The following is a 93,499-nucleotide window of genomic DNA, read 5'->3' on the forward strand; positions in this document are numbered from 1 at the left end:
TTCTGCTCTCGGTCCGGCCGGTGGTCCTCGGCCCGCCGGTTCCGGTCTGCCGGTCTGCTGTTCTGCTCTCGGTCCGGCCGGGACGGCAGGCAGTGGCCCGGGCGGACACACCGGTGCGGCGGCTGTCGGGGGCGGCCCGGAGAATGACGGCCCCGTTCCGCGTCCCGCCGGGTCCGGACCGTGGCCGGCCCCGCATCCGGGCCGGGGGCCGCACGCCACCGGCCCGTGCCGCACCATCGGCCGGCCGGGCCCTCCGGGTTCCGGACACTCCGGCGGCTCCGGTGGCCGTCGGCGGCCGGGGCGGGAACCCCGGCTTTCATTGTCCACCCGGGTGCCGAAAACCGCATGCCAGGACGGCAGTTGCCCCGGGCGCCCGAGTGTCGGCGGCCAAGAGCAGTATGCATCGTGAGCAGGGCAGGTCGGGTGAACCGCCCCAGGTGAGGTGGAGGCTCGATTCCATGTAAGGATCCGAGTCATGGCACGACCCTCGATGTAACCGCTCGAGCCTCAGCATTACCTGGATGACGCCACAACACCTGCAGACGGAGTTCACGTAGGGGCTCAACTGGAAGACTTGGACACGGGGGCACAACTTCCTGAGCGCCCTCGGCGGGCTGGTTTTTGCTCACACATCTGCCAACTCCCGCCGGGGGCCCTCGCGTTATGGCAGGAATCGGCCCGTCCGGCCGTCAGCACCGCTGATCAGCGTGGTCGGGCACTTGGCGGGGCGCGGTGCTGGAGCGTGACGTCATCCGGGGCGGCAGCAGGGTCGCCTCCGGTACGGCGGTGCCGGCCAGCTTGCGCATCAGCAGTTCCACCGACCGCTCGCCCACCTCGGCGGTCGGCAGGGCGACGTTGGTGACCGGGACACGGACGGTGGCGGCGGTCTCGTCGGGGCAGATGGCCGTGACCGACAGATCGGTGGGGACCCGGAGGCCGAGTTGTTCGAAGGCGTCGACGAGAGGGTCCAGCAGGGGTTCGTTGTGGACGACCACTCCGGTCAGCGCGGGCTGTTCGCGCAGGAGCCGTTCGGCCACCGCGCGGGCGGCGCCGGGCGCGGTCTCGCAGGGGTGCACCGAGGAGGCGAGGCCGCAGCGGTCGGCGGCGGCGGTGAACCCCTCGACGACCCGCTGGGCGAACGCGGTCCGGCGTACGTACACCTCCGGCGGCGACCCGACCAGCGCCACCACCCGGTGCCCGAGCCGCGCCAGATGCTCCACGCAGGCCTCACCGGCCGTCTTGAAGTCCAGGTCGATGCGGCAGCCGTGGGTCGTGCAGCTGGACGTCCATCACGATCAGCGCGTCGACGAGGGCCGTGTCCGCGACCCGCCGCAGCCCCTCGTCGCCCTCTTCCTGGGTGAGCTGGACCGGGGGTTCGGTGGAGCGCTGGGCGGTGAAGAGCGCCATGCCCGCGACGAGGAGCACCGCGCCGGTGAGGGTGCCCGCCTCCGGGAAGAGCGCCCCGCAAAGGAAGGCCGCGAGGACCGGGCCGAGCATGAAGCACAGCTCGTCCGCCGCCTGCTCGAAGGAGTTCGCGGTGTGCATCGCGTCCGGGTCGCCCTTCAGCAGGTGCGCCCAGCGGGCCCGGGACATGCCGCCGGTGTTGGGGGTGGTCGCGGTGGCGGCGTACGCGGCGAAGAGGGTCCAGTCGGGGGCGCCGTTGCGAGTGCACAGCACCAGCGCGAGGCTGCCGAGGACCGCGAGGAGGGTGGCGGGCAGGGCGATACGGGCCTGTCCGTGGCGGTCGATCAGCCGCGCGGTCCAGGGAGCGACGAGCGCGGTCGCCGCGAGCCCGGTCGCCACTACGGCCCCGGCGAGGGCGTACGAGTCCCGGGTCCCGGCGATCATCAGGACCGCGCTCACACTGAACATGCCCATGGGGAGGCGGGCCATGAGGTTTCCGGCGGTGAAGGCGCGGGTGCCGGGTATGGAGAACAGGCGGCGGTAGGCGGAGGTCGGGGATGCGGTGGTCGGCTGCGGCATGGAGCAACCGTCGCCCGGAGTGGATCAAGGGGTCCAACACCTTCTCCGTACCGATTCACGCACCTGCGTTGTAAGTTCCCGTCATGCCTGATCCCCGCCTCCTGCGTGCCTTCCTCGCCGTCGCCGAGGAACTGCACTTCACCCGCGCCGCGGCCCGGCTCTACGTCGCCCAGCAGGCGCTCAGCCGGGATGTACGGCGGTTGGAGCGGGAGCTGGGCGCCGAGCTGTTCGTGCGGACCACCCGGCAGGTGACGCTGACGGCGGACGGGGAGCGGCTGGTGCCGTACGCGCGCCGGGTGCTGGCGGCGCAGGAGGCGTTGGTGGGGGCGTTCGGGCAGGCCAGACCCCTGCTGGTCGACCTGAACTCGCCGGGGCTCGACACCGGGCGGCGGGTGCTGGGGCGGGCCCGCGAACTCGCCCCTGATCATGAGCTGATGGCCCGCTACGAGAGCGGCCTGACCGGAGCCGCGGCCGAACTGCTCGCGGGGCGTCTGGACGCCTCCTTCGGACGGTTCGCCGGCCTGGACCCGGCGCCGCGGGCGGGCCTCGACCACCAGCCGGTGCGCTACGAGCCGATGGCGGTGATCCTGCCCGAGGACCATCCGCTGGCTTGTTTCGACGCGGTGCCGCTCAGCGCGCTCGCGGGCTCGGCTGTCTACGCGGGAGCCGGGAACCCCCGGACCCCGGAGTGGACCGGCCTCGCGCACGAACTGTTCGACGGGCGGGGCATCGAGGTCGCCGCGCCCGCGCCGGTCGCCGTCGGTGACGAGGAGTTCCAGCGGGTCATGACGAGAACGCGGACACCGGTTCTCGCCGTGGTGGGCTTTCCGGCCATGCCCGCATCGGTGCTGCGGCCCCTGATCGATCCCGTACCGCTGTCACCGGTGTCGCTGGTGTGGCGCAAGGGGCTGGTGCACCCTGGATTCGACGCCCTGCGGCGGGCCGCGGCCGAGCTGGCGGCGGAGGAAGGCTGGCTCCGGATACCCGCCGACGGATGGATTCCGGCCAGTGCCAAAGTCACGATGCGGCTCCACAAATGACACGCGGCCAACACAGAACTCACTCGTGCGCTACATTCATCGCCTGAGCACAGTGTGATAAAGGGGGCGCTCGGACCGGGTGGGGGCCTGGGTTCGATCGACGGGTGCTCAGTGTCGTACGCGCGCCCGGAACTGTCCCGTGGGGGGATGTGCGCGCGTGAAGAATTGGCGGGAAGACGCCCAACCGGAGTGGCCGGAGGCGGCATCCGGAACCAAGTCGACCCCGACTGCCGAGGGTGGTGTCCAGGCGTTTCCGGAGACCGCTGCCGGCAAAGTGGTGTCGACGGAGGCCGACGAGACGAGGGTGCTGCCGAAGACCACAGCGCCCGACGGCTCCGCCGCGGAGGGCCGGGCCGATCTGACCGAGCTGCTCTCGGCGTTCGACCGGTTCGACCGGACGGCGGTGATTCCGGGGGCGGGCGGCGCCGGCGCGAAAGAGGCGCCGCGTAAGTCGCGCACGGGGGGCGAGGTGTTCACTCCGCGTGCGGGTGCTCGTACTCCTGCCGTGGCGGCCGCGCCCCGGGAGCCGTTCCCACCCGGGGGCGGACCCCGCGAGACTCCGCCGCCTGTGCGCGATCCGTGGGACGAACCGGTCGATTCCGGCCACACCCACGATCCGCACGAGGTCACCATCCAGCTGGACGGCATAGGCCTCCAGTTCGACGGTTCGCTGCATGCGGTCAAGGGCGGCCCCGGCGGCGGTGGTGCCAAGGGCTCCGAGGGCCCCGTCTTCGTCGACGAGTCCGGCCGTCGCAGCCAGCGCTTCCGGCGGCTGGGCATCGTCGTCGGCATCGCCTGCGCGGTCTACGCCGTCGTCATCGTCGCCACCCTGCTGTCCGGGAACTCCAACGCCCCCTGGCTGCCGGTCCAGGACCCGAAGAAGGACACCCCCGCCGGCCAGGTGGACACCTCGCCGCTGCCCGCGGAGTCGGCGCCGCCCGCCGACACCGACGACGTCGTCCCGGGCGCCTCCCCCTCCGCGAGCGACGGTGTGACGCCCTCCCCGGGTGCAAGCGCCACCGCGCCGGACGGCTCCGGTACCGCCGAGGATCCGGGCACGAGCAGCGACCCCGAGCCGACGGCGACCAAGCCGACCACACGGCCGGGCACCGACACGACGCCTGACCCGGACCCCACCGACACGGCGACCACGCCCGACCCCGAGCCCACCGAGACGGACACCGGCGAGCCCACACCGGACCCGACCCCGACCGAGGAGCCCGGCGACACCGCGGGCACCGGAACCGACACGGTCGCCCTCTCACCGGTCACCGGCCCGGCCGAGAGGCCGGGCGCCGCCGCAAGCCCGCACGCCCCGTCCCCGGAGTACACCCTCTGATGGCTTCCCGCACCAGCCGTCGGGGCGCCGCGCCCCAGGCCCCCGACGGTCCCCGGCGCCGCCGCCTGCCCATGCGCCTGCTCCTGCCCCTGCTCGTCCTCGCCGCGCTGATGGCGATGCTGATGCTGCGGGGGTACGTGCACAGCGAGATCCTGGCCGACCACCGGATCCGCCCCACCGGCGCCTCCGACAAGGTCCCGGAGCAGATCCGCAAGGGCGGGCCGGTCATCGACGCCCGCAGCGGCCGTACCGAGAGCCTGGACATGCCGGACCGCCGGCTCGTCCTCACCTTCGACGACGGACCCGACCCCGAGTGGACGCCCAGGGTCCTGGACGTACTGAAGAAGTACGACGCGCACGCGGTCTTCTTCGTCACCGGCACCATGGCCTCGCGCTACCCGGACCTGGTCCGGCGGATGGTGGAGGAGGGCCACGAGGTCGGCCTGCACACCTTCAACCACCCCGACCTCTCCTACCAGACCAAGAAGCGCATCGACTGGGAGCTGTCGCAGAACCAGCTCGCGCTCTCCGGCGCGGCCGGCATCCGCACCTCGCTGTTCCGGCCGCCGTACTCCTCCTTCGCCCGCGCCTTGGACAACAAGTCCTGGCCGGTGACCGCGTACATCGGCTCGCGCGGCTACATCACGGTCGTCAACAACACCGACAGCGAGGACTGGCACAAGCCCGGCGTCGAGGAGATCATCCGGCAGTCCACGCCCAAGGACGGCAAGGGCGCGATCGTGCTGATGCACGACTCCGGCGGCGACCGCGCCCAGACCGTCGAGGCGCTGGACCGCTACCTGCCGCAGATGCAGGAGCGGGGCTACGAGTTCAACAACCTCACCGAGGCCCTCGGCGCGCCCAGCGCGCACACTCAGGTCACCGGCGTCGAGCTGTGGAAGGGCAAGGCGTGGATCTTCCTGGTCCGGGCCGCCGACAACATCACCGCCGTGCTGGTGGTCGGGCTCGCGATCATCGGGTCCCTGGTCATCGGCCGGTTCATGCTGATGGTCGCCCTGTCCGGCGCACACGCCCGAAGGGTGCGCCGGCGCGGCTTCAGCTGGGGACCGCCGGTGACCGAGCCGGTGTCGGTGCTGGTGCCCGCGTACAACGAGGCCAAGTGCATCGAGAACACGGTGCGTTCCCTGATGGCGAGCGAGCACCCCATCGAGGTCCTCGTCATCGACGACGGCTCGTCCGACGGCACCGCGCGGATCGTGGAGGCGATGGGCCTGCCGAAGGTACGGGTGATCCGCCAGCTCAACGCGGGCAAGCCCGCCGCGCTCAACCGGGGTCTGGCCAACGCCCGTTACGACATCGTCGTGATGATGGACGGCGACACCGTCTTCGAACCGGCCACGGTCCGTGAACTGGTGCAGCCCTTCGGCGACCCGCGCGTCGGAGCCGTCGCGGGCAACGCCAAGGTCGGCAACCGGGACTCCCTCATCGGCGCCTGGCAGCACATCGAGTATGTGATGGGCTTCAACCTCGACCGCCGTATGTACGACATGCTGCGCTGCATGCCGACGATCCCGGGCGCGGTAGGGGCTTTCCGGCGGACCGCCCTGGAACGGGTCGGCGGCATGAGCGACGACACGCTCGCCGAGGACACCGACATCACCATGGCGATGCACCGCGACGGCTGGCGGGTCGTCTACGCCGAGAAGGCCCGCGCCTGGACCGAGGCACCGGAGACGGTCCAGCAGCTCTGGTCCCAGCGCTACCGCTGGTCCTACGGCACCATGCAGGCGATCTGGAAGCACCGCAGGGCGCTGGTGGAGAGCGGTCCCTCGGGCCGCTTCGGCCGCGTGGGCCTGCCCCTGGTCTCCCTGTTCATGGTGCTGGCCCCGCTGCTCGCGCCCTTGATCGACGTCTTCCTCCTCTACGGCCTGGTCTTCGGCCCGACCCAGAAGACGATCGTGGCGTGGCTGGGCGTCCTGGCGATCCAGGCGGTCTGTGCGGCGTACGCCTTCCGCCTCGACGGGGAACGCAAGACCCACCTCATCTCGCTGCCCCTGCAACAGATCCTCTACCGCCAGCTCATGTACGTCGTTCTCCTCCAGTCCTGGATCACGGCGCTCACGGGCGGCCGCCTGCGCTGGCAGAAGCTGCGCCGCACGGGCGTGGTCGAGGCGCCGGGCGGCCCGGCACCGCGTGAACGGAGGCCGGTGGGATGACTCAGGGAGTACCGCAGCAGTCGTACGAGCAGTTCGGGCCGTACGGCATACCGGAGCCGGGGGCCCCCGCCGCGCCCGCGCCGGATCCCGCACCCGCCCCGAGGAAGCCGGGCCGAGACCGCTACCTCGACCTCCTCCGCTCGATCGCGCTGGTCCGCGTCGTGATCTACCACCTCTTCGGCTGGGCCTGGCTGACCGTGCTGTTCCCCTCCATGGGCGTGATGTTCGCGCTGGCGGGCTCGCTGATGGCGCGGTCGCTGAACCGCCCGGCATGGGGTGTGGTCAAGGGACGCGTCCGCCGACTGCTGCCCCCGCTGTGGGCGTTCAGCGCGGTGTTGCTGACGCTGATGTTCGCGGGCGGCTGGAACCCGACGAAGAACACGGAGGACAGCCCGGCCTGGGCGCTGCTGGAGCTGATCAACTACATCGTCCCGATCGGCGCTCCGCCCTTCCCCTGGCTCATCGGCTCCAAGACGGGCCTGCTGGAGGACACCTGGGCGGTCCAGGCGGCGGGCCCGCTGTGGTACCTGCGGGCATACCTGTGGTTCGTGGTCGCCTCCCCCCTGCTGCTGTGGGCGTTCCGCCGGGCCCCCTGGCCGACGCTGCTGGCACCCCTGGCGCTGACGGCGGTCGTGGGCACGGGAGTGGTGACGATCCCCGGCGAAACCGGCAACGCGGTCACCGACTTCGCGGTCTACGGCGGCTGCTGGGTGCTGGGCTTCGCCCACCACGAGGGCATGCTGAAGAAGATCCCGCGCTATGGGGCCGTGTCCGGGTCCTCGCTGCTGATGGCCTTCGGCCTGTGGTGGGCGTCGGGCCATCCGGGCGCGGACGGCTGGAACCTGAACGACATCCCGCTCGCCCAGGCCACCTGGTCCTTCGGTTTCGTGGTGATCCTGCTGATCTACTCCCCCTCCTGGCAGGAACTCCCCGGCCGCCTGGCGAAGTGGGACAAGCTGGTCACGCTCTCCAACAACCGAGCGGTCACGATCTACCTCTGGCACAACATGCTCATCATGGCGACGGTCCCGATCCTCGACCGCGTCTACGAACTCCCCTTCATGCAGGGGGAGCGGGCGGCGGCGACCCTGGACGCGACCTATCTGATGTGGATGTTCTTCCTGGTGTGGCCGCTGATCGGGCTGACGATCATGGCCGTGGGGTGGATCGAGGACATCGCGGCGCAGCGGAGGCCGAGGTTGTGGCCGAATGGTGTGCGTCGTGGGGGAGCCCGGCGGCGCTCGGCCAGGGGCTGACAGTCTGGTGCGGGTGCGGGCCGCTTCCTGCGGGGCGGCGCACCCGCTACCGTAACCACGCCCTCCGCCGATCCTTTTGCGCCACCAGGAGCGTCCATGACCGACACGCGTGCGCCCGTCTTCGGGTTGGTCACGCCCGAGGACTGGTATCGGATTCCGCTGCAACCGCAGGAGCGGCGGGAGGCGTCCGTCGCGGCGCTCATCAAGCGGCAGTTCGCCGGGGTCGACGACCAGCCCGTGCTGCGGCGCAAGGCGGAGGAGCAGTTGCTCGGCGCCGCCGACGCGGGGGTCGAGCAGGGCGGGGTCGTCCTGTACCTCTCCTTCCTTGAGGCCGGCGGCATTCCCTTGTCCGCCTCGCTGCTCGTCTGCCGGATCTTCGAGAAGTTCGACAGCCTCGATGCCGTTGTGGCGCTCGCCGGGTCCGGGGAGGTCGAGCCCGTGAAGCTCCCCGCCGCCGGGCCCGCCGCCCGTCTTCTCCGGCGTGAGCGGCCCAAGCAGTCGCGGAAGTGGGGAACCGAGTTCGAGGACACGGTCGTGGAGTACTTCGTGCCGGTTCCGGACCGGGACGAGGTGTTGTTGTTGACCTTCAGTACGCCACTTGAGCCGATCGCCGACGCCATGGTGGGGCTGTTCGACGCCGTGGCCGGAACGCTGCGTTGGCATCAACCGGAGGGCATAGCGGAGTGAGTAAGAAGCTCAAGGTCTCTACGGACGACCTGCGCACCGCCGGTACCGGACTGCGGACCGTGGCGACCGAGCTCGAAGGGCTCGACAAGCTCATGGACGCCTACGACCGCCGTACCGTCGGCCACCAGACGCTGCACGAGCGGTTGCAGGAGTTCTCCGACGGCTGGGACGACAACCGCAAGAAGATGATCGAGGAGATCAAGGGCCTCGGCACGCTCGCCCACGAGGCGGGCAAGGCGTACACCGAGCTCGACACCGCGCTCTACGACGCCCTCGTGGGCAAGGGGAAGAAGAAGTGACCCGTCCTGCTGACTACCGGTGGGAGGTGCTGGGGGAGAGCGGTGACCCGGTCCCCGGTGACCTCCACGACATGAAGGCGCTGTCGCGACGGTTCGCGGCGACGGCGAAGACCATCACCGACACCGCCGCCGCGCTGCGCCGCATCGGGAACCTGGAGAGCTGGGACTCCGAGGCCGGCCGCGCCTTCGCCGAGAAGGCGAACGAGACCGCGAAGACCGTCAGCAAGGCCCACGACCGGTACGCCGACGCCGGGTCTGCGCTGAAGGAGTACTGCACCGAGCTGGAGAGCGTGCAGGGCGAGGCCGACAAGCTCCTCACCCAGGCGGAGACCAAGGCCGGCGACCTGTCCACGGCCAAGTCCAGCGCCGCGAACCCGCCGAAGGGCACCGACGACGCCGCGCAGGACAAGCTCGACAAGAAGGCCACCGATCTCCAGGACGACCTCGACGGGCTGCGCGGACAGCTCGCCGGGCTGAAGACCCGTCACAAGGAGGCGGGCGACAAGGCCGCCAAGAAGATCCAGGACACGACCGAGGGCGACGGCCTCAACGACTCGTGGCTGGACGATCTGCGGGACACGCTGAAGCTCGTCAGCGATATCGCGGGGGCGATCGCGGCAGTCGCCGGACTGCTCGCCCTGCTCGTCGGCTGGATCCCCATCATCGGCCAGGCCCTCGCCGGTGTGCTCGGCACCATCGCCCTCATCGCGACGGCGATCTCGCTCATCAGCAATGTGCTGCTCGCCATCAACGGCGACGGCTCCTGGGGCGATGTCGCGATGGACGTCCTCGGCCTCGCCACCTTCGGCATCGGCCGCGTCTTCTCCGCGGGCGCCAAGATGGCCGCCACCGTCGGCCGCAGCCGGGTCTGGACGGCGGCCACCCAGTACGTCCGTGGCTGGAACCCCAACATGACCTCGGCCGCCCGCCGCGCACTCGTCGAGTCGATGGTCGGCGCACGCGCCGGCGCGCGGCCCGGGGCCCCGCTGCCCGACGTATCCCTCGCGGCGGCCTTCCGGGGCCTGCCCACCTCCTTCGTCGACGACCTCGGCACCATCCGCAGCAACTGGCGGGACCTGTTCAGGGTCGGCGACAACTTCTCCGCGGCCCGCGACGCCTACCAAGCCGCCGGTCCGCGCGGCCTCGCCAGCATGTACGCGGGCCCGGGCATGGTCGACGAACTCACCCGCATCAAGAACATCGACCCCGCCGACCTGAGCTTCATCGGTACGCCGGACGCCTTCAAGCAGGCCATCGCCTACAACTCCCTGGGCCTCGCCGGCACCGGCACGGGCGCCGGCTCCGACACCAAGAGCTTCATCGGACTGTTCGGCGGCGATCCCGAGATCGATGTCACCGGCTCCGACGCGTCACTGGCGGGAGTGTGAGCCCCGACATGACCTCCCCGACGGACTGGCGGGAGTGCCGGGTCGACCTGCCGGCCGCGCACAACTGGCTGGTGCTGGACCTGCGGGGCGACGACCCCGAGACCTGGGCGCTCGCTCTTGCCGAGCAGCACCTCGGTGACGAAACCGACGAACGGTTGCGTACGGCCTTCGCCGAGGACCTGCTCTGGTACTGGGGCGCCGCCGTACGCCAGGGAGCGCTGTGCGCGGCGGTGCTGGCCCCGCGGGACGACGCGATCGTCGCGAGCTGCACGGTCCGCGAACTGCGGGTCCCGCCGGAGTCGCTGAGCCTCGCGGCCTTCCGCGCGGAGGCGGAGCGGGCGGAAGGGCCGTACTTCGGCGGGGTCCGGGGCGTCTCGGAGGTCGAACTCCCGCTGGGCCCGGCGCTCCGGATCCACCGCCAGGAGCCCACGGCACCGGAAGCCGACCGCGGCGTGATCGTGGAGGGCGTCGCCCACTACATCCTGCCCACCCGGCACGCCACCGCCCTGGAGTGCCGTCTGCTGTGGACGTCGCTCGGCCTCGGCGAGGAACTGACGAAGGTGGCCGATCAGCTGGCGGACTCAGTTCGCCTTGCGTGACGTGGGCTTTGGCATCACGCCACCCAGGCCGAGCTTCTCCCAGGGCACCATCACGAGCGGCATCCAGCTGAAGCCGACGCCGAAGACGGCGACGGTCGTGGTGAGGTCGCGGGGGAGGACGTAGCCGAGCTGGGCGACGGCGACGGCCACCAGCAGGATCCATACGGCGAACACCAGCAGGGCGAGGATCTTGCGCGCGGCGACCCCGGGACCCACCCGCGGCGTGTCCTCACCGGCCCGCACCATGCCGAACAGGATCAGCGGCAGCACCAGCCCGGTGATCCCGCCGAGGCCGATGCAGCCGACCCCCACAGCATGTTCCCCGCCCTCCGGAACCAAGGCGGACAACGGCGACAGCAGCAGTGCCACGGCCGCGAAGGCCCCGAGCACCGTCGTCGCGGACACGACGATCGCCGCCACGGCGAAGAGGACATTTCCGGCAAGGGACCGCTGTGCCTTCGGCCGCTCGGCCCTCGAATCGGCGGACATGGACTCTCCCGTTCCTATGGGGTCCGCTAGAGGATAACGGTGACCGTCCGCAAGGGAAGGGCCGCCGTCACGGATCCAGCAGCTCATCCAGCGCCCGCTCATACGCCCGGAACCCGGCCCTTCCCGACTCCGGCGCGCCCGAGTCGGGGCGCAGGACGGGCGGCAGGCACCTGGCTCGCCAGGTACGGAAGGCGATGGCCGGGGTGCAGCGGCCCGTGCCGTCCGTCAGGGCGGTGGTCAGGGTGAGGATCCCGGTGAGCAGCCGCGCACCCGGTCCCGCATCAGTCCCCGCAACCAGAGCTGCCGCGACCAGCGCGTCCAGGATCTCCGTCAGTTGCAGGTCCGCCCCCGCGCGGCACATCCGGCGAACCGCCCCCGGGCTCTCCGGATCGGGCCGCACGCCTTCCACCCCGCCGGACCACAGGAGGAGGGAGGGAGCGGTGACCTCGTGGTCGCGGAGGTAGCCCAGTTCGTCCGCGACCCCCAGGAACACCGGGCCGAAGGCGCACAGGCCCTGGATGCCCGCCAGGACCTGATGGACCTCGTCCCTCCGTTCGGCCAGGAAGGTGCCGAGCGACACCTCGGCCAGGGACCAGGTGCCGGTCGCCGTCACCGCCCCGATCTCCAGCAGGCCGCCGAGAGGTACGACGACCGAGCGGGCCAGTACGTGTTCCTCCACGAGTCCCCCACACCAAGATCCTGTGAACCCCACGATCGGGGCTCCCGTTGTCGGACCCCCATGGAACACTGGCCGCGTTGCGCAAGTGAGCGGGGTGGCCCGGTGGGGAGAGGGTGTTGATGAGCAAGCGGCAGGTGCGGAAGATGCTGCGGTTGATGGCGAGTGGGGAGCCCGTAGAGCTCACCAGCGCCATGGCCTCCGTGAAGAAGCTCGCCCGGCTCGCCTTCATCGCCCAGCAGTTCGGGTACGAGTACGCGGATGTCCGGCAAGGCGGCAGCCACAACAGCTCGCTCGTGATGCTGCTGGTGCCCGACCACAGCCCCCAGGCCCGCGCCCGCGCCGCGCAGAACTGGGCGCAGTATCCGAACGCCGGTGATGGGCTCTCCGTACCGCCCCTCGTCCCCGACGCCTTCGAGCTGCTCAAGGCCCGGATCAACTTCGACCTGACCGGCAAGAGCGCCGAGAAGCGGATGGTCCTCGGCGCGCTCGGCGGCAGCCTCGGCTGTCTGGCCGTCGCCATGAGGTCCAGCCAGGGCAGCGTCACCTGGGTCATCGCGGGCGTGCTGTGGGTCCTGCTGCTCGGCGGCCTCGGCATCGGCTTCGCCGTCAACCGCAAGCGCAACGCCAAGTTCGCCGCCCGCCTCCAGGCCGCCGGTTTCCAGCCGGTGAACGACGCGACCGGACGGCTGCGGTATCTGCCGGCGGGCGTCCAGGTGCCGGGGCAGGCGAACCCGTTCGCGAGCGGGCCGTACGGCGGTGTCCCGCAGGGCGGTGTGCCGTACGGCGGTGGCCCGCAGGGTGGTCCTTACGGCGCCGCTCCGGCCGCCCCCGGCCCGTACGCCCAGCCGTACCCGCAACAGCAGGCGTACCCGCAGCCGCCGTACCCCCAGCAGCAGCCGCCCCACCCCCAGCAGAACCCCCACTGGCAGCCCCCGGCCCACTGATCCGCCCGCCCGCGTCACGGGAACCTCTCATCCCACCTCCTCACGAGGTGAGAGCAAAGTTCCTTTCCGGTCACCCAGTGCCACAGGCAGGAAACGCGCCCTCCCTACCTTCGGGATCAGCCACTTCCTGGAGTACGACCTGAGCCCGGAGCCCCGTGGAGGCGTCATGACAGCCCCAAGCACAGCCCCCGCCGCGAGCAGGGGAGGCCGCTGGATCGATCACTGGGATCCGGAGGACGAGACCTTCTGGAACGAGAAGGGTGAGAAGATCGCCCGCCGGAACCTCTTCTTCTCCGTCCTGTCCGAGCACATCGGGTTCTCCATCTGGACGCTGTGGTCGGTCATGGTCCTCTTCATGGGCCCGGAGTACGGCCTCACCCCGGCGGACAAGTTCACCATCGTCTCGATGGCCACCCTCGTCGGCGCCGTCGTCCGGGTGCCGTACACCTTCGCCGTCGCGATCTTCGGCGGGCGGAACTGGACGATCATCTCGGCCACAATGCTGCTCCTGCCGACGATCGCCGCGTTCACCGTGATGGAACCGGGGACGTCCTTCACCACGTTCCTGCTGTGCGCGATGCTCGCCGGCGTCGGTGGCGGAAACTTCGCCTCCAGCATGACCAACATCAACGCCTTCTTCCCGCTGCGGAAGAAGGGCTGGGCGCTCGGCCTCAACGCGGGCGGCGGCAACATCGGTGTGCCGGTCGTGCAGCTCGTCGGCCTCGCGGTCATCGGCGCCAGCGGCGGCCCGCGCGTGCTGCTCGGCATCTACATCCCGCTGATCGTGGTCGCCGCCGTCCTCGCCGCCGTCTACATGGACAACATCTCGTCCGTGAAGAACGACACCGGCGCCGCCAAGGACGCGGTGAAGGAGGGACACACCTGGATCATGTCCTTCCTCTACATCGGCACCTTCGGCTCCTTCATCGGCTACAGCTTCGCCTTCGGCCTGGTCCTGCAGACCCAGTTCGGCCGTACGCCGCTGCAAGCCGCGTACGTCACCTTCATCGGCCCGCTGCTCGGCTCGCTGATCCGGCCCGTCGGCGGCGCGCTCGCCGACAAGTACGGCGGCGCGAAGATCACGCTGTGGAACTACGTCGCCATGGCTGCCGCGACCTCGGTCATCATCGTGGCCTCGATGCGGGAGTCGCTGCCCCTGTTCACCACCGCGTTCATCATCCTGTTCGTCCTGACGGGCCTCGGCAACGGCTCGACGTTCAAGATGATCCCCGGCATCTTCCACACCAAGGCCCTCGCCAAGGGCCTCACCGGTGAGGAGGCAGCCGCCTACGGCCGCCGCCTGTCCGGCGCCTCCATGGGCCTGATCGGCGCGGTGGGTGCGCTGGGCGGACTCGGCATCAACCTCGCCTTCCGCCAGTCCTTCCTCTCCGTGGGCTCCGGCACCGGCGCCTTTGTCGCCTTCCTCGCCTTCTACGGTGTGTGCTTCCTGGTCACCTGGGCCGTATACCTTCGCCGCCCGGCCGCGCAGCCGGACGCCTCGACGGCCACTTCGGAGGCGAAGCCGCAGCTCAGCTACGCCGAGGTGTGAGACGGGTGTGACGTAACACCGTCGACATCAAGCCGAACCGAGCCTGTCACGCACCGTTGACAGGCTCGATCGGCATGCGGGTGGAACCCGATATGTGACGACTCGCGAGCGGGACGAGAGTTATGTACGACGAACAGCACAAGCCCGATCACGGGCAACACGGCCCTCTGGCGGGGTTCACCGTCGGTGTGACCGCCGCGCGCCGCGCCGACGAGCTGGGGGCGCTGCTCCAGCGGCGCGGCGCCGCCGTCCTGCATGCCCCCGCCCTGCGCATCGTGCCGCTGTCCGACGACGGTGAACTGCTCGCCGCGACCAAGCAGATCGTGGACCAGGCGCCGGATGTCGTCGTCGCCACGACCGCGATCGGCTTCCGCGGGTGGATCGAGGCGGCCGACGGCTGGGGCCTTGGCGAGGACCTGCTGGACCGGCTGCGCGGTGTGGAGCTGCTCGCGCGCGGTCCGAAGGTGAAGGGGTCCATACGGGCCGCCGGTCTTACGGAGGACTGGTCGCCGTCGTCCGAATCCATGGCGGAGGTACTGGACCGGCTGCTGGAGGAGGGCGTCGACGGGCGGCGTATCGCCGTACAGCTGCACGGGGAGCCGCTGCCCGGGTTCGTCGAGTCGCTCCGGGCCGCGGGCGCGGAGGTCGTGGGGGTACCGGTGTACCGGTGGATGCCGCCGGAGGACATCAGTCCGGTGGACCGGTTGCTGGACGCGACGGTTGCGCGCGGGCTGGACGCGCTGACCTTCACGAGTGCGCCCGCTGCCGCGTCGCTGCTGTCCCGGGCGGAGGAGCGGGGCCTGCTGCCGGAGGTTCTGGCGGCTCTGCACCACGACGTGCTCCCGGCCTGCGTCGGCCCGGTGACCGCGCTGCCGTTGCAGGCCGTGGGGGTGGACACCGTCCAGCCGGAACGCTTCCGGCTCGGGCCGCTGGTCCAGCTGCTGTGCCAGGAACTGCCCGCTCGGGCGCGGTCGTTGCCCGTGGCCGGGCATCGAGTGGAGATTCGGGGACATGCGGTACTGGTGGACGGGGCGCTACGGCCGGTTCCGCCGGCCGGGATGTCCCTGCTGCGGGCGCTGTCCCGGCGGCCCGGGTGGGTGGTCGCGCGGGCGGAGCTGCTGCGCGCGCTGCCGGGTGCCGGGCGCGACGAGCATGCGGTGGAGACGGCGATGGCCCGTCTGCGGTCGGCTCTCGGTACGCCGAAGTTGATCCAGACGGTGGTGAAGCGGGGGTACCGGCTGGCGTTGGATCCGGCGGCGGATTCCAAGTACGCGGACGTGTAGGTACCGATGGGGGTGGGTGGATGCGGCTAGAAGTGTCCTGAAGATCTTGCTTGGGCCGCCCCGATCACCCAGGTTCGCCCGCAAAAATCGATCGGGGCAATCCGGTGCAAGTCGGGCGGGTTTTCAAGGTTCTCAGTGGTCTCCTAGGCGGCGCGACCGCCCGCGGGCTGACGTACCGACCCCCACGCCAGGCACCCCAACCCCACCGTCGACAGCACTCCCCGCACCACGTTCCAGCCCACCCAGGCGCCCTCGAACTCCTCCCGCAGCACCGCCGGATCCCCTGCCTCCATCAAGGCGTCGTTGAGCGGGATGTTGATCAGTACCGTCACCAGGAACGCCAGCACGTTCGCCGCCAGTGCCGCCCACATCCACCGGCGCCCCGGCGCGCCCCGCAGCTGCCACGCCGCCACTGCCGTCAGCACCGGCGCCCCCAGGAAGCTCAGCAGGAACACCGGGTTCTGGATCACCTCGTTGATGTTCCGCATGACCTCCACGTACACCTCGTCCGAACTCCGTCCCAGGCCCGGCATCACCGCGCAGGCGAAGACGTAGAAGGTTCCGGCGAGCAGACCCGTGGTGATCGTGGCCGCGGTCGAGGTGGCTGTCCGAGATGCTGTTGTCGTCATGCGATCAGTCAATCGGCCGCCCGCCCCACGGAACATGGCCCTGACGCGCGCCGGCATACGCACGCGTCCACGAGGGGTTCCGGGCGCGGAAGCGGGAAGGCACTGTTAGAGGGAACGGTTCGTCCGGGGCCGGACCCGGGGTGACCCCTAGGCGGTGACAGGCACATGGCACTGGGTACGGCCACGTTCTCGTACGAGCTGCGCTTCGACGCCGGACGGATCTGTCTGGATCTCCTCGCCACGACCCACCCGGTGGAACGGCTCGACTCCGTCGAGGTGCTGTGCGCGTGGATCACCGGGTCCGGGCTCGTCCCGGCGGGGACCCCGCTCGGGCACGCCGACGCGTCCTGGCTCGTCGACTTCCGGGAACTGCGCGGCCGCATCGACCAGTTGGTCCGCGGCGCGCTGTCCTCCGAGGTCAGGTCCCGGTCGTCGTACGGCCCCGCGCTCGCCCGGGTGAACGACGCCGCCCGCACCGCGCCCCCCGCCCCGCGCGCGATGCGTGCCCAGGACGGCACGCTCGTACGGGAGTTGGAGGGGCCGCCGGAGCGGGACGCGCTGCTCGCCGCCGTCGCCCGGGACGCCGTGGAGCTGTTGACCGACCCGTCGGCGATGGCCGCGCTCAGGCAGTGCGAGGGCGACAACTGCCCGATCGTCTACCTCGACACCTCGCGCGGCCGCCGCAGGCGCTGGTGCAGCAGCGAGGTGTGCGGGAACCGGGAGCGGGTCGCCCGGCATCGACGGCGGGCCGCGCTCGCCCGCGCCTGACGGTCCGTTATGCCCCTTCTGGGGCGCGGCTGTCGAAGTGATTTCGATTACACATCGTTTACCTTCGCTTGGTTCGGACCTTGCGGCTCGATCTTGCCTCCGTGGCGGAAATGTAAAGACATTGAGGGGGGAATGTGCCCCGGTGTCCCCTCCGTCATGTCACCCCGGAGAAAACTGTCACCCCACTTTGAACACTCAACCCGCCCGGTGCGTACGGGTGGTGGAGCGACCGACTGGGGGAACCCCCGGACATCGGAGGTGGGCGTGCGCAAGGATGCGGCCGTGGCCAATGAACGTGGATCGAGGGCCCGACATCGCATGTCCCAGCCCTCGGTGGAACCTGACGAGGAGCTGATGCGTGCTCTGTACAGAGAGCACGCCGGACCCCTGCTCGCGTACGTCCTCCGACTGGTCGCCGGTGACCGGCAGCGCGCCGAGGACGTCGTGCAGGAGACGCTCATCCGTGCCTGGAAGAACGCCGGTCAGCTCAATCGAGCGACCGGATCGGTACGCCCCTGGCTGGTGACGGTCGCGCGCCGCATCGTCATCGACGGCCACCGCAGCCGGCAGGCCCGGCCGCAGGAGGTCGATCCGTCGCCGCTGGAGGTCATCCCCGCGGAGGACGAGATCGACAAGGCGCTGTGGTTGATGACGCTGTCGGACGCGCTCGACGACCTGACCCCCGCCCACCGGGAGGTGCTCGTCGAGACGTACTTCAAGGGACGTACCGTCAATGAGGCAGCCGAGACGCTGGGCATACCCAGTGGCACCGTCCGCTCACGGGTGTTCTACGCCCTGCGGTCGATGAAGCTGGCGCTGGAGGAGCGGGGGGTGACGGCGTGATGAACACATACGGGGGATACGGAGCAGGGGGCCCGGGTATGTCTGGCCCCATGCAGGGATCGCAGGGCTCTTCGGGCGCGAACGAGCACGAGACCGTCGGCGCCTACGCCCTCGGGATCCTCGACGACGCCGAAGCAACCGCTTTCGAGATGCACCTCGCGACCTGCGAGTGGTGCGCCCAGCAGCTCGACGAGCTCGCCGGGATGGAGCCGATGCTGGCCGCGCTCGCGGACCTGCCGGGCTCCGGCACGCCCGCCATCGGCGAGTCGCTGTCGGCGAAGCCGAGCCCGAGGCTGGTGCAGAAGCTGGTCGACGAGGTCGCCGAGCGCCGCGCGATGACCCGCCGCCGCAGCTTCTACATGGTGGCCGCAGCGGCCGCCCTGATCGTCGGCGGTCCGGTCGCCGCGATCGCCACCACCACCGGCGGCGACGACGGCGATACGTCCACCGATGCACACGCCACCAGCCCAGCCAAGGCCGCCTTCGACGTCATGACCGACCGGGTCTCCGGCCGGGACGCCTCCACCAAGGTCTCCGCGACCGTCGCCATGGAGCCGAAGGCCTGGGGCACCCACGCCGTGCTGGAGCTGAAGAACGTCACCGGCCCGGAGAAGTGCTCCCTGATCGCCGTAGGAAAGAACGGCGAGCGCGAGACGATCACCTCCTGGTCCGTCCCCAAGTGGGGCTACGGCATCCCGAACGCCAAGACCGAGCAGGCCAAGCAGCCGCTGTACGTGCACGGCGGCGCGGCCTTCGCGCCCGAGGACATCGAGCGTTTCGAGGTCATGACCTTCGAGGGCAAGCGGCTGGTCGAGGTGGCCGTCTGAGGCCACACACCGCGGACGCATAGCTTCCAGGGCCCCCCTTCGCGTACGGTTGACGGCTGCCCAGCACGTCAGAAGGGGGCCCGGTGGCCGCACAGGCTCAGCAGGAAACCGCGGTCGGCGCGGTCCCGGACTCGGTCCGGGACCGTGAGATCAGCGTCGAACAGGAACACCTGGACCGGGTGTACCAGCGTCTTGAGGAGAAGATCCACGAGGCGGAGTTCCTCATGCACGACGCGGCCAAGCGCGGCCAGGTCGGCACCCCCGGCGCCCTCGCGGAGCGGGACGCGCAGGTCTTCCGGGCCGGCGTCCACCTCAACCGGCTGAACAACGAGTACGAGGACTTCCTCTTCGGCCGGATCGACCTGCTGCCCGGCAAGGACGGCAAGAAGGGCCCGGACGGCGCCTACACCGCCGTGGAGCCCGCCGAAGGCGCGGTGCGCTCCGACAACACCGCCGACATCGCCGAGACCCTGCACATCGGGCGGATCGGAGTCCTCGACAACGACTACACCCCGCTGGTCATCGACTGGCGGGCCCCCGCGGCCGCCCCCTTCTACCGCTCCACCCCGGTCGACCCGGGGCGTGTGGTCCGCAGAAGGGTCATCCGCTCCAAGGGCCGCCGGGTCCTCGGAGTCGAGGACGACCTGATGCGCCCCGAGCTCAAGGCGTTCCGGGACGGCGAGGAGCTGCCCGTCATCGGCGACGGCGCCCTGATGGCCGCGCTCGGCCAGGCCCGCACCCACACCATGCGGGACATCGTCGCCTCCATCCAGGCCGAGCAGGACCTCGTCATCCGCGCCCCCGCCGCCTCCGTGACCTACGTCGAGGGTGGCCCCGGCACCGGCAAGACCGCCGTCGCCCTGCACCGCGCCGCCTATCTGCTCTACCAGGACCGGCGCCGGTACGCGGGCGGCATCCTGATCGTCTCCCCGACCCCGCTGCTGGTGGCGTACACCGAGGGCGTGCTCCCGTCCCTCGGCGAGGAGGGCCAGGTCGCCGTCCGGGCCATCGGCTCACTGGTCGACGGCGCCGAGGCCACGCTCTACGACTCCCCGTCCACGGCCCGCGCCAAGGGCTCGTACCGCATGCTCAAGGTGGTGCGGAAGGCCGCGCGCGGAGCTCTGGAGCTGAACGATTCTCCGACCCGGCTCCGGGTGGTCGCCTTCGGCCGCCGGCTGGAGCTGGAGGCCCATGAGCTGGCCGCGATCCGCCGCAACGCCCTCGGCGGCACCGCCCCCGTGAACCTGCTGCGCCCGCGCGCCCGCAAGCTCCTCCTGGACGCCCTGTGGAACCGCTCCGGCGGCGCCGCCCGGCACACCGACCCCGAGCTCGCGGCCGAGCTGCGTTCCTCCTTCGACGAGGACGTGACCAGCGAGGACTCCTTCATCGAGTTCCTCGACGCCTGGTGGCCGGAGCTGACCCCGAAGGCCGTGCTCGCGGCGATGGCGGACGAGCGGCGCCTCGGCCGCTGGGCCCGGCGCGTCCTCAACCCGGGCGAGGTCCGCCGGGTCGCCCGCTCCCTGCGCCGGGACGGCTGGTCGGTGCACGACATCGCCCTGCTCGACGAGCTCCAGGCGATCCTCGGCGCCCCGGCCCGCCCGAAGAAGAAGAAGCGCGAACTGGACCCCCTCGACCAGCTCACCGGCCTGGAGGAGCTGATGCCGGTGCGCGAGGAGACCCAGCGCGAGCGCGCCGAGCGCCTCGCGCAGGAGCGCGTCGAGTACGCCCACGTCATCGTCGACGAGGCCCAGGACCTCACCCCGATGCAGTGGCGCATGGTCGGCCGCCGCGGCCGGCACGCCACCTGGACGGTCGTCGGCGACCCGGCCCAGTCCTCCTGGTCCGACCCGGACGAGGCCGCCGAGGCCCGCGACGAGGCCCTCGGCACCCGCCCGCGCCGCCGCTTCCAGCTCACCGTGAACTACCGCAACCCCGCCGAGATCGCCGAGCTGGCCGCGAAGGTGCTGGCACTGGCCATGCCCGGCTCGACCTCCCCCTCGGCCGTCCGCTCCACCGGCGTCGAGCCGCGCTTCAGCGTCGTGGAGCAGTCCCTGGGACACACCGTCCGTCAGGAGGCCGCGCGACTGCTGGAGCGGGTCGACGGCACGGTCGGCGTGGTCGTCGCCATGCAGCGCCGCGAGGAGGCCGCCCGCTGGCTCGCCGGACTCGGCGACCGGGTGGTGGCCCTCGGCAGCCTGGAGGCAAAGGGACTGGAGTACGACGCGACCGTCGTCGTCTCACCCGCGGAGATCGCCGACGAGTCCCCGGCGGGCCTGCGGGTCCTCTACGTCGCCCTCACCCGCGCGACCCAGCAGCTCACGGTGGTCTCGGGCGGGCGCGACGAGCCCGACGCGGCGGGGGTGCCGGATCTTCTCCGGGACTGACTCGCGAGACGGGAATGGCCTTACGGGCCGGGTTTGTTAGCCTGGGTGTGGCACCGGCCCGATCCAAGCCCCCGGGCCCAACCTTCGTCGCTACGAGCGACCACTTGCCGCGAGGCGAGCATGGCGGGTCGGTGTCACTCAGCGTTCGAGAGGCCCACGTCCGATGTGACGTGGGCCTCTTTGTTGCCCGTATGTCTGGCTGATCGATTCTCGTATCGTGGAAGATGTTTTCCAAAGTTGTCGCACGGTCGTCGTCTACCGGTGAACAAAAAGTCCGCAATCCAGGGCGGCTACCACGTACTCAGCGGTAGGTGCGACGATCGGACGGCACAACTTCGCGACACGGTGAAAGCAGAGGAAGTCGGCCATGGCAACGGCGCCCAGCGTCTCCTACTCGATGACCATCCGGCTGGAGGTGCCCGCGAGCGGAACGGCGGTCTCCCAGCTCACCACGGCCGTCGAATCCCACGGAGGCTCGGTCACCGGCCTCGACGTCACCGCCTCCGGCCACGAGAAGCTCCGGATCGACGTCACCATCGCGGCGACGTCCACCGCGCACGCCGACGAGATCGTCGAGCAGCTCCGCGGCATCGAGGGCGTCACCCTCGGCAAGGTCTCGGACCGTACGTTCCTCATGCACCTCGGCGGCAAGATCGAGATGCAGTCCAAGCATCCCATCCGCAACCGTGACGACCTCTCCATGGTCTACACGCCGGGTGTGGCCCGGGTCTGCATGGCGATCGCCGAGAACCCCGAGGACGCCCGCCGTCTCACCATCAAGCGCAACTCCGTCGCGGTCGTGACGGACGGCTCCGCGGTGCTCGGCCTCGGCAACATCGGCCCCAAGGCCGCGCTGCCGGTCATGGAGGGCAAGGCGGCCCTCTTCAAGCGGTTCGCCGGGATCGACGCCTGGCCGATCTGCCTGGACACCCAGGACACCGACGCGATCGTCGAGATCGTGAAGGCCATCGCCCCCGGCTTCGCCGGCATCAACCTGGAAGACATCTCGGCCCCGCGCTGCTTCGAGATCGAGGCCCGGCTGCGCGAGGCCCTCGACATCCCCGTCTTCCACGACGACCAGCACGGCACCGCGATCGTGGTGCTCGCGGCGCTGACGAACGCCCTGCGGGTGGCCGGCAAGTCCATCGACAGCATCCGGGTCGTCATGTCCGGCGCGGGCGCGGCCGGTACGGCCATCCTGAAGCTGCTGCTCGCGGCCGGGGTGAAGAACGCCGTCGTCGCCGACATCCACGGCGTCGTGCACGCCGGCCGCGAGGACCTCGTGGACGCCGCCCCCGACTCGGCGCTGCGCTGGATCGCCGACAACACCAACCCCGAGGGCCTGACCGGCACGCTGAAGGAGGCCGTGCGCGGCGCGGACGTCTTCATCGGCGTCTCGGCCCCGAACGTCATCGACGGTGACGACGTGGCCGCCATGGCGGACGGCGCGATCGTGTTCGCGCTCGCGAACCCCGACCCCGAGGTGGACCCGGCAATCGCCCGTCAGACGGCGGCGGTTGTGGCCACCGGCCGCTCCGACTTCCCGAACCAGATCAACAACGTGCTGGTCTTCCCGGGCGTCTTCCGCGGCCTGCTGGACGCCCAGTCCCGCACGGTCAACACCGAGATGATGCTGGCGGCCGCGAAGGCGCTCGCGGACGTGGTGACCGAGGACGAGCTGAACCCGAACTACATCGTCCCGAGCGTCTTCAACGACAAGGTCGCGGGCGCGGTGGCCGGTGCGGTGCGCGAGGCGGCCAGGGCGGCCGGCGCCGCCCCGAACCACGACTCCGGCGTCTGAGGACGTGACGATCGCCACGGCAAGCCCTTGTAGCGGCGCGTCGTGGAACCGAGGGCCTGTGACAGCCGTTTATGGTGACGGCCAGGCTCAGGCCCTCTTTTCGTGTGACTCCCAAGGGTGTTCTCACGACTCGGACGGGTGCCGGATTGGCTTTCCCGCCGCAGGTAGGGGCAGGATGCGTCTCTGGGCGCGAGGGTCCGAGGACGGACCCGGGTCCGGGGACTGTCCGAGGACCCTGGCAGCATCGGCTTCGCTGTGCCCACTATGCGGCTCCGCCGCGTGGCACGCCTCAACAGCAAGAAGAACACGGGAGTAACAACATGAACCGCAGTGAGCTGGTGGCCGCGCTGGCCGACCGCGCCGAGGTGACTCGCAAGGACGCCGACGCCGTGCTGGCCGCGTTCGCCGAGACCGTCGGCGAGGTCGTCGCCAAGGGCGACGAGAAGGTCACCATCCCCGGCTTCCTGACTTTCGAGCGCACCCACCGTGCCGCTCGCACCGCGCGCAACCCGCAGACCGGCGACCCGATCCAGATCCCGGCCGGCTACAGCGTGAAGGTCTCCGCGGGCAGCAAGCTCAAGGAAGCCGCCAAGGGCAAGTGACCTTGCCGTCTGTACACCACGGGACGGTGTGCGGCTTGTAGCAACGCCAATGGGGCGGCGCCCGGTTCTCGGGTGCCGCCCCATCGTGGTTTCGCTCACCGATGGCCTCGAACGCCGGCCGGGCTGGTTTTCGCTAGCCCAGCGCCTTGCCCGGCAGTTCCACCTTCGCGCCCAGTTCGACGAGCTTCTCCATGAAGTTCTCGTAGCCCCGGTTGATGAGGTCGATGCCGTGGACGCGGGACGTGCCCTGGGCCGCCAGGGCGGCGATGAGGTAGGAGAAGCCGCCGCGGAGGTCGGGGATGACCAGATCGGCGCCCTGGAGCTTCGTCGGGCCCGACACGACCGCCGAGTGCAGGAAGTTGCGCTGGCCGAAGCGGCAGTCGGAGCCGCCGAGGCACTCGCGGTAGAGCTGGATGTGGGCGCCCATCTGGTTCAGCGCGGAGGTGAAGCCGAGGCGGGACTCGTAGACCGTCTCGTGGATGATCGAGAGGCCGGTCGCCTGGGTGAGCGCCACGACCAGCGGCTGCTGCCAGTCCGTCTGGAAGCCCGGGTGCACGTCCGTTTCGAGTGCGATGGACTTCAACTGGCCACCGGGGTGCCAGAAGCGGATGCCCTCGTCGTCGATCTCGAAGGCGCCCCCCACCTTCCGGTAGGTGTTCAGGAACGTCATCATCGAGCGCTGCTGGGCGCCGCGGACGTAGATGTTGCCCTCGGTCGCCAGCGCCGCGGACGCCCAGGAGGCGGCCTCCAGGCGGTCCGGCAGGGCGCGGTGGGCGTAGCCGCCGAGCTTGTCGACACCGGTGACGCGGATCGTGCGGTCGGTGTCCATCGCGATGATGGCGCCCATCTTCTGCAGGACGCAGATCAGGTCCTCGATCTCCGGCTCCACGGCCGCGTTCGAGAGTTCCGTCACGCCCTCCGCGAGCACCGCGGTCAGCAGCACCTGCTCGGTCGCGCCCACCGACGGGTACGGCAGCCGGATCTTCGTGCCGCGCAGTCGCGTCGGCGCCTCCAGGTACTGGCCGTCCGCCCGCTTCTCGATCGTCGCGCCGAACTGCCGCAGTACCTCGAAGTGGAAGTCGATGGGCCGGCCGCCGATGTCGCAGCCGCCGAGGCCCGGGATGAAGGCGTGACCGAGGCGGTGCAGCAGCGGACCGCACAGGAGGATCGGGATCCGGCTGGAACCCGCGTGGGCATCGATGTCAGCGACGTTCGCGCTCTCCACGTGCGACGGGTCCATCACCAGTTCGCCGGGCTCCTCGCCCGGACGTACCGTCACTCCGTGCAGTTGCAGCAGCCCGCGTACGACCCGTACGTCCCGGATGTCCGGAACGTTGCGCAGCCGACTTGGCTCACTGCCCAGCAGGGCGGCGACCATGGCCTTCGGCACGAGGTTCTTCGCACCGCGGACACGGATCTCGCCCTCCAGCGGGGTTCCGCCGTGGACAAGCAGTACGTCGTCATTGCCGTTGACGGTCATGTATCTCGCGTTCCGATGAGTGGGGCAGGGGCCGAGGAAACAGGGTAATCGCCGCGGACCCCCCTTCAGTAAGCCCAAGTGCCGCCCAGATACGTCATGGCTGTGTCACAACACGAACGGTTCTTCGCCGGGCACGAGGGGTCACCGCGGCGGGTGTGCGCCGGGGGCGCTCGATTCCGCGCTGAGCTGCGTTCACTCCCTTACCGGGATTGCCTCCCCATGCGAAGGGAAGATGCGGGATCATGTCTGGCATGACCGAGGTGTCCTCGCTCACAGGGCGGTTGCTCGTGGCAACGCCCGCCCTGGCGGACCCGAACTTCGACCGCGCGGTGGTGCTGCTCCTCGACCACGACGAGGAGGGCTCCCTCGGTGTCGTCCTCAACCGTCCGACCCCGGTGGACGTGGGCGACATCCTGGAGGGCTGGGGCGAGCTGGCCGGCGAACCGGGCGTCGTCTTCCAGGGCGGCCCGGTCTCCCTCGACTCGGCCCTCGGTGTCGCCGTCATCCCCGGCGGGGCGAGCGGCGAGGCCGCACCGCTGGGCTGGCGCCGGGTGCACGGCGCGATCGGGCTCGTGGACCTGGAGGCCCCGCCGGAGCTGCTCGCCTCGGCCCTCGGATCACTGCGGATCTTCGCCGGATACGCCGGCTGGGGGCCCGGCCAGCTGGAGGACGAGCTGGTGGAGGGCGCCTGGTACGTCGTGGAGTCGGAGCCCGGTGATGTGTCCTCGCCGGCCCCGGAGAGACTGTGGCGGGAGGTCCTGCGCCGCCAGCGCAACGAGCTCGCGATGGTGGCCACGTATCCGGACGACCCTTCGCTCAACTGACCCGTGTGAGCTTCAGTACTCTTGGTTGTTATGAGCACTCTTGAGCCTGAGACCCAGCCGCAGCGCGGGACTGGTACGGGGACCCTCGTAGAGCCGACGCCGCAGGTGTCCCACGGCGACGGTGACCACGAGCGCTTCGCCCACTACGTCCAGAAGGACAAGATCATGGCGAGCGCCCTCGACGGGACTCCCGTCGTGGCGCTGTGCGGCAAGGTCTGGGTGCCCGGCCGCGATCCGAAGAAGTACCCCGTGTGTCCCATGTGCAAGGAGATCTACGAGTCCATGGGCGCCGGCGGCGACGACAAGGGCAAGGGCGGCGACAAGAAGAAGTAGCCGCTCGCCTGAAGCTCCTGTGAGGCCCCTGGGGCGCCGATGCGCGTCACGGGGGCCTTCGCGTTGTCACGAAGTGGTGGAGACCTCTTGTGGACATGTTCATGTAGTCCATAGCCTCCGGGTTGTTGTTGTGCAGAGCAAAACAGTCATTGCATATGTTGCAACACCCGGAGGATTGCTCCATGAAGCTCCCCGCCCGTCTGGCCGTGCTCCTCGCAGTCATGGCCGCCACCGCCTGCGCCCCCCAGACGTCCGGCAACTCCTCCTCCGACAAGGACGAGAAGACCGGCACACTCCGCGTCTGGCTCTTCCAGGAGGTCAGCAACAAGCCCAAGGAGAAGGTCGTCGACTCCGTCCTCGCCGCCTTCGAGAAGGCCCACGAGGACACGAAGGTCACCGTCGAGTACATCCCCGTCGAGACCCGCGCCCAGCGCATCAAGGCCGCCTTCAACGACCCCAAGAGCGCGCCCGACGTCATCGAGTACGGCAACACCGACACCGCGGGCTATGTGAAGGACGGCGGACTCCTCGACGTCACCGAGGAGTTCGGCGCGTGGAAGGAGGCCGCGGACACCGACCCGACCGCGAAGGAGTCGGTCACGGTGGACGGCAAGGTCTACGGCGCCCCGTACTTCGTCGGTGTGCGCGCGCTGTACTACCGCACCGACGTCTTCGACGAACTCGGCCTCGAAGTCCCCCGAACGCAGGCCGAGCTGATCTCCACGGCGAAGGAGATACGGGCCGCCAAGCCCGAGTTGTACGGGCTCGCGGTCGGCGGTGCGTACACGTACGGCGCGATGCCGTTCGTGTGGGCCAACGGCGGTGAACTCGCCACGGGCAAGGGTGGCTCGTACGCCTCCGCCATCGACAGCCCGGCCGCGCAGAAGGGCATCAAGGCGTACACGTCTCTCTTCGGCGACGACAACTGCCCCGCCGCGACCTGCGCCGGGATGGGTGGCAACGACACCGTGACCGCGTTCGCCTCCGGCAAGGCGGGGATGGCGATCGGCGGGGACTTCAGCCATGCGGCGGTGGAGGCCGGGAAGGTCCGCGGCAAGTACGCCGTCGTGCCGCTGCCCGGGGTGAAGGCCGGGGAGACCGCGCCTGCCTTCGCGGGCGGCAACAACATCGGCGTACTGAAGAGCACCTCGCACCGCACGCTCGCGGTCGATCTGATGAAGCGGCTCGCCTCGAAGCGGACGCAGGCCTTGATGTTCGACGCGATGGGCTTCCTGCCGACCTTCTCGGACGTACGGCAGCAGGCGGCGGCGAAGGAGCCGTTCGTGAAGCCGTTCGTCGAGACGCTGGGCTCGGGCACGAAGTTCGTGCCGGCGTCGGCCGCGTGGTCCCAGATCGACTCGTCGCTCGTGCTGCCGACGATGTTCCAGGAGATCGTGAGCGGTAAGAAGTCGGTGGCCGAGGCTTCCAAGGACGCGGCGGCGAAGATGAACGACGCGTTCGGCTCCGTCGGGTGACCTCGGTGACCGACCGCAGGACCTGGACCCCTTGGCTCTATCTCGCCCCCGCCCTTGTCGTCCTCGGCGGCCTGCTCGCCTACCCCATCTACCAGCTCGGGCTGATCTCCCTCTTCCACTACACCCAGGCCCAGGTCAGTGGCGGGGAGCCGACCACCTTCGAGGGGTTCGGGAACTACGCCGAACTCTTCGGGGACTCCCAGTTCTGGGAGGTGCTGCTGGCCACGGTCGTGTTCGCGGCGGCCTGTGTCGTGTCGACGCTCGCCGTCGGGTGTGCGCTCGCCGTGCTGCTCACGCGCGTGCGGGCCGTGCCCCGGCTGGCGTTGATGCTGGCGGCGCTGGGGGCCTGGGCCACCCCCGCCGTCACCGGATCCACCGTGTGGCTGTTTCTCTTCGACGCCGACTTCGGGCCCGTGAACCAGGTGTTGGGGCTCGGCGACCACTCCTGGACGTACGGTCGCTTCAGCGCCTTCTTCCTCGTACTGCTCGAAGTGGTCTGGTGCTCCTTCCCGTTCGTGATGGTCACCGTGTACGCGGGCATCCGCGCCGTACCCGGCGAGGTGCTGGAGGCCGCAGCGCTGGACGGCGCCTCGCAGTGGCGGATCTGGCGGTCGGTGCTCGCGCCGATCCTGCGGCCGATCCTGGTCGTCGTGACCATCCAGTCGGTCATCTGGGACTTCAAGGTCTTCACGCAGATCTACGTCATGACCAACGGCGGCGGCATCGCGGGCCAGAACCTGGTGCTCAATGTGTACGCCTACCAGAAGGCGTTCGCGTCCTCGCAGTACAGCCTCGGCTCGGCGATCGGGGTCGTGATGCTGCTGATCCTGCTCGTCGTGACGCTGGCCTACCTGCGGCTGCTGCGCCGGCAGGGGGAGGAGCTGTGAATCTTCTTCGGGGTCTTGTGGCCCGGCCGTGGCGGTTCGCCGCGGAAGCGACCGCGCTGCTGATCGCGGCGGTCGTCGCCTTCCCGCTGTACTGGATGGTGCTGAGCGCCTTCAAACCGGCCGGGGAGATCGAGTCGACCGAGGCGCGGCCCTGGACGGCGGCGCCCTCGCTGGATTCCTTCCGGCGCGTGTTCGAGCAGCAGGAATTCGGCCGTTACTTCCTCAACAGCCTTGTCGTGGCGGGCACCGTCGTGATCGCCTCGGCGCTGATCGCGTTTCTCGCGGCGACCGCAGTGACCCGATTCCGGTTCCGCTTCCGGACCACCTTGCTCATCATGTTTCTGGTGGCCCAGATGGTGCCCGTCGAGGCCCTCACGATCCCCTTGTTCTTCCTCATGCGGGACGCCGGGCAGCTGAACACGCTGGGCTCGCTGATCCTGCCGCACATCGCCTTCTCGCTGCCGTTCGCGATCTGGATGCTGCGAGGGTTTGTGAAGGCCGTCCCCGAGGCTTTGGAGGAGGCCGCATACCTCGACGGGGCGAGCCACGCGCGATTCCTGTGGCAGATCCTTTTCCCGCTCGTACTGCCGGGGTTGGTGGCCACGAGCGTGTTTTCCTTCATCTCGGCCTGGAACGACTTCCTGTTCGCCAAGTCGTTCATCATCAGTGACACTTCGCAGTCGACGCTGCCGATGGCGCTGCTGGTCTTCTACAAGCCGGACGAGCCGGACTGGGGCGGCGTGATGGCCGCGTCGACGGTGATGACGATTCCGGTGCTGGTGTTCTTCGTACTCGTACAGCGACGGCTGGTCTCGGGGCTGGGCGGAGCGGTAAAGGACTGACGACATGGGCTTCCACGATGTGATTCCGGCACCTCGCAAGGGATGGTGGGTGCCACCGGCGCAGGGAGCGTTTCCGCTGGACGGGGAAACCGTGCTGCACGCGGCGCCCGGCACAGAGCGGGTGGGGCTCTGGCTGCGCAGCACCCTGAGCGCCGCCACCGGACTGCCGTTCGCCGACGGCCGCAACGACAACGGCATCGAGCTGAGCGTAGATCCCGAGATGGCGGGGGAGGCGTACCGCATCGTCATCGACGGATACGCGATCCGCATCCAGGGCGGGAGTGCGGCCGGGGTTTTCTGGGGTGCGCAGACGTTCCGTCAGCTGTTGGGGGCCGACGCCTTTCGGCGCGCACCGATCGATCCGGCCTGCCTGGAGTGGCAGGTGCCGATGGTCGTCATCGAGGACTCCCCCCGTTTCCGCTGGCGCGGCCTCATGCTCGACGTGGCCCGGCACTTCATGCCCAAGGACGGTGTCCTGCGCTACCTCGACCTGATGGCGGCGCACAAACTCAACGTCCTGCACTTCCACTTGACCGACGACCAGGGCTGGCGTGTCGAGATCAAGAAGTACCCCCGGCTCACCGAGGTCGGCTCCTGGCGGGAGCGTACGAAATTCGGCCACCGGGCCTCACCGCTGTGGGAGGAGAAGCCGCACGGTGGCTACTACACCCAGGACGACATCCGCGAGATCGTCGCCTACGCCGCCGAGCGGCATATCACCGTCGTCCCCGAAATCGACGTACCCGGACACTCGCAGGCCGCCATCGCCGCGTACCCGGAACTCGGCAACACGGACGTCATCGACACGACCTCCCTCACCGTCTGGGACAACTGGGGAATCTCCGCCAACGTACTCGCCCCCACTGACAACACCCTGCGCTTCTACGAGGGGGTGTTCGAGGAACTCCTCGACCTGTTCCCCTCGGAGTTCGTCCATGTCGGCGGTGACGAATGCCTCAAGGACCAGTGGCGGCAGTCGCCCACCGCGCAGACCCGTATCAAGGAACTCGGACTGGCCGACGAGGACGCACTCCAGGCGTGGTTCGTCGGGCACTTCGACAACTGGCTCTCCGCGCGCGGGCGCAGGCTCATCGGATGGGACGAGATCCTGGAGGGCGGGCTGGCGCCGGGCGCGGCCGTGTCCTCCTGGCGCGGGTACGAGGGCGGAATCGCCGCCGCGCGCGCGGGACACGACGTCGTCATGTGCCCCGAGCAGTACGTGTACTTGGACCACCGCCAGGACGCGGGCGCCGACGAGCCGGTCCCCATCGGCTACGTCCGCACCCTGGAGGACGTCTACCGGTTCGAGCCCGTTCCCCCCTCGCTGACCTCGCAGGAGGCCCGGCATGTGCTCGGGACGCAGGCCAATGTGTGGACCGAGGTGATGGAGGACCACGCGCGCGTGGACTACCAGGCCTTCCCCCGGCTCGCGGCCTTCGCGGAGGTGGCGTGGAGTGCTCTGCCGGCCCCGGGGGAGCGGGACTTCGCCGACTTCGAGCGGCGGATGACCTCCCATTACGCGCGGCTTGACGCCCTCGGCGTCGGCTACCGCCCGCCCACCGGACCGCGTCCTTGGCAGCGGCGCCCCGGAGTGCTCGGCCGCCCCCTCGAAGGGCCGCCCCCGAACAGGTAATGGAAAAACCCCGCCAGGGTCACCGAAGAGAGGCAATTCGCGCGCACCGGTGATGCCGGACGAAAACGGACCATCTCGCTGGTGAAGTGGGCGAACGTCTCCTAGCGGACCCCCGCGTTCGGGCCCTGCGAAGATGTGCCAGAGTTGCCACGTCCGCCCTGTCAGCACGTACCGTACGGCAGCAACAGGTGGGACCAGGTGGGGCAGCGGGAAGGGGCAGCCGGTTTGACCACGCACGTACCGCAGGCGGCGCAGGCCGTCACGCTGCCCACGACGCTGGACGAGGCCGTGGCGGCTCTGGCCGCCATGCCGGCCGCCGTCCCCGTGGCCGGCGGCACCGATCTGATGGCCTCCGTCAACTCCGGTCAGCTCAGGCCCGCCGCGCTGGTCGGCCTCGGCAAGATCAGCGAGATCCGCGGCTGGCAGTACCAGGACGGCCACGCCCTGCTCGGCGCCGGGCTCACCCACGCGCGCATGGGCCGCCCCGACTTCGCCGCCCTGATCCCGGCGCTCGCCGCGTCCGCGCGTGCCGCAGGCCCGCCGCAGATCCGCAACGCCGGCACGCTGGGCGGCAACATCGCCACCGCCGCCCCCACCGGCGACGCGCTGCCGGTGCTGGCCGCCCTGGAGGCGACGCTGATCATCGCGGGTCCGGGCGGGGCCCGCCGGGAGATCCCGGTGTCGCATCTGCTGGCCGGCATGGAGATGCTGCGGGCCGGCGAACTCATCGGCTACGTGCGTGTGCCGCTGCTGCACGCCCCCCAGGTCTTCCTGAAGGCCACCGGCCGCACCGGCCCCGGGCGCGCCATGGCCTCCGTGGCGCTGGTCCTCGACCCCGCGCGGCGGGGCGTGCGGTGCGCCGTGGGCGCCATAGCGCCGATGCCGCTCAGGCCCCTGGAGGCCGAGCAGTGGGTCGCGCAGCTGATCGACTGGGACAACGACCGCGCCATCGTCCCGGAGGCGCTGACCGCCTTCGGGGAGTACGTCGCCGCGGCCTGTATCCCCGACCCGGTGCCGGCCGAGGACGGCTCCGTGGACCCGCTTCCGCCCGCCGTACTGCACCTGCGGCGCACCGTTGCCGCGCTGGCCCGACGAGCACTGGGGAGGGCGCTGTCGTGACCGACGACCAGCATGGAGAGGGCGCCCCGCGGGGCGCCGGCCGCTGGGATCCGCTGCCCCAGGGCGACTACGACGACGGCGCCACCGCCTTCGTGAAGCTTCCCGAGGGCGGCATCGACGCCCTGCCGGCCTCCACCGACAGCCCGCTGGCCGCGCCCGGCCACGGCTATGTGCCGCCGCCCATAACGGTCACGCCCGCCACCACCGCGGGCACCGATCCGGCGGCCACCGGCACCTGGTCGATGCCGGCGGGCGCGGTCCAGTGGCCCGACGCGAACGCCGGGACCGAGGAGGCCGGGAACGACCGGTTCCGGTACAACCCGGCCGCCACCGGCCAGTGGACCTTCGAGGACACCGCGGCCGCCGAGAGCGCGCCCGGCCATGACGTCACCGGCCAGTGGTCGATCCCCGTCGCGGGCGGCGACCTTCCGGACGAATCGGGTGAGTTCACCACCTCGGCACTGGTCGAGCAGTGGGGCGGCACCCCGCCGGCCACCCTCCCCGGCGGCGCGGCCGCGCCCTGGGCGACCCAGGCGATCGGTGAACCGTGGGCACGCCAGGCCGCCGAACAGGCGGAGCACAGCGGCGAGCGGAGCGCGCCGCACGCGCGCGTGCCCCTCGACGCCCACGCCGCCGACACGGCCGTACCCGAACCCCCCGCGCCCCGGGCCCCCGAGGAAGAGGCCTCACGGGGCGCTCCGGAGGCCCGTGAGGCGGACGGGGCCGACGAGGGGCCCCAGGAGGCCGAGGACGCCGAGAACGCCGCCGAGAGCGCCGTGGAACCGGCCGAGTCCTCGATGCCCGGCGAGGAACACCCCCTCGCCTCCTACGTGCTGCGGGTCAACGGCGTCGACCGGCCCGTCACCGACGCCTGGATCGGCGAGTCGCTGCTGTACGTGCTGCGCGAGCGGCTCGGGCTCGCGGGCGCCAAGGACGGCTGCTCGCAGGGCGAGTGCGGGGCCTGCAACGTCCAGGTCGACGGGCGGCTCGTCGCCTCCTGCCTGGTGCCCGCCGTGACCGCCGCCGGCAGCGAGGTCCGTACCGTCGAGGGGCTCGCCGTCGACGGACAGCCCTCCGACGTCCAGCGCGCGCTCGCCCGGTGCGGCGCCGTGCAGTGCGGCTTCTGCGTGCCCGGCATGGCGATGACCGTGCACGACCTGCTGGAGGGCAACCCCGTCCCGACCGAGCTGGAGACCCGCCAGGCGCTCTGCGGCAACCTGTGCCGCTGCTCCGGCTACCGGGGTGTCGTCGACGCGGTCAAGGAAGTCGTCGCCGAGCGCGAGGCGCACAGCGCCGGCGACGGTGAGGGCGACCCCGACGAGGCACGCATCCCGCACCAGGCGGGCCCGGGGGCCGGCGGGGTGCATCCGTCGGCGTTCGAGCACCGCCCACCGCATGACCAGGCGTACGGACAGGACGGAGGCCAGGCGTGAGCAACGAAGCCGCCACCGCGCCCACTCCCGCGGAGGCAGCACCCGCCCCCGAACCGATCCCGCACGGCCTCGGCGCCTCCCTCCCGGCCGCCGACGCCCAGGCCAAGACCGAGGGCACCTTCCCGTACGCGGCCGACCTGTGGGCCGAGGGCCTGCTGTGGGCGGCCGTACTGCGCTCCCCGCACGCGCACGCGCGCATCGTGTCGATCGACACCACCCACGCGCGCGAGATGCCCGGCGTGCACGCCGTCGTCACTCACGAGGACGTCCCCGGCACCCCGGTGCACGGCCGCGGCAAGGCCGACCGGCCGGTGTTCGCCTCCGAGGTGGTACGCCACCACGGCGAGCCCATCGCCGCCGTCGCCGCCGACCATCCCGACACCGCGCGCATGGCCGCGGCGGCCGTCATCGTCGAGTACGAAGTACTCGACCCGGTCACCGACCCCGAGCACGCCTTCGAGGCCGAGCCGCTGCACCCCGACGGCAACCTGATCCGGCACATCCCGCTGCGCCACGGCGACCCGGACGCGGCCGGCGAGATCGTCGTGGAGGGCCTGTACCGCATCGGCCGCCAGGACCCGGCGCCCATCGGCGCCGAGGCCGGCCTCGCGGTGCCGCGCCCGGACGGCGGGGTGGAGCTGTACGTGGCCTCCACCGACCCGCACTCCGACCGCGACACCGCCGCCGCCTGCTACGGCCTCGCCCCGGACCGCGTGAAGGTCGTCGTCACCGGCGTCCCCGGCGCCACGGCCGACCGCGAGGACCAGGGATTCCAGCTCCCGCTGGGCCTGCTGGCACTGAAGACCGGCTGCCCGGTGAAGCTGACGGCCACCCGCGAGGAGTCCTTCCTCGGCCACACCCACCGGCATCCGACGCTGCTCAGATACCGCCACCACGCCGACACCGACGGCACCCTGGTGAAGGTCGAGGCGCAGATCCTGCTGGACGCGGGCGCGTACGCGGACACCTCGTCGGAGGCGCTGGCGGCCGCGGTGGCCTTCGCCTGCGGGCCGTACGTCGTGCCCAACGCCTTCATCGAGGGCTGGGCGGTGCGCACCAACAACCCCCCCTCCGGCCATGTGCGCGGCGAGGGCGCCATGCAGGTGGCCGCCGCCTACGAGGCGCAGATGGACAAGCTCGCCAAGAAGCTCGGCGTCGACCCGGCGGAGCTGCGCCTGCAAAACGCGCTCGCCACCGGCGACGTCCTGCCGACCGGCCAGACGGTGACCTGCCCGGCGCCGGTCGCCGAACTCCTCCAGGCGGTACGGGACTACCCGCTGCCCCCGCTGCCGAAGGACGCCCCCGAGGACGAGTGGCTGCTGCCCGGCGGACCCGAGGGCGCGGGCGAACCGGGCGCGGTGCGCCGGGGCGTGGGCTACGGGCTCGGCATGGTGCACATGCTGGGCGCGGAGGGCGCCGACGAGGTCTCGACGGCGACCGTGAAGGTCCAGGACGGCGTGGCGACGGTCCTGTGCGCGGCGGTGGAGACCGGCCAGGGCTTCACCACGCTCGCGCGTCAGATCGTCCAGGAGACCCTCGGCATCGACGAGGTCCACGTGGCCCCGGTCGACACCGACCAGCCGCCGGCGGGCGCGGGCTGCCGCGGACGGCACACCTGGGTGTCCGGCGGCGCGGTGGAACGCGCGGCGAAGATGGTCCGCACCCAGCTCCTGCAGCCCCTGGCGCACAAGTTCGGCATGTCCACCGAGCTCCTCCAGATCACCGACGGCAAGATCACGTCGTACGACGGCGTCCTGTCGACCACCGTCACCGAGGCGATGGACGGCAAGGAGCTGTGGGCGACCGCGCAGTGCCGCCCCCACCCCACCGAGCCGCTGGACGAGTCCGGCCAGGGCGACGCCTTCGTGGGCATGGCGTTCTGCGCGATCCGCGCGGTCGTCGACGTCGACATCGAACTCGGCTCGGTACGCGTGGTGGAGCTGGCGCTCGCCCAGGACGTCGGCCGTGTGCTCAACCCGGCCCAGCTGGCGGCCCGTATCGAGGCGGGCGTCACGCAGGGCGTCGGCATAGCGCTCACGGAGAACCTGCGCACGGCACGCGGCTCGATCCGCCACCCCGACCTGACGGGGTACGCCCTGCCGACGGCCCTGGACGCGCCGGACATCAAGATCGTGAAGCTGGTGGAGGAGCGGGACGTGGTCGCGCCGTTCGGCGCGAAGGCGGTGAGCGCGGTGCCGGTGGTCGCGTCGCCGGCCGCCATCGCCTCCGCCGTGCGCGCCGCGACGGGCCGGCCGGTGAACCGTCTGCCGATCCGTCCGCAGGCGGCGGTTGTGACGGGCGGCACGTGAGGCGCTGAGCGGGCGTTGTCAGTGGTGCGGCGTAGTGTTCCGAGGTGTCGGGGCACGTACGGGGGGACACCATGAACGCGACGATCACCAGGCCGGATCCGCTGCTGCAATGCGGGCGTCTGATCAGCACTTTGACGCTGGTCGCGGGCCCGGAACCGGCTGGGCGGGAGGCCTCGGGACTGGCGGTCTCGGTCCCGCCGCGGCTGCTCGCCGAGGAGTTCGGCCGGGCCGGGGTGATGCGCTTCGAGGACGTCGACTTCCCGGCGACACTCACCCATGAACCGACCCGCCGCTTCCTGCGCGTGACGGGGCTGCCGGAGGAGCACGCGCTGTTCCGCCTGGACCCGGAGCTCGTACTGCCGACGCTGCTGGAGGCCTACGCGGACCAGCCCGCCCCGAATCTCCCCGCCGAGGCGGACCGCCTGATAATCCTGGGTCACCTGGACGACACCCACACCCTGCTCCTGGACGGCGAAGCGGGCACGCTCCTGACGTGGACGCCCGCGGCCGGGACGCCTCACCCTCTCCCCGGGGACGTCTCCACCCTCGCCTTCACCCTCTGGCTGCTGCACCGGGACACCAAGCGCGCATGACCGAGACCATCACGATCCGCCGGGCCGAACCGTCCGACCTGGAGGTGGTCGCCGCGCTCGGCCTGCTGAACCGTGGCTTCGCCCGCATCGGGGAACCGGACCACGCCACGGGCGCCTGGCCCGCCGACGTCTCCCGCCTGACCCACGCCGCCGCCCGCCAGGACACCACCCTGACGGACCTGGCCACCCGGATCGCGGCACTCGCGGCCCGATACGCGGACTGATGGAGGCCGTGGCGGGATTCGAACCCACGTAACTCCCCGCGAGCGGAGCTCGCTGATGGATGCAGCGCAGGCGAGCCCCTGAACCACTCGGGCACACGGCCGTGTGCGAACTCGGTCCTTGCTTGCTGCCGTGTGCGGTGGTTCGACCGTAGGCGGCCGTGGGGGAGGGGCTCAAGGGAGGAGGACGGGGCGCTGCAATGGGACTGGCATGCCGCGTTCATGAAGGGGGTCGTACGACCAAGGTCTCAGGGTCGGAGGGACTCCTGACAGGGGTCAGGGGTGGGATTGGACCTGGAACTCGACGACCTCGCGGACGCCACCGGCCGTCGCCCGGAGGACATCGCGCTGGACGCCGTGGCGCAGCGCGTGGCGAAGGAGGCCTCGCCGGTGCGGGTCACCGCCGAGGTGCTGGCGGACGCGCACGCGGATCTCCTGCGCAGGCTCGGCCAATGACCAGGCACCTCACCGTCGCGGAGGCCGAGGCCATCGCCCGGATCGCCTTCGGCGGGCGCGCCCCCCAGGCGCGGGACGCCGGGCTGTTCGCCTCCGCCGTACGCAGGCCGCGCGCCCGGATGTTCGGCACGGAGGCCTACGGCGACCTGTACGAGCAGGCCGCCGCGCTGCTGCGCGCCCTCGCCACGAACCACCCTCTCGTCGACGGGAACAAGCGCACCGCCTGGCTCGCCGCCGCGACCTTCCTCGGTGTCAACGGCGTCGATCTCGCCGGGTGCGACCAGCACACCGCGTACGACCTGGTCATCGATGTCGCCTCCGGCGGGGAGAGCGACATCGCGGTGATCGCGGGGCGGCTGCGGCAGCTGTGATGTGGGTCCCACCCGCGGGTTACCGGGTCTCGTCCGCGCGTTGACAGGACCCCGGCGCCGGTAGGGTGGCCCGGTTGTCATACGTAGCCCGACCCCCACGGAGACCGTGACTACCACCGCCGCTTCCTCCTCCCATCACCTTTCCCCCGCCTTCCCCGGCCGTGCCCCCTGGGGTACCGCCAGCAAGCTGCGCGCCTGGCAGCAGGGGGCGATGGAGAAGTACATCCAGGAGCAGCCGCGTGACTTTCTCGCGGTCGCGACCCCGGGCGCGGGCAAGACGACCTTCGCCCTCACCCTCGCCTCCTGGCTGCTGCACCACCATGTCGTGCAGCAGGTGACCGTGGTCGCGCCGACCGAGCATCTGAAGAAGCAGTGGGCGGACGCGGCCGCGCGGATAGGGATCAAGCTCGATCCCGAGTACAGCGCGGGACCGCTCGGCAAGGACTACCAGGGCGTCGCCGTGACCTACGCGGGTGTCGGCGTACGGCCCATGCTGCACCGCAACCGCGTCGAGCAGCGCAAGACCCTCGTCATCCTCGACGAGATCCACCACGCCGGTGACTCCAAGTCCTGGGGCGAGGCCTGCCTTGAGGCCTTCGAGCCCGCCACCCGCCGGCTCGCGCTGACCGGTACGCCCTTCCGGTCCGACACCAACCCGATCCCCTTCGTCACGTACGAGGAGGACAACGCCGGCATCCGGCGCTCGGCCGCCGACTACACGTACGGCTACGGGTCGGCCCTGTCGGACGGGGTCGTGCGGCCCGTCATCTTCCTCTCCTACAGCGGCAACATGCGCTGGCGGACGAAGGCCGGTGACGAGATCGCTGCCCGGCTCGGGGAGCCGATGACCAAGGACGCCGTCTCGCAGGCCTGGCGCACCGCGCTCGATCCGCGCGGCGAGTGGATGCCGAGCGTGCTGCGCGCCGCCGACCAGCGCCTCACCGAGGTCCGCAAGGGCATCCCGGACGCGGGTGCCCTCGTCATCGCCTCCGACCAGGACTCCGCCCGCGCCTACGCCAAGCTCATCCGTGAGATCACGGGAACGAAGGCGACCCTCGTGCTGTCCGACGACGTCGGCGCGTCGAAGCGGATCGACGACTTCAGCAGCAGCAACGACCGGTGGATGGTCGCGGTGCGGATGGTGTCGGAGGGCGTCGACGTGCCCCGGCTCGCGGTCGGGGTCTACGCCACCACCATCTCCACGCCGCTCTTCTTCGCGCAGGCCGTCGGCCGTTTCGTACGGTCCCGGCGGCGCGGCGAGACCGCCTCCGTCTTCCTCCCGACCGTCCCCGACCTCCTCACCTTCGCCAACGAGATGGAGGTCGAGCGCGACCACGCCCTCGACAAGCCGAAGAAGGAGGGCGAGGAGGACCCCTACGCCGAGTCCGAGAAGGAGATGGAGGAGGCGAACAAGGAGCAGGACGAGGACACCGGTGAGCAGGAGCAGTTCTCCTTCGAGGCGCTGGAGTCCGAGGCCGTCTTCGACCGGGTCCTCTACGACGGCGCCGAGTTCGGTATGCAGGCCCACCCGGGGAGTGAGGAGGAGCAGGACTACCTCGGCATCCCGGGACTGCTGGAGCCCGACCAGGTGCAGCTGCTGCTCCAGAAGCGGCAGGCCCGGCAGATCGCGCACAGCCGCAAGAAGCCGGACTCCGAGGCCGACCTGCTGGAACTGCCCGCCGAGCGGCGGCCCGTCGTCTCGCACAAGGAGATGATGGAGCTGCGCAAGCAGCTCAACACGATGGTCAGCGCGTACGTCCACCAGAGCGGCAAGCCGCACGGGGTGATCCACACCGAGCTGCGGCGGGTATGCGGGGGACCGCCGAGCGCGGAGGCGACGGCGGGGCAGCTGCGGCAGCGCATCGCGAAGGTGCAGGAGTGGGCCACCCGTATGCGTTGACCTGGCCACTCGGGGGCCGCGTGACGTACGTAACAGGACAAACGGAAGCAGGCCGTACCGGTCGGTGACCGGATTCTGGACGGAGCCTTCCGCTCAGCGAACCGCCTTCGCTACTGTCCCGCTACGCACACGCCCCGTGGCAGCGCCGCCGCGGAGCGCAGCCGTGAAGCGACGCGGTCCGGACATGCCGGGCCGCCGGCCGATCGGCGGCCTCTGAAGCGCGTCACCGACGGGACTCGGTGACGCATCAGCCGCGAGGGGGCCGCTGACCTCACCACTTAAGGAGTGGGCGTCGTGACCGCGGAGACCTCTCAGACGCTCGACCGGGGACTGCGCGTCCTCAAGCTGCTGGCCGACACGGACCACGGGCTGACCGTCACCGAGCTTTCCAACAAACTGGGCGTCAACCGGACTGTTGTCTACCGTTTGCTCGCCACGCTGGAGCAGCACGCACTCGTACGCCGTGACCTGGGCGGCCGGGCCCGGGTGGGCCTCGGTGTGCTGCGCCTCGGCCGCCAGGTGCATCCGCTGGTACGGGAGGCCGCGCTGCCGGCACTGCGGTCGCTGGCCGAGGACATAGGGGCGACGGCGCATCTCACGCTCGTGGACGGCGCGGAGGCGCTGGCGGTGGCGGTGGTGGAGCCGACCTGGACGGACTACCACGTCGCCTATCGGGCCGGCTTCCGGCATCCCCTGGAGCGAGGAGCCGCGGGCAAGGCGATCCTCGCGGCCCGGCGGCAGCCGTTGGAGGAGCCCGGGTACACGCTGACCCACGGTGAGCTGGAGGCGGGGGCGAGCGGGGCCGCGGCACCGCTGCTGGGGGTGACCGGGGTCGAGGGCAGCGTCGGTGTGGTGATGCTGGCGGACGCGGTGCCGGAACGGGTGGGACCGCGGGTGGTGGACGCGGCACGCGAGGTGGCGGAGGCGCTGCGCTGAGGTCGGCCGGAGCCGGACCGCCGTCATCCGTCACGTTAGATTGACCCCGTGCTCTCTCGTCTCTCTCGCCCCCAGGCCCTCGCCGTCTGTGCGCTGCCCGTCGCAGGGCTGCTCGCCACGGCCGCTTTCGCGCCGCTGCCGTTCTCGCTCACGCAGCCGGGCCTGACGGCGAACGTACTCGGGGAGAACAAGGGGGAGCCGGTGATCACGGTCTCCGGGGCGGCCACCCGGGAGACCAGCGGGCAGCTGCGGATGACCACCATCGAGGCCACCGGCCCCGACGCCAGTGTGTCGCTCGCGGATGTCATCGACTCCTGGTTCCGCGCCGACCGCGCGGTCATGCCCCGTGACGCGGTCTACCCCAGCGACAAGAGCACCGACGAGATCGAGAAGTACAACACCGAGCAGATGCGGGAGTCCCAGGACGACGCCACCGAGGCCGCCCTGAACTACCTCGACCTCGACGCCAGAAAGGTCAAGGTCGATCTGGAACTCGCCGACGTCGGCGGACCCAGCGCCGGGCTGCTCTTCTCCCTCGGCATCGTCGACAAACTGGACGGCGACGGCAGCGGCGGCGACCTCACCGGCGGCCGCACCATCGCCGGTACGGGAACCATCGACGCCGACGGCAAGGTCGGCGCCGTGGGCGGCGTGGCCCTGAAGACCCAGGCCGCCCGCAGGGACGGCGCGACCGTGTTCCTCGTCCCCAAGGCCGAGTGCTCCGACGCCGAGGCGGAACTCCCCAAGGGCCTCCGCCTCATCCCCGTCACCACCCTCCAGGGCACCATCGACTCCCTGATCGCCCTGGAGAAGGGCAAGGGCGACGTACCGAGCTGCTAGGGGGTGTTTTGAGAGTCCCGCACAGCACCCACGGCGCCCGGCACGCACCCTCGCCGCACCGGCCAAAGACCCAAGTACGTCCAGTACGAGGGCCTTCGTCCGGCACGCCGAGGGCACGCACCGAACACCGCGGGCACCGCACAGGACTTTCAAAACACCCCCTAGTGCACCGGCACCGGCTCACCCCGCCTTGACGAACCCCTCGTCCTTCATCCAGTCCAGCGCCACCTCGTGCGGGTCCTCCCCGTCCACATCGACCTTGGCGTTCAGCTCCTGCGCCACCGCGTTGTTCAGCTTCGCCGTCACCGGGGCCAGGATCTCCGCGATCGCCGGATACTCCTTCAGCGTCCCGGAGTTGATCACTGGTGCCGCGTTGTAGTTGGGGAAGAACTTCTTGTCGTCCTCCATGACCGCCAGGTTCATGGACTTGATGCGGCCGTCGGTCGTGAAGACCTCCCCGTAGGTGCAACTCCCCTTCGCCGCCTGGGTGTAGATGATCCCGGTGTCCATCTGCGTGATGTTCCCGGCCGGGATGCTCATCCCGTACTCCTTCTCCATGCCCGGCAGCCCGTCCGCCCGGTTGGCGAACTCGCTCTCCACGCACAGCGTCACCGCACCGGGGTCGGTCCTGGCCAGTTCGGCCACGTCGGACAGCGTCTTCGTGCCGTACTTCTTGAAGTTGTCCTGGTTCATGGCCAGTGCGTAGGTGTTGTTCAGGGCGGAGGGCTCAAGCCACGTCAGTCCGTTCTTCAGGTCGGCGTCGCGCACCGCCTCCCACTGCTTGCGGGGGTCGTCGATGGGCTCGCTGTTGCCCTGGTACGTGATCCAGGCGGTGCCCGTGTACTCGTACATCCCGTCCGCGTCCCCGGACCTGACCGCCTCCCGCGCCCCGATCGAGCCCTGGATGCCCGTGCGGTCGAGCACCTCCGCGCCGGCCGCCTCGAAGGCGATGCCCATGATCGCGCCGAGGATGAGCTGCTCGGTGAACTCCTTCGACGTCACCGTCAGCTCGGCGCCCTCCAGCGGCTCGCCCTGGCCGATGGTGCCGGGCACGACGTCGTCCACCATCGGCGAACCGCTGGTCAGACCGCAGGCGGACACCAGCGCCCCGGTCAGCAGCAGACACGCGACCCGTCTCATGTCCCCACCTCCAGCCCCCGTGGCCGCAGCAGCAGTTCGGCCAGCGAGGCCAGCCAGTCCACGAGCAGGGCCAGCGCCACCGTGAGGATCGAGCCGAGCATCAGCACCGGCATGCGCTGGGTGGTGATCCCGGTCGTGATCAGTACGCCCAGACCGCCACCGCCACCGAAGGTCGCGAGGGTCGCCGTACCGACGTTCAGGACGAGGGCCGTGCGCACTCCCGCCAGAATCAGCGGCACCGCCAACGGCAACTCCACGCGGGACAGCACCCCCAGCGGCGACATGCCGATGCCGCGCGCCGCCTCCAGCAGCGTCGGGTCGTTCGCCTTCAGACCCGCGATCGTGTTCGACAGCACCGGCAGGACCGCGTAGATGATGATGCCGATCAGAGCCGCCTTCGTTCCGGTGCCCAGCCAGATCACCAGCAGGGCGAGCAGGCCGATCGCGGGGGTCGCCTGGCCCATGTTGGCCACCGCCATCGCCACCGGGGTCGCCTTGCGGAAGGCCTTGCGGGTCAGCAGGATGCCCAGCGGGATCGCGATGATCAGCACGAAGAACGTGGAGACCACCGTCAGCTCCACGTGCTGCCACAGCGCCTTGGACACCTGGCCGTTGGACAGCGCGCTCTCGGAGATCGAGTCCAGGTCGGCCTGCTGGAACCACAGCCAGGTCGCCAGCAGCAGCGCCACCAGCAGCGCCGGCAGGAAGGTCAGCTTCTGCCAGCTCACCCGCCGCCGGGTGACCGCCGGCGGCGGCGGTGCCTCCTGCTCGGCCTCGCCCTCGTCGCGGAAGGCGAGCCCCTTGACCTCGTGCTCGCCCTCGGGCCGCTGCTGATCCGGAGAGGTCGTCACGCCTTCTTCTCCCCTCCGTTGCCCTCCTGCTCGGCGTGTGTCTGGGTGGCCCGGACCGACTCCAGCTCGTGCTGGTGCTCGATCGCCTCCAGCCGGTCCGCCTCCAGGAGTTCGTGCACGGAGTTCATGAGCGTCTCCATGTCGACGACCCCGTCGTACGCGCCGCGCCGTCCGGTGACCGCGACCCGGCCCGCGTTGTCGGTGAGGACCGCCTCCAGGGCGTCGCGCAGGGTGGCGTCCCGGGTGACCGTGTCGTGCACCAGCGTGCCCGCGCGGGCCAGGGAGCCCTTGGCGCGCATCAGGTCGCCGCGGCGCAGCCACTTGTAGGGGCGGCCGCGCTTGTCGAGCAGCAGGATCTCGTTGGTGCCGCTGGAGCGGAGCTTGTTGAAGATCTCCTGGAGCGGGTCGTCGACGGTGACCGTCGGGTAGTCCTGGATCTCCACATCCCGTACGCGGGTCAGGTTCAGCCGCTTCAGCGCCGCCCCGGCGCCGACGAACCCCGAGACGAAGTCGTCGGCCGGGTTGGTGAGGATCGCCTCCGGGGTGTCGAACTGAGCGATGTGCGAGCGTTCGCGCAGCACGGCGATCCGGTCACCGAGCTTGATGGCCTCGTCGAAGTCATGGGTGACGAAGACGATCGTCTTGTGCAGCTCGTGCTGCAACCTGATCAGCTCGTCCTGGAGATGGTCCCGGGTGATCGGGTCGACCGCGCCGAACGGTTCGTCCATCAGCAGGACCGGCGGATCGGCGGCGAGCGCCCGGGCCACGCCCACCCGCTGCTGCTGACCGCCCGACAGCTGGCGCGGATAGCGGCCGTGGAACTCGCCGGGGTCGAGCCCGACCAGGTCGAGCAGCTCCTCCACCCGGTTCTTGATCCGCCCCTTCGGCCAGCCGACCATCTTCGGTACGAGCGCGATGTTCTGCGCGACCGTCATGTGCGGGAAGAGTCCGGCCGACTGGATCGCGTACCCGACCTTGCGGCGCAGCTTCACCGGGTCGATGCCGGTGACGTCCTCGCCGCCGATGCGGATCCGGCCACCGGTCGGTTCGATCAACCGGTTGATCATCTTGAGCGTCGTGGACTTTCCGCACCCCGACGGGCCGACGAAGATGACGGTCTCGCCCGCCTGGATCTCCATGTTGACGCTGTCGACGGCCGGGCTCGCACTGCCCGGATACCGCTTGGTGAGGTTCTCCAGCTCGATGGAGGCGCCGGACGTACTGGACTCAGGCACGGATCCCCCTGGGAATGGTCAGCCGTCCGATCAGGACGTACGCGGCGTCGAACAGCAGGGCCAGGATGATGATCCCGATCGTGCCCGCGAGCACCTGGTTGATCGCGTTCTTGCTGCCCAGCGAGGCGAGACCACGGAAGATCACATTGCCGAGGCCGGGCCCGGAGGCGTAGGCCGCGATCGCCGCGATGCCCATCAGCATCTGTGTCGAGACCCGGATGCCGGTCAGGATCGGCGGCCAGGCCAGCGGCAGTTCGATCCGTACCAGCCGCATCAGCCGGGACATCCCGATGCCCTTGGCCGCGTCCACCAGGGTCGGGTCGACCCCGCGCAGACCGACGATCGCGTTGCGCACGATCGGCAGCAGCCCGTACAGCGTCAGAGCGATCACCGTGGGCGGGACACCCAGGCCCACGACCGGGATGAGCAGACCGATCATGGCGAGCGACGGAATGGTCAGGATGGCCGAGGTGGTCGTCGTGGCGATGTTCCCGGCCCAGTCGCTCCGGTAGGTGACGACGCCGATCAGCACGCCCAGCACGGTCGCGACGACCATGCACTGGAGGACGGCGCTCGCGTGCTGCCAGGCGTCCGTGAGCAACTGCTGGTGGCGTGTGCCCAGGTACTCCCAGAAGGTCACGCGGTGTCACCTCGCTTCCTGGTGCGGGTCGGGTGGGCTGCTGCTGGGGGTCCGGGGGTTGTCCCCCGGGAGATGCAGCCATCGCTCACCCCAGGTCGGCTACGGTCCCGCCCGGTGGTCCTCCGCCGCCTGCTCCACCAGCGGGATGATCCGCAGCGGAACGGGGTTCTCCATCACGATCGCGGTGGAGGCCCGGACGATCCCATCAAAACCGACAACCCGGTCGATGACCCGTTGCAGATCGGCGTTCGAGCGAGCCACGAGCCGGCACAGCATGTCCCCGCTGCCGGTGGTCGTGTGCAGCTCCAGCACCTCCGGAACCGTCGCCAAGTGCGCTCGTACATCGGGCCCTTGGCCCTGCCGGATCTGGAGCGTGGCGAAGGCGGTGACCGGATAGCCGAGCGCCGTCGGATCGACCTGCGGACCGAATCCGCGGATGACTCCGTTCGACTGAAGCCGGTCGAGCCGCGCCTGCACGGTCCCGCGGGCCACTCCCAGCCGCCGGGACATCTCCAGCACCCCGATCCGCGGCTCCCGCGCGAGCAGCACGATGATGCGCCCGTCCAGATGATCGATCCCCATGGGACCCTCCCGGCACTGGTCATCCTGTACAGAAGGCCCGCCGACACGGGCGTAACACTGCGCACATTGCCCAGCGAACACGCAAACTATTGCGCACCTTGCGAGGTAGGGCCAGGCTGCCGCTATGACGCAGACCACAGACCACACTCCCGACACCGCCCGGCAGGCCGACCCCTTCCCGGTCAAGGGAATGGACGCGGTCGTCTTCGCCGTGGGCAACGCCAAACAGGCGGCGCACTACTACTCCACCGCCTTCGGCATGAAGCTGGTCGCCTACTCCGGACCGGAGAACGGCACCCGCGAGACCGCGAGCTACGTCCTCACCAACGGCTCCGCCCGCTTCGTCCTCACCTCGGTGATCAAGCCCGCCACCGACTGGGGCCGCTTCCTCGCCCAGCACGTGGCCGAGCACGGCGACGGCGTCATCGACCTGTCCATCGAGGTCCCGGACGCCCGCGCCGCCTACGCCTACGCCATCGAGCACGGCGCCCGCTCGGTCACCGAGCCCTACGAGCTGAAGGACGAGCACGGCACGGTCGTCCTCGCCGCCATCGCCACCTACGGCGAGACCCGCCACACCCTCGTCGAGCGCACCGGCTACGACGGCCCGTACCTGCCCGGCTACGTCGCCGCCGCCCCGATGGTCGAGCCGCCCGCGCAGCGCACCTTCCAGGCGATCGACCACTGCGTCGGCAACGTCGAGCTCGGCCGGATGAACGAGTGGGTCGGCTTCTACAACAAGGTCATGGGCTTCACGAACATGAAGGAGTTCGTGGGCGACGACATCGCCACCGAGTACAGCGCGCTGATGTCGAAGGTGGTGGCCGACGGCACGCTCAAGGTCAAATTCCCGATCAACGAGCCCGCCATCGCCAAGAAGAAGTCCCAGATCGACGAGTACCTGGAGTTCTACGGCGGCGCCGGCGTCCAGCACATCGCGCTGAACACCAACGACATCGTCGCGACCGTCCGCACCATGCGCGCGGCCGGAGTCCAGTTCCTCGACACCCCGGACTCCTACTACGACACCCTCGGCGAGTGGGTCGGCGACACCCGGGTGCCGGTGGAGACCCTGCGCGAGCTGAAGATCCTCGCCGACCGCGACGAGGACGGCTATCTGCTGCAGATCTTCACCAAGCCGGTCCAGGACCGTCCGACGGTCTTCTTCGAGATCATCGAACGCCATGGCTCGATGGGCTTCGGCAAGGGCAACTTCAAGGCCCTCTTCGAGGCGATCGAGCGTGAGCAGGAGAAGCGCGGCAACCTCTAGAAGTGTCCTGAAGATCTTGCTTGGGCCGCCCCGATCGCCCAGGTTCGCCCGCAAAAGTCGATCGGGGCAATCCGGTGCAAGTCGGGCGGGTTTTCAAGATTCTCAGTGGTCTCCTAGTCACCCTCCGGCAGCGGCTCGTCCGCGGGCTCGCCCAGCTCGTCGAGAGCCCGGCGGGCCCGTGGGACATGCAGCGTGGAGAAGTACGGATTGATCCGCAACGCCTCCTGAAGATGCCGACGAGCGGGCCCCGCCAGCTCCAGGTCCCGCTCGATCATCCCGCGGTGGTACGCGTACAGCGCGCTGCGCACCGCGCCGCCCTTCGTCCTGTCCGTCGCGATCTTCGCGAACCGCAGCGCCTCCTCGTCCTGTCCGGCCCGGTGCAGCGCCCACCCCAGCGCGTCCGCCACCGCGATCCCCGGCTGCCGCTTCCACTCGGCCCTGAGCCGCCGTACCGCCGACTCCGGATCCCCGTGGTCCGCCTCGAACTGGCCGAGCAGCAGTTCCTCGTCGGCGCCGCCGGCGCGGGCACTGCGCACCCGGTCGCGCAGCAGGTCGTACTGGACCCGGGCCGCCTGGCCGAGCCCCAGCGACTCGTACAACTCGCCCAGCTCCAGGGCGTACTGAGGCAGCGGCTGCTTGGCGAGGGCCACCCGGTAGGCGTTCAGCGCCTCCGTGGTCCGGCCCAGTGCCGCCAGCGCCCGGCCCTGCCCGGCGAGCGCCGCGCGCTGGTCGGGGTCGAGCCGTACCGCCTCCTGGAAGTGGCGCAGGGCCGCGTCCCGGTCGCCGACCTCCCAGGCCAGCTGCCCGCCGCGCTCCAGATACGCGGCCCGCTCGGCCGGTGCCTCCGCGGACGCCGCCGCGTCGGAGAGGGAGGCCGCCGCGTCCTCGCGCCAGCCCTGGTCCCGGTAGACCGCCCCGGCCCTGGCCAGCACCGCGGGCCCGGAGCGCAGCTTCAGCAGCCGGTCCAGGGACTTCTTCGCCGCCTTGTGGTCGCCGAGACCCGTGTACGCGTCGATCAGCAGCGGATACGTCGTCCACCGCTTCGGTTCCAGCTTCAGCGCGGCCTCGCCCCACTTGCGCGCGGCGGGGAAGTCCCGGCGGGCACCCGCCAGCGCGGCCATCCCGCTGAGCGCCTCGACATTGCCCTTCGCCCGCACCTTCAGCGAGGTCCGCAGCACCCGCTCGGCCTTCGGGTAGTACCCCGCGTCCGCGGTCCGCCGCCCCTGTTCCACATAGGCCGCCCCGAGCACCGCCCAGGACTCGGCGTCCCTCGGGTGCTTGCGCAGATGGCTCTCGCGCTCACCGATCAGCACCGCCAGGTCGGGCAGCGCGGCGGGCACGCCCGTGGTGACCGCGGTCAGTGCCTGCGCGCCCGGCGTCGGCGCGGGCGGCCCGCCGTCGGCAGGCCCCCACGGCAGCAGCGCCAGAACCCCACCGAGTACGGCACACCCCACCACCGCACCGACCAGCACCCGGCGGCGGACCCAGGGACGGCGCTCCTCCTGCTCGTTCTCCATGGCGCTCACTGTGCGCCAGTACGACGACCACATTCCCGTACCGAAAGCCCCCCGCTGGCGGGGTTCACACCGATGGCCCCCGGTGCCAGGCTGTGATCATGAGCCACGACCTCGTCAACCGTCTGCTCACCGGTCTGCCCGCCGAGGCGGTTCTCACCGACCCCGACATCACGGCCTCCTACGCCAACGACATGGCCAGCTTCTGTCCGGCGGGCGTCCCGGCGGTGGTCGTCCTGCCGCGCACGGTCGAGCAGGTCCAGCACGTCATGCGCACCGCCACCGAACTGCGCGTGCCGGTCGTCCCGCAGGGCGCCCGCACCGGCCTGTCCGGCGCGGCCAACACCTCCGACGGCTGCATTGCGCTGTCCCTGACCTGGACCGGATCCTGGAGATCAGCCCGGTCGACCGCATCGCCGTCGTGGAGCCCGGCGTCGTCAACGCCGCCCTGTCCCGCGCGGTCGGCGAGCACGGCCTGTACTACCCGCCTGACCCCTCCAGCTGGGAGCAGTGCACGATCGGCGGCAACATCGGCACGGCGTCGGGCGGCCTGTGCTGTGTGAAGTACGGGGTGACGGCCGAGTACGTGCTCGGCCTCGACGTCGTCCTGGCCGACGGACGGCTGATGACCACCGGACGCCGGACGGCGAAGGGCGTCGCGGGGTACGACCTGACCCGCCTGTTCGTCGGCTCCGAGGGCTCGCTCGGCATCGTCGTACGGGCGGTCCTGGCGCTGAAGCCGCAGCCGCCGCAGCAGCTCGTGCTGGCGGCGGAGTTCGCGTCGGCGGCGGAGGCCTGCGACGCGGTGTGCCGGATCATGGCAGGAGGGCACGTCCCGTCCCTCCTCGAACTGATGGACCGTACGACCGTCAAGGCCGTCAACGACCTGGCGCACATGGGGCTCCCGGAGACCACGGAGGCGTTGTTGCTGGCCGCCTTCGACACCCCGGACCCCGCCTCCGACCTCGCCGCGGTCGGCGCCCTGTGCGAGGCCGCCGGTGCCACGCAGGTCGTCCCCGCCGAGGACGCGGCCGAGTCCGAACTGCTGCTCCAGGCACGGCGGTTGTCCCTCACCGCGCTGGAGGCCGTCCGGGGTGTGACGATGATCGACGACGTGTGCGTGCCGCGCTCCCGGCTCGGCGACATGCTCGAAGGCGTCGACGGGATCGCCGAGAAGTACCAGCTGACCATCGGCGTCGTCGCCCACGCGGGTGACGGCAACACCCACCCCACCGTCTGCTTCGACGCGCAGGACCCCGACGAGTCCCGGCGCGCCCGCGAGTCCTTCGACGAGATCATGGCCCTCGGCCTGGAACTCGGCGGCACCATCACCGGCGAACACGGCGTCGGCGTACTGAAGAAGGAGTGGCTGGCACGCGAGATCGGCCCGGTGGGCGTGGAGCTGCAGCGAGGGATCAAGCAGGTCTTCGACCCCCTCGGCATCCTCAACCCGGGAAAGCTGTTCTGACACCTCCTCGGGGCTCACTCCCCGTCCGTGGACTCGTCCGACGGCCAAGGGTCGCGCAGCCACAGGTCGTCGGCCGGGGTCGGGGCGAGCAGCTCGGCCAGGCCGTCGTCGATGCCGAGCTGCTCGGCCTCAGAGCCCGGGGGGACCACCCGGAGCGTCCGCTCCAGCCAGGCCGACACCTGCGCGGCCGGGGCCTCCAGCAGGGCGTCCCCGTCGGGTGAACTCAGCGCCATCAGCACGACGCTGCGGCCCTCGACCTTCGTCGGCCACACCCGTACGTCCCCGTGGCCGCACGGACGGAAGACCCCCTCCACCAGGAGTTCGCGGGCGAAGGTCCAGTTGACGGGGTGCTCGGAGTTGATGTGGAAGGTGATGTGCACGGCGTACGGGTCGTCGCTGCGGTAGCTCAGCAGGGCCGGGACGGGGATGCTGCGCTCGGGCGACAGGACGAGCTTGAGCTCCAGCTCCCGCTCCACCACGGTGGGGTGCATGACGTCCGGTGTCCTCTCTCTCGTTCGGGTCCCGAGGTGGGCCCGCACGAGTGGAGAGAGGGGTCGGCCAGGAGCATTACGCGGGTTCGCGGAAACTTTTTCTGTTGCCCGGAAGGGGGTGGGTAACGCGGGAGCGGCAGTGGGGGTTGCCCGCGTCTGATAGATGTGGAGGCCCCCAAATGACCCCCGAGCAGATACGGGACGACGGACATGAGCGCCCCAACCCCGGCCCCCGGTGACGACAGGCCCCGCGAAGGGTATTACCCGGACCCGTCCATTCCTGGATATGTCCGGTACTGGAACGGTGCCGCGTGGGTACCGGGCACCAGCCGACCGGCGCCCACGGACGGCGAACCGCTCGCCCCGCCGCCCGGCGCGGCCCCGGCTCCCGTCGAGGAGACCGGCCCGCACTTCTTCGACGAGGACCCGGCCGAACCCGCCCCGGCCCAGGGCCAGTCCCAGCACGGCAGCCGCCCCGAGCCCGCCGCGGCGTGGGGCGCCGACCGCTCCCGCCAGTCCGGCTTCGGCGGCGACCAGGACCGCCGGGTCTCCTGGGGCGGCGTCCCCGACCCGCGCACCCCGGCACCGGCCGACGGCACGACCCCGAGCACGGACGGCACCGCGACGCTCCCTGCGGCCGAGGGCGCGACGTCCGGCACGGCCGAGGGGGCGGCCTCCGGCAACACCTTCGTCTTCCGCCGCCCGACCCCGGGCCCCGCCGCCCAGGGCACCCCCGACTCCGGGGCCTCCGCCGCACGGGGCACCCGCGACTCCGGGGCCCCGGCCGCGGACGAGGGCACCATGACATTCCGCGCACCGTCCCCGCGCACGGGTCGCCAGGACGGAGCGCCCGGGGCACAGCAGGGGCGCACGGCCGGTCCGGCCGGAGGGCAAGGGGCCGGCGGGAGCGGTGGGGCGGGAGCCGCGGGCTTCGGCCCGCCGTCCCCGGCCGCGGGCGGCTCGGCCGGTGGTACGGCCGCGGCGGCCTCGGCCGGTTCGCCGGACTTCGGCGGACGGCCCGGCGCGGCAGGCTCCGCCGGTGCTCCCGGTTTCGGGGCGCAGTCCGGCGACGTTGGTTCGGGCGCGGCAGGCTCGGCCGGTTTCGGTGCTCCCGTGTCCCCAACCCCCCAAGCCCCCGGCTTCGGCGCGGGCAAGGCCGCCGCCGACCGGGCCGCGGCCCAGGCGCAGCAGGCCCAAGTGGCCGCCCCCACGGCCCTCTCCGGGCCGCAGGCGGCCCCGACGGTGCCGCACCAGTCCGGCCCGCAGCCGGCGCCGCAGGTCCCCGCTCAGGGCGCCGCCCCCGTGACCACCGGCCCCGGTGGCGGTCAGCCCTCCTGGGCCCAGCAGGTGCACCGGCTCGCCGGGGCGCCCGGCGAGGACCAGCCCGTCGCGCCCTGGAAGCCGCCGGTCGAGGACATCTTCCAGGCCGCGGCCCGGCGCCAGGCCTCCGCACGGCCCGCCTCCCTCGGCAAGCGGCTGGCCGCGCGGCTGCTGGACACCGTCGTCCTGGCGGCCGTGACCGCCGTGGCCGCCGTACCGCTCGGCGTCAAGGCGCTCGACCATGTCGACGAGAAGATCGACGCGGCCAAGCTCTCCGGCGAGACCGTCACCGTCTGGCTGCTGGACGGCACGACGGCGGTGTATCTCGGCATCGTGCTGGCCGTCCTGCTCCTCTTCGGCGCGCTCTACGAGGCGCTGCCCACCGCCAAGTGGGGCCGCACCCTGGGCAAGAAGCTGCTCGGTCTGGAGGTGCGGGACATCGAGGCGAACGAGCCGCCGTCCTTCGGCGGAGCCCTGCGCCGCTGGCTCGTCTACAGCGTCCCGGGTCTGCTCGTCATCGGTGTCGTCGGCGTCCTGTGGTGTCTGTTCGACAGGCCGTGGCGCCAGTGCTGGCACGACAAGGCCGCGGGTACGTTCGTAGCGGGGTGACCGGGTACGGCGCATTGCCCGGTTGATTCCGTACCCCGGACGGCCGCTCGCCGGATGCGCGGGCGCAGGGTTCGCGGTCGACTCGGGCCATGAGCAGTGAACCGCCCCCCGGCTCCGGTCAGCAGCCGCCGGAAGACGACCCGTTCAGGAAGCGGCCCCCGTCCGGGGACACCGGTGCGGGCGCCGGCTCGCCCTACGACACCCCGCCCGGCGGTGGCGGCGGCCAGCCTCCGCCGTACGGCGGCCCCTACGGCGGTGACCCCTATGGGGGCGGCGGTTACCCGTCCGACCCGCTCGCCGGCATGGCGCCGCTCGCCGACAGCGGCAAGCGCACGCTGGCGCGGATCATCGACATGGTGATGGTGGCCGTCGTCGTCTGGCTGCTCATCTGGGCGTTCCGGGTCAACGCGCTGGACATGAACGCCGACGACGTCGACTACGGCAAGTCCCTCGGGCAGTCGCTGATCGCCGCCCTGCTCTACATCGGCTACGACACCTTCATGATCTCCAGGTCGGGCCAGACGCTCGGCAAGAAGTGGCTGGGCATGCGGGTGGCCAACCTGGACAACGGCGCCACGCCCTCCGTACAGACCACGCTGGTGCGGTCCTTGGTGCTGTGGATCCCGTTCGCCTTCTGCTGCGCCTGTGTCTGGACCGCGATCTGCGGGGGCTGGAGCTTCTTCGACAAGCCTTACAAGCAGGGCCTGCACGACAAGGCGGCCAAGACGGTGGTGGTCAGCACCCGGTGAGGTCAGGAGGCGGCGCGCTCGGGAACCGGGGCCGGTGCGGGCGCGTCCTCCGTGACGAGGTGGGCGGGCCTGCGCAGGGCGACGACGCGTGCCTTGGGGGTCGGCACGGTCAGCGCGACCAGCAGTCCGAGGACGAGTGCCGCGACGGCGATGAGCGCGATCCCCGCACCCGAACTCGTCTGTGACAGCAGCAGCATGGCGAGGGTCGAGAAGATCACGGTGCAGGAACCGTAGGCGAGCTGTGCGGCGGTCGGACGAGGCATGGTGATCGTGTCCTCGGAATCGGGGGTACACGGGGGTGTCGGCCTGGCATTCCGCCAGCTTCCGGGCGTTCCGCCAATCGACTCTAACCGCGTGCATGCCCGAGCGGAACGAACAGTAAGCGTGACCTAACCAACAGTACCGGTGCATGGGGGGCGCACGGAGTCATGGCGTCCACCAAGTGGACGGCGTCGCGCGCCTGTCGAGCGAGCTCCAGGTGTCCGTAAAGCGGATCTCGACTCCGCATAGTGCAGTTGACCTGCTCAAGTCAAGGTCTGTCTTTTCTGGTGAACCTCTAGTCAAATGTCGTCACTTGACTACACGCGTTGATCACGCGCGCGCGAATCTCCATGACCAGGAACCCTCTCGTCGTGCGCGCTCGAACGCGGGGGAGGATCTCAAGTGACCAGCAGACCCTGGACGTTCAGAGCGGCCGCGACGATTGTCGCGTTCGCGGCGGCCACCGCCACGTTCTCGACGTTCACCATGGCCCAGGCCGACGACACGGCCAAGAGCCCCACCGTCGACCGGACCGACCCGGCGCCGCCGAACAAGGAGCAGGAGCACGACCTCGACGGCCCGCTGAGCAAGACCCAGGAGGCCCAGCGCCAAGAGGCTCTGAAGCAGGTCATATCCGGCAAGACCCAGGTGAAGGAGCGTGACGGCTCCCAGGTCGTCGAGCTCAAGAGCAAGAAGGGCGACAGCAAGTACGTCGAGCTCGGCCGCGAGAAGACCGACAAGATCTTCACGATCCTGGTCGAGTTCGGCGACCAGACCAAGCCCGAGTTCGGCGGCACCCCCGGCCCGCTGCACAACCAGATAGCCAAGCCGGACCGCACCCAGGACAACAGCACGGCCTGGAAGGAGGACTACAACCAGAAGGACTTCCAGGACCTCTACTTCGGCACCGGCAAGGGTGTCGAGTCGATGAAGAAGTACTACGAGAAGCAGTCCTCGGGCCGCTACTCCATCGAGGGCCAGGTCTCCGACTGGGTCAAGGTCCCCTACAACGAGGCCCGTTACGGCAACAACAAGTGCGGTGAGACCAACTGCCCGAGCGTGTGGAACATCGTCAGCGACGGTGTGACCGCATGGGTCGCCCAGCAGAAGGCCGCCGGTCGGACCGACGCCCAGATCAAGGCGGACGTCAAGGAGTTCGACCAGTGGGACCGCTACGACTTCGACGGCGACGGCGACTTCAACGAGCCCGACGGCTACATCGACCACTTCCAGGTCGTGCACGCCGGTGAGGACGAGTCCGCGGGCGGCGGCGCACAGGGCGAGGACGCGATCTGGGCCCACCGCTGGTACGCCTTCGGCACCGACGCCGGTGCCACCGGGCCGGACAACAACCGCCTCGGCGGCGCGCAGATCGGCGACACCGGCATCTGGGTCGGCGACTACACGGTCCAGCCGGAGAACGGCGGACTCGGCGTCTTCGCCCACGAATACGGCCACGACCTCGGTCTGCCGGACCTCTACGACACCTCCGGCGGCGACAACTCCACCGGCTTCTGGACGCTCATGTCCTCGGGTTCCTGGCTCGGCACCGGCAAGGAGGCCATCGGCGATCTGCCCGGTGACATGACCTCCTGGGACAAGCTCCAGCTGGGCTGGCTCGACTACGCCACGGCGAAGGCCGCGACCAAGTCGAAGCACAAGCTGGGCGTCGCCGAGTACAACACCAAGAACAAACAGGCGCTCATCGTCGAGCTGCCCAAGAAGCCGGTCACGACGGAGATCGTCGCCCCGGCCGAGGGCGCGAGCCAGTGGTGGAGCGGCAGCGGCGACAACCTCAAGAACACGCTGACCCGTTCGGTGGACCTCACCGGCAAGTCGTCGGCGGCGCTGACCCTTGACGGCTGGTGGGCCATCGAGGCCGGCTACGACTACCTCTACACCGAGGCCTCCACCGACGGCGGTGCCAACTGGACCGCCCTGGACGGCACGGCCGACGGTCAGCCCATCTCCCGTGACGGCAGCAACAAGCCCGCGCTCGACGGCTTCTCCGAGACGTACAAGAAGCTGTCCTTCCCGCTGGACGCCTATGCCGGCAAGAAGATCGACCTGCGCTTCCGCTACGCCACCGACGGGGGCGTGGCCGAGAAGGGCTTCGCGGCCGACCGGATCTCGGTGACCGCGGACGGCACGGCGCTGTTCACCGACAACGCCGAGACGGCGGACCCCGCGTGGACCGCGAGCGGCTTCCAGCGCATGGGCGCGTCCTTCACCAAGGACTACGCGCAGTACTACATCGCAGAGAACCGTCAGTACGTGTCGTACGACAAGACCCTGAAGGTCGGCCCGTACAACTTCGGCTTCTCCACGACCCGTCCGAGCTGGGTGGAGCACTACCCGTACCAGAACGGTCTGTTGATCTGGAAGTGGGACACCTCCCAGGCGGACAACAACACCAGCAAGCACCCGGGTGTCGGTCTGATCCTGCCGGTCGACTCGCACCCGACGGCGATGAAGTGGTCCGACGGCACGCCGATGCGCAGCCGGATCCAGGCCTACGACTCGCCGTTCAGCCTGTACCGCACGGACGGCATCACGCTGCACAACGCGGACGTCGCGACCAGGATCCCGTCGTCGAAGGGGGTGCCGGTCTTCAACGACCGCACGAACACCTACTACGACCCGGCGACCCCGCTCGCCGGTGTCAAGATCACTGACACCAACACCAAGATCAAGATCGTCAAGGAGGCCAAGAACGGCTCGACGATCTCGGTCGAGGTCGGGCCCGCGGCGAAGTAACGAGCGTTTTCGCAGGTCAGAAGCGTATCGGCGGCAACCCCTGGCGGGTTGCCGCCGATCCGTGTTTAGGTGCGTCCTGTGGCTCTCTTATTGACACCGACGCACACGGGGGTGTGACCGCATGGCCGCAGGAGGTTTCTGCAAGCTGCCGACCGGCAGCGTGGTGGTGGCGCTGAACCTGCCCACGCCCGCCGCCGACGGCACGGGCTCGATCCGCTTCCTGGTCCATGCCCAGAACCGCGCCCGGGCCCTGACCAGGCTCCGCAATCTGGGCCTGCGAGCGGTCTACCTGCGCGGCAACGCGGCCCCGCCGACCCCGGACGAGATCACCGCGGTCCTGCACCACCCCGACGGCCTGATATGGCGTACCGCCCCTGACAACGGTGTCGCGGCGGCCCCGGAACTGTCCCAGGAGCTGTGGCGCCCGATCAGAGCCCTGCTGCGAAGACCGGCGGCTCAGGCCTAGGCGACCAGAGAATCTTGAAAACCCGCCCGACTTGCACCGGATTGCCCCGATCGACTTTTGCGGGCGAACCTGGGCGATCGGGGCGGCCCAAGCAAGATCTTCAGGACACTTCTAGGCGACCACCGGCTTCCCGGTGAGCTCCACCCCGGCCTCGCGCATCTCCTCCAGCGCCCGGTCGGTCGTCTCCTCGGCGACGCCCGCGGTCAGGTCCAGCAGGACATGCGTACGGAAGCCTTCGCGGGCGGCGTCCACGGCGGTCGCGCGGACACAGTGGTCCGTGGCGATGCCCACCACGTCCACCTCCGAGACCTCCCGGGCCCGCAGCCAGTCGGCGAGCGTCACGCCGTTCTCGTCGACCCCCTCGAACCCGCTGTACGCCGCCGCGTACGCCCCCTTGTCGAACACGGCGTCGATCGCGCCGGAGGCGACCGTCGGGGCGAAGTTCGGGTGGAACCCGACGCCCTCGGTCCCGGCGACGCAGTGCGCCGGCCAGGAGTGGACGTAGTCGGGGTTGTCGGCGAAGTGACCGCCGGGTGCGATGTGGTGGTCGCGGGTGGCCACCACATGCTGGTATCCGGTGCCGGCGGCCTGTCCGACGAGCTCGGTGATGGCGGCGGCGACATCCGCGCCGCCGGCCACCGCGAGGCTGCCCCCCTCGCAGAAGTCGTTCTGCACGTCAACGACGATCAAGGCGCGGCGCATGGTGGACGTCCTTCGACTTTGAGTGAACTTACGAGCCTAGACACTTGGGCGGCACAGCGGGAGGGCGCACCGCAATTAGCTACCCGAGCCCAGATGGACGTACTCCGTCGGAATGACGGGTTCCCCGCGCGAGAGCTGGGTGGCGGACAGCGGCAGGCCCGCCCGGGCGGCGATGTGCCGGTCCCGTACGACGTCCAGCGGCTCGCGTGCCACGATCTCGCCGCCCTTGACCAGCTCCACCAGCAGCTGCCGGTCGGCCAGCCCGGCGGGGACCGCGCCGGTGCCGATGACCTCGGCCTCGGCGGCGCCGTCCTCGTCGAGCCGCCGCGCCGCCCACTTGCGGCCGCCGATGGAGGTCTTGCCGCCGGAGGACTTCTTCGCGACCGGCACCAGCGGGGCCTTCGGGTCGGCGGACTCGGCGCGGGCGACCAGCTTGTAGACCATCGAGCAGGTCGGGTGCCCGGAGCCGGTCACCAGCTGGGTGCCGACGCCGTACGCGTCCACCGGCGCCGCCGCCAGCGAGGCGATGGCGTACTCGTCGAGATCCGAGGTCACGATGATCTTCGTGTCCCGGGCGCCCAGCTCGTCCAGCTGCTGGCGCACCCGGTGCGCGACGAGGAGCAGATCGCCCGAGTCGATGCGGACCGCGCCCAGCTCGGGTCCGGCGATCTCCACGGCCGTACGGACCGCCTCGGCGACGTCGTAGGTGTCCACGAGCAAAGTGGTGCCCCGGCCGAGCGAGTTCACCTGGGCCTGGAAGGCGTCCCGCTCGCGGTCGTGCAGGAGCGTGAAGGCGTGCGCGGAGGTGCCCACCGTCGGGATGCCGTAGCGGAACCCGGCCGCCAGGTCGGAGGTGGTGGCGAAGCCGCCGACGTACGCGGCGCGCGCGGCGGCGACGGCGGCCAGCTCGTGGGTGCGCCGGGCGCCCATCTCGATCAGCGGCCGTTCCCCGGCCGCCGAGGACATCCGGGAGGCCGCCGCGGCGATGGCGGAGTCGTGGTTGAGGATCGACAGGACCACCGTCTCCAGCAGCACGCACTCGGCGAAGCTGCCCTCCACCCGCATGATCGGCGAGCCCGGGAAGTACACCTCGCCCTCGGGGTAGCCCCAGATGTCGCCGCTGAAGCGGTAGCCGGCGAGCCAGTCCAGGGTCTCCTCGTCGACGATGGCGTGCTCGCGCAGAAAGCCGAGGACGCCCGCGTCGAAACGGAAGTTCTCGACGGCGTCCAGCACCCGTCCGGTGCCCGCGACCACGCCGTAGCGGCGCCCGTCCGGCAGCCGGCGCGTGAAGACCTCGAACACGCTCCGCCGTTCGGCCGTGCCCGCCTCCAGGGCGGCGCGGAGCATCGTCAGCTCGTACTGGTCCGTGAAGAGCGCCGTCGAGGGAACATCCACCGGCAGTCCAAGGTCCGCTACATCCACGAAAGCTCTCCTAGCTATGACTCGCCGGGTGTCCCCAGGCCGGCCGGGGGTCCGGGGGTTGTCCCCCGGTGCATGCAGCATGGCAACGACCATACCCCACTTCGCGTCAGTGTGACGATTTGTGGGGCGCGTGGCAGCATGGGCCATGTGACGTCACCCGCGCCCGTAGAGATCGAACGCACCGAGTCGGCGGAAGAGGTATTCGCCGTTCCCGAGCCCGACGTCCCCTGGGTCACGATCGTCCACAATGACCCGGTCAACCTCATGAGCTATGTGACGTACGTCTTCCAGACGTACTTCGGCTACTCCAAGGACAAGGCCACCAAGCTCATGCTCGACGTCCACCACAAGGGCCGTGCGGTCGTCTCCAGCGGCACCCGCGAGGAGATGGAACGCGATGTGCAGGCGATGCACGGATACGGTCTGTGGGCCACCCTCCAGCAGGACCGGAAGTAGCGACCAGCCCTGATGCCAGGAACCTTCGAACCGCTCCCCGGCGGCGGCGCGGCCGTCGCACTCGACGACGTCGAGATCTCCATCATCCGGTCACTGGCCGTCCAGCTCCTGGAGCTGCTCGGGCCCGGACCCGGCGGAGAGACCACCGACGACCCGCTCGCCGAACTCTTCGCCGACGGCCCGAGCGAACCGCCCGCCGACCCGGTCCTGCGCCGGCTGTTCCCGGACGCCTACAGCGACCCCGAGGGCACGCCCGGGCCGCAGGAGGCGGAGGAGCAGCGCGCGTACTCCGCCGAGTTCCGCCGCTACACCGAGAACGACCTCAGGGCAGGCAAGCGGGAGAACGCCCTCGCGGTGATCCGCTCCCTGGACGAGCTCAGCTCCTCCGCCGGTGACGGCGGGGCGGTGCTGAAGCTGTCCCCCGAGGAGTCCCGGCAGTGGCTCAGCGCCCTGAACGACCTGCGCCTCGCGATCGGCTCGCGCCTCGACATCGTCGACGAGGACGACACGGACCTGCTCTACCGGCTGCCGGACGAGGACCCTCGTAAGCCGATGGTGATGGCGTACCTCTGGCTGGGCGGGCTCCAGGAGACGCTCGTCTCCACACTCATGCCCTGATCGTGACGGTTGTGACCGATCCGCGCGTTCGCTCAGCGGACGCTCAAATCCGGATAACGATCGCGTCACCCTCCCGGCCCACTGTGTCCCTTTTGTACGCCACTTGTCCGCTTCTTCTTGTGTAATGCGCCACAGCGCGCCCGGACGATCAAGATTGCGGCCGTGATAAATCTTCACGACCGCCCGGCGAACACCACCCATGTTCCGTCCGGGTGCGCCACCGACCGGCAGACCGCTGGTCAGGCAGAACGCTCCATTCAATCCGGGGGGATCGAGATCCGATCGGAGGCCGACGAGAGGCCCGGGTCGGCGTGGAGAAAGGCGCACGAATACATGACCTCCGCTCAGGTCGACACGGAGAAGGCTCCGGAAGAGGGCTACGAGCGCGGCCTCGGCAGCCGCCAGGTCCAGATGATCGCCATCGGCGGCGCCATCGGCGTCGGCCTCTTCCTGGGTGCCGGGGCGAACATCGCCAAGGCCGGACCCAGCCTCATTCTCATGTACGCCCTCGCGGGCGTCATCATCTTCTTCATCATGCGGGCGCTCGGTGAGCTGCTCCTTTACCGCCCGGTCTCGGGTTCCTTCGCGGAATACTCCCGCGAGTTCCTCGGCCCGTTCTTCGGCTATTTCACCGGCTGGACGTACTGGCTGATGTGGGTCGTCACCGGCATGGCCGAGCTCACGGCCGCCGCGATCTACGTCAACTACTGGTTCCCCGACATCCCGCGATGGGTCACGGCGCTGGCGTTCCTGGTGCTGCTGTTCGCGGCCAACCTGATCTCCGTGAAGCTGTTCGGCGAGATCGAGTTCTGGTTCTCGATGGTCAAGGTGACCGCGCTGATCGGCATGATCGTGATCGGTCTCGGTGTGCTCACCTTCGGCTTCAGCAACGCCGGTGACACCGCCGCGGTCTCCAACCTCTGGGCCTTCGACGGCTTCTTCCCCAAGGGCATCGGCTCGTCCCTGATGACCCTGCAGGGCGTCATGTTCGCCTACCTCGCCGTCGAGCTCGTCGGTGTCACCGCGGGCGAGTCCGAGAACCCGGAGAAGACCCTCCCCAAGGCGATCAACACCCTGCCCTGGCGTATCGCGCTCTTCTACGTCGGTGCCCTCACCGTCATCCTGTGCGTGGTCAAGTGGACCGAGTTCTCGGACGGCGTCAGCCCGTTCGTCGCGGCCTTCGCGAAGATCGGCATCCCGGCGGGCGCGGCCATCGTCAACTTCGTCGTGCTGACCGCCGCCCTGTCGTCCTGCAACTCGGGCATGTACTCCACGGGCCGCATGCTGCGGAACCTGGCCGAGAGCGGTGAGGCCCCCGCGGTCTTCAAGAAGCTCTCCTCGACCAAGACCCCGGCCTTCGGCATCACCATCTCCGTGCTCTTCATGGGCATCGGCGTGGTCCTGAACTACATCGTCCCGGAGAAGGCCTTCGGCTACGTCGTCTCCGTCGCCACCGCGGCCGGCATCTGGACCTGGCTGATGATCCTGGTCAGCCACGTCCTGTACCGCCGCGCGGTCGACGCCGGCCGCCTGCCGGCCTCGTCCTTCCCCGCCCCGGGCGGCGCGAAGTGCAGCTGGGTCGCCATCGCCTTCCTGCTCTTCGTCACCGGCATCATCGCCAAGGACGCCGACTCCCGCGTCTGCCTGTACGTGATGGCGGGCTGGGCGGTGGCCCTGGGCATCGGCTGGCTCGTGCTGAAGTCGCGCAGCCCCGAGGTCACGCAGCGCCGTGAGCCGGAGTTCGAGAAGGTCGGCTGACCTGCACTGTCCTGGCATGTGGACGGCCCCGTACCATCCCTCGGTACGGGGCCGCCCTTCTGCTTATCCTGGCCAGCATGCTGACCATCACCCAGGCCCTCGTCGACCAGATCGTCGCGCACGCGCGCAAGGACCATCCCGACGAGGCGTGCGGCGTCATCGCGGGCCCGGCCGGTGCCGACCGCCCGGAGCGCTTCATCCCGATGCTGAACGCGGCCATGTCGCCCACGTTCTACGAGTTCGACTCGGGCGACCTGCTCAAGCTCTACCGTGAGATGGACGACCGTGACGAGGAACCGGTGGTCATCTACCACTCCCACACGGCGACCGAGGCCTACCCCTCGCGCACCGACATCTCCTACGCCAACGAGCCCGGCGCCCACTACGTCCTCGTCTCCACCGCCGACACCGACGGCCTCGGCGAGTTCCAGTTCCGCTCCTTCCGGATCCTTGAGGGCGAGGTCACCGAGGAGGAGGTCAAGGTCGTGGAGGCGTACTGATCCCACATGGTGGATGAATTGAGTCCGACCAGTGAGATCACACTCCAGGAGCCGGTCCGGGAATCGATACGATGAGCCCATGGTTCTTCTCGACGTGAGCGACAAGGCGCCGGGCACGCTGCTCGTTGCGCGGCTGCACGTCGACCTGTGCAGGCTGAACAGCGCCATCTGTTGACCGTCCCGCTGCAGCCGTACGGCCGTGTTGCCGCGGCGCGCCGCCGACGCGCGCCCACTGAGACCAGACCACTTTTCCGACAGGAGCCCCTTGCCATGGCCATCGAGGTCCGCATCCCCACCATCCTCCGCCAGTACACCGACGGTCAGAAGGCGGTGGAGGGCAGCGGTGACACCCTCGCCGACCTGTTCACCGATCTGGAGACCCGGCATGCGGGCATTCAGGCCCGCCTCATCGACAAGGCGAACGGCGAGCAGCTGCGCCGGTTCGTCAACGTCTACCTGAACGACGAGGACGTCCGCTTCCTCGACGGCATCAACACCAAGCTCACCGACGGCGACAACGTCACGATCCTGCCGGCCGTGGCCGGCGGCATGGTCTGATCCCGTATGCGCTACGACTCCCCGCTGGCCGCGGTGGGCAACACCCCCCTGGTGCGCCTGCCGCGGCTGTCGCCGTCCGCCGAGGTGCGGATCTGGGCCAAGCTGGAGGACCGCAACCCCACCGGCTCGGTCAAGGACCGCCCGGCCCTGCACATGATCGAGCAGGCGGAGAAGGACGGCCGGCTGACCCCGGGCTGCACCATCCTGGAGCCCACCTCCGGCAACACCGGCATCTCGCTGGCCATGGCCGCCAAGCTCAAGGGCTACCGCATGGTCTGCGTGATGCCCGAGAACACCTCCCAGGAGCGCCGGGACCTGCTCGGCATGTGGGGTGCGGAGATCATCTCCTCCCCGGCCGCGGGCGGCTCCAACACCGCCGTACGCGTGGCCAAGGAGCTGTCGGCCGAGCACCCCGACTGGGTGATGCTCTACCAGTACGGCAACCCGGACAACGCGGGCGCCCACTACGCCACCACCGGCCCCGAGATCCTCGCCGACCTCCCCTCCGTCACCCACTTCGTGGCCGGCCTCGGCACCACCGGCACCCTGATGGGCGTCGGCCGCTACCTGCGTGAGCACAAGCCGGACGTGAAGATCGTCGCCGCCGAGCCGCGCTACGACGACCTGGTGTACGGCCTGAGGAACCTCGACGAGGGCTTCGTACCCGAGCTGTACGACGCCTCGGTCCTCACCACCCGCTTCTCCGTCGGCTCGGCGGACGCGGTCACCCGCACCCGGGAGCTGCTCCAGCAGGAGGGCATCTTCGCGGGCGTCTCCACGGGCGCGGCCCTGCACGCCGCGCTCGGCGTCGGGAACAAGGCGCTGAAGGCGGGGGAGTCCGCCGACATCGTGTTCGTCGTGGCCGACGGCGGCTGGAAGTACCTGTCGACGGGCGTCTACACGGCGGCGACGACGGAGGAAGCGATCGAGACCCTGCGGGGTCAACTCTGGGCGTAGGCCCTCACGATGCCAGGTGTCGGACCTGGTCCCACAGGACCGGGTCCACCACCCCCACCTTCCGGCGGAAGTCCCCCACCGGCACCTCGCGCAGCTCGTCCGTCTCCAGGAAGCTCGCCCGCCCCTGAGCATCGCTCACCGCACCGGGCGGCAACGGGATCACCCCGGCCCGCTCGTCGTGATAGCGGCTGGTGATCTTCGCGACGCGGACCCGCTTGCCGTGCACCGCCAGCACCAGACACGGCCGGTCCTTCGCGCCGGGCCGGTCCTCGTAGGGCACGCTCGCCCACCAGATCTCCGTCGGCCGCGGCCGCGCCGCCACCCGCCGCACGCGCCACCCCGCCGGACGCCGTCCGCGACCCCACCCGTCCACGAGCGCGGCGACGAGCGCGAGCAGCACCACCGCCGCGAGCGTCAGCCACCAGGACGTGTCCATACGACGACGTTACCGGCGCACGCTCACCTGCGCGCGCCTCTCCCGCGCCCCACACGCCCCGCTGCCAGCCGAACCGGTGACAGCACAGGTGAGTTCGCCCGCCCACAACAGATTTGGGTACCTTTGCGAGCTGTGCGGATGTCGGGGAATGATCGCTGACGTGCGAAAACGCCTCTCAGTGGTTCTCACGGTTTCGCGGCGTTTCCCGCACCGATGTGCCCTCGATGTGCCCTCGGCTGGATGCCCGGAGCGGGGCGCACACTGGAATCACACCCCCGAAGAAGCTGATCACGATGACTCTCCGCACCATCGCCCATCACCTCGGTCTGCCCGTACGGCGCGACCCGCAGGAGGTCGCGGAGACCATCGAGGGAGCATGATCTGCAAGAGAAGATGATCAGCAATGACCGAACCCATCACTCCCGTTGGAGGCGATCAACCGGGAGTCCGCGCGGGAGAAGTCCATCCGCCACGGGCATCCGTCCACGCTCCACCTTTGGTGGGCCCGGCGTCCCCTGGCTGCCGCCCGCGCGATGCTGTTCGCCCAGCTCGTCGACGACCCGTCGGCCCGGCCCGACCTGTACCCCGGTGAGGAGGAGCAGAAGGCCGCGCGGCAGAAGCTGTTCGATCTCATCGAGGAGATGGTCCCCTGGGAGGCCACCCGCGACGAGCGGATCATGCGCAAGGTTCGCGAGAAGATCGCCGAGTCCAACGGCGGCTCGGTCCCGCCTGTCCTCGATCCCTTCGCGGGCGGCGGCACGATTCCGCTGGAGGCGCATCGGCTCGGCCTTGAGGCGCACGCCAGTGACCTGAATCCGGTGCCGGTCGTCATCAACAAGGCTCTGATCGAGATTCCGCCGAGGTGGGCGGGGCGGCGGCCCGTCTCTCCGAACGCCGAGCTGCGTACCGACGACTGGCCCGGCGCGAGCGGGCTTGCCGAGGACGTCCGCCAGTACGGCAAGTGGATGCGCGAGCAGGCTCATGCCCGCATCGGCGCCCACTACCCGAACGCCAAGCTGGAGAACGGCAGAAAGGCCACGGTCATCGCCTGGCTGTGGGCGCGGACGGTGGCTTGTCCCAACCCGGCTTGTGGGGTGGAGATGCCGTTGGTGACGACCTGGTGGCTATCCAAGAAGAAGGACCGGCCACGGTGGATCAAGCCGGTGGTCGAGGGCCGGGACGTCCGCTTCGAGATTCATGACGGCGCCGGAGGACCGCCCGAACCGCCGAAGCAGGGGCGGGGCGCCAAGTTCACGTGCCTGGTGTGCGGAGACATGACCACTGACGCATATATCAAGGCCGAGGGGGTGGCCGGACGCATGGGGGCGCGGCTGCTGGCTACAGTGGCAGAAGGGAAACGGCAGCGGATCTATCTGGAGGCTACGGAGGAGCAGGAACTGGCGGCTTCCGTCGACGTGATGGCCAATGCGCCGCAGGAGCGAATGCCCGTCAACCCCCGCTGGTTCTCTCCGCCGTTTTATGGGCTGGAAACCTACGGCTCCCTATTCACGAACCGGCAGCTGCTTGCCCTGACCACCTTCAGCGACCTGGTTGGCGAGGCCCGTAAGAGGGTCGAGCGAGACGCGCGGAACGCGCGCATGGAAGAAGCTGAGGCGGCCGAGTATGGGAAGGCAGTGGCTCTCTATCTCGCCTTGGCGTCCAGCAGAACGGCAGACCTGAACAACTCGATCGTCACTTGGTCCAACGGCCGTGACCAGGCTCGCAACCTCTTCTCCCGCCAGGCCATCCCCATGGCATGGGACTTCGTGGAAGTCAGTCCCTTCGCCGACGCTGCTGGGGACCTGCAGGTGTCCGTTGCAACCGCGGGACGAGTGATCGAGGCGCTGCCGACGAACAACGGGCCTGGTCTCGTAGGACAAGCCGACGCCACCACCCGCTCCTTCGACAACTACGTCATCAATACCGATCCCCCGTACTACGACAACATTGGCTATGCCGACCTCTCCGACTTCTTCTACGTCTGGCTCCGCCGATCCCTCCACGACATCTATCCGGAGGTTATGAGCACGATCCTCACGCCAAAGGAGCCCGAGCTCATCGCCTCTCCCTACCGGCACGGCGGAAGTGGTCGCGTCCCGCGAGGTGGTGTAAGCGATCATGCGCTTCGCCTTCCGGTACCTGGCTCGCGATGATCTCTCCGTTGGCGCGGCACGCGAAGTGGCCCGGTCAGGCGCGGGGAGTGCCTCAGCCGGTCGAAGTACCCGGCGTGACCTGCGAGTTCCGGTCCGTTGATCGGCTACACCACCCGGCGGGACGCCATCTACCCGCTCGCTGTCTACTACGCGTTTAAGCAGTCGGAGACCGACGACGAGCACGGCATCGCCTCGACCGGCTGGGAGACCATGCTGAACGGTCTGATCCAGGCCGGCTGGACGGTCACAGCCACCTGGCCGGTTCGTACCGAGCGCTCTGCCCGCTCCATCGGCATCGGCACCAACGCCCTCGCCTCCTCCGTAGTCCTCGCCTGCCGCCCCCGCCACATCAGCGCCAGCTCCACCGACCGCCGTGGCTTCCTCCGCGCCTTGCGCAGCGAACTCCCTGAAAAGTTGCGGAAGTTGCAGGAGGGCAACCTCGCCCCCGTCGACCTCCCCCAGTCCGCGATCGGCCCCGGCATCGCCGTGTTTTCCCGGTACGCCAAGGTCACTGAGCCGGACGGCTCCGCGATGCGCGTACGCACCGCACTCGGGCTCATCAACGACGTGCTGGCCGACGTACTGAACGAGCAAGAAGGCGAGTTCGACCAGGGCACCCGGTGGGCGATCCGCTGGTTCGAGCAGTTCCAGTGGGGGAAGGGCGCCTTCGGGGACGCCGAGACGCTGGCGAAGGCGTACAACGTGTCGGTGAAGGGGCTCCAGGACGCCCACATCACCAAGTCTGGGGACAGCAAGGTGTGGCTCGTCGCCCCGGCTAACCTGCCGGAGTCGTACGACCCGGAGACCGATGCCCGGATCTCCGTATGGGAGGCGGCCATGCACCTGTCCCGCCTGCTGGAAGGCAAGGGCTCCGGGTCCGGCCTGGGGCCGGCCGGTGAGCTGCTCGCTGGGATCCGGCGGCGCGGGGAGTTTGACGAAGACGCCATCCGCGACCTGACTCATCTCCTCTACAGCATCTGTGACCGCCGCCGCTGGTCCGAGAGCGGGCAGCGGTTCAACAACCTGGCCAGTGCCTGGTCCGACCTCCAGACGGAAGCCCGCGCGGCAGAGAAGCGCGGCCCGAGCAAGCCCACGCACCAGCCTCTCTTCTGAACCCCCGCACAAGATCCGACGGCCGGAAAGGCAGGACACCCGCATCATGGCGGTGAGCAACCGAGACCGTGTCCAGCGCATGATCGAGACCCTCACGGAGGGGCTGCTGCCCTTCATAGAACGGGAGATGGTCAAGCGGCAGGGCGACACCTGGTTCGAGGACGCGGAGAGCGAGGCCAGGAGCCAGGGCAGGCAGATCGGCAAGCAGGATCCGCAGTTCCTGCTGAATCTTCTTCAGCGGTACTGGAGCAACTACTTCCGGCACCTGCTGCCGGGCAACGCCCGCGGGTTCGCCAGCGAGCTGAACGACGTACGCAACCGGTGGGCGCACAGCGCGTCGTTCTCCGCCGACGACACCTTGCGCGCACTGGACACGGGGGAACGGCTGCTGCAGGCCGTACACGCGGACGCCAAGCTCGTCGACGAGATCCGGCAGTCCCGGCAGATGCTGCAACGTCAGGTGACCGAGGAGGAGACCAAGAAGGCGGCCCGCCGCGCGCGTGCCGTGCCGAGCGTGGCCGCCGAGGGGCTGCAGCCCTGGCGCGAGGTGCTCACCCCGCACCCGGACGTGGCGCGCGGCGACTTCAACGCCTCCGAGTTCGCCGCCGACCTGTGGCGGGTCGCGCGCGGCGAGGGCGCCACCGAGTACACCGAACCCGAGGAGTTCTTCCAGCGGACGTATCTCACTGAGGGCCTCGAAGACCTGCTCACCAAATCGCTGCGCCGGATCAGCGGCGACTCGAACGCCGCGCCCGTCATCAACCTCCAGACCAACTTCGGCGGCGGCAAGACCCACTCGATGATGGCGTTGTACCACCTGTACGCACCGGGTCTACAGGTGAGCCAGCTGCCGCAGGACCTTCAGGAGCTGATCGCTGCCGCGCCCGGCGGCGGACTGCCCGGCGGTCCGGTGCACCGCGCCGTGCTGGTCGGCAACGAACTGGGCATCGGACAGGCCGACGTCAAGCCCGACGGCACCACGGTCAACACCATGTGGGGTCAGCTCGCCTGGGGGCTCGGCGGCAGGCAGGCGTACGACATCATCGCCGAGGCCGACCGCACCAGCACCAGCCCCGGCACCGCCCTGTTGCAGGATCTGATCGCCGCCTACGCGCCCTGCGTCATCCTCATCGACGAATGGGTGCAGTACGCGGGCCCGCTGCTCGGCAACGACGGCCTGACCGCCGGCTCCTTCGAGACGCACTTCTCCTTCGCCCAGTCCCTGACCGAGGCCGTCGCCTCCGTCGACGGGGCCCAGATGCTGGTGTCCATCCCGGCCTCCGCGACCGGTGAGATCAGCGCCGCCGACCAGTACGACATCGGCGGGGAGAACAACCGGATCGCGCTGGAGCGTCTGCAGAACGTCGTCCATCGCAAAGCCGACGCGTGGCGGCCCGCCAGCTCCGACGAGTCCTTCGAAATCGTGCGCCGCCGTCTCTTCCAGACCCCCACCAGCGAGGTCCAAGCCGAGATCAACAAGGTGGCGAGGCTCTATGTGCAGTTCTACGGCACCGAAAAGCGCGAGTTCCCGGCCGGCTGCGACACCATGGACTACGAGCGGCGGATCAAGTCGACGTACCCGATCCACCCGGAGCTGTTTGCCCGGCTCTACGAGGACTGGTCCACGCTTCCGAAGTTCCAGCGGACCCGGGGCGTGCTGCGGCTGATGAGCACCGTCATCCACACCCTGTGGAGGGACCAGAACAAGAGCCCCATGATCATGCCCGGTGACGTGCCTATGCACGACACCCGTGTCAACCAGGAGCTGACGTACTACCTGGAGGACCGCTGGAAGCCGATCATCGACGCCGACGTCGACGGGCCTGACTCCACACCTGCCGCCGTCGACGCCGAGAAGACGGTCCTTGGCCAGCGCGGCATGAGCCGCCGTGTCGCGCGTACCGTCTTCATGGGCTCCGCGCCCCGCGTGCACGCCGCCCGCAAGGGCCTGTCCGAGGCGCACATCCGGCTCGGCATGGCCATCCCGGGCGAGCCGCTGGGTAACTTCCGCACAGCGCTCAACGCCCTCGCCGACCGCTCCACCTACCTATACGGCGATGGCGAACGCCACTGGTACGACACCCATGCCAACATCACCCGCACCGCCAAGGACGAGGCCGAGAAGCTCCTCGACGACCCGGACAAAGTGTGGGCGGACGTGGTGCGTCGGCTCAGCCCCCTGCAGAGCGTGCGGGGCAACTTCAACGGCGTCCACGTCGCCCCCCAGCCCGCCAGTGAGATCGCGGACAACGACACCGCCCGCCTGGTCCTGCTGCACCCCCGCTTCACCCACCGCAGCGCCAAGGGTGTCCCCGACACCGACGCTCTGCACTTTGCGCAGGAGGCCCTCGACCAGTACCGCTCGGGGTCCCGCCAGCACCGCAACGCACTCGTCTTCCTCGCACCCGACCGCAAGGAGATCGAGGAGGTCGCCGAGGCCGTCCGCGAGTACCTGGGCTGGAAGGAGGTCCTCCAGCAGCACGTCCAGCTCGACCTGACGGACAGCCAGAAGACGCAGGCCAGGACCCGCATGGAGAGGGCCGACGAAACGGTGGGCCTCCGCCTCGCCAAGGCCTATCGGTGGATCCTCGTCCCCGAGCAGACACCCGGAGCCAAGATCGAGTGGGTCGACATCAAGGTCGACCTGTCCACCATCGACGACGCCGCCCCCCACGTCGGTGACCGCCTCAGGCGCGAGGGCATGCTCTACCTTCAGCAGGCCCCCGCCGTCCTCCACCAGCGCATCACGGACGCGCTGGCCCAGGAATGGAACCGCGACGGCCACATCTCCGTCGGCCGCCTGTGGGAGCTGCACACCAAGTACCCCTACATGAACCGGCTGCGCGACCGCAGCGTTCTCGACCAGGGCATCGAGGACGTCCTGAACCACATCACCTGGGAGAACGACGGCTTCGCCCTCGCCACCGGCTACGACCCTGCCACCGGCCGGTACCAGGGCCTCGTCCTGCCCTGCCGGGGAGTTTCATTCGGCCAGATCACCGACGGCACCCTCCTGGTGCGGGCCGACCTCGCCCTCGCCCAGGAGACGGCCGACATCGCCGCGGCCGCCGCCCGGCGGCCGGAACCGGCTGATCCGCACGAGACCGACGATGGCGACAGCGGCCAGGGCACCGGCGGTGGTACGGCGACGCCGACTCGCCCCCTGCCGGGTGCCCCGGCTCCGGCTCCGACCCCGCTACCACGGGTCCCGACCCGCTTCTACGCCCACGCCCGTCTCGACACCGAGCAGTACAGCAAGCAGGTCACCAAGTACGCCTTCGAGATTCTCCAGCATCTCGAAGCTGTCGGCGCCGACGTCGAGATCACGGTCGAGATCCAGGCGACCGCGCCGGGTGGCTTCCCCGCGGACAAGGTGCGCACCCTCACCGAGAACGCCAACACCCTGAAACTGCAAGCCCACTTCGAGGAGGAGTAGGGCGGACGGGCCGGGCCCGGGTGGACTCGCCCGGCCCGGCCTGATCGTTTCGGCACCCACTGGTGCTCTCGGTACGCTGGTCGACCGATGTCGTTCGAGACCGTACGGGGGAGTTCAGGCATGGCCGCGCGCAACCGGGACAGAATCGTCCACTTCTACGAGATCGCCGACGCCGACGCCCCCGCGAACTCCCGTCTCCCGCACCGCGACTGGGCCCAGCGGATCCGCGCGCTGTGCAGCCAGCCGCTCCCTCAGCGCACCGCACGCTCGGGCGATGACATCCTGATCGGCGCCGTCGACCCTCACCAGACCGCCCCGCACCTGCTCCTCGCCAAGGTCCGCCAGGACGTGCCGCAGCTCATCGACCACGTCGACGGCACCCTCAGCCGCCTCCAACTCGCCGCTGACAAGGAGCTGGTGGACGTCACCACGGTGTACTTCCTCCCCTTCGGCAACGTCATCGCCACCATGGTCGGCGGCACCTCCGCCCCCCGAGCCCAAGCCATCAGGCGCTGGCTCGACGAGGTGCGTGCCGCCGCCCCCGATGTGCGCAACATCGAGCTGCGGCCGGTGGTCAACGCCCGCTCCCGGGAGAAGCTCCAGCACGCCGTAGCCATCGAGAGGCTCAACGTGCGGATCGCCCCTGAGCCGTACGACAGTCCCACCGCCCTGCGCGCCAGCTCCGATCTCGGCACCGCCCTCAGCCGCCTGCACGAGGACAACCCGGACATGGTGATCACCCTGACTCTGGAAGTGCCGAAGAAGTCCCGCACCCTCACGCCTCGCCGCCGCGCCCGCGGGCACAACCGGCTCCTCGACTCCACCCGGGTGTTCGCTAACGACGTCGAGGACTGGCTGGACAACTCCGACGTCGTCGACGCCGCCGCCGCCCGCGCCCGCATGGAGGCGTGGCACAGCGAGGCCGACGACGAGAAGATCGACTTCGTCAGCGAGCGCATCACTGCGAAATGTGTCGTGCCGTTTTCCTCGAGCGACGGCCACGCCATCGACCTCCAGGTGGCCCTGAACAAGCTCGAGCGGGTCTCTCACGAGAACGAACGGGTGCTGCGGGCCGCTGTCAGTGCCGACCTCTAGCCTGGAAGGCAGCTGGGGCCGAAAGCCCTGGTGGGGCCGGTACGGGGGAGGGGCGGGAATGCCGAGTCTGGCGGAGACAACACGTGGACTGCTGCAGCGATGGCGATCACGGCCGGCAGCGGACTGGGTGCTCACCGCGCTCATCCTCGGTGCGCATGGTCTGCTGGTCGCACTGACCGGACGCGGCGACATCCTCGGCACGCCCGACCGTGAACAGCGCTTGGAGATATACACGACCGGCGCCACCGTCGTAGCCGTGGTCGGCAGCTTCGTCACAGCGGCAATCTCGCAGTACGCAGCTTCCACGGGGAGGCGTATGCGGACGCTGCGCACCGCCGCGCATTTGGCATCCCAATTCCGGCGGAACTGGGTAAGTATTCTCTCGGCGACCCTCTTGATCTCGGGTGTCTGCCTATTGGCCACAGCGCTGGACACCACGGAGGCCGATCCCGGCGGCGTCCACTGGATGGTGGAGGCAGCGCTTCTGCTTGGGGTAGCTCGGTCGTATCGGCTGCTGTGGCTGTTCGACGCGGTGATCAAAGCCACGGACCGGGACCTGGCAGATAGCCCGGAACCTCAGCGACTGCGTTCGTAGCGGAGCCGTTTCCCCCGGCTGGCCTGCGTGACTAGGCGGAACCCCACGTGCACCTACGCCTTTCTGCCCCCGCCCCGCAGGGATGACAGGACCAGGCGCCCATACCGTGTGGTGAGGGCTGCGGCTGTGGCGGCGACCGACAGGGCGAGCGCGATGAGCAGGTGCGCCGTGGAGTTGTCATCGAGAACTTGCAGGATGCTGAGGGCGGTGCCGAGTGGGAGGCCAAGGATGGTGAGGACTCCCAGGGCGCCGCTGATCTGCTGGCTCTCCTGCGTCTGTACGAGCCTGCTGTAGTCGGCTGCTTCGGCCAGGATTTCGTCGAAACGTGCGGGCAGTCGGTGCTGGTTCTGGAAGGCGAGGAGTAGATCGTTGGCCGCGCCGTGTGCGGTGAGGTGTTGTCGCCAGTAGGTGCTGCGGAAGACGGCGATGTTCCGCTCCAGCGTCGCGACGCGGCGTGCGAGCCGTGAGGAGTTGAACACCTCGGAGAGTTCGTCGGTGAGCTCGTCGATGTGATCGCGCTGGAGCGAGCCGAGGAGCAGGGCGTCGAGATAGACGGTACGGGAGTGCAGCGCGCCGAATTCGAAGAAGTCGCCCGCACCGGTGTCGGGCCGGTGGCCCAGGAAGGCTGCCCCTTGACGTAGCACAAGGGCGCTCCAGTCCGCGGAGATTCTGACGGCGTCCTTGAGCTGCTCGCCGGCGGTCTCCGGGGGCAGGGGAAAGTCCTGCGGTGTCGAGCGCGACGCCAGCTGCCATAGCCAGCCGTCCGCCGCGGCGGGCAGTGCGCCCTCTGGGCCGGCCCGCAGGGCGGGGACATGCCGAGCAGTGGGGGTCATGAAGGCGATGGTGTATGGCCGCGCGATCGCGAACGGCGCGTCGGGGTCCCGGACGTCGGCGATACCGGCGAGAAGTCCGGCCGGGTCGAAGGGCCCGGTGAGCGGTTCGTCAGCGAGGTTGTGCCGCCGCCCGGCTAAGGCACGCAGTATGGGCAGCAGCGGCCTTTCCGCGCTCAAGTGCAGAACAACGAGGGCATGTTCGGGATTGCGGGCGGTGGCCGCATGGAGAAGTTCCATGCCCAGCAGGTGCAGCCCGTCCTGCTTGGCGTCCAACGGCAGGTGCCAGCGACGTGGCCGCCCGGGCGCCCCGTACAGTGCACGGGCGGAGGCGGGGGCGAAGTAGGTGGACCGAGTGTCGGCGTCGGTGCGGCGGCTGCCCAGCTCGAACGGGAAGGGCCCTTCAGGCCAGTCCGGGACGCGAAGCAGCCGCACCGGCAGCACGACGGTCAATTCCTGGCGTGCCCCGGTGACTTGCTCGAGCAGCGGGACCCCATGAACGGTCATCGGTAGTACTCGGCCGGGTCGGGCTGGTCGAGGCGAATGACGAACTCTGCCTGGTCGGGGCGTTCGGCGCTCACATGAAAGCGAACTCGTTCGCCGGTGCGGATGGTCCGAAACCCCTCGGTAACAATCTGCCGGTAGTCGAAGCCGTAGTACCGCTCATCCTCCTCGTCCCGCACGATGTAAGAACCGTGGGCACCGCTCAGCCCTCCACCGCTGGGACGCCTGTCTACGATGGTTCCGTGACGTGGCCCGCCGGCGCTCATGCTGTCGCCTCCTCTGTCCCGGACGTGTCGAGGTCTTGCACGCACCGGAAGCCGACCGCGTTGCTTCCGCCGCGCTTGCGGTAGATGCCCTTGCTGCTGGTCTGCACTGCACGCATCGGGTTGTCGTAGCTGCCGCCGCAGATGACCGCCTCGCCGGGGTCGTCCAGGCTGGTGGATGTCCATTCCCAGCAGTTGCCCACCATGTCGAGCACACCGAACGGGGAACGGTTGCCGGGCCGTTCGTCGACGGGAGTCGCCCCGGCCCGCCGGACGGCGTTGCCTGCGAAGTCCCGGTGCCACGCCTGATATGTCACGACAGGCCGGCCGACCCATGTGTCGGCGCAGTTGATACGGGTGCTGTCGGGTGTGTCGCCCCAGGGGAAGAGGCGTCCGTCGGTGCCACGGGCGGCGGCCTCCCACTCGAGGGAGGTCGGCAGACGCTTGCCTTCGAACGCGGCGAAGGCGTAGGCGCTCCACCAGCTGACGCAGATGGCAGGGTGGGCGTCGTAGCGTGGATTCTCGTAGTAGTCGGGCCGCCGCAGCCGGTCGGTCCAGGGGCGGTGTGTGACGCCGGCCGGCTGGTCGGGGTGGTCCCACGGCGAGGTGCCGTCCGCGTCGAGGGATTCGAGGAAGCGGCGGTAGCGTGCCACGGTCACGGCATGGCGGTCGAAGCGTACGGGCCGCTCGACGCGGCGGATCAGCAGCCGTTCGGCCGGCCCGACGAGGTACGCCCCGGCAGGCAGCACGCAGTCGTCCGTCTCCCGGCTGCCTGGCATTCCGGCGAGGAATGCGCGGATCTGCTCGGTGAGGAAGGCGCCGTCGGGAAGGTCCGCTGCCTGGTCCCGGTTCGCCGGCTCGGCGAGAAACCTGGCGGCCAGCAGCTCCTGGTACGCCGTGTGCACGAAGGCGACGTGATCGGGCGCGGCGGGGCGCAGCAGCGGAGCGAGGACACAGGCACCGAGATCGAGACTCCCGTCCGTGAAGGTGCCGGCCCCCAACTGCCGGTGGATATCGAGGAGGGAGAACACGGTGCGGTCGTTGAGGAAAGCGTGTCCGAACGCGGCGGGCAGCCGCTGCTCAAGATCGGGATGCCCACCCTCGGCCAGCGTCCGCGTGATGTGAGCGCCGAGGATGTCCGCGAGTGGCTTGCCTGCGGGAAGGTTCAGCGCTGTGGTGAGGCGCGTCTCGAGCGGGGTTGCCTCGGGTTCGGCCAGGCGTACGACGTGGAAGTGGGGAACGCGGGACGGGTCGACGCCGTTCGCGTACATCTGCTCGACCAACTGCTCGGAGCGGCCCGCCCCGCTGTCCAGCAGCTGGCGCACCTGGGGCGAGTCCGCGAGGAAGGACACCCGTGAACTCATGACCACTGCCGATTCGGCGGACAGGACGGCCGCGAGGTCGGTGAAGAGCCGCAGGAAACCGGCAGGGCTTGGTTCCTCGACGCCTTCGTCGACGGCATCCAGTACGCACAGTGCGGTACCCGAGCGGATGAGGTAGAGGAAGAGTTCGTAAGCGCGTGAACGGTCCGATGTCATGGCCGGCGCGAGTAAGCGGGCCGCGTACTCGGAGAACGGTTCGTCCTTCGGCTTGAGACCGAGGTCGAAATAGAAGCGGAAACGGCGGATCTCCGGGTTGCCGGCCAGCGAGCGCAGGAGCGTGCTCTTGCCGCTCCCCGGACGACCGGTGACCAGGACGTTCGCACTACCGCGCGCCAGACGCGTCAGGAGTTCCGCCGCGTCGCCGGACTGCTCCACCCTCGGCTCGCCGGTGCGAGGGTCGGTGGTCAGCGCCGCCGCGGCGACGGCGACCTTCGGCTCTTCCGGGGCGGCGGTGGACGTGAGGCCGGCGAGGTGGGTGTCGAGATTGACCATGGTGTCGACGAAGCCGTCGTAACGCACGATCCGGAAGTCCAAACCCAGCATCTGGTGGAGGGCGCCGGGTGCTGCACCGCCGTCGTCGTCCAGGACGACGAACCGCGTGAGCTTGGGCAACCGCGTGCGCAGCAGCTCCCCTCCGGTGGAGGCAAGGACCGTACTCAGGTCGTCGGCGTCCCTGGAGAGCATCAGCTCCACGTACTCCAACCGCATCCCCGACTCGCGGCAGAACAGCTGGTACACGGTGTCCGGGCTGAGGACGAAGCGCTTCGCCTGCCGGTAGCCGAGGGTGACGTACAGCCCGGCAAGGAACTCGCAGCGGCGTGCCACCTCGGGCGCCATGTCGGGCTCACCGCCGAGAAGGGCCGCACTCCCGGTGTCGGTGAACCAGACCAGCACGTCGACGAGCCTGCGGACCGCCAGCAGCCCGTCCTCGTCGCTGATCTCGTACCCATCGTGCGTGGACCGGTTGCGGAGCCGCCGAATGTCTTCGAGCGCATCCACCACCGTGCTGCTGCGAATGTACGGACGGCAGCGCTTGACCAGATCGTTCAGAGCCTTCGTCGAAGGATCACCCTCGACGCCGTGGTGGCGCCACAGCTCCTTGAGCAGCTTCTCGGTCAGCTTCCCGACCAGGGCCACCGCATTCTCGGGATAGCCGTCATTGAGGGACCGTAACGGCCGTTCCAGATCAAGCCCCAGCCGATCAGCGATCCGCGAGTGGTCGTCGAGTTCACTCCGCAGGCGCCGCAGCCGTTCATCGACCATGGTGCTCACTCGGACTCCTCACCTCGCCGGCCGAGAACGAACGCGAACCGGTCCGGAAACACCAGCACGGGCTCCGGATGAGCGACTCGAATCTCGTCGATGCCCTTCTCGATCTCGCTGTCGCTGAAGGTGGAGAGCAGCGACATGTAGCGGGCACGCACCATGCCGAGGTACTTGTCCCGGTCGACGCGCAGCTCATGCTCGACATGACTGAGACCGGCCTCCAGGCCAGCAGCTCGAAGGTGCCCCTCGATGACGGCCGGGTCCGGCTGCAACTCCTCGAAGCGCGCGAGGGCCGCCTCGAACAGCGGGTACTGGATGGTGGCCGGGAGCATCACCACCAGCAGCCGGCCCCCGGGCGCCAGCTGGTCGGCCAGGCCGCGCAGCGTGCGCGCCGGATCGGCCACGTGGTGCACCGACTCCTTCAGCCACATCGCATCGAGCTGCTCGTACGGCAGTCGCGTACGTCCTTCGGCGATGTCCTCGGCAGAAGCAATGACTGGCGTCAGATCGGCCGGAGGCGGCGTGCCGAGCTGGTCGAGCATCGCTTCGGAGGGATCGACGCACAGAATGGGATGGCGAGGCCGGAACTGCTTGGCCACTTCCCTGGCGAACAGGCCGGTACCGGAGCCGATGTCGGCGATCCGGTCCGTGGGACCGAGCCGCAGTGCCTCAGCGATCCGGCTCGACATCCAGGGAATGTAGTCCGGACCGTAGACCCAGTGCTCGTCGTATTCGGTTGCCAACTCCTCGTAGTGCCCACGCACGTCGCGCCCCTCCACGATCCCCCTCGCAGCGTCGCCGGTTGTGCCGTACAGGGCACAGGACAGGCTATCTCGGGTACTTGATCGGCAACAGGCTGTAACCGGACGTTGGTTGGGGTCAGTTCAACGCCCCGGTCAGCAACTCGAACCTGCGACCAAGCCCACTACTGCGTGGGCATCGGGGAGTGGATGTCGGCATCGAACAGCGCATCCGAGACCGAGGAGAAGGCTCCGGTCCTGCTCGACTCCTGCTGCGGGCACTGACCGGCGTCCACCTCGAAGTCGGCGGAGAACTGCTCCCGGCCGCGCGACCGACGGCCGTCTCGTAGGCCGACGCTGCGGTGAGCGCCCCCGAGGAAAAGCCAAGCTGCACCGACCTGCCGCAAGGCGGGCCGTTCACATGAGGAGATCAAGGAGATCAAGGAGATCCGAGGAGATGTGGGATCAGCAGGTCCTCAGGGCTGTCATGCACCAGAGGGCTGTCATGCACCAGATCACGCCACTTCAACCCCTTCTGCGTTGCGCCTGCAACGCGTGATGCGAGAGGATACTTGACAGGCTATGAGGCGTGGGTGACACGCGACCACGCCGCAGCAATCGAGCAACCGCAGTGCACAACACGCTTACGGGGGTGGGTTGATGAAGTTCGACATGGGGTCGACGACCCTGTCGGATCTCGGCAAGAGCACGGTCGGTTCCAGCGAGGATCTGGGCACGCTGATCACGTTGCTGATCCAGGCGGCGGAACCGCTGGAAGGCAAGTTCAACGGGGCTGGGAAGGCTGCGTTCGACACGTTCAAGGTCCATGCCGACGAGATCACGAATGCGCTGAACAGCTCGCTCAGCGCAATCCTGGGCGGTCAGTCCGGCATGGACACCGCGTTCGGGACCGGTGACGTGGAGTTGGAAGACAACGCCAACCAGAACATGGGTGCCGCCAACTTCGACGCGGCTCGCTTCGGCGCACGGTAACCGCGGAAGCGTAAAGGCGCTCATCCGCCGAAATCACCTTCACCGTCATCGTTTTCAAGGGGGAACCAACCGTGGGTCAGAACCAGGACCGCCGTTCGTACGACACCAGCGCCTCCGGCGAAGTCCAGACAAGCCTGCAGGGCATCGTCGGCCAGCTGGAGCGCGTACTGACGGACCGGGACCGCGCGGTAAAGGCCGCGATGGCCGACTTCACCGCGGACGGTGTCGCCGACGAGTACCACGGCAAGGAGATGCGCTGGAACCGCGCCGCCGACGAGGTCCGCGAGATCATCCGGCTGGTCCGCACGACGATGGAGCAGAACGACGGGACCGCGCAGTCGACCCTGGGCAAGGCGCGGGCGGCCGTCGACAACATCGGCTGACGCCGGACGCGCAGCGAAAGCAGTAGCGGGGAGAGGGAAACGGGGACTGACGCATGCCGAGGTGGGACATCACTCCGTCCGGGGTCGGAAGTGTGGTCTCGAACGTGGGGGACGTCATGAAGGTCCTGGACGACATCGTCCAGGCGTACTCGGGTGACCTGGAAGGCGCGGCCACCTCGGCCGGGACGCTCGCTCCAGGTGGGGCGAGTGGGGAGCACAAGGGGCAGACCGGGTTGGTGGCTGCCGCCCTCGCGGAGTTCATCGAAGGCACGGCGGACGAGCTGCAGTTCATTGGTGTGCGTATCGGCAAGTCGGTCAACGGCGCGGTGGAGGCCACCCTGGCGTACCAGGAGGGTGACCTGGAGATGGCGGCCCAACTGCAACACCGGGCAGCCGGACTGGTCCAGCCCGATATGCCGGGCGACTGGAAGGTAGGCCGTCAGTGATCCAGCCGGAGTCCATCCCGCTGTTCACCGGCGATCTCGGCCAGCTGGAACAGCACATCGACGCCCTGCGGGAAGAGGCGGACGGCATCCGCAAGGCCGGCGGGGAGGCCCATCGGCAGTTCCAGGGGCTGTCGGCCTTCTACGAGGCCCCGGAGGCGGAGGATCTCTTCGCCTCCACCGCGCCGGCGCGCGATGCCGCCGACAGTTTCGGGGACAAGGTCACCACGGTGGCTGACGCCCTACGGACGTACGCCGCCGAAGTCGCGCCGATCGCCAAGCGTTTGGAGCTCCTTCAGAGTCAGGCGACCGCGTTCGTGGCCGGGCTGAAGACCGACAGCGGAACGTTCGACGAGAACTGGACCGACGACGCGGACAAGGTCCAGAAGCACCAGGCCCTGATGCATGACGTGGCCGTCGCACAGGCGGCGTTCACCGCTGCGGAGATCGCCTGCAACAACAAGATCACGGCGCTGGTCGGCGGCACCCAGTACGTCATGAACACCGGCGCCAAGCAGTTCATCCCGCGAGGCGCGGAACTCTATGGCTACAGCGCCGAGGTGCTGGACCAGGCCAAGGAACTCCCCTGGGGCACACCGGTCACCCAGTCCCACGACTGGTGGGACCCGGACGACCTCGGCTACTACGCCAAGAGCTTCTTCTGGGACGGGCTGATCGTCGACAACGTCTGGGGCACGGTCGACGGCCTCGCGACCCTGTTAGGCGTCCACGGCGGGGACAAGGCCAAGCAGGCATGGGAGGGCCTGGTCCGAGTGGTGGTCGGGGCCGAGACCTACCTCATGGAGTCCGGCGGCCAGAAACCCACCGGCGTCTTCGCATCCGACTTCGCCCAGGAGAGCAAGGGACAGGCCAAGGAGTTCGGCAAGTCCTTGGTCGCCTGGGACATGTGGAAGGAGAACCCGGCCCGCGCCGCGGCGACGGTCGTCTTCAACGGCCTCACCCTGGGCGCTGGCCCGCTCAAGGTCGCCTCCGTGGGCAAGGCCGGCACCGCCGCCAAGGTTGCGACCACGGTGGCGAAGGTCGGCGACGCCATCGACCCGATCGGCGCCGCGGTCAAGGTGACGGGCCACGCCATGCCCAGGATCGCCCAGGTCACGGAGAACCTGCGCGGTGTGAACGACATTCCGGACCTGCGCACCCCGCACAGCGTCCTGGAGCTCTCCGACGGCTCCAAGGTCCGCATCGAGAACGGCGAGTTCATCCCGCTCGACCGTGACGGCACCGCCATGAGCGACACTCCGCGCCAGGAGCCGCCCGCCGACGTACGCGCCGTTCAGCACCAGACACCGCCAGAGAGGGAGCTCTCGGGTGTTGGTGCGGGGGCTCGTTTCCCTGAAGCCACGGCCCACGTCGGCGACGGCGCATCGCCGCAGTCAGGTCACGGAGCGGCAGGCGCTGGTGAGACCGCTTCGGGGCACAGCCGCGACATCCCTGGCGGGACCGGCAGCGCGGACTCGCACGGCTCCGGGTCAGGTGGTGGTGGCGGTGACGCTGGAGGCCCGCCGCTCGGCGGAGGTTCACATCTGCCGGACGGCCCGATGGAGCCTCGGGGCAACCTCCCAGACGGCTCCTGGGAAGGGCCGCAGGGGCTGAGACTGAGCCCTGAGGAGAATGCCGCCACCGGCCAGTTCATGGACCGGGCCCTGGCGACCGAGCCGCGCATCACGGAGGCGATTCGAGCCGCTGCCGGCCATGTCGAACACGGGCAGCTCAACGGTCTCGAGTACCGCCTCAAGGGCGAGGACTCCCTCAAGCGCAAGGTGGCCACGGCCCTGCTCGAGGACGCCCGGCTGACGCCGGACCGAGCTCTGGCCAACATCAGGGATTCCCTTCGATACACGGTTGAGGTTCCCACTAGGGACTACTCACACGGCGTGCAACAGGCAGTCGACGAACTGCATGCCCGGGGATTCGAGAATGTGACCTTCAAGAACACCTGGGAGGGGTCGGGGTACAAGGGCATCAATTCCACTTGGCGGGACCCCTCGACTGGTCAGATCTTCGAGGTGCAGTTTCACACCCCTGAGAGCTTCGTCGCCAAGATGGACACCCATGTCCTCTACGAGAAGGGGCGCCTTCCCGGCATCTCCAGCGATGAATTCGCCGCCATCCAGGCCGCGCAGAACGACCTGTTCGACAGAGTTCCAGTTCCCCAAGGAGCCGGCTCGATTCGGCTCGACCATGATCTGCATGGCGCAGGATCCCCCGACACTCCCGACGTCGACCTGGGGCGGCACAGTGACGAGTCTGTGCAGGGGAACGGGCCGCCGCCGGAACTCAGCCCAGAGCAGCGCACCTCTCACGATGCACACCTGAATGATCTTGCCCGGCAGTACAGCGACGACTTCGACCAGCTGAAGCAGGACCCCGATCACAAGGGGAAAGTGAAGCCGGCGGAAATGGACGAAGCCCGTGTTGCGCTGGATCTGCGCGAAAATGGGAAAGTCCCTACCGATGTTCAGCGACCCCCTGGCGCCAACCAGGGAGATCTTTACTCGCCGAGCACGGGGGAGTTTTACGACATCAAGGGAGTGCATTCGGACTGGCCCCCGCTCAACAACGTCCGTGACAAGTCCCTGCCGTTCAAGGGAGCCTACAACCCGGCGAACAATCAGGGGTGGGTGCGCAAGCTGGAGGACCAGATTGTCACCAAGGGGCGCATAGTTATCCTCGACATGCGCAATGCCAATCAAGCGGCGATCGATGACGTGAAGTCGATCGTCGAGCAGCACGGGTGGAGTGATCGAGTTGTCTGGTATCCGTGACGTGAACCGGGTCGTCCGGATGATGCCACCTGATGCGGAGGCCGCTGCCGCTCTACAGGAGTGGGTGGAGCAAGCGGACTCGCTTCTGGATGTCTCGGCACTCGACCTGTCCGGGGCTGACCTGTCAGGTGCGGACCTCGCCATGGCGCTCCTGACACAGACTGTCCTGCGAAGCGCCAAACTCGCCGGGACCGACCTCTATCGGGCACACCTGGAAGGTGCCGTGCTGGATGAGGCCGACCTCTCCAGCGCGTCGCTGGTCAAAGCTGAACTGGATGAGGCTTCCCTTCGGGGCGCCACTCTGGACGCAGCCGACCTGGGAAGTGCCAGCCTCTACGCGGTCGATGCTCGGTCGGCTCGCTTCCGGGCAGCGAAGCTCGACGGCGCTTCCTTGATCGACGTCAAGCTGGAGGGCGCCGATCTCACCAACGCGTCAGTGCGTGAAACGTCCTTGAAGTCAGTACTCGACGACCACACGGTCGTTCGAGGGCTCTCCGGCACGCTCTTCGGCCCTGCGATCATCGACCAGGCAGGTGTGCGCCGCGAGATCAACGGACTGGAACTCGAGCGGTGGCTGAACAGCCGCGGAGCGGAGGTCCGTGTTCTCGACCCGCGCTCCGGTGACATCACGTACTACGCCAAGTTCAGCGAGGGCTACTCCCGCAGCAATCCTCAGGGCATCGTCAGGCGCCGCATGGTGAACGGCGTAGCCCATGATGAGGCGTTCACCAGGAATCTGCGCTGGGAGCCGACCGAGTATCTGCGGCTTTACGAGCTGGGGCACAACGAGGTCGACCACGTGGAGATCAGTGAGGCGGAAGCGGTCGCATTCATCGAAGAGGTCACGGGACAGAACACACAGTGAACCCCGGCAGGCACAAGTCATAACAGCCGGTAAGCGAAGGGTGGATGGGAGGCAACCGTGGCAGCGCAGGATTACGACAGTCAGCTCCTCGAGTCGGTGTCCGTACGCCGACGTCGTCTCCGCGACGCCCTGCTGTTCGGCGCGCAGCGCCAGCGACGGTCGCTGGACGAACGGGTCGGGAAGGTGTTCGCCGGGGTGGTGATCGCAGCGGTGGTGTGTGCCGGGTGTGTGGGGTGGTCGTTCGTGTCGCACAGGGTCATCGGAAAGAGCCCGTACGGCACGTCTGTGTCCCCCTCGGGCCAGTCCTCTCCCACCACAGCCTCCCCAACTGCCTCTTCTCCTCGGTGATAGGTTCAAACGCGTGATATCCACGGGGTCCTTGAGTCGCTCGGCGACCAACAGTCGTGCGGCGCTCAGCCGGGTCACCCTGGTCGGAGAGCGGCGTCGGGTCGACCTCGTACTGCCGTCGCGGGAACCGGTCGGAGTTCTGCTGCCAGAGGTCATGCGGCTGCTGGAGGATCGCGTCGGAGAGCGACCCGAGCTGCGGCATCTGGTCACCCCGGACGGGTCCGCACTCGCGCAGGACAGCACCCTGGAGTCGGCCGGTGTGGCCGACGGGGCGGTGTTGCGGCTCGTGCGGGTCGAGGATGCTCCCTCCGCGCCCATCGTCCATGACGTCACCGACGAAGTCGCCGATGACCTCGACGTACGGGCCTGGCGCTGGCGGCCGGCGGCGCGGCGCGCTGTCGCCGGATGTGCCGCCGCCCTGTGGGCCCTGGCCGCTGGTGTGCTGGCCCGCAGCCACTTCGACCTATCCGCAGTCGGCGGGGCGCTTCTCGCCGTGGCGCTGGGCTGTGCCGCTGCCGGTCTCGTCTGCGGGCGCGCACGGCGGCACGCTCTCGCCGCCACCCTGATCGCGACGGCCGCCGGCCTCGCCGTGCTGGGTGTCTGGACGTGCGCTGACGCCTACGGCTGGGACAGTGCAGTGCGGCTGGCGGGTGTTGCGGGGGCGGTAGCGCTCGCGTTGTTGCTGGCCGGGTGGTTCACCCCGTCGGGGCGTGGGGCGTCGATCGGTGGGGGAGCGGTTGTCGGCTGCCTTGTGGTGTGGGAAGTCGCCATCGGGCTGCAGGACGGGGCAGAGATTGCGACCCAGCAGGCCCGGCTCGGTGCGCTGCTCGCCGTCGTCTCCGTCGTCGCCCTCGGGGTGTTGCCGCGGCTCGCCCTGATGGCGTCGGGACTGACCGGGCTGGACGATCGGCGTACGGGCGGGGTGTCGGTGAGCAGGTACCAGGTGGGTACGGCGCTCGCGGCCACCCACCGCGGGCTGGCGCTGGCCACGGTCGTACTCGCCGCCTCAGCGGGCGCGGCCGGAGTGCTCGTACTGCGCACGGTGTCGGTATGGACCGTGTCGATCGGCATCCTCGTGATGATGGTCCTCGCGCTGCGTGCGCGTGCTTTCCCGCTCACCGCCGAGGTCGTGGGGCTGCTCGTCGCCGCGACGGTCGTCGCGGTGCGGCTCGGCGTGGTGTGGGGCGATCATGCCCCGGCCGCCGGTCCCGTTGCCGCGCTCGGCCTCCTGGCCGTCGTACCTCTCGTGGTGCTGGCCGTGGAGCCGGCCGAGCATGTGCGCGTGCGACTGCGGCGCGCCGGAGATGTCCTGGAGTCCGCGGCTGTGATCGCCTTGTTCCCGTTGGTGATCGGCATGTTCGGGGTGTACGGGCGGCTGCTCGACACCTTCGCGTAGGGCGTGGTGACCGGCATGACAGAGGCGGCAGACTGGCAGCGCGACGTTCTGCAAGAGCTGGTCGACGGTGCCCCGCGCCCGGTGGCCCCTGCTGCGCCCGGGCCGACAGCGCAGGCTGCCACCGAGCCAGTTCAGCCGCCCTCCCGGCCTGCCCCAGAGTCGCCCCCGCCATCGCCCCCGGCTCCTCGCCGGGCACATGACCCTCGCATCTCGACTCCGACCCCCGAGTCCCTCCCCACCATCGACCCCCGGCTCGCCCACGCCCTGGGCAGCCCACAGCACGGCGACTCGGTCGCGCGCCGGGCCGGAGCCTCTCTGCGCAGGCTCACCGCCTCCGCCAATGAGGAAGTCTCCGAGCTGACCCGCTTCGCCCAAGAGTTGCAGCAGCCCGTCACCACCGGACGGGTCATTGCCGTCACCTCGATCCGCGGCGGCGTCGGCAAGTCCACGGTCAGCGCGCTGCTCGGCCGTACCTTCAACCACTACAGGCACGACCCGGTACTCACCCTGGAAGCCGACGCGGCCCTGGGCACGCTCCCGGTGCGCATGGGCGCGGATACAGTGCGCTGGTCCTGCGCCGACCTCGCCCGAATCCTCACGCCCTCGATGCAACTCACCGACGTCACCGGCTACTTGGTACCCGTGACGGACGGCGGCTGGCTGCTGCCCGCGGGCCAGGGCCGCGTGGGCGCCCCCTTGGACATGCGGACCTACATGACGGTGACGCTGGCTCTGCGGCGGTACTTCGCGGTGACGGTCGTGGACTGCGAGACGCTGCCCGGCGAGGTGGCCCGTACGGCGATGGACACCGCCCACGCCCGGGTGGTCGTCGCTCCGATGACCGCGGAGGGCATCCACGGCACCCGGCAGGTCCTGGACTGGCTGGCGCAACTTCCGCACTCCGCCCTGGCCAGCACCGTGGTCGCCCTCAGCGCGAGCACGCCGGACGCCACCCTCGACCCGAAGGCCGCCGCCGCGCACCTGCGCGAGCCCGGCCTGCCCGTCGTCCTCCTTCCCTACGACCGTCATCTCGCCCAAGGAGGCCCCATCCACACCGCCATGCTGGGCCGGAGCACCCGTGACGCGGCCGTCCGTCTGGCGGCCGAGGTGATGCGGCGGGCGGTGACGGTGCGATGACGCAGCAAGTGGTCCACCGGCCTGCCCGTAGCACCCGCCCCCTCGCGCCCGCCTCGCCCCGGACCGTCGAGGCGCCCCCGAACCTCCCGGAGGGCAAGCTCGGAGGCGCGGCCACCGCGCTGCTGCCCATGGCCGGGGTCGTCAGCTCCGTCGTGCTGATGACGGTCATCCGCAACAGCCAGTTCGCCGCGATCGGGGCGATCGTGCTGCTCGTCGCCCTGCTCGGGGCGGTGGCGCTGTTCCTCTCCCAGCGCGGCAAGGCCCAGCGCACCCGACGCGTCCAGCGCGAGCGGTATCTGGAGTACCTGGAGGAACTCCGCGAGGAGTTGGGAGCAGGCGAGCGGGACCGGCGGCAGGCGGCGCGCGAGCTGAACCCGCCGCCCGAGGCCCTGTACGACCTCGTGAGGGATCCGGCGCGGCTGTGGGAGCGACGCCGCCCAGACGCCGACTTCCTCTCGGTGCGGGCGGGCACCGGTGACGTACCGGCGCAGAAGCTGGACATCGCGCAGAACAGCACCGGCGGTGTCCTCACCCCGCCGGACCCGTTCATGCTGAACGAGGCACGCGCCCTGCAGAGCCGCTTCGGCACCGCCACGGACTTCCCGCTCACCGTGCCGCTGGACCGGGCCGGGAACGTCAGCATCGTCGGCGACCGCGAAGGCGTCCTCCGCGTCGCCCGCTCCCTCCTGCTGCAGACCGCCGTGACACACGCTCCCGACGACGTCGCCGTCGCCCTCGGCACCACCGACGAGTCCGCCTGGACGTGGGCCAAATGGCTCCCGCACGTGCTCGACCCACAGACATACGACGGCCCGGTCGCCGCCCGCAGGATCGCCCCCGGCCTGGCGGAGCTGGCCCGGCTGTGCGCCGGCGACCTACGGCAGCGCGCCGGGTACGCGGCAGAGGTGCGCCGCGGACTGTCCGGCAGGGGCAAGGACGCTCTACGCCTGATGTCCCGCATGCTCGTGATCAACGACTCATACGGTGAAACGGCGGCCGAACTCCCGCGCCCCGACTCGGCGATCGGCCTGCCGGAGATGGGCGTTACCGTGCTGTACCTGCTTCAGCAGCAGGTACACGAGCCCGACCAGGTGAGCGTGCGCATCACCGTCGACGGCAACCGGATCACCGTGGACGACCTGTGCGGAAACGTCTCCCAGGGCACAGTGGACGCGGTGAGTTCGCCGGGTGCGGAAGGCATCGCCCGCATGCTGGCCCCATTGCGCCTGTCCGTGGAGTCGGCGGCCGAGGGAACGCCCGTGTCCGGGCCGGTCGACTTCCCCGCCCTGCTGGGCATCGACGACCCGGCCGCGCTCGATCTGGAGAAACTGTGGGCGCCGCGAACTGAGCGGGACTTCCTGCGCGTCCCCATCGGCCTGACCGACCGGCACGAGCCGGTGCTGCTGGATCTCAAGGAGTCCTCCCAGCTCGGCATGGGCCCGCACGGACTGTGCGTTGGCGCCACCGGCTCCGGCAAGAGTGAACTGCTGCGCACCCTCGTCCTCGTGCTCGCCGCCACCCACTCCCCGGAGGACCTGGCCCTGGTCCTGGTCGACTACAAGGGCGGCGCCACCTTCGCCCCCTTCGCCGAACTTCCGCATGTGGCCGGGGTGATCACCAACCTGGAGAACCAGGCCGGGCTCGTGGAACGCGTCCACACCAGCCTCGCCGGCGAAGTCAAACGCCGCCAACAGGTACTCAAGGACGCCGGGAACGTCGCCGACATCGGCCACTACGCCGCCCTGCGCGCCACGCGGCGCCCCGACTTGGAGCCGTTGCCGCATCTGTTCGTCGTCATCGACGAGTTCGGTGAACTGATCACCGCCAAGCCGGACTTCATCGACCTGTTCCTGTCCATCGGACGCATCGGCCGTTCCATCGGCGTCCATCTGCTGCTGTCCAGCCAGCGCATCGAGGGCGGCAAGCTCAAGGGGCTGGACACCTACCTGTCGTACCGGCTGGGGCTGCGCACCTTCTCCGCCGACGAGTCCCGCACGGTCCTCGACACCACCGACGCCTTCCACCTTCCGCCGCTGCCAGGCTTCGGCTACCTCAAGGTCGACACGTCAACTTACGAGCGCTTCAAGGCCGGTTACGTCTCCGGCGCTTACCAGGGCCCCGCCCTGCGGAAGGAGCGTGACGACGAGCCCCTCGCCCGGCCCTACCCGACGTACAACACCCCCCATCGCCAGAACAGCGAGGTCGTCGAGGAGCTCGTCGCTACTCAGCGAGAGACCGGGCCGACCACCCTGTCCGTCATGGTCGACCAAATCGCGACGGCTGCGCCACCGACACGACGCATCTGGCTGTCCCCGCTGCCCGACGCCACGACCCTGGACATGGCCGCCGGCCCTCTCCAGGCCTACACGGACGGAGTACGCCTCGCCCACGCAGGCGGCCCAATGCGCGCCCCACTCGGGATCCTCGATGACCCGGCCCGGCAGTGGCAGCAGCCGTGGCTGCTGGACCTGACCGTCTCCGGCGGGCACGCGGCCATCATCGGTGGCCCGCAGTCGGGCAAGACCACTCTCCTGCGCGCCCTCGCCCTCTCGCTCGCCCTGACCCACACGCCGTACGACGTAGCCGTGTACGGCCTCGACCTGGCCGGTGGCGGCCTGTCCGCCCTCTCCGGGCTCCCGCACGTCGGGGGCGTCGCCTCACGCGCCGACCACCAGCGCGCCGCCCGCACGGTCGCCGAGGTGCGCGCCATGCTGGGCGAGCGCGAGGAACTGTTCCGCGAGCTTGGCATCGATTCCGTCGACCAGCTGCGCCACCTCCGCGCACAGCGCAAGCTGCCTCAGCTCGGTGCCACGGATGTGGTGCTCCTCGTCGATGGGTTCGGGGCGTTGCGTGACGAGTTCGCCGACCTCGACGACCCGGTGGCCGACCTGCTGAAGCGGGGCGGCGGCTACGGCATCCATGTCGTGGCCGGCATGCTGCGCTGGAACGACGTCCGCATCGCCACCCAGTCGATGTTCGGCACCCGCATCGAGCTGCGCCTCAACGACCCGGCCGATTCCTCCATCGACCGCAAGCTGTCCGAGACACTCGCCCCCGACGTACCAGGCCGGGTCCTGACCGACGGCAAGCTGTTCGCCCAGGTGGCCCTGCCTCGTATCGACACCCGACCGGCCACAGACGACCTGGGCGCGGCCCTCGAAGACACCGCCGGCACCATTCGCGCCTCCTGGCACGGCGAACTCGCCCCGCCCGTACGGGTGCTGCCCACCCTCCTACCCGCCGCAAAACTCCCCTCGCTGGCCGCCGAGCCGACGAAGATCCCCCTCGGCGTCGACCAGGACACCCTCGCGCCGGCCCTGCTCGACCTGTTCGGCACGGACCAGCACCTATTGATCCTCGGCGACAACGAGTGTGGCAAGACCAACCTGCTGAGACTCATCGCGAGCCAGCTCGTCGAGCGCCACTCGGACAAGGAACTCGTCTTCGGCGTCTTTGACCCACGCCGCGGCCTGCGCGGGGTGATCCCGGAGCCCTACCGCGGCGGTTACGCCCACAACGCCAAGCTCGCCGCAGCCCTGTCCACAGGAATCGCCGCCGAGCTGGAGAAGCGCCTGCCGGAGACGGCGGACCCCGACGCACCGATGAGCGCCGAGCCCGCTTTCACCGGCCCGCGCATCGTCATCCTCGTCGACGACTACGAGATCCTCACCACCGCTGGCCAGCAACCGCTGACCCCCTTCCTGCCGTACATCTCCTCCGCCCAGGACATCGGCCTGCACTTCGTCCTCGCCCGCCGCACCGCAGGCGCCTCCCGCGCACTGTACGAGCCCCTGCTGACCGCCGTGCGCGAAACCGGCTCCCCTGCGCTCGTCATGACCGGCGACCGCACCGAGGGCCAGCTCTTCCCCGGCCTGTATGCCTCCCAGCAGCCGCCCGGCCGGGGCACTCTCGTCCGTCGCGGACGCCCCCACCAGCTCATCCAGACCGCTCTCACCAGCGAAGCCGACGAAAGCGCCGAAGAAGCCCTGTGACCAAGGACGTCATCGCCCTCACCCCCAAGATGCCGGACCTGCGCACCCTTCTCGCAGGCCTCTACGCCGGCGGCCCCGACCTCGGCGTGAACACCCTGGCCGACGGCGCCGTCGTCCAGCTGTGCGCCCCCGACGGCCGCCCACTCGTCTCCGTCGAGGCACCCATCCTCATCCAGGTCCCCGGCGAGACCGCCCGCCTACTGGACCACCCGGTCGACGGGCCGGTGTGGTGGACCGAGGCCCGTGCTTTCACCGCCGTCGCCGAGGCCGGCCGACTTGCCGGCTCCTTCGCCGGACGCCTGGCCACCGTGCTCGGCGGCACGGTCTGGCCGCCCGAGGCCGCCACCACCGACGTCGTCCCCCTCACCACCGATGTCTCGGCCATCCCCGCACCCGCCACCGGCGCCCCCGCTGTGGACGTCCTCACCAACCCGACGGCCGTGGTCATTCAGGACCGTCCCTTAGTCGCCATGACCAGTTGGCTGGCCGACGCCCTGCGCACCGCGACAACCGCCGACCGCGCCCTGCAGATCGTCACCCCACCCACCACCCGCCTCACCCTGCCCACCCGAACCGCCCTGCGCGGCCTGCCCAACCGCTGGGTCGTCCAGGACCCCGAGCATGGGTACTACGACGGTCTGTCCGGCGCCCTACTCCACTGGAAGAACGGCAACTTCACTTCCGTACATGACGATCAGGGCGCCCCCCGGGTCGCCGCGGCCTTCACCTCCACTCCCGAAACCGGCGACCGCCAGCTGATCCTCACCTTGCGCACCCGCCACCCCGCCGACAAGGACCTCGTCCTCGGCCGCGCCCTGGAGACTGCCTTTCAGCACCTCACCGGCGCCCCACCGGCGGGATGGAGCACCGCCGAACCGGTCAACCTCCGCTGGTCCACCCGGGAGTTGACCGACTTGGCCCGCGCACGGGCCCCCCGCCCCACCTGGCTCATCGCCGTCGGGTCCCCCAACCGACCCGCCCTCGCCACCATGCGCGTGCTCCGCACACCGGCGGGCGTCGAGGAGAACATCACCCTCGCACTCGGCTACGGCAAGGGCGAGGCACCGCCGCTGGCCGCGATCGAGGAACTCGCTGCCGAACTCGACATCCAGCACGGCCTCGTCACCCTGCTCACCACTCTCCGCACCGCCCGCCGCGATCTGACCGTCCCTCCGCGCCTCGAACACCCGCCGATCCCCGTCACGTTCACGCTCGGACACGACGTAGCCAGGCGCATCGGGCCGGCCCGTGCCGAGCGCCCTCTCGAGGGCCCCGCGCCGGTGCAGCTCGGCTCCGCACTCCACTACTCCCTCGGAGACGGAACCGATCCCGACGCCTGGACCTCGTTCCAGCACCTCAGCGAGCACCTGAAGCAGGCATGACATCAGGCCTGGGTAGGTGTCAGCAGGACTCTTCGAACTTCACCGCGTTGAGCGTCACAGGCTGGCCTTCGAGCTTGGTGCCGGGGGCGGGGTCCTGGGAGCAGACCTTCCAGTTGGACTCGATGACGATGATGCGGTCCTGGCCGGAGGCGTCGTTGACGGTGATGCTGGTGCTGGGGTCGAGGGCCTCGCGGGCGACCTTGACGGACTTTCCCTTGAAGTCGGGCATTGCCGACCCGGCGGTCTCGGTCTCGGTGCCTTGGTCCGTGGCGGGGCAGGTCTCTTCGAGCTTGACAGTGGCGAAGTCGACCTTTGTGTCGGTGGGGTACTCGCCAGCTTTCGGGGTCTGGAAGCAGACCTTCCAGTTGCGGTCGTCGAACTGCCCGCGGCCACGACCGAGGGCATCGTGCGAGGTCAGGTTGTAGAAGCCTGCGTCTTGTGCCTGGTCCTGTGCGAACTGCAGTCCCTTACCGATCATGTCCGGCAGTGAGGCGGCCCCTGCTCCGGTCGTGTTGTCCTGCGTGGTCGCGGGCTTGTCGGCCGGAGTGCTGTCCTGCGTGGCTGCCGGCTTGTCGGCGGGGGTGCTATCCGTGCCGTTGCCGCCGCAGGCGGTGAGGCCGGTCAGCGCAGCGAGGCAGGGTGCGGCCAGTGCCATGCGTACGCGGGTGTGCATGATCCCCCCAGGGTCGTGCAGCGAGGGGCCAGTATGTGTGGCCTGCGGGATTTTAGAGTCGTATATGTCGCTTCTGTGAAAAGGGTCCGATTCCACGATAGTCCGATGCCCGGTTGCTGTGCGTAGAGGCGGCCGGGCCATAGGTACAACTCCAGGGGGCCAGTGTGGCCAACTCCTGAGGGCTACAGCATCCAGGGAGCGGGCCCGGTCCGGGTCGCCGAGGCGGCGAGTGCAGCCTCGGCGAAGAGCCGGATGCCATGACGGCTCGCGTACTCGGCCGCCGGTCGGGTGAACACCGAGGTGGTGACGACGGCTGCCACCTGGGCGCCGTGCACGCTGAAGCAGGTGCCGCCGAAGCGCTGGAGGTCGGGGCTGCCGACCTTGGTGATGGGCCCGTACCGCTTGCACTGGATCACGATGCGCCTACCGTCGGGCGCGGTGGCGACGACGTCGGCGCCGAGGTCACCGGCCCCGCCGACGACACGGGCGTTGGTGAGATCGCCCGCTACCACGCGCGCGACAAGGCCGCCAGCGAGCGGGAAACAGCGGCAGAACGGCTGCCGCTCCGAATCCGTTGTCCGCCATCACCCCCGTCATCGTGATCACTGCGGCGAGGGCGGCGGTGCCGTAGGCGCAGCCTGTCCGACCGTCGTTCTCTCTCTCCCGGGACTAAAATCTAGATGAGCCGCTCGCTCCGCCTTCGATTCCTAGGCATGGTCCAGGTGTGTGGCTCATTCGGGTAGATGTTGCAGTTGGCCTTCGAGTGCGGATCGGCCAGGCGGAGGCGGCGATCCTGGCGTTGTAGACGTCGAGCTGAGCCTTGTAGTAGATGACTTCGCATTCGATCGAGAAGTTCCCAGGCGCGGTCGGCGTCGACGTCGGTGTCGACCGTCGGGTCATGTGTCTGGTCGATCATGCCGGTACCCCTTACTGCACGTAGCCGCCGCCGAAGGTGCGAGGCTGGGGGTGCGCACTAAGCGCATTTTGCGCCCTAAGGACTTGACCTGCGGCAACGCTCTGACCCTTAGTGCGCGGGTGCGCACTATGTCCCCGAAACCTTTCCACTCCTTCGCAGGTCAGGCCCTTAATGCGCTTACTGACCCTTAATGCGCCGCACCCCCTTGACAGGTCGCCCAGCAGTAGGGGACGACCACTCTTCGTAACCGCCCAGCTTGATCAGCTGGTCGACCAGAGCGTCGACCTGGGTCGATGACCGATGCTTGCCGAAGCACTCCACATAGATCGACTTCCGGGCGGCGCCGTCACCTCCCGCGTGGTCGACGAACGTCTTCAGCCGGTCAAGGTCGGGGTTGCTGGTGCCGCCGCCGAACAGGTACCAGGCCGAGTCCTCCGCGTACGACCACAGGGCCTCCGCAGCCTCCACATGCGGCAGGTCGATGACGTCACTACCGTCCAAGAGTGCCGCGGTCACCGACAGTCGAAGCATCTGTGCGGGGGCACGGGCAATGACCTGTGCCACCGGCCCGTCCCCCGCGTGGTCGGCGGCGAGACGCGGGTACAGATCGTGCCAGTAGTCACGGGCCGCGGGTGTGCGGTCCATCCGTCCGATCGTCTGTGCCGCCCCCAGCGCCTCAGCCAGCTCGGCGCCCAGGGCCTTCAGCTCGTCCTCACTCAGGCAGCCGCCGTCCGGCAGCAGCTTGGACCGCTTAGAGCCCGTGAACAAACTGATCGTTGCGGGCGGGTGGGAATCCGTGAATTGACCTGAACAACCAGGACCTCTTGGTA

General features: G+C 69.7%; 82 protein-coding genes, 1 tRNA gene and 3 pseudogenes. 62 read left to right on the plus strand and 24 right to left on the minus strand.

The window, feature by feature from the left end; genetic code table 11:
• Positions 1-689: 689 nt before the first annotated feature.
• Positions 690-1,983 (minus strand): annotated as a pseudogene (locus RMT89_RS22615) (MFS transporter).
• An 83-nt stretch (positions 1,984-2,066) separates the two neighbouring features.
• Between RMT89_RS22615 and RMT89_RS22620 the strand changes: the two are divergent.
• The 8 genes from RMT89_RS22620 to RMT89_RS22655 all read left to right on the plus strand — a co-directional run bounded on the left by RMT89_RS22620 (position 2,067) and on the right by RMT89_RS22655 (position 10,768).
• Positions 2,067-3,023 carry a LysR family transcriptional regulator gene (locus RMT89_RS22620; protein ID WP_315885587.1) on the plus strand — a complete coding sequence of 319 codons (957 nt, stop codon included), beginning with the start codon at positions 2,067-2,069 and terminating at the stop codon, positions 3,021-3,023.
• Positions 3,024-3,180: 157 nt separating this feature from the next.
• Positions 3,181-4,362, plus strand: a complete 1,182-nt coding sequence (locus tag RMT89_RS22625; RefSeq protein ID WP_315885588.1) for a hypothetical protein — start codon at positions 3,181-3,183, stop codon at positions 4,360-4,362.
• On the plus strand, positions 4,362-6,539 hold the full coding sequence (locus RMT89_RS22630) for a glycosyltransferase (RefSeq protein WP_315885589.1): 2,178 nt from the start codon (positions 4,362-4,364) through the stop codon (positions 6,537-6,539). Before RMT89_RS22625 ends, RMT89_RS22630 begins: the two co-directional genes overlap by 1 nt.
• Positions 6,536-7,795 carry an acyltransferase gene (locus RMT89_RS22635; protein ID WP_315885590.1) on the plus strand — a complete coding sequence of 420 codons (1,260 nt, stop codon included), beginning with the start codon at positions 6,536-6,538 and terminating at the stop codon, positions 7,793-7,795. The genes RMT89_RS22630 and RMT89_RS22635 overlap by 4 nt, the downstream gene beginning before the upstream one ends.
• Before the next feature lie 96 nt (positions 7,796-7,891).
• A complete protein-coding gene (locus RMT89_RS22640; RefSeq protein ID WP_315885591.1) occupies positions 7,892-8,482 on the plus strand; it encodes a hypothetical protein in 591 nt (196 codons plus the stop codon).
• Positions 8,479-8,781: a DUF6317 family protein gene (locus RMT89_RS22645; RefSeq protein ID WP_315885592.1), complete on the plus strand. Its 303-nt coding sequence runs from the start codon at positions 8,479-8,481 to the stop codon at positions 8,779-8,781. Before RMT89_RS22640 ends, RMT89_RS22645 begins: the two co-directional genes overlap by 4 nt.
• Positions 8,778-10,169 carry a hypothetical protein gene (locus RMT89_RS22650; protein ID WP_315885593.1) on the plus strand — a complete coding sequence of 464 codons (1,392 nt, stop codon included), beginning with the start codon at positions 8,778-8,780 and terminating at the stop codon, positions 10,167-10,169. Before RMT89_RS22645 ends, RMT89_RS22650 begins: the two co-directional genes overlap by 4 nt.
• 8 nt (positions 10,170-10,177) lie before the next feature.
• Positions 10,178-10,768, plus strand: a complete 591-nt coding sequence (locus RMT89_RS22655; RefSeq protein ID WP_315885594.1) for a hypothetical protein — start codon at positions 10,178-10,180, stop codon at positions 10,766-10,768.
• On the opposite strand, the gene RMT89_RS22660 is transcribed toward RMT89_RS22655, so the two are convergent.
• A complete protein-coding gene (locus RMT89_RS22660) occupies positions 10,751-11,257 on the minus strand; it encodes a hypothetical protein (protein ID WP_315885595.1) in 507 nt (168 codons plus the stop codon). The genes RMT89_RS22655 and RMT89_RS22660 overlap by 18 nt on opposite strands.
• Positions 11,258-11,324: 67 nt before the next feature.
• Positions 11,325-11,936, minus strand: coding sequence for a hypothetical protein (locus tag RMT89_RS22665; RefSeq protein WP_315885596.1), 612 nt, complete (start codon positions 11,934-11,936; stop codon positions 11,325-11,327).
• 119 nt (positions 11,937-12,055) lie between these two features.
• Here RMT89_RS22665 and RMT89_RS22670 point away from each other — a divergent pair, with 119 nt between their 5' ends.
• The 3 genes from RMT89_RS22670 (at position 12,056) to RMT89_RS22680 (ending at position 15,712) form a co-directional block, all read left to right on the plus strand.
• Entirely contained in the window at positions 12,056-12,880 is an 825-nt protein-coding gene (locus RMT89_RS22670; protein ID WP_315885597.1) for a hypothetical protein, read from the plus strand.
• A 166-nt stretch (positions 12,881-13,046) separates the two neighbouring features.
• A complete protein-coding gene (locus tag RMT89_RS22675; protein ID WP_315885598.1) occupies positions 13,047-14,429 on the plus strand; it encodes a nitrate/nitrite transporter in 1,383 nt (460 codons plus the stop codon).
• 122 nt (positions 14,430-14,551) lie between these two features.
• Positions 14,552-15,712 (plus strand): uroporphyrinogen-III synthase, encoded by a 1,161-nt coding sequence (locus RMT89_RS22680; protein WP_315885599.1) that lies wholly within the window; start codon positions 14,552-14,554, stop codon positions 15,710-15,712.
• A gap of 143 nt (positions 15,713-15,855) precedes the next feature.
• Here RMT89_RS22680 and RMT89_RS22685 read toward each other — a convergent pair whose 3' ends face one another.
• Positions 15,856-16,341: an anthrone oxygenase family protein gene (locus RMT89_RS22685; protein ID WP_315885600.1), complete on the minus strand. Its 486-nt coding sequence runs from the start codon at positions 16,339-16,341 to the stop codon at positions 15,856-15,858.
• A 165-nt stretch (positions 16,342-16,506) separates the two neighbouring features.
• Between RMT89_RS22685 and RMT89_RS22690 the strand changes: the two genes are divergently transcribed.
• The 6 genes from RMT89_RS22690 (at position 16,507) to RMT89_RS22715 (ending at position 23,566) form a co-directional block, all read left to right on the plus strand.
• A complete protein-coding gene (locus tag RMT89_RS22690; RefSeq protein ID WP_315885601.1) occupies positions 16,507-17,109 on the plus strand; it encodes a CGNR zinc finger domain-containing protein in 603 nt (200 codons plus the stop codon).
• A gap of 258 nt (positions 17,110-17,367) precedes the next feature.
• Positions 17,368-17,952 (plus strand): sigma-70 family RNA polymerase sigma factor, encoded by a 585-nt coding sequence (locus RMT89_RS22695; RefSeq protein WP_078598885.1) that lies wholly within the window; start codon positions 17,368-17,370, stop codon positions 17,950-17,952.
• A gap of 50 nt (positions 17,953-18,002) precedes the next feature.
• Entirely contained in the window at positions 18,003-18,779 is a 777-nt protein-coding gene (locus RMT89_RS22700; RefSeq protein WP_315885602.1) for a zf-HC2 domain-containing protein, read from the plus strand.
• Between the two features lie 83 nt (positions 18,780-18,862).
• Positions 18,863-21,163 (plus strand): UvrD-helicase domain-containing protein, encoded by a 2,301-nt coding sequence (locus RMT89_RS22705; RefSeq protein WP_315885603.1) that lies wholly within the window; start codon positions 18,863-18,865, stop codon positions 21,161-21,163.
• A gap of 367 nt (positions 21,164-21,530) precedes the next feature.
• A complete protein-coding gene (locus RMT89_RS22710; RefSeq protein ID WP_315885604.1) occupies positions 21,531-22,964 on the plus strand; it encodes an NAD-dependent malic enzyme in 1,434 nt (477 codons plus the stop codon).
• Between the two features lie 320 nt (positions 22,965-23,284).
• Positions 23,285-23,566 (plus strand): HU family DNA-binding protein, encoded by a 282-nt coding sequence (locus tag RMT89_RS22715; RefSeq protein WP_007498188.1) that lies wholly within the window; start codon positions 23,285-23,287, stop codon positions 23,564-23,566.
• Positions 23,567-23,699: 133 nt separating this feature from the next.
• On the opposite strand, the gene murA is transcribed toward RMT89_RS22715, so the two are convergent.
• The gene (gene murA / locus RMT89_RS22720) at positions 23,700-25,046 is read right to left on the minus strand and encodes a UDP-N-acetylglucosamine 1-carboxyvinyltransferase (RefSeq protein ID WP_315885605.1); all 1,347 of its coding nucleotides are present in this window, start codon (positions 25,044-25,046) and stop codon (positions 23,700-23,702) included.
• Between the two features lie 251 nt (positions 25,047-25,297).
• On the opposite strand from murA, the gene RMT89_RS22725 reads away from it, so the two are divergent.
• From RMT89_RS22725 to RMT89_RS22775, 11 genes are all read left to right on the plus strand, one after another.
• Positions 25,298-25,870, plus strand: coding sequence for a YqgE/AlgH family protein (locus RMT89_RS22725; protein ID WP_315885606.1), 573 nt, complete (start codon positions 25,298-25,300; stop codon positions 25,868-25,870).
• A gap of 30 nt (positions 25,871-25,900) precedes the next feature.
• On the plus strand, positions 25,901-26,203 hold the full coding sequence (locus RMT89_RS22730; protein WP_315885607.1) for a DUF3039 domain-containing protein: 303 nt from the start codon (positions 25,901-25,903) through the stop codon (positions 26,201-26,203).
• A gap of 182 nt (positions 26,204-26,385) precedes the next feature.
• Entirely contained in the window at positions 26,386-27,678 is a 1,293-nt protein-coding gene (locus RMT89_RS22735; protein WP_315885608.1) for an extracellular solute-binding protein, read from the plus strand.
• Positions 27,675-28,565: a sugar ABC transporter permease gene (locus RMT89_RS22740; RefSeq protein ID WP_315885609.1), complete on the plus strand. Its 891-nt coding sequence runs from the start codon at positions 27,675-27,677 to the stop codon at positions 28,563-28,565. The genes RMT89_RS22735 and RMT89_RS22740 overlap by 4 nt, the downstream gene beginning before the upstream one ends.
• Positions 28,562-29,407, plus strand: a complete 846-nt coding sequence (locus tag RMT89_RS22745; protein ID WP_315885610.1) for a carbohydrate ABC transporter permease — start codon at positions 28,562-28,564, stop codon at positions 29,405-29,407. Before RMT89_RS22740 ends, RMT89_RS22745 begins: the two co-directional genes overlap by 4 nt.
• 4 nt (positions 29,408-29,411) lie before the next feature.
• Complete coding sequence (locus RMT89_RS22750; RefSeq protein WP_315885611.1) at positions 29,412-31,040, plus strand: beta-N-acetylhexosaminidase; 1,629 nt, start codon at positions 29,412-29,414, stop codon at positions 31,038-31,040.
• Between the two features lie 225 nt (positions 31,041-31,265).
• Positions 31,266-32,159, plus strand: a complete 894-nt coding sequence (locus RMT89_RS22755) for an FAD binding domain-containing protein (RefSeq protein WP_315885612.1) — start codon at positions 31,266-31,268, stop codon at positions 32,157-32,159.
• Positions 32,156-33,592, plus strand: a complete 1,437-nt coding sequence (locus RMT89_RS22760) for a 2Fe-2S iron-sulfur cluster-binding protein (protein WP_315885613.1) — start codon at positions 32,156-32,158, stop codon at positions 33,590-33,592. Before RMT89_RS22755 ends, RMT89_RS22760 begins: the two co-directional genes overlap by 4 nt.
• A complete protein-coding gene (locus RMT89_RS22765) occupies positions 33,589-35,901 on the plus strand; it encodes a molybdopterin cofactor-binding domain-containing protein (protein WP_315885614.1) in 2,313 nt (770 codons plus the stop codon). Before RMT89_RS22760 ends, RMT89_RS22765 begins: the two co-directional genes overlap by 4 nt.
• Positions 35,902-35,972: 71 nt before the next feature.
• Positions 35,973-36,494, plus strand: a complete 522-nt coding sequence (locus RMT89_RS22770) for an SUKH-4 family immunity protein (protein ID WP_315885615.1) — start codon at positions 35,973-35,975, stop codon at positions 36,492-36,494.
• Positions 36,491-36,718 (plus strand): hypothetical protein, encoded by a 228-nt coding sequence (locus tag RMT89_RS22775; protein WP_315885616.1) that lies wholly within the window; start codon positions 36,491-36,493, stop codon positions 36,716-36,718. The genes RMT89_RS22770 and RMT89_RS22775 overlap by 4 nt, the downstream gene beginning before the upstream one ends.
• On the opposite strand, the gene RMT89_RS22780 is transcribed toward RMT89_RS22775, so the two are convergent.
• Positions 36,719-36,819: transfer RNA gene (locus RMT89_RS22780), tRNA-OTHER, on the minus strand.
• A 178-nt stretch (positions 36,820-36,997) separates the two neighbouring features.
• On the opposite strand from RMT89_RS22780, the gene RMT89_RS22785 reads away from it, so the two are divergent.
• From RMT89_RS22785 to RMT89_RS22805, 5 genes are all read left to right on the plus strand, one after another.
• On the plus strand, positions 36,998-37,171 hold the full coding sequence (locus RMT89_RS22785) for a hypothetical protein (RefSeq protein WP_315885617.1): 174 nt from the start codon (positions 36,998-37,000) through the stop codon (positions 37,169-37,171).
• Positions 37,168-37,542 (plus strand): type II toxin-antitoxin system death-on-curing family toxin, encoded by a 375-nt coding sequence (locus RMT89_RS22790; protein WP_315885618.1) that lies wholly within the window; start codon positions 37,168-37,170, stop codon positions 37,540-37,542. The genes RMT89_RS22785 and RMT89_RS22790 overlap by 4 nt, the downstream gene beginning before the upstream one ends.
• Before the next feature lie 106 nt (positions 37,543-37,648).
• Positions 37,649-39,442, plus strand: a complete 1,794-nt coding sequence (locus tag RMT89_RS22795; protein ID WP_315885619.1) for a DEAD/DEAH box helicase — start codon at positions 37,649-37,651, stop codon at positions 39,440-39,442.
• Positions 39,443-39,736: 294 nt separating this feature from the next.
• Positions 39,737-40,378, plus strand: coding sequence for an IclR family transcriptional regulator (locus RMT89_RS22800; protein ID WP_093721413.1), 642 nt, complete (start codon positions 39,737-39,739; stop codon positions 40,376-40,378).
• Positions 40,379-40,426: 48 nt separating this feature from the next.
• The gene (locus tag RMT89_RS22805) at positions 40,427-41,218 is read left to right on the plus strand and encodes a S16 family serine protease (protein WP_315885620.1); all 792 of its coding nucleotides are present in this window, start codon (positions 40,427-40,429) and stop codon (positions 41,216-41,218) included.
• Between the two features lie 180 nt (positions 41,219-41,398).
• Here RMT89_RS22805 and RMT89_RS22810 read toward each other — a convergent pair whose 3' ends face one another.
• From RMT89_RS22810 to RMT89_RS22830, 5 genes are all read right to left on the minus strand, one after another.
• A complete protein-coding gene (locus RMT89_RS22810) occupies positions 41,399-42,358 on the minus strand; it encodes a glycine betaine ABC transporter substrate-binding protein (protein WP_315885621.1) in 960 nt (319 codons plus the stop codon).
• Positions 42,355-43,209: an ABC transporter permease gene (locus RMT89_RS22815; RefSeq protein WP_315885622.1), complete on the minus strand. Its 855-nt coding sequence runs from the start codon at positions 43,207-43,209 to the stop codon at positions 42,355-42,357. The genes RMT89_RS22810 and RMT89_RS22815 overlap by 4 nt, the downstream gene beginning before the upstream one ends.
• Entirely contained in the window at positions 43,206-44,444 is a 1,239-nt protein-coding gene (locus tag RMT89_RS22820; protein WP_315885623.1) for a betaine/proline/choline family ABC transporter ATP-binding protein, read from the minus strand. Before RMT89_RS22820 ends, RMT89_RS22815 begins: the two co-directional genes overlap by 4 nt.
• A complete protein-coding gene (locus RMT89_RS22825) occupies positions 44,437-45,084 on the minus strand; it encodes an ABC transporter permease (RefSeq protein ID WP_315885624.1) in 648 nt (215 codons plus the stop codon). The genes RMT89_RS22820 and RMT89_RS22825 overlap by 8 nt, the downstream gene beginning before the upstream one ends.
• Positions 45,085-45,183: 99 nt before the next feature.
• Positions 45,184-45,666: an Lrp/AsnC family transcriptional regulator gene (locus tag RMT89_RS22830; protein WP_315885625.1), complete on the minus strand. Its 483-nt coding sequence runs from the start codon at positions 45,664-45,666 to the stop codon at positions 45,184-45,186.
• Positions 45,667-45,790: 124 nt separating this feature from the next.
• Here RMT89_RS22830 and hppD point away from each other — a divergent pair, with 124 nt between their 5' ends.
• Positions 45,791-46,936 (plus strand): 4-hydroxyphenylpyruvate dioxygenase, encoded by a 1,146-nt coding sequence (gene hppD, locus RMT89_RS22835; RefSeq protein ID WP_315885626.1) that lies wholly within the window; start codon positions 45,791-45,793, stop codon positions 46,934-46,936.
• 113 nt (positions 46,937-47,049) lie between these two features.
• Here hppD and RMT89_RS22840 read toward each other — a convergent pair whose 3' ends face one another.
• Positions 47,050-48,453: a tetratricopeptide repeat protein gene (locus tag RMT89_RS22840; protein ID WP_315885627.1), complete on the minus strand. Its 1,404-nt coding sequence runs from the start codon at positions 48,451-48,453 to the stop codon at positions 47,050-47,052.
• Positions 48,454-48,551: 98 nt separating this feature from the next.
• On the opposite strand from RMT89_RS22840, the pseudogene RMT89_RS22845 reads away from it, so the two are divergent.
• Positions 48,552-49,918 (plus strand): annotated as a pseudogene (locus RMT89_RS22845) (FAD-binding oxidoreductase).
• A gap of 14 nt (positions 49,919-49,932) precedes the next feature.
• Here the strand turns inward: RMT89_RS22845 and RMT89_RS22850 are convergent.
• Entirely contained in the window at positions 49,933-50,409 is a 477-nt protein-coding gene (locus RMT89_RS22850) for an SsgA family sporulation/cell division regulator (protein WP_315885628.1), read from the minus strand.
• Positions 50,410-50,619: 210 nt separating this feature from the next.
• Here RMT89_RS22850 and RMT89_RS22855 point away from each other — a divergent pair, with 210 nt between their 5' ends.
• Together RMT89_RS22855 and RMT89_RS22860 are read left to right on the plus strand one after the other, a co-directional pair.
• The gene (locus tag RMT89_RS22855) at positions 50,620-52,338 is read left to right on the plus strand and encodes an RDD family protein (RefSeq protein ID WP_315885629.1); all 1,719 of its coding nucleotides are present in this window, start codon (positions 50,620-50,622) and stop codon (positions 52,336-52,338) included.
• Positions 52,339-52,427: 89 nt separating this feature from the next.
• Positions 52,428-53,087 (plus strand): RDD family protein, encoded by a 660-nt coding sequence (locus RMT89_RS22860; protein ID WP_315885630.1) that lies wholly within the window; start codon positions 52,428-52,430, stop codon positions 53,085-53,087.
• 2 nt (positions 53,088-53,089) lie between these two features.
• Here RMT89_RS22860 and RMT89_RS22865 read toward each other — a convergent pair whose 3' ends face one another.
• Positions 53,090-53,350 carry a hypothetical protein gene (locus RMT89_RS22865; protein WP_315885631.1) on the minus strand — a complete coding sequence of 87 codons (261 nt, stop codon included), beginning with the start codon at positions 53,348-53,350 and terminating at the stop codon, positions 53,090-53,092.
• Positions 53,351-53,750: 400 nt separating this feature from the next.
• Here RMT89_RS22865 and RMT89_RS22870 point away from each other — a divergent pair, with 400 nt between their 5' ends.
• A complete protein-coding gene (locus RMT89_RS22870) occupies positions 53,751-56,105 on the plus strand; it encodes an immune inhibitor A domain-containing protein (RefSeq protein ID WP_315885632.1) in 2,355 nt (784 codons plus the stop codon).
• A gap of 121 nt (positions 56,106-56,226) precedes the next feature.
• Positions 56,227-56,571 (plus strand): hypothetical protein, encoded by a 345-nt coding sequence (locus RMT89_RS22875; RefSeq protein ID WP_315885633.1) that lies wholly within the window; start codon positions 56,227-56,229, stop codon positions 56,569-56,571.
• 111 nt (positions 56,572-56,682) lie between these two features.
• On the opposite strand, the gene RMT89_RS22880 is transcribed toward RMT89_RS22875, so the two are convergent.
• Together RMT89_RS22880 and RMT89_RS22885 are read right to left on the minus strand one after the other, a co-directional pair.
• Positions 56,683-57,273, minus strand: a complete 591-nt coding sequence (locus RMT89_RS22880; protein WP_315885634.1) for an isochorismatase family protein — start codon at positions 57,271-57,273, stop codon at positions 56,683-56,685.
• Positions 57,274-57,348: 75 nt separating this feature from the next.
• A complete protein-coding gene (locus tag RMT89_RS22885) occupies positions 57,349-58,695 on the minus strand; it encodes a nicotinate phosphoribosyltransferase (protein ID WP_315885635.1) in 1,347 nt (448 codons plus the stop codon).
• Between the two features lie 138 nt (positions 58,696-58,833).
• On the opposite strand from RMT89_RS22885, the gene clpS reads away from it, so the two are divergent.
• The 7 genes from clpS to RMT89_RS22920 all read left to right on the plus strand — a co-directional run bounded on the left by clpS (position 58,834) and on the right by RMT89_RS22920 (position 63,542).
• Entirely contained in the window at positions 58,834-59,151 is a 318-nt protein-coding gene (gene clpS / locus RMT89_RS22890; RefSeq protein ID WP_095754611.1) for an ATP-dependent Clp protease adapter ClpS, read from the plus strand.
• Between the two features lie 12 nt (positions 59,152-59,163).
• Positions 59,164-59,769 carry a DUF2017 domain-containing protein gene (locus RMT89_RS22895; RefSeq protein WP_315885636.1) on the plus strand — a complete coding sequence of 202 codons (606 nt, stop codon included), beginning with the start codon at positions 59,164-59,166 and terminating at the stop codon, positions 59,767-59,769.
• 333 nt (positions 59,770-60,102) lie between these two features.
• Entirely contained in the window at positions 60,103-61,527 is a 1,425-nt protein-coding gene (locus tag RMT89_RS22900; protein ID WP_315885637.1) for an amino acid permease, read from the plus strand.
• Between the two features lie 77 nt (positions 61,528-61,604).
• Positions 61,605-62,027: a M67 family metallopeptidase gene (locus tag RMT89_RS22905; protein ID WP_315885638.1), complete on the plus strand. Its 423-nt coding sequence runs from the start codon at positions 61,605-61,607 to the stop codon at positions 62,025-62,027.
• 79 nt (positions 62,028-62,106) lie between these two features.
• Complete coding sequence (locus RMT89_RS22910) at positions 62,107-62,202, plus strand: putative leader peptide (RefSeq protein ID WP_019065921.1); 96 nt, start codon at positions 62,107-62,109, stop codon at positions 62,200-62,202.
• 95 nt (positions 62,203-62,297) lie between these two features.
• The gene (locus RMT89_RS22915) at positions 62,298-62,585 is read left to right on the plus strand and encodes a MoaD/ThiS family protein (RefSeq protein ID WP_315885639.1); all 288 of its coding nucleotides are present in this window, start codon (positions 62,298-62,300) and stop codon (positions 62,583-62,585) included.
• Positions 62,586-62,591: 6 nt separating this feature from the next.
• Positions 62,592-63,542 (plus strand): cysteine synthase, encoded by a 951-nt coding sequence (locus RMT89_RS22920; protein WP_315885640.1) that lies wholly within the window; start codon positions 62,592-62,594, stop codon positions 63,540-63,542.
• Positions 63,543-63,546: 4 nt separating this feature from the next.
• Here RMT89_RS22920 and RMT89_RS22925 read toward each other — a convergent pair whose 3' ends face one another.
• The gene (locus tag RMT89_RS22925; protein ID WP_315885641.1) at positions 63,547-63,978 is read right to left on the minus strand and encodes a type II toxin-antitoxin system PemK/MazF family toxin; all 432 of its coding nucleotides are present in this window, start codon (positions 63,976-63,978) and stop codon (positions 63,547-63,549) included.
• A 224-nt stretch (positions 63,979-64,202) separates the two neighbouring features.
• On the opposite strand from RMT89_RS22925, the gene RMT89_RS22930 reads away from it, so the two are divergent.
• From RMT89_RS22930 to RMT89_RS22955, 6 genes are all read left to right on the plus strand, one after another.
• Positions 64,203-64,358 carry a hypothetical protein gene (locus RMT89_RS22930; protein WP_315885642.1) on the plus strand — a complete coding sequence of 52 codons (156 nt, stop codon included), beginning with the start codon at positions 64,203-64,205 and terminating at the stop codon, positions 64,356-64,358.
• Between the two features lie 45 nt (positions 64,359-64,403).
• Complete coding sequence (locus tag RMT89_RS22935) at positions 64,404-66,131, plus strand: DUF1156 domain-containing protein (protein WP_315885643.1); 1,728 nt, start codon at positions 64,404-64,406, stop codon at positions 66,129-66,131.
• A gap of 96 nt (positions 66,132-66,227) precedes the next feature.
• A complete protein-coding gene (locus RMT89_RS22940; protein ID WP_315885644.1) occupies positions 66,228-67,244 on the plus strand; it encodes a hypothetical protein in 1,017 nt (338 codons plus the stop codon).
• Between the two features lie 79 nt (positions 67,245-67,323).
• Positions 67,324-70,680 (plus strand): DUF499 domain-containing protein, encoded by a 3,357-nt coding sequence (locus tag RMT89_RS22945; RefSeq protein ID WP_315885645.1) that lies wholly within the window; start codon positions 67,324-67,326, stop codon positions 70,678-70,680.
• A gap of 87 nt (positions 70,681-70,767) precedes the next feature.
• Entirely contained in the window at positions 70,768-71,775 is a 1,008-nt protein-coding gene (locus tag RMT89_RS22950) for a hypothetical protein (protein ID WP_315885646.1), read from the plus strand.
• Positions 71,776-71,902: 127 nt separating this feature from the next.
• Complete coding sequence (locus RMT89_RS22955) at positions 71,903-72,370, plus strand: hypothetical protein (RefSeq protein WP_315885647.1); 468 nt, start codon at positions 71,903-71,905, stop codon at positions 72,368-72,370.
• 53 nt (positions 72,371-72,423) lie between these two features.
• Here the strand turns inward: RMT89_RS22955 and RMT89_RS22960 are convergent, their stop codons facing one another.
• From RMT89_RS22960 to RMT89_RS22975, 4 genes are all read right to left on the minus strand, one after another.
• Positions 72,424-73,707 (minus strand): hypothetical protein, encoded by a 1,284-nt coding sequence (locus RMT89_RS22960; RefSeq protein ID WP_315885648.1) that lies wholly within the window; start codon positions 73,705-73,707, stop codon positions 72,424-72,426.
• Entirely contained in the window at positions 73,704-73,883 is a 180-nt protein-coding gene (locus RMT89_RS22965) for a hypothetical protein (RefSeq protein WP_315885649.1), read from the minus strand. The genes RMT89_RS22960 and RMT89_RS22965 overlap by 4 nt, the downstream gene beginning before the upstream one ends.
• Before the next feature lie 83 nt (positions 73,884-73,966).
• Complete coding sequence (locus tag RMT89_RS22970; protein ID WP_315885664.1) at positions 73,967-76,612, minus strand: SUMF1/EgtB/PvdO family nonheme iron enzyme; 2,646 nt, start codon at positions 76,610-76,612, stop codon at positions 73,967-73,969.
• Between the two features lie 5 nt (positions 76,613-76,617).
• The gene (locus tag RMT89_RS22975; protein ID WP_315885650.1) at positions 76,618-77,394 is read right to left on the minus strand and encodes a class I SAM-dependent methyltransferase; all 777 of its coding nucleotides are present in this window, start codon (positions 77,392-77,394) and stop codon (positions 76,618-76,620) included.
• A gap of 621 nt (positions 77,395-78,015) precedes the next feature.
• Here RMT89_RS22975 and RMT89_RS22980 point away from each other — a divergent pair.
• From RMT89_RS22980 to RMT89_RS23025, 10 genes are all read left to right on the plus strand, one after another.
• Positions 78,016-78,348 carry a hypothetical protein gene (locus RMT89_RS22980; protein ID WP_315885651.1) on the plus strand — a complete coding sequence of 111 codons (333 nt, stop codon included), beginning with the start codon at positions 78,016-78,018 and terminating at the stop codon, positions 78,346-78,348.
• Between the two features lie 71 nt (positions 78,349-78,419).
• Complete coding sequence (locus RMT89_RS22985; RefSeq protein WP_315885652.1) at positions 78,420-78,731, plus strand: pore-forming ESAT-6 family protein; 312 nt, start codon at positions 78,420-78,422, stop codon at positions 78,729-78,731.
• Positions 78,732-78,784: 53 nt separating this feature from the next.
• Complete coding sequence (locus RMT89_RS22990) at positions 78,785-79,177, plus strand: DUF6507 family protein (RefSeq protein ID WP_315885653.1); 393 nt, start codon at positions 78,785-78,787, stop codon at positions 79,175-79,177.
• Positions 79,174-81,960, plus strand: a complete 2,787-nt coding sequence (locus RMT89_RS22995; protein ID WP_315885654.1) for a hypothetical protein — start codon at positions 79,174-79,176, stop codon at positions 81,958-81,960. Before RMT89_RS22990 ends, RMT89_RS22995 begins: the two co-directional genes overlap by 4 nt.
• A complete protein-coding gene (locus RMT89_RS23000) occupies positions 81,935-82,825 on the plus strand; it encodes a pentapeptide repeat-containing protein (RefSeq protein WP_315885655.1) in 891 nt (296 codons plus the stop codon). Before RMT89_RS22995 ends, RMT89_RS23000 begins: the two co-directional genes overlap by 26 nt.
• A gap of 57 nt (positions 82,826-82,882) precedes the next feature.
• On the plus strand, positions 82,883-83,173 hold the full coding sequence (locus RMT89_RS23005) for a hypothetical protein (protein ID WP_315885656.1): 291 nt from the start codon (positions 82,883-82,885) through the stop codon (positions 83,171-83,173).
• Between the two features lie 31 nt (positions 83,174-83,204).
• Complete coding sequence (gene eccD, locus RMT89_RS23010; RefSeq protein WP_315885657.1) at positions 83,205-84,569, plus strand: type VII secretion integral membrane protein EccD; 1,365 nt, start codon at positions 83,205-83,207, stop codon at positions 84,567-84,569.
• Between the two features lie 15 nt (positions 84,570-84,584).
• Positions 84,585-85,706: a hypothetical protein gene (locus RMT89_RS23015; protein WP_315885658.1), complete on the plus strand. Its 1,122-nt coding sequence runs from the start codon at positions 84,585-84,587 to the stop codon at positions 85,704-85,706.
• Positions 85,703-89,698, plus strand: coding sequence for a type VII secretion protein EccCa (gene eccCa, locus RMT89_RS23020; RefSeq protein ID WP_315885659.1), 3,996 nt, complete (start codon positions 85,703-85,705; stop codon positions 89,696-89,698). Before RMT89_RS23015 ends, eccCa begins: the two co-directional genes overlap by 4 nt.
• Entirely contained in the window at positions 89,695-91,080 is a 1,386-nt protein-coding gene (locus RMT89_RS23025; RefSeq protein ID WP_315885660.1) for a DUF6177 family protein, read from the plus strand. Before eccCa ends, RMT89_RS23025 begins: the two co-directional genes overlap by 4 nt.
• 19 nt (positions 91,081-91,099) lie before the next feature.
• Here RMT89_RS23025 and RMT89_RS23030 read toward each other — a convergent pair whose 3' ends face one another.
• The 3 genes and pseudogenes from RMT89_RS23030 to RMT89_RS23040 form a co-directional block, all read right to left on the minus strand.
• On the minus strand, positions 91,100-91,753 hold the full coding sequence (locus tag RMT89_RS23030; RefSeq protein WP_315885661.1) for a PASTA domain-containing protein: 654 nt from the start codon (positions 91,751-91,753) through the stop codon (positions 91,100-91,102).
• Between the two features lie 182 nt (positions 91,754-91,935).
• A pseudogene (locus RMT89_RS23035) lies at positions 91,936-92,244 on the minus strand (restriction endonuclease); the annotation flags it as partial.
• A gap of 602 nt (positions 92,245-92,846) precedes the next feature.
• Positions 92,847-93,437: a hypothetical protein gene (locus tag RMT89_RS23040; RefSeq protein WP_315885663.1), complete on the minus strand. Its 591-nt coding sequence runs from the start codon at positions 93,435-93,437 to the stop codon at positions 92,847-92,849.
• Positions 93,438-93,499: the final 62 nt, after the last annotated feature.

This window comes from Streptomyces sp. P17 (assembly GCF_032436805.1).
GTDB lineage: Bacteria > Actinomycetota > Actinomycetes > Streptomycetales > Streptomycetaceae > Streptomyces.

Coding starts and splice junctions, on each gene's coding strand:
- RMT89_RS22970 (WP_315885664.1), bottom strand. CDS start 76,612: ATGGTCGATGAACGGCTGCGGCGCCTGCGGAGTGAACTCGACGACCAC.
- RMT89_RS22690 (WP_315885601.1), top strand. CDS start 16,507: ATGGCACTGGGTACGGCCACGTTCTCGTACGAGCTGCGCTTCGACGCC.
- RMT89_RS22630 (WP_315885589.1), top strand. CDS start 4,362: ATGGCTTCCCGCACCAGCCGTCGGGGCGCCGCGCCCCAGGCCCCCGAC.
- RMT89_RS22620 (WP_315885587.1), top strand. CDS start 2,067: ATGCCTGATCCCCGCCTCCTGCGTGCCTTCCTCGCCGTCGCCGAGGAA.
- RMT89_RS22830 (WP_315885625.1), bottom strand. CDS start 45,666: ATGGGGATCGATCATCTGGACGGGCGCATCATCGTGCTGCTCGCGCGG.
- murA (WP_315885605.1), bottom strand. CDS start 25,046: ATGACCGTCAACGGCAATGACGACGTACTGCTTGTCCACGGCGGAACC.
- RMT89_RS23015 (WP_315885658.1), top strand. CDS start 84,585: ATGACAGAGGCGGCAGACTGGCAGCGCGACGTTCTGCAAGAGCTGGTC.
- RMT89_RS22990 (WP_315885653.1), top strand. CDS start 78,785: ATGCCGAGGTGGGACATCACTCCGTCCGGGGTCGGAAGTGTGGTCTCG.
- RMT89_RS22905 (WP_315885638.1), top strand. CDS start 61,605: ATGCTGACCATCACCCAGGCCCTCGTCGACCAGATCGTCGCGCACGCG.
- RMT89_RS22770 (WP_315885615.1), top strand. CDS start 35,973: ATGAACGCGACGATCACCAGGCCGGATCCGCTGCTGCAATGCGGGCGT.
- RMT89_RS22855 (WP_315885629.1), top strand. CDS start 50,620: ATGAGCGCCCCAACCCCGGCCCCCGGTGACGACAGGCCCCGCGAAGGG.
- RMT89_RS22670 (WP_315885597.1), top strand. CDS start 12,056: ATGAGCAAGCGGCAGGTGCGGAAGATGCTGCGGTTGATGGCGAGTGGG.
- hppD (WP_315885626.1), top strand. CDS start 45,791: ATGACGCAGACCACAGACCACACTCCCGACACCGCCCGGCAGGCCGAC.
- RMT89_RS22900 (WP_315885637.1), top strand. CDS start 60,103: ATGACCTCCGCTCAGGTCGACACGGAGAAGGCTCCGGAAGAGGGCTAC.
- RMT89_RS22850 (WP_315885628.1), bottom strand. CDS start 50,409: ATGCACCCCACCGTGGTGGAGCGGGAGCTGGAGCTCAAGCTCGTCCTG.
- RMT89_RS22865 (WP_315885631.1), bottom strand. CDS start 53,350: ATGCCTCGTCCGACCGCCGCACAGCTCGCCTACGGTTCCTGCACCGTG.
- RMT89_RS22700 (WP_315885602.1), top strand. CDS start 18,003: ATGCAGGGATCGCAGGGCTCTTCGGGCGCGAACGAGCACGAGACCGTC.
- RMT89_RS22875 (WP_315885633.1), top strand. CDS start 56,227: ATGGCCGCAGGAGGTTTCTGCAAGCTGCCGACCGGCAGCGTGGTGGTG.
- RMT89_RS22635 (WP_315885590.1), top strand. CDS start 6,536: ATGACTCAGGGAGTACCGCAGCAGTCGTACGAGCAGTTCGGGCCGTAC.
- RMT89_RS22715 (WP_007498188.1), top strand. CDS start 23,285: ATGAACCGCAGTGAGCTGGTGGCCGCGCTGGCCGACCGCGCCGAGGTG.
- RMT89_RS22980 (WP_315885651.1), top strand. CDS start 78,016: ATGAAGTTCGACATGGGGTCGACGACCCTGTCGGATCTCGGCAAGAGC.
- RMT89_RS22640 (WP_315885591.1), top strand. CDS start 7,892: ATGACCGACACGCGTGCGCCCGTCTTCGGGTTGGTCACGCCCGAGGAC.
- RMT89_RS22860 (WP_315885630.1), top strand. CDS start 52,428: ATGAGCAGTGAACCGCCCCCCGGCTCCGGTCAGCAGCCGCCGGAAGAC.
- RMT89_RS22710 (WP_315885604.1), top strand. CDS start 21,531: ATGGCAACGGCGCCCAGCGTCTCCTACTCGATGACCATCCGGCTGGAG.
- RMT89_RS22675 (WP_315885598.1), top strand. CDS start 13,047: ATGACAGCCCCAAGCACAGCCCCCGCCGCGAGCAGGGGAGGCCGCTGG.
- RMT89_RS22660 (WP_315885595.1), bottom strand. CDS start 11,257: ATGTCCGCCGATTCGAGGGCCGAGCGGCCGAAGGCACAGCGGTCCCTT.
- RMT89_RS22685 (WP_315885600.1), bottom strand. CDS start 16,341: ATGACGACAACAGCATCTCGGACAGCCACCTCGACCGCGGCCACGATC.
- RMT89_RS22810 (WP_315885621.1), bottom strand. CDS start 42,358: ATGAGACGGGTCGCGTGTCTGCTGCTGACCGGGGCGCTGGTGTCCGCC.
- RMT89_RS22840 (WP_315885627.1), bottom strand. CDS start 48,453: ATGGAGAACGAGCAGGAGGAGCGCCGTCCCTGGGTCCGCCGCCGGGTG.
- RMT89_RS22915 (WP_315885639.1), top strand. CDS start 62,298: ATGGCCATCGAGGTCCGCATCCCCACCATCCTCCGCCAGTACACCGAC.
- RMT89_RS22910 (WP_019065921.1), top strand. CDS start 62,107: ATGGTTCTTCTCGACGTGAGCGACAAGGCGCCGGGCACGCTGCTCGTT.
- RMT89_RS22790 (WP_315885618.1), top strand. CDS start 37,168: ATGACCAGGCACCTCACCGTCGCGGAGGCCGAGGCCATCGCCCGGATC.
- RMT89_RS22895 (WP_315885636.1), top strand. CDS start 59,164: ATGCCAGGAACCTTCGAACCGCTCCCCGGCGGCGGCGCGGCCGTCGCA.
- RMT89_RS22725 (WP_315885606.1), top strand. CDS start 25,298: ATGACCGAGGTGTCCTCGCTCACAGGGCGGTTGCTCGTGGCAACGCCC.
- RMT89_RS22925 (WP_315885641.1), bottom strand. CDS start 63,978: ATGGACACGTCCTGGTGGCTGACGCTCGCGGCGGTGGTGCTGCTCGCG.
- RMT89_RS23030 (WP_315885661.1), bottom strand. CDS start 91,753: ATGCACACCCGCGTACGCATGGCACTGGCCGCACCCTGCCTCGCTGCG.
- RMT89_RS22960 (WP_315885648.1), bottom strand. CDS start 73,707: ATGACCGTTCATGGGGTCCCGCTGCTCGAGCAAGTCACCGGGGCACGC.
- clpS (WP_095754611.1), top strand. CDS start 58,834: ATGGGCCATGTGACGTCACCCGCGCCCGTAGAGATCGAACGCACCGAG.
- RMT89_RS22735 (WP_315885608.1), top strand. CDS start 26,386: ATGAAGCTCCCCGCCCGTCTGGCCGTGCTCCTCGCAGTCATGGCCGCC.
- RMT89_RS22775 (WP_315885616.1), top strand. CDS start 36,491: ATGACCGAGACCATCACGATCCGCCGGGCCGAACCGTCCGACCTGGAG.
- RMT89_RS22655 (WP_315885594.1), top strand. CDS start 10,178: ATGACCTCCCCGACGGACTGGCGGGAGTGCCGGGTCGACCTGCCGGCC.
- RMT89_RS22950 (WP_315885646.1), top strand. CDS start 70,768: ATGTCGTTCGAGACCGTACGGGGGAGTTCAGGCATGGCCGCGCGCAAC.
- RMT89_RS22730 (WP_315885607.1), top strand. CDS start 25,901: ATGAGCACTCTTGAGCCTGAGACCCAGCCGCAGCGCGGGACTGGTACG.
- RMT89_RS22930 (WP_315885642.1), top strand. CDS start 64,203: ATGTGCCCTCGGCTGGATGCCCGGAGCGGGGCGCACACTGGAATCACA.
- RMT89_RS22920 (WP_315885640.1), top strand. CDS start 62,592: ATGCGCTACGACTCCCCGCTGGCCGCGGTGGGCAACACCCCCCTGGTG.
- eccCa (WP_315885659.1), top strand. CDS start 85,703: ATGACGCAGCAAGTGGTCCACCGGCCTGCCCGTAGCACCCGCCCCCTC.
- RMT89_RS22945 (WP_315885645.1), top strand. CDS start 67,324: ATGATCGAGACCCTCACGGAGGGGCTGCTGCCCTTCATAGAACGGGAG.
- RMT89_RS22680 (WP_315885599.1), top strand. CDS start 14,552: ATGTACGACGAACAGCACAAGCCCGATCACGGGCAACACGGCCCTCTG.
- RMT89_RS22750 (WP_315885611.1), top strand. CDS start 29,412: ATGGGCTTCCACGATGTGATTCCGGCACCTCGCAAGGGATGGTGGGTG.
- RMT89_RS22880 (WP_315885634.1), bottom strand. CDS start 57,273: ATGCGCCGCGCCTTGATCGTCGTTGACGTGCAGAACGACTTCTGCGAG.